Here is a 113,033-nt window from a genome sequence, read left to right as displayed (position 1 = left end):
CAGCGGGACGACCCAGGAGTGCCCCTGGCCGCCCTACCCGACCGAGGTCGAGTACGTCGCTCCCTAGGATCGGGTCATGCCCGACGAGCGGACCGACCAGCTGCTGCAGCTCGCCGACGACCTCTACGCGCTGCCGCTGCCCGACTTCACGCCGGCCCGCGACGCGCTGGTCAAGGAGCACCGGTCGGGCGACAAGGACCTCGCGGCCGGCCTCAAGGGACTGCGCAAGGCGTCGGTCGCGGCGTGGGTGGTCAACCTGCTCGTGCGCCGTGACCCCGACCAGGTCGATCAGGTGCTGGCCGTCGGCGCCGCGCTGCGCGACGCGCAGGCCGACCTCGACGCCGCCCAGCTGCGCGAGCTGACCAAGCAGCGCCGCCAGCTCACGGCGTCGGTGACCACCGCCGCCCGTCGGCTGGCGCGGGCCGAGGGCGTCACCGTCACCCAGGCCGTCGCCGACCAGGTCGAGGCGACGCTGACCGCCGCCATGCTCGAGGCGGACGCGGCGCGAGCGGTCCGCAGCGGCCTGCTCGTCACCGCGCTCTCCGCCACCGGCCTCGGCGACCTCGACCTCAGCGGCTCGGTGGCCGTCCCCGACGCGTTGGGGTTCAGCGCGACGGCGCGCCCGGCGCCCGGGGCGACGCCGGACCCCGCCGGTGGTCGGCCCCAGCTGCACGTCGTGCCGGATCCCGACGCCGACGCCAAGGCCCGGGCCGCGGCCGACGAGCGCCTGGCCGACGCGCGGGCCACGCTCGCGGCGGCCGAGAAGGAGCACCGGGCGACCCGCCGCGGCGTGGAGAAGCTCCAGGCGCGCACCCTGCAGCTGCGGGCGGAGATCGACGAGCTGCGCAGCCGGATCGCGACGCTGGACGCGAGCCTGGAGGAGGTCGACGACGAGCTGTCGGAGGCCGAGGCGCTGCACGAGGAGGCGGGGGAGACGGTCGAGGAGGCGAGGTCCGAGGTCGACGCCGCCCGCGCCGCGCGCGACCGGCTGTAGGCGCCTACGAGGCGGCGAGCGCGGCTGCGGCGAGCAACCGGTCGGCCGGGGTGGCGGCCGGGTCCCGCGCGACGAGCGCGGTGACCGGGACGGCCAGGCCGACGAACGCGCGCTCCTCGGTCGTGGCGACCCGGCCCGACGTGGGCACCAGCTCGGGGAGGGCGTCGACGGGGACACCGGCCGACCGGCACGCGTCGAGCGACCAGGTGTACCGCCCGTCGGCCAACAGGCCGGTCGCGGCCGCGTGGGTCGCGTCGGTGGCGTGCCAGGTGCCGAGCGTCATCCGCGCGACGAGGTAGGACTCCAGGCCCCCCACGGCGTACCGGCCCTCCACCACCAGCGCCCAGGTGTGCGGCTCCTGCGCCGCCACGCTCGCCAGCACGTCGACGGTCCGGGCCAGCACCGCGCGGCGCGGGGAGCCCAGGGTCTCGCGGTCCCACAGCACGGTCGCGACGGGGTCGGTGGTCACCGCCACCCGGTCGGGCCGCTCCGTCCCGGCGCCGTCCACGACCCGGCGCGCGGCGGTGAGGGTGGCGCGCCACAGGTCGTCGGGGGCCAGCTCGAGCCGGCCGTCGTGCTCCGCGGGCGCGACGTCCACGTGCGTCGACGCCACGACCGAGAGGTCGTGGCGCAGGACCGCCGCGGTGACGCCGTCCGGACCGGCGTCGAGGACGAGGGTGCTCACGCGCCGTCGCCGGGTCGTCCCTCCCGGATGATCTCCAGCACCCGGCGGTCGATCCAGGCCGGGCGCGGTCCGCGGTCGACCCGCATCTCGTGGTTGGCCGCGCCCACCCACGCCACGAAGCTCTCCCGGCCGGCCGCGCGCGCGAGGTCCTCGAGCTCGGCCATCAGGGCGTCGTCGACCGGCACCTGCTCGTCGGGCGTGGAGGCGGTCAGGTAGAGGTCGTTGAGGTCCAGCAGCCGGGCCAGCTCGGTCACCGGCGCGGCGTGGTCGTCGACGCGCAGGTCGACCGCGACGTCGTCGTGGCCGCCGTAGCCGGCACCGTCGCGGACCACGAGCAGGGCGGCCGACTGCCTGCCCCGGCTGTCGCCACCGGCCTCGTCGCCGGCGGCGAGCGCCGCCAGCAGCCGCCGCTCGACCGGCTGCCCGGTCGAGCCCAGCCAGGCGCTCTCCATGGCCTCGACGACCTCCGGGCCCGTGAGGATGTTGCCCTGGACGGCGTAGCCGCCCCTCTCGCCGCTGCGCCCCGTGGTGCCGCCAGCCCACGCGAGGCAGCCGCTGCCGGTGTAGGTCGCGGCGTTGCCGTCGGAGTCCACGATCCCGACCTGCCGGTCCTCGCGGCCCTCGTCCTCCTCGACCAGCCGGTCGAGCGCGACCTGCGCGGTCGCCCCGTCGTCGAGGTGCGCGAGGGCGAGGTACTTGAACGCCAGGTTGGCGTCGGCCTGCGTCGCGACCGCACCGATGCCGGCAGCCGCGGCCGGGACCGCGGAACCGACGGCGAGGAACTTGGAGGCGACGGCCACGCCCCACGACTCGCCGTCGTCGGAGCGCGCCACGATGGAGAACGTCATGCCGGAAATCTAGCGGGCGGCCGGGCGGCCGGGCGGTGCGGATTGCGTGGTGTCCCTCCCGCTGGCGGCCCCGATGGGTGAGGATGGGCCCGTGCTGGATCGTCTCGGGTTCCCTCACGTCGGAGAGCACCGACGCTTCGTGTCGGCCATCGTGTGCGACACCGTCGGCAGCGGCCTGTTCATGCCGATCACGCTGCTCTACTTCCTCGCGATGACCGACCTGTCGCTCGTGCAGATCGGCTCGGCGCTGTCGCTGTCCGCGCTGCTCACCATGCCGGGCGCGTTCGTGATCGGGAGCCTGGTCGACCGTTTCGGTCCGCGCCGGATGATGCTCGCCGGCAACCTGGTGCAGGCGGTCGGGATGATCGCCTACCTCTGGGCCGACTCGCTGCTCGCCGTGGCGCTCTGGACGACGCTGCTCAACATCGGCCGGCAGTCGTTCTGGGGGTCCTTCGGCAACGTGGTCACCGCGATCTCCGCGCCGGGGGAGCGCGAGCTGTGGTTCGGCTTCCTGCAGGCGGTGCGCAACCTCGGCTACTCGGTCGGCGGGGTGCTCGCCGGCATCGCGCTGCAGATCGGCACCGACCTGGCCTACGAGACCGTGGTCGTGGTCAACGCGGTGACGTTCGTGATCGCCTACGCCCTGCTCCTCGACGTGCCCGACCACCGGGCACCGCACGACGACGACGCGCCGCTCGAGGGGTGGGGCACGGTCCTGCGCGACGGCCCGTACCTGCGCCTGGTGCTCGGCCAGTTCGGCTTCGTCGCCGGGATGATGGTGCTCAACTTCGCGATCCCGGTCTACGTCGCCGAGACCATCGACCTCCCCGGCTGGGTCGTCGGCGCGATCTTCACCCTCAACACCGCCATGGTGGGCCTGGGCCAGGGACTGGTGGTGCGCCGGATGAACGGTCAGGTGCGCGCCCGGATGATGGCGCTCGCCCAGCTGGTGTTCGTGGCGAGCTACGCGCTGTTCGTCGCCGCCGGGTGGCTGCCGGTGTGGCTGGCCGTGGTGGTCATGCTCGTCGGCGCGGGCGTCTACACGCTCGGCGAGCTCGCCGGCGGCCCGGTCTTCAGCGCCACGGCGGCCGAGGCGGCCCCCGACCACCTGCGCGGTCGCTACCTCGGGCTCTTCCAGCTCAGCTGGGCGATCGGCGGCGCGGTGACGCCGGTGGCGTTCACCTACCTGCTCGCCCACGGCGCCACCACGCTGTGGTGGGTGCTGGGCGCGCTCGCCCTGGCCAGCGCCGCGTACCTCCAGCGACTGCCGCGGACCCTGCCCGCGTCGGGGCTGCGGGTCACCGACCGGGCCGGCCGGGCCGAGGAGCCCGAGACGGCCTGAGGCCGACGGGCACGCCTCAGGGCTGCCCGATCCCGGCGAGCAGGTCGGTGAACCACGCCTGCGAGGCGTCGAAGGGCTTGTGGCCGGCGACCCGGTCGAACTCGATCGCGCGCAGCTCGTCGCCGCGCTCCTCGTCGTGCCCGACGAGGCCGGGCTCGCCGGCCAGCGCGCACGCCACGGCCTTCTCCGCCATCTCGCGGATCAGGGCCAGGTCGGTCTCGCCGGCCGGGGCGGACCGGGAGAAGTAGCCCGACTTCTGCACCATCTGCTTCTCCGCGCCGATCTCGTGGGAGAACCGGTCGGCGAAGTAGCGGCCCGGGTTGATCGTGTCGATCTTGATGTGCCCGAACGGGTCGCGCCCGACGGTCTCGCCGCGCGACTCGAGCTCGGCCACGATGTCGGACACGCCCGCGCCCTCGGCCAGGAAGATGTTGACGCAGCCGATCTCGTCCATCACCGCGCGCAGCCGCGCGGCCTCCGCGGCGAGGTCGATGCCGCGCTCGGGGACGTAGACCGCGTGCAGCGCCCAGCGGCGGGGGTCGAGCCCGAGGCCCGGGAGCCACTCCTGCTCGGCGTGCCAGGCCATGTAGTCGCGCGCCGCGGCGGCGGTCAGCCAGCCGCTGGCGCGCCCCATCACCTCGTGGACGATGAGCATCCGCGGGTTGGAGCCGTGCTCGGCCAGCACGTGCTGGGCGAAGACCGAGGCCTCGTGGGCCGCGGTCAGCGCACCGAGGCTCTGGCGCACCGGCACGATGTCGTTGTCGATCGTCTTGGGCAGGCCGACCACCGTCAGCTCGGAGCCGAGCGTGTGGAGGTACGCCGCCAGGTCGGCCGCCGCGGTGTTGGTGTCGTCGCCGCCGATGGTGTGCAGGACGTCGACGCCGTCGGCCTGCAGCCGCGCCGCCGCGACCTGCAGCGCGGTCTCGTCGGGGCCGATCAGCCCGCGGCGACGGCAGTCCTCGTCGTTGGTCAGCTTGACCCGGCTGTTGCCGATCGGGCTTCCGCCGTAGCGGTGCAGCACCGCGGCGCCCGCCCGCTCCTCGGGACCGATGACGAGGCTGTTGCCGGTGAGCAGGCCGTGGTAGCCGTGCCGGTAGGCGATCAGCTCGATGTCGGGGTCGGTCGCGTCGTAGGTCTCGATGAGGGCACCCACGGCGGAGGACAGGCACGGGGCGTAGCCACCCGCCGTCAGGAGCGCGACACGCTTCGGCATGGGGAGCAGGGTATGTGGAACGTTCCAAGTCGGGAAGGCCGGTCCAGTGCGCAGACCGGTCGGCGGACGCGACACGCACCCCCGCGAGGGGGACGGTGGTTGCCCTGCGCGGTCCCCGCAGGACAAGGTGAGCACGACCCCCCGGGCGCCACCGTGCCCGGTGCGGACCGAGAGGGGAGTCCCGATGAGCGCGACCGAAGCCACGCAGCAGGACGTCAACGGCGCCGAGCCCGACCTCAAGCGGGTGATGGGGCCGAGGCTCCTGCTGCTCTTCATCGTCGGCGACATCCTCGGCGCCGGCGTCTACGCCGTCACCGGCAAGCTCGCCGGCCAGGTCGGCGGCATCGCGTGGCTGCCGTTCCTCGTCGCGTTCGCCGTCGCGACGGTGACCGCGTTCTCCTACCTCGAGCTGGTCACCAAGTACCCCCAGGCCGCGGGTGCCGCGCTCTACACGCACAAGGCGTTCGGCATCCACTTCGTGACGTTCCTCGTCGCCTTCACGGTCGTGTGCTCGGGCATCACGAGTGCCTCGACGTCGTCGAACCTGCTGGCCGCCAACCTGCTGATCGGGTTCGGCAACGACAGCCCGTCCACCGGCGCCACGCTCGCCGTCGCGCTCGGCTTCATGCTCGTCCTCGCCGCGATCAACCTGCGCGGCGTGGGGGAGAGCGTGAAGTTCAACGTCGTGCTCACCCTCGTGGAGATGACGGCGCTGGCCATCGTCATCGTGATCGGGTTCGTCGTGGTGGCCCGCGGCGACGCCGACCTCGGCCGGATCACCGTCTTCGAGAACCCCGACGACAAGGGCCTCTTCATGGCCGTCACCGTCGCGACCGCGATCGCGTTCTTCTCGATGGTCGGCTTCGAGGACTCGGTCAACATGGTCGAGGAGACCAAGGACCCGATGCGGATCTTCCCACGCACCATGCTCACCGGCCTGGGCATCGCGGTGGTGATCTACATGCTGGTGGCGGTCTCCGTGGTCGCGGTGATCCCCGCCGGCCAGATCGCCGAGCCGACCAACGCGGAGGCCGGGATCCTGCTCGACGTGGTGAAGATCGGCGCGCCCGACCTCCCGATCGACAAGCTCTTCCCCTTCCTCACGGTCTTCGCGGTCGCCAACACCGCGCTCATCAACATGCTGATGGCGAGCCGGCTGATCTACGGCATGGCGCAGCAGGACGTGCTGCCCCGCAGCCTCGGCAAGGTGCTGCCCGGCCGCCGGTCGCCGTGGACCGCGATCGGGTTCACCACCCTGCTCGCGCTGGCGCTGATCACGGTGGTCTCGACCCAGTCGGACAACTCGGTCGTCAGCGCCCTGTCCGGCACGACCGCGACACTGCTGCTGGCCGTCTTCACGATCGTCAACGTCGCGTGCATGATCCTGCGCCGCGACCCCACCCCCGACGAGGCCTTCCGTGCGCCGTCGTTCCTCCCGGTCGTCGGCGCGGTCTGCTGCCTCTACCTGCTCGGGCCGTGGGCGCGGACCGAGGCCGACATGATCCAGTACAGGATCGCGGGCGGCCTGCTCGCCGTGGGCGTCGTGCTGTGGGCGCTCACCTGGGCCACCAACCGCGGCGTGCGCGCCAAGAAGACCGGCTTCCGCGACATCGACCACCTCGAGGAGTGACCGCCGCGACGGCGACACACGTCCGGGTTCGCCGGACCCGGTGGGCGTCGCCGTCTACGGTTGCCGGGTGACACGACGACCTCTCGGGCTCTGTGCCGCCGTGCTCGTGGCCTCTGCCCTCGGCTGCTCCTCGGTCACCCCCGCCAGCCCGTCGGCGAGCGCCACCCCGGGCGACTACCCGCCCGCGACGACCGCGCCCACGGCGCGCGAGCCCGGACCGGTCGTGGCCCGGGGCCCGCGCGAGCGTCCACCCGTCCCGCCCGCCCCGGCGCTGGACGAGGCGTACCGCTTCGTGTCCGCGCCCGACTTCCTCAACCAGGACGTCGCCGACCTCACCGCGGACGGTCGCGAGCAGCACGTCGTGGAGGCGACCGGCCAGGTCGCCAACTCCACCAACGCCGAGTACGACCGTGCGCTCGACCACGTCATCTCCGAGATGGCCTCCCACGGCACCGACGACGTCCTGGTCGCCGGCGACCTCGTCGAGGGCCGCTGGGGGCGCGACGACGCCCGCACCGGTGTCTTCGGCCCGACCCGCACCGAGCAGCAGCGGGTGCGTGCCTGGCGGCGGGCGGCCGACGTCTACTACCCGGCCTACCGGGACCGGTTCACGGACCACGGGCTCACCACCTACCCCGCGGTCGGCGACCACGAGATCGGCGACGACCCGTGGCGGCGGCCGCGCCGCGACCCGTGGATCGACTTCAAGCGTCGCCACGTCCCGCTGTTCAAGCAGGTCTTCGCCGAGCAGATGCTCACCGGCACCGACGGCCGGCCGCGCTTCACCGACCGTCCCCGCCGCGGCCCCGCCAAGGACACCGCCTACGCCGTGCGCCTGGACCGCAACGTCCTCCTGGTCACCCTCGACGTCTTCGAGCGCCGCGGCGGCGACGTCCACCTCTCGGTCGACCCTGCCCAGCTGGCCTGGCTGCGAGGCGTGCTGCGGCAGGCGCGTCGCGACGACGTGCCGTGGGTGATGGTGCAGGGGCACGTCCCGATGACCGGCGACGTCCGCACCCGCAACTCCAGCCACCTCGTCTACGAGCGCGGCACCCGCTCGGACCTGTGGCGCACGATGGTGCGCGGCGGCGTCGACGTCTACCTCAGCGGCGAGGTCCACGACCAGACCGTGCACGAGCGCGACGGGATCCTCGAGGTGTCGCACGGCTCGCTGTTCTACCGCGGCGAGGCGTCGTACGTCCTGGGCCAGGCGACGGCCGACCGGCTGGTCCTGGAGAACCACCAGTTCCGCGGGACGATCGGGTTCGAGGACCGGCTCTGGACCACCTCGCGGCAGGGAGCGCCGGGGCACGTCAGCTATCCCGGGAGCTCGGTGGTGACCGGCACCCTCGTCGCCCGCCGCACCCGCGCGGGCGGCCTGCGGGTCGACGACGCGGCGGGCGTGCTCACGCCGCAGGAGTGACCCGGGTCTCGCCGGCAGCCCACGCTCCGGTCACGGTTCGGGTGCGCGGCCGCCCCCGCCGTACCCTTGACAGGTGACTCCTCCCGACGCCCCGTCCCCCCGCACCACCGGGCTCGGCGCGATCCCCACGCTCGAGCAGCTGCACGCGATGGGCCCGCGCCAGCAGCCGCGCTATCCCGACGCCACGGCCGTGGCCGCGGCCGTCGACCGGCTGCGCACCGCACCGCCGCTCGTGTTCGCCGGCGAGTGCGACGACCTGACCGGGAAGATCGCGGCCGTCACCCGCGGCGAGGCCTTCCTCCTGCAGGGCGGCGACTGCGCCGAGACCTTCGCGGGCGTCACCGCCGACAACGTCCGCAACAAGCTCCGCGTCCTGCTGCAGATGGCCGTGGTGCTGACCTACGCCGCCTCCGTGCCGGTCGTGAAACTCGGCCGGCTGGCCGGGCAGTACGCCAAGCCGCGCAGCTCCGACGACGAGACCCGCGACGGCGTGACCCTGCCGGCCTACCGCGGCGACGCGGTCAACGGCTACGACTTCACCGCGGAGGCGCGCGTCCCCGACCCGCAGCGGCTCGTCGAGGTCTACAACAACTCCGCCGCGACCCTGAACCTGGTCCGCGCCTTCGTCACCGGCGGCTACGCCGACCTCCGCCAGGTGCACACCTGGAACACCGACTTCGTGCAGTCCTCGCCGTTCGGCCAGCGCTACGAGGCCGTCGCCGACGAGATCGAGCGCGCGCTCACCTTCATGAAGGCGATCGGCGCCGACCCCGACGAGTTCCACCGCGTCGACTTCCACTCCAGCCACGAGGCGCTGCTGCTGGAGTACGAGCAGGCGCTCACGCGCATCGACTCGCGCACCGACCTGCCCTACAACGTCTCGGCGCACTTCGTGTGGATCGGCGAGCGCACCCGCCAGCTCGACGGGCCGCACGTCGAGCTGCTGTCGAGGATCCAGAACCCGATCGGGATCAAGCTCGGGCCCACCACGACCCCCGACGACGCGCTGGCCTACGCCGCACGGCTCAACCCGGACAACACCCCGGGCCGGCTGACCTTCGTCACCCGCTTCGGCGCCGACAAGATCCGCGACGGCCTGCCGCCGCTGGTCGAGAAGGTCACCGCCGAGGGCGTGCAGGTCGCGTGGGTCTGCGACCCGATGCACGGCAACACCTTCGAGGCGTCCTCGGGCTACAAGACCCGCCGCTTCGACGACGTGATCGAGGAGGTCCAGGGCTTCTTCGACGTGCACCGCAGCCTCGGCACCTGGCCCGGCGGCATCCACGTCGAGCTCACCGGCGACGACGTGACCGAGTGCGTCGGCGGCGGCGAGGAGATCGACGAGGTCGGCCTCGCACACCGCTACGAGTCGGTCTGCGACCCCCGGCTGAACCGCGTCCAGTCGCTCGAGCTGGCGTTCCTCGTCGCCGAGATGCTGCGCAAGGCCTGAGCGCCGCCACCTCCCCGAGCGGTGGGTGAGGGGGATTCCGCACCCCGGAGATCCTCCTCACGCACCGCCGGGGGCGTACGCCCGGCCGGCTGGTTGGATGGTCGGGTGATCGACCTGCGCTCCGACACCCTGACCCGGCCGACCGACGCGATGCGCGAGGCGATGGCCCGCGCCGAGGTCGGCGACGACGTCTACGGCGAGGACCCGACGGTCCTCGCGCTCGAGGAGCGGGTGGCCGCGCTGTTCGGCCACGAGGCGGCGCTGTTCACGCCGACCGGCTCGATGGCCAACGTGCTGGCCGTGGCCAGCGTGGTCGCCCCCGGCCAGGAGGTGCTCTGCGAGTCGTCGGCCCACATCGCGCGCGCCGAGCTCGGCGCCCACGGCGCGATCACCGGGCTGACCATGCGCACCTGGACCCACCCGCGCGGCCAGGTCGACCTCGCGGCGATCGAGGGGCTGTACGCCCCCGACATGGGGCCGTACTTCGTGCAGACCGCGGCGGTGTCGGTCGAGAACACCCACAACTTCGCCGGGGGAGTCGTGCTCCCGCTGCCGGACCTCCGGGCGCTGCGGGCGTGGGCCGACACCACCGGCACCCGGCTCCATCTCGACGGTGCCCGGATCTGGAACGCCCACGTCGCCACCGGCACCCCGCTGGCCGACTACGGGCGGGTGGCCGACGTCCTCGCGGTCTGCCTGTCCAAGGGCCTGGGTGCGCCGGTCGGCTCGCTCATGGTCGGCTCGGCCGACGCGGTGGCCGAGGCCCGCGTGCGGCGCAAGCGGATGGGCGGCGGGATGCGCCAGGTCGGCGTCCTGGCCGCGGCCGGGGCGTACGCCCTCGACCACCACGTCGAGCGGCTCGCCGACGACCACGACCACGCCCGGTTGCTGGGCGAGGCGCTGGGCCTCGACCCCGGCGACGTCGACACCAACATCGTCGTCGTCGAGCGGCCGGACGCACCGGCGTTCGTGGCGGCCGCGGCGGAGGAGGGCGTGCGGATCGCCGCCGTCGGGCCCCGCGCGGTGCGCCTGGTCACCCACCTCGACGTCTCGCGGGCCGACGCCGAGCGCGCGGCGTCGGTCCTCGCGCGGCTCTGACGCGCGGTCAGGGCGGTCAGGGCGCGTCGGCGCGCCACTCGAGCCGGCGGATCACCTCGCCCTCGTGGAGGGTGGTCGTCTCGCCGGTGTCGGTGAAGCCGCGGGCACGGTAGAGCCGGAGCGCGCGGCGGTTCGCCTCCCGGGTCCAGACCGACAGGCGGGTCCAGCCGGGGCCGTGGTCGCCCCGCTGCACGGACCGCACGAGGGCGCCGGCCACGCCGCAGCCCCAGAGCGCGGGGTCGACGAAGACCATCGAGAGGTGGCCGGCCGCGGGGTCGCTCCCGTCGTCGCCGCGGTAGGGCTCGGCGACCAGCATCCCCGCCGGTCGCTCGCCGTAGTGCGCGAGCAGCGCGAGGTGCCCGGCGTCCACGCGGTCCGCGACCTTCGCGGCGACCCGCTCGAGGCGCTCCGGCGTGGGCGGGCGGTCGGTCGCGGTCCGCGCCGCCCGCCACACCTCCACGGCCCGTCGCCGGGACTCCTCGTCGAGGATCGGCGCGATGAGCGTGCGGGGCATCGGCTGCTCAGCCGGCCCGGCGGCCGAGGACCGAGATCTCGCTGATCGCGGTGTAGTCGCGCCCCAGCGGGCCGGCGCCGGGAGGGGTGACCTCGCCGAGGGTGAGGGTCACCGTCGAGGTCGTCACCGGCGGCACCTCGACCTGCTGCACGTCCGGGCGCTCCGCCAGCGCCTGCTCGACGGTGGAGCCGTCGTCGAACGTCCAGGTCACCGAGAGGATGCGGCGGTTGTTCGGGTACCAGTCCACGCCCGCGACCTGCTTGGCGTAGCCGTTGACGAGCCCGACCCGGTCGACGACGGTCGGCCCGGCCAGGGTGATCGTGATCGACTGGCCGGCGGCCGAGCCGGCCGTGCGCCAGGCGGTGGCGGGGTTGCCGTCGCCCATCTGCGCGGCTTCGTAGGCGACGAGGTCGCCGTCGAGGTCCGTCGTCGGGGGCGCGGTCGCGGGGACCGCGAAGGCGGCCCCGCTCGCGGCGTCGAGACGCTCGCCCACGCCCTGGGGGACCGCCTCGGTCCCCTCGGTCGCCTCGGTCGCCGCGTCGTCTGCGCCGGGGCTCGACGACCCCACCGCCGACGAGGGCTCGGCGGCCTGGTCGGGCGCGTCCCCGTCGCCGGTGTCGAGCACGCGGAGCAGCACCAGCACCACGGCCACCAGCGCGGCGGCACCGAGGACCCAGGGGATCCAGCCGCGGGCCGACAACGGCTCGTCGGGCCCGAGCTCGTCGGCGTCGTGGTATGGCAGCAGGTCCCGCTCGGGGTCCCACACGGCCGGGCCGCCCGGCGAGCCGCCGTCCGGGGCGCGATCGGGAGCGTGATCGGGGGTACGGGTGCGCCGGGGGATGCGCCTCGGGGTGCGGGCCGGACCGGGTCGCGGGTCGGCGGGACCGGCGTCGGGTCGGCCGCCTGCACGGCAGGACCGCCGGTGGCGCCTCCGCGACCTCGGCGCTCGCGCGTGCCGCCGCCGGCGCGGGTGCCGGGGGCGCGGGTTCGGACGGCGCCGGTGCTCGCGGTGCCGGTGGCCGGGCGCCCGCGGGTGGCGGGTCGCCGATCCGGTGCCCGCAGTTGAGGCAGAACCGGCCCACCCCGAGCTCGGCGCCGCACCTCACGCACGTGTCCACGGAGCCCACGATAGGGGGAGGAACCCACGGCGGGGCTCCGGTCGCGGCTCAGACCGCGATGTGCGGGACCTCGCCCTCGAGCGAGCGGCGCGGGGCGAGCTCGACGGTCAGCATCGCCACCAGCACCATCGTCCCGCCCACCAGCAGCCGCGCGGTGACGTCCTCGCCGCCGAGCCACACGGCGAAGAGGGACGCGAAGACGGGCTCCATGCTCATGATGATCGCGCTGCGCGTCGGCGGCAGGTGGGCCTGGGCCCAGGTCTGGCCGAGCAGCCCGAGGGCGCCGACGACGACGGCCATGTAGAGCACCGACACCCAGTCCGACGTCCGTTCCGGGAGGACGATCCCGTCGGGGGCCGTGGCGAGCGTGCAGACCGCGGCGATCACCATGACCTGGAGGATCGTCATGCCGATCGCGTCGCGCGCCGACGACCACGCCCCGAGCCCGACGATGTGGAGGGCGTAGAGCACGGCGGAGGCGAGCGTGACGAGCTCGCCGTAGCCGACGCTGAGCCCGTTGAGCGCGAGCACGCCGAGCCCCACCGTCGCGAGCGCGACCGCGAGCCACGTGATCCGGGGGATCCGGGTGCGGAGGATGGCGGCCGCGAGGAGCGGCGTGCAGACGACGTACAGCCCGGTGACGAAGCCGCTGATGCTCGCCGGGGTGTGCGCCAGCCCGGCGGTCTGGAGGATCTGCGCGACGCCGTAGAGCAGCCCGAGCACGACGGCGTGGCGCCGCACCACCGGGGACATGCGGGCGATCGCGCGGGGCGCCACCACCAGCAGCGCGAGCGACGCCACCGCGAACCTCAGGGCGAGGAAGTCCAGCGTCGGGACCCGGTCGAGCAGGTCCTTGATGAGGAAGAACGTCGAGCCCCAGCACGCTGCCAGTGCGAGGAGCGCGAGCGCCGCGAGCAGGGTCGTACGGCGGTCGTGCTCGGGGGTCACGGGGGAAGGCTAGGACCTCAGATGAGGAACAGCGTGATCGTGGATCCCTTCGGGACGTCCTCGCCCGCCCCGGGGTCGGAGCTGAAGACGTAGCCGAGCCCGAGGTAGCTGTCCGACTCCTCGGTGGTCACCTGGAACCCGAGGCCCTCGAGCAGCTCGGTGGCGGCGTCGACGCCCATCGCGCGCACGCGCGGCACCTCGACCAGCTCGGGTCCCCGGGAGACCACGAAGGTCACCGTGTCGCCGCGGAAGAGCGTCCCGGTGCTCGGGTCCTGGGAGATGACGACGCCCTCGGGAACGGTGTCGCTGAACTCTTCGGAGGCGACCTCGACCTGCAGCCCACGCTTCTCCAGCGACGCACGCGCGTCGTCGAGGTCCTCGCCGGTCCAGTCCTTGACCTCGATCGGCTTGCGGCCGCGGCTCAGGACCAGGTCGACCGTCGCGCCGGGCTTCAGGGTGGTGCCGGCCTTGGGGGAGGTGCGGATCACCTGCCCCTCGGGCACCGTCTCGCTCCACCGCCCCCTGCTCTCCCCGAAGGCGAGGTTGGTGGCGGCGAGCGCGTCCTGCGCCTGGTCCTCGGTCTGCCCGGCGAGCGCCGGGACGTCGTAGCGCTCGGGGCCGAGCGACAGCACGAGGGTCACGGTGCCGCCGTCGAGCACCTTGCCGCCGGGCTTCGGGTCGGTGGCGATGACCATCCCGGCGGCGACGTTCTCGGAGTACGCCGGGTCGCCGGCCTCCGCGTCGAGGCCGGCGGACTCCAGCCTGGCCGACGCCGCCGCCTCGTCGAGGCCGAGCACTCCGGGCGTCGTGGTGTAGCGGGCCCAGCCGAACCACCACGCACCGATCCCGATCCCCGCGACGAGGAGCAGGGAGAGCAGCAGGACGAGCGGGCCCTTCAGGGAGCGTCGGCGCGCGGTGGTGGCCACCGGGGTGGCGCGGCTGGGCGGGCGCGGGCCGGACGACCGGTCGGCGGCGGGCCGGCCGGCGACGGTCCGGTCGGTCCCGTCGGGGCGCACCGGCATCGCGGTGGTCGCGGGCTCCGGCTCGACGACCGCGGCGGCGGCCGGTGCGGTCGCGACCGGTGCGGGTGCGGGGTGCCGCTCGAGCGCGGTGGTGCGGTCCGGGCTGCCGTCGTCGACGAGACCCGACTCGCGGGGGTCGACCTCGCTGAGCAGGGCCAGCGCCCCCGCGTCGAACGGCTCCGGCATGGTGTCGTTCGCGGGGTCCGGCGCCTCGTCGGTGCCGACCGGGCGGCGCGGCATCAGGTCGGCCGCGAGCTCGGGGTCGGAGTCGAGGCCCTCGCGCAGGGCCTGCTCGACGCGGTGCAGGTGGTGCAGCAGGACGGTCGCGTCGGCCGGGCGCTGGCCGCGGTCGCGCGACGTGGCGCGGGCGACCAGCGCGTCGACGTAGTCGGGGGTGCCGGGCTGGCGCAGCGACGGCATCGGCACGTCGTGGTGGACGTGGCGGTACGCCACCTGGATGGGCGACTCGCCCTCGTGCGGCTTCGCGCCGGTGAGCAGCTCGTAGAGCACCACGCCGGCGGCGTAGACGTCGGCGCGCGCGTCGGAGCGGCCGTCGACGACCAGCTCCGGCGCGAGGTAGGAGACGGTGCCGATCAGCACGCCGCCGGTCGCGGTGTGCTGGGTGTCCGCGCTGACCGCCTTCGCCAGCCCGAAGTCCGCCACCTTGACCCGACCGCCGTGCGCCTCGTCGGCGATCAGCACGTTCTCCGGCTTCACGTCGCGGTGGACGAGGCCCGCGCGGTGGGCCGCGGCGAGCGCGGAGACGACCGGCTCCAGCAGGGCGAGGGCGCGGGTCGGAGGCATCGGCGCCTCCTTGCGGACCACGTCGCGGAGCGTGTGCCCGGGGACGTACTCCATGACGAGGAAGACCGTGTCGGTGCCGTCGGAGGTGTCGTCGCCCTGGTCGTAGACGCCCACGACGTGGGGGTGGTTGAGCCGGGCCGCGGCGCGCGCCTCGCGGACGAACCGCTGCGCGAACTCCTGGTCGTCGCCGAGCCCCGGGTGCATCACCTTGACCGCGACGGTCCGGTCGAGCCGGGTGTCGGTGGCCTCGTAGACACTGGCCATGCCGCCCCGCGCCACCCGCGCGGTGATCCGGTAGCGCCGGTCCAGCAGCCGGCCGACCATGGGGTCGCCAGCAGCGCCGGGCGCGGCTGCGCGGGCGTGCTCGGGTGGCTCCACTGTCGACCTCCAACGCCGGACGGGGAAGGATCCGGCCCCCACATCGTACGGAAGCGGCGCCTGGGGCGGTGCCCAGGCGCGGCCGACCGGCGTGGCGCGGACCGGCCGCCGGGTGGGTGGCACCCCTCGCGCGTGACAGACTTCGCGCCATGAGTGACGCCCCCCTCGCCGACCGTGACCTCGCCGCCCTCGTCCCCGAGTGGCTGGACTGGGCCCAGGTCGCGCAGCTCCTCGGCGTGACGCCCTCGAAGGTGCGCACGATGATCCGCGAGCACGAGCTCGCCGCGGCGGTGCCCGTCCCGGGCGCCGGCCCCAAGGTCCCCGCCGACTTCATCCAGGACGGACTGGTCGTCAAGGGGCTGCCCGGCCTGCTGACCCTGCTCCACGACCACCGCTTCGACGACCGCGAGTGCATCGCCTGGCTCTTCACCGACGACGACCTCCCGGGCCGGCCGATCGACGCGCTGCGGGAGAACCGCGGCAGCGAGGTCAAGCGGCGCGCGCAGGTGCTGGAGTACTGATGGCCGCCGGCGCCGGCCGCCAGCGGTTCCGGTGGTTGCTGCTGCTCGTCGCCGCCGCCCTGCTCCTGGCGTGGGCGGTCACGGGTGGGCTGTCCGGAGGTGCCGGGGACGCGGGCGCCCCGACCGTGGCCCGCGACAGCACGTCGACGTCCCCCTCGACCGACCCCTCGACCGATCCCGACAGCGGGCTGCCGCTCGTCCGCCTCGCCGACCTGCCGCCCGAGGCGGCGAAGACTGTCGAGCTGATCGACCGCGGCGGGCCCTTCCCGGAGGACGAGGACGACGGTGTCTTCGGCAACCGCGCGGACCTGCTGCCCGACCAGCCGTACGGCTACTACCGCGAGTACACGGTGCCGACGCCCGGGGCCGACACCCGTGGCGCGCGGCGCATCGTCGCGGGCGAGGCCGGCGAGCTGTACTGGACCGACGACCACTACCAGTCGTTCTCCCGCGTCGTGAGGCCGTCGTGAGCGGGCTCGCGGCCGTGCTGTCCGGGCGCCGCGCGCCCGGCATCGAGCACTGGCACTCGGCGCTCGCGGTGCCGGACGTGCGCCACGCGGTCGAGCACGCGGGCTGGGGGTTCGGTCACCTCGACGGCTGGACCCGGGCCGACACCAAGGCGGGCTTCCTCGAGGCGGTGGGGGAGACCCTCGGGTTCCCCGACCACTACGGCCGGAACTTCGACGCCCTCGCCGACTGCCTGCACGACGTCGGCGCCGGCACGGCGGGCGTGCTGCTGCTGTGGGACGGCTGGGCGACGCTGGCCCGGTCGGACGAGCGCGCGTTCAGCATCGCGCTCAGCGTCCTCGGGTCGCGGGTCGCCGCCGACCGCGGCGTCCCGTTCGCCGTCCTGCTGCGCGGCGACGGCCCGGTCGTGCCGGGCATCACCAGCCTGGACTGAGAGCCCCTCGGTCAGACGGTCCGCTGCGTCGCTGCGGCGGCGAGGTCGGTGAGCACGGCGCGCGCGGTCGCGTCGACGTCGGCGGCCTCGAGGGAGGCGACGGCGCGGTCGGCGAGGTGCCCGATGACCTCCTCCACCTGCGCCCGCGCCCCGGAGTCGTCGATGATCCCCCTGAGCTCGTCGACGTCGGCGGCCGAGAGCGGGGTGCCGAGCGCCGCGTCGAGCCGCGCGGCCGCGGCCGGCGGGGCGGCGTCGAGCGCCAGCGCGACGAGCACCGTGCGCTTGCCCTCGACGAGGTCGTCGCCGGCGGGCTTGCCGGTCTGCGCCGGGTCGCCGAAGACCCCGAGGAGGTCGTCGCGGAGCTGGAACGCCTCGCCCAGGGGCAGCCCGAAGCGGGTGAGCTGCTCGAGCTGGGCGGGCGTCGCGCCGGCCAGCCCGGCGCCGACGTGGAGCGGGCGCTCGATGGAGTACTTCGCGGACTTGTAGCGCAGCACGGTCATCGCGGTGTCCACGTCGGCCCGTCCCCGGGCCTGCACCGACACGTCGAGGAACTGGCCGGCGATCACCTCGTTGCGGCACTGCTCGAAGAGCGTGAGGCCGGGCGCGACCTCGTCCGGCGCGAAGCCGCTGTGCCGGAGCAGGTCCTCCGCCCAGCCGAGGAGGAGGTCACCGAGCAGGATCGCGGCGGCGGCGCCGTACTGCTGCGCGTCGCCGCGCCACCCCGCGGCGCGGTGCTCGGCCTCGAACGCGCGGTGCGTGGCGGGGCGCCCGCGGCGGGTGTCGGAGGCGTCCATGAAGTCGTCGTGGACCAGCGCGCTCGCGTGCAGCACCTCCAGCGACGCGCACGCGCGGGCGAGGGCCCGCTCGTCGGTGACGTCCGGTCGCACCGCCCGGTGGCCCCAGTGGCAGAACGCCGCGCGGAACCGCTTGCCGCCGGTCACGGCGGTGCGCGCCTCCGCCACCAGGCGCCCGGCGTCGGGTCCGAGCGGAGCGAGCTCGTCCGCCCGCTCGTCGAGGAACGCGTCGAGGACCTGCTGGACCTGGTCGCGGAAGTCTGCGGGGTCCCACGTCGTCACGCGGGCGAGCCTAACCAGTGGACGCGGGCCGGGACGCATCGCCGTTCTCCGTAGGCTGGTGCCATGTCGACCGGTCACGGCCTGAGCATGGGCGAGCTCCTCGCGCGCGGCGAGCGCTCGTTCTCCTTCGAGTTCTTCCCGCCCAAGGACGCCGCCGGCGAGGAGCAGCTCTGGCAGGCGATCACCGAGCTCGAGCCCTACGGCCCGACGTTCGTGTCGGTGACCTACGGCGCGGGCGGCTCGACCCGCGACCGGACCGTCGCGATCACCGCGCGGATCGCCCGGGAGACCAGCATGCTGCCGGTCGCGCACCTCACCTGCGTGGGGCACACCACGCAGGAGCTCTCGGCGATCCTGGACGACCTCGCCTCCGCCGGCGTCCACCACGTGATGGCGCTGCGCGGCGACCCGCCCGGCGGTCCCGGCTCGCCGTGGACCCCCACGGACGGCGGCCTCACCTACGCCAGCGAGCTCGTCGCCCTCGTGCACCGTCGCCCGGACATGCGCATCGGCGTCGCGGCGTTCCCGGAGGGCCACGTCGACGCGGTCGACCTCGAGCAGGACGCCCGCGTGCTGCGCGCCAAGTACGACGCGGGCGCGGAGTTCGCCGTGACCGACATGGTGCTGCGCGCGTCCGACTACGTGGGTCTCGTCGAGCGGGCCGAGCGCGTCGGCGCCGACCTGCCGATCATCCCGGGCATCATGCCGATCCTGAACCTGCGCTCGATGGAGCGGATGGTCGAGTTCTCCGGGCGCCAGCTGCCGGACGAGGTCGTCGCCCGGCTCGCGCCCCACGCCGAGGACCCGGCCGGGCTGCGCGAGGAGGGCATCGCGATCGCCACGGAGCTCTGCGAGGCGCTGCTCGACGCCGGTGCGCCGGGCCTGCACTTCTACACGCTCAACCGGTCCCGGGCGACCCGCGAGATCTTCGCCAACCTCCGCATCACGGTCTGACCCCGTCGCGCCCCCCGGTCTAGGTTGGGCGCATGCGCACCGTCACCGTCACCGGGACCGGCACCGCGAGGGTCAGCCCGGACACCGCCGTGGTCCGACTGTCCGCCCTCGCCCGCGGCGCCGGCGTGTCCGAGGCCTACGAGGCGATGGCGGCGGCGGCCGCGACCGTGGTCGAGGTCGCCGCGCGGCACACCGACGAGCGTCGCGTGGCCTCGACGGGCATCACCGTGTGGCCGTTCCACGACCACGAGGGCAGGCGCGAGGGCTACGAGGCGCGCCACGGCTACGCCATCGCGTGCGGCGACCTGGCCGCGGCCGGGACGATGCTCGCCGCGCTGGCGCGGGAGGTCGGCGACGGCCTCGCGGTCGACGGCGTCGCACTGGAGGTCACCGACGACACGGTGGCGGGCGGCAAGGCACGCGAGGCCGCGTTCCACGACGCGCGGGAGCGGGCCGCCGCCCTGGCCCGGATGTCCGGGGCCGGGCTCGGTGCCGTCCAGACGGTCGTCGAGGGGGACCAGGGCGCGGGCCCGGTGCCGGTGGCGAAGGTCGCGCTGGCGTCCGCGGGCGGGCTCGAGCCCGGCGAGGCGACGGTGACCTCGACGGTCACCGTCGTGTGGGAGCTGGCCTGATCAGGCGCGACCGACGAGCTCGGCGGCGAGGGCGGCGCTGAGCCCGGCGAAGGGCAGCCCGGAGCCGGTGGTGGCGTGCGCGCCGACCGCCAGCACGCCCGCGACCGGCGTGCGCGGGCCCAGCCGCTGCCGGGCCGTCCGCGGTCCCGCCCAGCGGACCCCGTGGGGGGAGCCGCCCCAGAGCTCGACGAGGTCGCGCGGGGTGCGGTCGACGCGGGTGACCACCTGGCGGCGCACGTCGACGCCCCGGCGCGCCAGCGCCACCAGCGGGTCCTCGACGAGGCGCCCCCGCGCCAGCACCGTCCAGGCCGCGCCGCCCGTCGGTGCCCGGCCACCCGTCCGCACCACGAGCAGCGGGTCTCCGTGCAGCACCACCTCGTGCGGCAGGTCCGGGAGGTCGCCGTCGAGCCCGACGTGGCACACGACCGGCGGGTACGCCGGCTCGGTGCGCCGGACGTGGGGGGCCAGCGTCGGCAGCCGGCGCGGGTCCACCCCGACGACCACGACGTCGGCGTCCAGGGTGCCGGTGCCGTCGGCCCCGCGGGTCGCGACGGCGACGACCCGTCCGTCGCGGACGACGAGGTCGCCGGCCTCGGTGCCGGTGCGGACGTCGACGCGCCGCAGCGCCAGCCGCTCGGCCATCGCCGTGCCGAGCGCCGCCAGGCCGCCGGGGACCGTCCACGCGCCGAAGCGCTGCTCGAGGTAGACGTCGAGGCCGGCGAAGTCCGGTACGTCGCGCAGCGCGTGGCCGTCCATCACCAGCCGGTGGCCGGCGACCAGCCGCAGCCGCTCGTCGTCGAAGGTGCGGCGCAGCCGCCGGTGCAGCGACGTGCGCCGGTTCAGCAGGTCGGTGAGCTCCCGGGGCGCTACGTCGGGGTCGAAGGGCCGCTCGTACCACTCCCTGCGCAGCAGCTCCCAGACGTCTCCGTAGGACGCCACGTGGTCGACCCACTGCCGGCCCAGGCCGGTCCCGAGCGCCTCGAACGCGTCGAGCTGGGCGGCGCGGGACCCGCCGGGGAGGCGGAGCGCGGGGCCGTCCTCGAAGCGGTGCTCGCGCACGAGGTCCAGCGGGTGCAGGTCGACCTCGCGCTCGAGCGGTCGCCCGGACTTGCGGAACAGGTCGCGCACCACGGCGGGGAGCAGGGTGGAGGTGGGGCCTGCGTCCCAGGCGTACCCGTCGGCCTCGACGGTGCCCAGGGCGCCACCGAGGCGGTCGGAGCGCTCGAGCAGGGTCACCTCGTGGCCGAGCTTGGCGAGGCGTGCGGCGGCGGCCATCGCGCCGAAGCCGCCTCCGACCACCACGACACGCGCCACGGGGGAACCCTAGGTCCTGGCCGGCACGGTCAGCCGACCGGCCGCACCGGCTCGCGCCGCTTCCACCGCCGCCAGCCGCGGCGGACCAGCCGGCCGAGGACCACCAGCATCACCAGGCCGACCAGCAGCAGCACCCCGGCGACCGCCGCAGCGGCGCGGGGGTGCTCCAGGGAGAACCACACGACCGCGAGCACCGCGGCGTCCTCGGCGAGGCTCGCGGCGACGTTGGTCACCGGCTCGGGGGAGGAGTTGAGCGCCAGTCGCCCGCCCGCCTTGGCGAGGTGGCTCAGCAGTGCGGTGCCGCCGCCCACGACGCCGCCGACCGCCTGCTCGAGGGAGTCCGCCTCCCCGGCGAGCAGGACCCCGATCACGGCGCCGGCCGTCGGCCGGATCGCGGTGGACACGGCGTCCCAGGTGGAGTCGACGTAGGGGATCTTGTCGGCGACGAACTCCATCGCGTAGAGGAAGGTCGCGAGCGCCAGCACGTCCCACCGCCCCAGCACGTCGGGGATCGCCTCGGAGCCGCCGAAGCGGTCGGCCAGGCCGAGGACCAGCACGACGAGGTAGGCGTTGACGCCGCTCGCCCAGCCGCTGGAGAAGGTGAGCGCGAGGGCGTCCACGTCTCAGTCCCCGCCCGCCGCGGACTCGACGTCGACCTCGGTCGCGCCGGTCATCGCGACCAGCTCGTCGTAGGTCGTCGAGAAGACCGCCGCCGGGTGTCCCGCCGCCGCCCAGACGACGGGGTGGCGCCGCAGCCACGGGTCGATCCAGGTGCGGACGGGCGCCGGGTGGTCGATCGGGGAGACCCCGCCGATCACCTGCCCGGTGTGCTCGCGGACGAACTCGGGCGACGCACGGCGCAGCCGCTCCACGCCGATGCGCTGCGCGACGGCGGCGGTGTCGACCCGGTGCGCCCCCGAGGTGAGGATCAGCACCGGCTCGCCTCCGGCGTCGAACAGCAGGCTGTTGGCGATGGCGCCGACCTCACACCCCAGCGCCGCCGCGGCGAGTGCCGCGGTGTGGGCGCTGTCGGGCAGGATGACCACGTCACCCGTGCCGCCGCGCCGGGTGTGCTCGCCTCGGAACGAGGTGATGGATGCGTGCTCGCTCGACATGGTGCGAGCCTAGCGACGAGCGACGACGAGTCGGACGACGATTTCAGGGGAGTGTGGATGGCGCGCGAGGTGCCCGGGTCCGTGGTCAACAGCGTGCGCGTGCTGGGGCTGATCGTGGCCACGGCGGGCGTGATCACGCTGCTCACCTGGCTGATGCGCGACGACGTCATCCTGGGGTGGGCCGAGGGCAACCCGTCGGCCCAGGACATCCTCGCCCAGGGTGGCATCGAGCAGCTGCGCGAGAGCCCGATCGTCCCCGGGTTCGTCGCCCTCTCCGTGGTCGCCTTCGTCGGGTTCGCCCTCCTGTCGCTCGTGCTCGGGTCCTTCTTCATGGGCGGGCACGGCTGGGCGCGGTTCGTGCTGACCGCGACGGTCGGCGTCGGCGTCCTGGTCGGCGCCGTCGCGCTCGACTCCCACCTGCCGGCGATCTTCGTGGTCCTCGCCGCGCTGGTCATCGTCGAGGGCCTGGTCCTCGCGGTCCTGCTGTGGCGCCGCGACACCACCGCGTACCTCCGCGGCCACTGAGGTCGCGCCTCCCGACCGGCCCTTGACGCGCTGTCGGTGGTGGGGAGTACCGTTCTCGTTGTTCGAACAGTTGTTCGACGCGACTCGGGTGGCGGTGACCTCGACCCCCACCGCCGCCCGGGTCGACCCCGGGGTCGACCGAGGTGTCGAGGAGGCGCGATGAGGCAGTACGACGACCCTGTCGAGGTGCGACGGGGCGAGGCGGAGGATCCCGAGCAGTTCCTGTGGCGGGGCCGCCTGTGGAAGGTGCGCGTGGTGGTGGCGCACTGGGTGGAGGCCGGACCGTGGCGGCAGCCGGCGGCGGCGGGCGACGCGGGCGGGGCGCTGACCGCAGACCCGGTCGCCGCGCGCGAGCTGTGGCGGGTGGAGGCCGGCCGGGGGATCGCGTCCGGGGTCAGGGTCGTCGACGGTGCCGAGCCGCCGGGCCACGGCGTGTTCGACCTGTCCTTCGACCGGGCCGTCGGGCGCTGGCAGCTCGTCGGCTGCCGGGACTGAGGGGGCGATGATGACGACCGCACCGTTCGGCCCGACGTCGGCGGCGACGCTGCCGGCCAGCGCCCACACGTACCTCGCCCGCTCCGCGGCCTCGCTCAGCGACGCGATCACGGCCCGCGACGTCCCCACCCGGTACGCCTGCGCCCACGTCGCCGCCCTGTGCGCGGCGGCCGCGCTGCTCGCGGCGCGCGCCCGTCCGGCGCCGCGGGGGCGCCGGCAGAAGAACGCCTGGGTGCTGCTGTGCGAGGTCGCTCCCGAGCTGACCGAGTGGGCGACGTTCTTCGCGGCCGGCGCCGCCAAGCGGGCGGCCGCCGAGGCCGGGTCGACCCGCGCGGTGACCGAGCGCGAGGCCGACGACCTGGTGCGCGACTCCGACCGGTTCCTCGCGGTCGTCGAGCAGTCGCTGGGCCTGGTCCCGCACGCCAGCGTCGCCTGAGACGGGGCCGGGGATGAAGCCCACCCGGGGCGTCGCGCCGCACGCACTAGGGTTGCCCGCATGCAGCAGCCCTCCGCGAGCGAGCGTCGTCAGTCCGTCCGCACCGGCGTGGTCTGGGACGGCGTGCGCACCCTGCTGGAGACCGACGCGACCCTGCGCGAGCAGCAGGCCCGGATCGTCGACGTCGGGGGAGGGACCGGCGGGTTCGCCGTCCCGCTGGCCGAGCTGGGCCACCGGGTGCAGGTCATCGACCCGAGCCCCGACGCCCTCGCCTCGCTCGACCGCCGGGCCCGCGAGCGGGGCGTCGCCGACCGGGTCGCCGGCCAGCAGGGCGACCTGTCCGACCTCGCCGCGCTGGTCGACGACGCCGACCTGGTGCTGTGCCACGGTGTGCTCGAGATGGTCGACGACCCCGCCGCGTCCCTCGCCGCCATCGCCGGCGTGCTGCGCACCGGCGGACACCTCAGCCTGGTCGTCGCGCAGCAGCACGCGGCCGTCGTCGCCCGCGCCATGGCCGGGCACTTCCAGACCGCCCGCGAGCTGCTCGACGGCGGGTCCGCGGCCGGGCGCGGTGGCCGTCGCTTCACCCGCGACGAGGTGGTCGACCTCCTCGGCGCGGCGGGCCTGGCCCCGACGTCGGTCCACGGTGTGCGGGTCTTCGCCGACCTGGTCCCCGGCAGCCTCCTCGACCTCGAGCCCGGCGCCACGGCGGCCCTCGTCGAGCTGGAGCGGGCCGTGGCGACCCGCCCCGAGTACCTCCCGCTGGCGACGCAGCTCCACGTGCTCGCCCGGTGCTGAGCCGTCCGCGCCGTCCGCGCCCTACTGCGGGGGCGGACGGTGACCGACACCCCGCTCCTGCACGTCGACATGGACGCCTTCTACGCCTCCGTCGCGCTGCGTGAGAGGCCCGACCTGGTCGACGAGCCGGTGGTCGTCGGCGGCAGCGGTCGCGGCGTCGTGCTGGCCGCCAACTACGTCGCCCGCCGCTACGGCATCCACTCGGCGCTGCCGATGGCCCGCGTGCGCCGGCTGTGCCCGCACGTCACGGTCCTCCCGCCCGACTACACCAGCTTCATGAGCGTCTCGGCCTCGGTGATGGAGACCTTCCGGGAGGTGACGCCCCTCGTGGAGGCGTACTCGCTGGACGAGGCGTTCCTCGACGTCCGCGGCTCGACGCGTCGGCTCGGCCCGCCGGAGGCAATCGCCGAGCAGCTGCGCGCGACGATCCACGACGAGCAGGGCATCACCTGCTCCGTCGGCGTGGCCGGCTCGGTGTCGGTCGCCAAGGTCGCCAGCCGGCGGGCCAAGCCCGACGGCGTCCTGGTGGTCCGGCCCGCCGAGGTCACCTCCTTCCTCCACCCGCTCGACGTGGGTGAGCTCTACGGAGTCGGGGAGAAGACCCGCGAGGTGCTCCACCGGGCCGGGCTGGTCACCGTGGCCGACATCGCCCGCCTGCCGGTGCCGGAGCTCCAGCGGGCCGTCGGCCGACACCTCGGCCAGCACCTCCACCACCTCGCGTGGGGCACCGACCGCGCCGAGCTGGTGCCGCGGCCGGTGCACCAGGAGCCCGACCGGTCGATGGGGGCCGACGAGACCTTCGCGCGCGACACCGCCGACCGGGAGGTGGTCGTCCGTGAGCTGCTGCGGCTCTCCGGGCGGGTGGCCGGCCGGATGCGGGCGGCCGGCGTCGTCGGTCGCACCGTCGCCCTCAAGGTGCGCTTCTCCGACTTCACCACGATCACCCGCTCGCGCACCCTGCCGGAGGTCACCGACGTGACGGTCGAGGTGCACCGCGTGGTCACCGGGCTCTACGACGCGCTCGACCTGCCGCGCACCCGGGTGCGGCTGGTGGGCGTCCGGGTGGAGGGCCTGGTGCCGCGTGCGAGTGTCCAGCGCCAGCTCGTCCTCGGCGAGCCCGAGCACGGCTGGGAGGACGCCGACCGCGCCGTCGACCGCGCCACCCGCCGCTTCGGGTCGAGCGCCGTGCGGCCCGCGAGCCTGGTCTGAGCGGCGGGGGTGACCAAACCGGTGCCAGATTTTTCGGGGACGCCTACCGTAGTGGCAGGACCGTGCCTAGACTTGCAGGCAGAAGGTGAGGAGGAACCGTGGAGCTCTCCGAGGAAGAACTGCGACTGCTCGAGCAGATGGAGCGCGCCCTCGTCGAGGAGGACCCGAAGTTCGCCTCCACCCTGCGCGGCACCTCGTTCCAGCGCACCGCGCGACGACGGATGATCCTCGGCGGCGTGATCCTCGCCGTCGGCATCGGCCTCCTCGTGCTCGCCGTGCTGCTCGACCTCTCCGCCGTCCTCCAGACGGTCCTCGGCGTGGCCGGCTTCGTGGTCATGCTCGGCGGTGCGGTCCTCGCCCTCACCGCGGCCCGCTCGCCCTCCGCGCCCGCCAAGGTGCGCTCCTCGGGCCGTTCCGGGCTGGGCGTCGTCGACGGCGGCCGCATGCACCGTCCGCACCGCCCCGGTCGCCAGCGCAACGGCAGCCCGTTCATGGAGCGGGTCGAGGAGCGGTGGCGCCGCCGCCGCGAGCGCGGCCTCTGAGCCTCGAACTGCAACCCCGGCGCCGACAGGTGCCGATCGGCGTCTGACCGCTGAGCCGTTCCGTGCCTCGTGCCCGGTCGTTCGGCGCCCGGTCGTGCGGCGCCCGGTCGTGCGGCGCTGGCGCGGAGGATCGTGGAGTCGTCGTGCCGCCGGGTGACGCGGGCCCTCCATGATCACGAGGGACGCGCTGCCGGGTGACCCCGGCCGCGGACTCCGGTGAGGCGTCCCTGCCGCGGACGTCGCCGCCCGGTCGGGCGGACGACCGGGCGCAACCCAGCCCGAGCCCAGCCCCAGCCCAGCCCGAGCCAAGATCAGGGCCCAGCCCGAGCCCAGCCCGAGCCCAGCCCGGAGCCAGAGCCCCGCGTCGCTCAGCCGACCAGCTCGTCGACCGTCTGCGCCGACTGGGGGTCCGCGGAGGCGGCAGCCGCGCGCGACCGCGCGCGCCGCGACGTGCGCAGGCCGACGACCGAGGCGGGCCACCAGGTGGCCCGGCGGGCCTCGCGCGGGGTGACGCCGGCAGCGAGCGACTCCTCGACGAGCTCGGCATCCGCCCGGAACCGGTCGGCGGTGTAGGACTCGGGGTCGCGGGCGTAGCGGCTGCGCTCGAGCGCCGCCACCAGCCGGTCGAGGGCCTGCGCCGCCTCCGGTGCCTGGTCACGGCCGCGGCGCGGACGGTCGGGCCGGTCCTTGCCGGGCTCCGGTCGGGCGAGCAGGCGGCCGAGCCACTCGCCCGTACGACGAGGGCTGCGACCGTTGGGCCAGGCGTGGCCGAGGTCGCGGGTGACGTCCTGCAGCTCGCGCCACAGGTCCTCGATGTCCCCGCCGAGGCGCTGGCGGCGGCGGGCGGTCCGCACCAGCCGCGGGCTCATCAGGAGCGCGCCGAGCACGACCAGGCCGAGGAGGCCGGCGAGGACCGGCACCCACGGGATGCTCGAGCCCTCCTCGTCGGCGGTGCCGGCGTCGGCGGTGGGCGTCTCGCCGCGCTCGGGCAGCAGCTCGGTCGACCGCGACGCGCTGGGGGTCGGCGACTCCGTGACCGGGGCGAACTCGGCCGTGGTGTAGTCGGGGACCGAGCCGGCGCGGTCCTGGGGCGTCGGCTCGAAGCGCACCCAGCCGGAGCCCGGGAAGTACAGCTCGGGCCAGGCGTGCAGGTCGTGGGCGGAGAACTCCCACGAGCCGTTGGTGGCGCGCTCGGGGTTCAGGAAGCCGACCGCCACCCGGCTCGGGATGCCCAGGACGCGGGCCATGATCGCCATGGACGCGGCGAACTGCTCGCAGTAGCCCACCCGGTCGTCGAGGAACGCCAGCAGGTCGGCGTCGCCGCCTCCCGCCGACTCGACCTGCGCCTTGTCGTAGCGGAAGCCGCCGTCCTCGCGGAACCACTGCTGCAGGGCCTGCGCCTTCTGGAAGCGCGTCGGGGCGTCTGCGGTGACGGTCGCGGCCAGGCGCCGGATCTCGTTGTTGAGGGTCGGCGGGACGTCGGAGTAGAAGCCCTGGACCGAGCCGGCGCCGGAGACGGCGGCGTTCATCGCCTGCTCGTCGTAGTCGAGCTGCACACCGGTGAAGTCATAGCTGGAGTCCGCCGTGGTGACGTCGCGCGCGGCGATGAAGTCGCGGGTGCTGAGGTCGTAGCGCCAGTCGTTGCCGGCGGAGATGCGGGTCACCTGGTCGGTCGTGGGCAGCCAGGTCGACCGGAAGTCGGGGCCGATCCGGACGTCGTACTTGAACTCCTTGCGCGGCACCGACACCGCCACCCCGTCGAGCGGGGGGAGCGTCCCGGTCGCGGTCTGCGTCGGCGGGATCTCCCGGTCGCCCGACGTCCAGGCCTCGCCGTTGAAGCGGGTGAGCACCGACATGCGGAGGTAGCTGGGGCGCGGCCCGGAGGTGGTCACCCACAGCAGCGGGACGTCGCGGCCCTGGCTCAGGTTGCGCCGCAGGTCGATCATCGGGTCCTTGACCTGCACCTCACGGGTGCCCGGTCCGTTGCCGTCGAAGACGGAGACGCTCATCGTCGGCACCACGACCGGGACCAGCACGGCGAGGGCGATGGCGGTGGTGCCGAGGCCGACGGCGGTGTTGCTGATCGCTCCGGTGCGCACCGAGAACGCGCCGCGCTCGCCGTCGGGCGCCCGCCCCCAGCTCGCGACGTGGTCGCTGTGCTGGATGAACACCAGGGTGAGGAAGAGCGCCGCGACGACGGCGAAGAGCCACCACGAGACGGCCTCGCCGGTGACCGCCACGGGGAGCGTGTACGCGGCCAGCAGGACCAGGCCGGCCACCGGGGCGCGGCGCAGGGTGCAGGCGAGGACGTCGACGAGCAGGAGGACGAGCGTGCCGCCGATCAGCAGCAGCGGGTGGACCGGCGGCACACCGGGCTGGATCGGCGCGGCGTACTGCCGGGAGCTCTCCAGCGCGCCGTCGAGCGCGGCCCGGAAGGCATCGACGTTGCCGGGCGTCGGCAGCGGCGATCCGGTCGTGGTGCCGAGCACCAGCAGGGCACCGACGACGAGCTGGCCGAGCACCACCACCGCCACCGGGACGCGGCTCCACCGGGCGACGGCACCGCCGCCGGCGAGCACGACGCCGATGAACAGCAACGGGAACCCGACCTCGGCGAAGCCGGTCGTCAGCACCCGCCACGACAGGACGGTCGTCCAGGCGGTGAGGGCCGCCACCAGGGACACCCGCAGCTGGTGCGGGAGGGTGCTCCAGCCTGCCGGGGAGCCGGTCAGCGTCCTCATCGTGTCGCTCCTGCCGCCGTCGCCCGGCTGTGCATCAGGCCCAGCTCCTGCCACGCGGTGTCGAGCCGGTCGCGCGGACCGATGGTGATCGAGCGCCAGCCGCTGGCGGTCAGCTGCGAGGCCGCCCCGGGTCCGGGCTGCACGGGCAGGTGCGGCGCCCAGGCGTCGACGTCGAGGGCCACGGCGATGCTGGACGACGCGTGGTGCTGGAGCCGTCGCAGGAACGGGAGGTCGTGCTCGGCCAGCCCGCCGAAGACGCCGACGACGAGCCCGCCGTGGCCCGGCTCGGCGAGCCACTGGGTGTCGGGGGCGGGGGAGTGGTCGAGCTGCACGACGGCGAGGGCCTCGAGCAGCGGGATCGTGCTGGCCTCTGCCGCCTGGGAGTGCCACTGGGTCTCGCGGCTGTCGCCCGACGCGGTGACGAGCCGGACGGTGTAGCCGTGGTGCGTGAGGTGCACCGCGATCGACGCCGCGGCAGAGACGGCGCCCTCCAGCGAGCTGGCCGCTCCCTGCCCGCGGTGCGAGGTGCCACGGTTGTCGAGGAAGACGGTCGCCCGGGACTGCCAGGGCTGCTCCTCGCGCCGCACCATCAGCTCGCCGACGCGGGCCGAGCTGCGCCAGTGGACGCGGCGCAGGTCGTCGCCGCGGCGGTACTCGCGCACCGTCACGTCCTCGGCGCTGCCGGTCGCGAAGGCGCGGGGGCGGTTGTCGCCCGACCCGGTCCAGGCGCCCCCGAGCGGGATGCTCGGCAGCGAGATGGTCCGCGGGGTCACGGTCAGCCGGGTGGTGGCGTGGAAGGTCCGGCCGAGCTCGACGAGCCCGAACGGGTCGGTGACCCGGACCGTCATCGGCCCGATGTCGAACTGCCCGCGCAGCTCGGAGCGGACCTGGTAGGTCGCGTGCCGGCGCCAGCCGTGGCCGAGGCCCTCGAGCACGAAGCGCGGGCGGGTGCCGAGGACGTAGGGGAGGCGCTCCTCGAGCAGCAGCACCCCGGTCGGGGTGCGGGACTCGTTGGCGACCGTGAGCTCGACCGTGGCCGGCTGCCCCGCGACCACCAGCTGCGGGGAGACCGTCCGGACCAGCGCGAGCCGGTAGCGCGAGCGCCCGACCCACCACGCGGTGAGCAGCGGCAGCACCGCGACCAGCACGCCGATGCGCACGATCGAGGAGTGGCCCACGACGACGGCGGCCACGACGGTGGTGATCCCGGCGGCGAGGAACGCCCGTCCGCGGACGGTCAGAGCGGCGAGGGCCTCACGCACGGCTGCCGCGGGGGATCGAGGTGGCGTCGGGCGCAGACGGCACCGGCACCGACTCGACGAGGCCCGAGAGGATCGCCGCGGTGGTGCGACCGCTCATCGTCGCCTCGACGTTGGGCAGCAGCCGGTGCGCGAGCACGGGCGAGGTGATGCCGTGGATGTCGTCGGGGAGCACGTAGTCGCGGCCCTGGGTCGCGGCGACGGCCTTCGCCGCCCGGACGAGGTGGAGCGTCGCGCGCGGGGACGCACCGAGGTGCAGGTCGGGGCTGGTGCGGGTCGCGGTGGTCAGCGCCACGGCGTAGCGGTGGACGGCGGGCGAGACGTGCACCCGGCCGACGATCTCGATCACCTTGCGGATCTCCCCGGCGTCGGTCACCGGCTCGAGGTCGTCGAGCGGGTTGTGCGAGGTGTGGCCCTCGAGCATCGCGATCTCGGCGGACTCGACCGGGTAGCCGACGGAGACGCGCGCCATGAAGCGGTCGCGCTGGGCCTCCGGCAGGGCGTAGGTGCCCTCCATCTCGATCGGGTTCTGGGTCGCGATGACCATGAACGGCTTCTCGAGCTGGTAGGTCGCGTTGTCGACGGTGACCTGGCGCTCCTCCATGCACTCCAGCAGCGCGGACTGCGTCTTGGGGGAGGCGCGGTTGATCTCGTCACCGACCACGATGTTGGCGAAGACGCCGCCGGGGCGGAACTCGAACTCGCGGGTGTCCTGGTTGAACACCGAGACGCCGGTGACGTCGGACGGCAGCAGGTCGGGCGTGAACTGGATGCGCCGGACCGAGCAGTCGATGCTGCGCGCCAGCGCCTTGCTCAGCTGGGTCTTGCCGACGCCCGGGACGTCCTCGATGAGCAGGTGACCCTCGGCCAGGAGCACGACGAGCGCGGCGTTGACCACGTCCGGCTTGCCTGCGATGACCTGCTCGATGTTGTGCCGGACGGCGCCGGTCACCCGGCGGACGGTGTCCAGGTCGGGTGCCTGTCCGGTTGCCCCAGTCGTCACGTCGTGCCGTCCCCTCTTTCGGTCCCCACCCACGGTATGTGGTGCGCGCAACATACCCGTCCACAGCATGCGGACGCCGCCCCTCGGCCGGGCCCGTGACCGGACCCGTTCGCTGCGATGCGCAGGCCGCGCCCCGCGTCCCCACGCCGCTCCACCACCTTCCTCCCCACTTTCCCCCACCGCCGGCGCCGTACGTCCCCCACCGGCGCTCCACCCGGCCCCGCTGAGCGTGGATCCGCCCGGATCCACGCTCAGCGGCGCGCCCGGGCGGTGGTCGCGCCGGATCGGCCGTGGGGCGTCCCTCCGCCGAAATTCACGCTCGCAACACGCTCGTTCTGGTTGACGGTGGAGTGAAGTGGAGTAATGTGGGGCGAAGTGGGGGACAGGGTCGAAACTGCCCGCCGAGGTTGGGGAGGTGCCGGGTGTTCTTCGGCACCTACACGCCCAAGCTCGACGAGAAGGGGCGGCTCTTCCTCCCGGCGAAGTTCAGGGACGAGCTGACGGAGGGACTCGTGGTGACCAGGGGACAGGAGCGCTGCCTCACTGTCTGGTCGCTGGAGGACTTCGGCCGGCTCACCGACCGGCTCCGCGAGGCGCCGGTCACGCAGAAGAGCACCCGCGACTACGTCCGCATGCTGTTCGCCGCCGCCAGCCAGGAGGTGCCGGACAAGCAGGGCCGGATCAACATCCCGGCTCCGCTGCGGGAGTACGCCTCGCTCCGCAAGGAGTGCGTGGTCATCGGGTCGATGAACCGGATCGAGATCTGGGACCCGACGGCCTGGGCGACGTACTCCGAGGAGCAGGAGCAGAAGTTCTCCGAGCTCAGCGACGAGGTCTTCCCCGGGATCTGACCGGCACCAGCACCACCAGCACCACCCGACACCAGCACAGCGACACCGACTCAGGACCGCATCACCAGGTCTCGAGCCCGCTCCCACTGAGCGCCATCTGGGGCACTTCCCCGGCACCAGAAGGCACTTCCCCAACAGGGGGAGCGGGCAGGGACCTGGTGCGGCGGCTCACCCCGTGCCACACGACGGGGCGTGTCAGTCGCACCGCCAACCAGCAGCACCCAGCCGCAGCCAGCCGCAGCCAGCCAGCACCGCCAACCAGCAGCACCGAGTGGGGTCGAGACCATGAGCAGCACCCAGTCCTGGGAACGCGCCAGCGCGGCACCGCCGCTGCGGGTGCGCGACCAGGCGCGCGAGGCCGCCCTGCTCGTCCTCTTCTCCGCCGCGACCGCCAGCGCGCTCGCGCTCGGGCTGCTCGTGCTGACCCACCTGGGACTCCAGGGCTGACGTCGTGAGCACTCCCCGCCACGCCCCGGTGCTGCTCGACCGGGTCGTCGCCCTGCTGGCGCCCGCGCTCGAGCGCCCCGGCTCGGTCTACGTCGACTGCACGCTCGGCCTCGGCGGCCACAGCGAGGCCGTCCTCCAGCGGCTCCCGCAGGCGCGTGTCGTCGGCATCGACCGCGACCCGGAGGCGCTGCGGCTCTCGCGCGAGCGGCTGGCCTCCTTCGGGGACCGCTTCACCGCCGTCCACGCGGTCTACGACGAGCTGCCGGAGGTCGTCGCGGGGCTCGGACTCGACCACGTCGACGCCGTGTTCTTCGACCTCGGCGTCTCCTCCATGCAGCTCGACGTCCGCGAGCGTGGCTTCGCCTACGCCGAGGACGCCCCGCTCGACATGCGGATGGACCCCACGACCGGCGCGACCGCCGCCGACCTGCTCAACACCGCCACGGCCCAGGAGCTCACCCGCATCCTGCGCGAGTACGGCGAGGAGAAGTTCGCCTCCCGGATCGCCCGCGAGGTGGTGCGCCGGCGCGAGGCCACGCCGTTCACGACCAGCGCCGACCTGGTCGAGCTGCTCTACGCCACCATCCCGGCGCCGGCGCGACGCACCGGCGGACACCCCGCCAAGCGCACGTTCCAGGCGCTGCGGATGGCCGTCAACGACGAGCTGGGCGTCCTGCGCCGGGCGATCCCGGCCTCGCTCGACGTCATCGGGGTCGGCGGGCGCGTCGTCGTCGAGTCCTACCACTCGCTGGAGGACCGGCTGGTCAAGCGGGCCTTCGCCGACGCCACCCGCCTCGACGTCCCCCCGGACCTGCCGTTCGTGCCCGAGGGCTCCGAGCCCGCCCTGCGCCTGGTCACCCGCGGCGCCGAGCAGGCCGACGAGCACGAGATCGCCGAGAACCCCCGCGCCGCCTCCGTCCGCCTGCGCGCCGTCGAACGCGTCCTGCCCGCCTCACGCCACCTTCCCCCTGGAGTCGCCCGATGAGCAGCCCCGCCCCGCAGCCACGCACCCGCGTCACCCGGATCGCCCAGGAGGCGGTCGACCGGGCCCGGCTCACCGTCGTGCCGCGCGTGCGCACCCGCGCGCCGCGGGTGCCGTTCGTGACGCTCGTCAGCCTGGTGCTGGTGGGGGGCATCGTCGGGCTCCTCCTCTTCAACACCTCCATGCAGCAGGCGTCGTTCTCGGCCGCGAACCTCGAGGACCAGGCCGACGCCCTCGCCGCGCGGGAGCAGACGCTGCGCATGGAGCTCGACGACCTCCGTGACCCGCAGCGGGTCGCGACGCAGGCACAGCAGATGGGCATGGTCATCCCGGCCGCTCCCGTGTTCCTCGACCTGCGGACCGGCAAGACCAGCGGCGTGCGCACCCCGGCCACCCGCGAGGACGCGGTCCAGCTCCTCCCGCCGGCCCCGCGGATGCCCGCCGTGCTGGCCCCGCCGACCACCGTCGTGACGGTCCCGCCGCCGGCTGCGGCGCCCGAGGCCTCGGCCCCGGAGGCCGCGGCCGCGACGGGCGGGCGCTCCGGGCGGGGCACAAAGCCCAACCGCTGACGGCGCGGCCGCCTCGTACGGCGTCGCGCCAGCCCTAGATTGACCGACAGGTCCACCGGACACCGGCCGGACCCAGAAGAGGAGGACCAGTGCCCCGCACCCGGACCAGGCGTGGAGCCTCGCGCGGCGCCCCGATGCTGCGACTGCGGATCGGCTTCGTCCTGATCGCGATGGTGCTCTCGTTCTTCGGGGCACGGCTCGTCCAGCTGCAGGGCGTGGACCCCGGCTCGTACGCCCGGATGGCGGCCGCCGAGGGCGCGGTCCGGGTCCCGCTGGTCGCCGAGCGCGGCGACATCCTCGACCGCAACGGCGTCGCGCTGGCCGACTCGATCAAGGGCAAGGTGGTCTTCGCCGACCCGAGCCTGACCGCCGAGCAGGCACCCGAGATCGCGCGGATCCTCTCCGACCGGCTCTCCATCGACTACTTCAAGACCCTCACCGCGCTGCGCGGGCGCAAGGACGGCAGCCGCTACGAGTACGTCGCCCGGCGCGTGCCGAGCACGCTGGCGACCGACACCGTGGCCGCGCTCGAGGAGGCCGGCTTCAAGGGCATCGGCCTCGACGACGACCCGATCCGGGACTACCCGGCCGGCGACGTCGCGGCCAACCTGCTCGGCTACATGGGCACCGACGAGCCGCTGGGCGGCTTCGAGCGCACCTTCGACCAGCAGCTGGCCGGCACCGACGGCGAGGCGACCTGGCAGTCGTCGTCCAGCAAGGGCGTCCGCATCCCGCTGCGCGAGAGCACGCTGAAGGAGCCCCGCAACGGCACGCCGCTGCGCACGACGATCGACCGGGACCTGCAGTGGTTCACCCAGAAGGTGCTGGCCGAGGCGGTGCAGCAGTACCGCGCGGAGAGCGGCGCCGCGATCGTCATGGACACCCGCACCGGCGAGGTCCTCGCGCTGGCCGACGTCCCGACGTTCGACGCCAACAACCCCACCGCGGCCGACGAGGAGGACCTCGGCTCCCGGGCGCTCAACGACGCCTACGAGCCCGGGTCGGTGGAGAAGGTGCTCACCGCCGCCTCGCTCATCGACGCCGGCAAGGCGTTCCCGCGGCAGAAGTTCAAGGTGCCCGGCATCCTGGCGCGCCAGGACCGCCCGATCGGCGACTGGTTCGACCACGGCCTGATCCGGCTGACGCTGGCCGGCATCATCGCCAAGTCGTCCAACATCGGCACCGTGCTCGCCGCCGACGCCTTCTCCCCGGTCCAGCTCGTCGACTACCTCCAGCGCTTCGGGCTGGGGGAGAAGACCGACCTCGGCGTCCGCGGCGAGACGCCCGGCATCCTCACGCCGGGCGAGGCGATGACCTCCCAGACCAAGGACCGCGTGGCCTTCGGCCAGTCGCTCTCGGTGAACGTCGCCCAGATGGCGGCCGCGGTCAACACGATCGCCAACGGCGGCGTCCGTGTCTCCCCGAGCCTGATCTCCGGCACCGCCGTCACCGACGACGGCGTCACCGTCGGCACCGACGTCGCGACCCGCACGCGGGTGGTCAGCAAGCAGGCCGCCCGCGCGACCGCGAAGATGATGGAGAAGGTCGTCGACCCGGAGGACGGCGTCGCGCCCGGGGCCCAGGTCCCCGGCTACCTCGTGGCCGGCAAGACCGGCACCGCGCAGCGCGTCGTCGACGGGGTCTACGACGGCACCACCACCGTGTCGTTCGGCGGGTTCGCGCCAGCCGACGACGCCCGCTTCACCGTCTACGTCGTGGTCCACGCCCCGCGGGTCGACGGCGGTGGCGGCTCGATCACCGGCCCCGTGTTCTCCCGGATCATGGGCTACGTCCTCGGGCGCTACGGCGTCGGGCCGAGCGGCGGGACGCCGTCGCGTCTGCCGGTCGAGTGGTGACTCGATACGCTCGGTCGGTGGAACAGCAGGTGCACGTCCCCGGCGCCCGCGGCAGCGCGACCCGGCCCCGCACTACCCCGTCGACCCCCGCGGCGGCGCTGGCCGACTGGCTCTCCGCCACCACCGAGGTGTCGGTCCACGGCGACCTCGACGCCGCGGTGTCGGGGCTGTCGCTCAGCACCGCCCGCATCCAGCCCGGTGACCTCTACGCCGCGCTGCCGGGCGCGCGTGCCCACGGCGCCGACTACGCCGGGCAGGCCCTCGAGGCCGGGGCGGTGGCGGTCCTCACCGACCCCGCCGGGCTCGACCGGCTGCCGGGCGGGACCGCGGCGATCGTGGTGGCCGACCCCCGGCAGGTGCTCGGTCGGCTCGCCGCCCACCTCTACGACGACCCCGCGCGCAGCCTGCGCACCATCGGCGTCACCGGCACCCAGGGCAAGACCACGACGACCCGCGTCCTCGAGCAGGGGCTCACGGCCGCCGGGGTGCCGTCGGCGGTGATCGGCACCGTCGGCACCCGGATCGCGGGGGAGGACGTGAAGACCCAGCTCACCACCCCCGAGGCCCCGGACCTGCACGGGCTGTTCGCGGTGATGCGCGAGCGGGGCGTCGACACCTGCGCGATGGAGGTCTCCAGCCACGCGCTCGTGCGCGGGCGGGTCGACGGCGTCGTCTTCGACGTCGCCACCTTCCTCAACCTCGGCCGCGACCACCTCGACTTCCACGCCGACCTCGACGACTACTTCGCCGCCAAGGCCAGCCTGTTCACGCCCGAGCGGGCGCGGGTCGGGCTGACCAACGTCGACGACGAGCACGGCCGGCGCCTGCTCGACGTCGCCACGATCGAGATGTCGACCTACTCCGCACGTGGGGCGGACGCCGACTGGCGGGCCGTCGACGTCCACCTCACCGCGTCCGGCGCGACCTTCACGGTCCTCGGCCCGGGCGTCGAGGTCCCCGCCGCGGTGGGGATCCCCGGGGACTTCAACGTCTCCAACGCCCTCGCCGCCATCGCCTCCGCGGCGCTCGCCGGCCTCGACCCCCGCGTGGTCGCCGACGGCATCGCGCAGGTCGGCGGCGTACCGGGCCGGCTGGAGCAGGTCGACGCGGGCCAGGACTACACCGTCGTCGTGGACTACGCGCACAAGCCGGACGCCCTCGAGGCGGTGCTGGCCACGCTGCGCCCGCTCACCGACGGCCGGGTGCTCGTCGTCGTCGGCGCCGGCGGCGACCGTGACACCCTCAAGCGCCCCGTGATGGGCGAGATCGCGGCGAGGCTCGCCGACGTCGTCGTCGTCACCGACGACAACCCCCGCACCGAGGACCCAGCGACGATCCGCGCCGCCGTGCTCGAGGGCACGACGGGCGGTCGCGCCGAGGTGCTCGAGATCGGCGACCGCCGGCTCGCGATCCGCGAGGCGTGCCGCCGCGCCCGGACCGGCGACGTCGTGCTGGTCGCCGGCAAGGGGCACGAGACCGGCCAGGAGGTGCACGGGGTCGTGCACCCGTTCGACGACCGGGTGGTGGCCGCCGAGGAGATCCGCGCCGCCGCCGAGCGGACCGACGCATGATCGAGATGTCCCTCGGCGAGGTCGCCGAGGTCGTCGGAGGCGTCGCCCACGGCGACGCCGTCGTGACGGGCGGGGCCTTCCTCGACACCCGCACCCCGGAGCCCGGCGGGCTGTTCGTGGCGATCGCGGGGGAGCGCGTCGACGGGCACGACCTCGCGTTCGCCGCCGGTGCGGCCGGAGCCGTGGCGGTGCTCGGCAGCCGGGTCACCGACCTGCCGACCGTCGTCGTCGACGACGTCACCACCGCGCTCGGCGTGCTGGCGCGCCACGTGCTGGACCGCCTGCCCGACGTCGTGGTGCTCGCCATGACCGGGTCCCAGGGCAAGACCGGCACCAAGGACTACCTCGCCCACGTGCTGGGCGAGGCCGGGCCCACGGTCGCGACCCGGGGCAACTTCAACAACGAGCTGGGCGTCCCGCTGACGGTCCTGCGCGCCACGCCGGAGACCCGCCACCTCGTCGTCGAGATGGGGGCACGCGGCGTCGGGCACATCGCCCACCTGTGCACGATCGCACCGCCGCGGGTGGCCGCCGTCCTCAACGTCGGCAGCGCCCACATCGGCGAGTTCGGAAGCCGGGAGGCCATCGCGGTCGCCAAGGGCGAGATCGTCGAGGCACTCCCCGCCGACGGGACCGCGGTGCTCAACGCCGACGACGACCTCGTCGCGGCGATGGCCCCGCGGACCCGGGCCGGCGTCACCACCTTCGGCGCCGGCGACGCCGACGTCGCGGTCGGCGAGCTGACCACCGACGACCTCGGCCGCCAGTCGTTCGAGCTGCGCCACCGCGGGTCCTACGCCACCGTCCACCTCGCCCAGGTCGGCAGCTTCCAGTGGCGCAACGCCGCTGCCGCGGCGGCCATGGCCCTCGCGGCCGGGCTCGACCTCGACACCGTCGCGGAGTCGCTGTGCGACGCCGTGCCCGCCAGTCGCTGGCGGATGGAGGTCGGCGAGCGCGACGACGGGCTCGTGGTCCTCAACGACTCCTACAACGCCAACCCCGAGTCGATGCGCGCCGCGGTCGACACCCTCGTCGGGATCGGCGCCCGCGCCGGGAGGCGTACGGTCGCCGTGCTCGGTGAGATGCGCGAGCTCGGGGACGGCGCCCGCGACGCGCACCACGACCTCGGGGCCTACGCGGCCGGGGCCGGGGTCGACGTGGTCGTCTCCGTCGGCACCGCCGCGGACCCCGTCGCGGCCGGCTTCGCGGCGGCCGGCACGTCCGGTGTGGCGATCCCCACGGTGGGGCGTGACGCTGCCAGCGACTGGCTGCGGCACAATGTCTCGGCTGCTGATGTCGTCCTGGTGAAGGCATCACGGGGGGCGGCGCTCGAAGTCATCGCCGACGTACTCCTCCAGGAAGGGAGAAGCACCACATGAGGGCCATCCTGTTCGGAGGAGGACTCTCCCTGCTGATCTCCCTCCTCGGCACCCGCTACGCCATCAGGTTCTTCACCAAGCAGGGATTCGGCCAGCCGATCCGCGACGACGGCCCGACCACGCACCACACCAAGCGCGGCACCCCGACCATGGGCGGCGCGGTCATCGTGCTGGCCACCGTCGTCGGCTACCTCGCCGCCAAGCTGATCACCGGCCAGGCGCCCACCGCGTCCGCGCTGCTCGTCCTGTTCCTGCTGGTGGGCCTCGGTGCCGTCGGGTTCCTCGACGACTTCCTCAAGGTCAGTCGCCAGCACAACCTCGGGCTGCGCAGCCGCGCCAAGATGATCGGCCAGACGCTCGTCGCCATCGTGTTCGGCTTCCTCGCGCTGTCGCCGGCGCTCGAGGACGAGCGCGGCTGGCGCCCGGCGTCCAACCACATCTCGTTCATCCGCGACCACGAGCGCCTCGCCCTGCCCACGATCCTGGCCATCCTGCTGATCTGGCTGATCGTCACCGGCACCAGCAACGCGGTCAACCTCGCCGACGGCCTCGACGGGCTGGCCGCCGGCTCCTCGATCCTCGTCTTCGCGGCCTACACGCTGGTCAACATCTGGCAGAACAGCCAGTCCTGCGCGCTCGAGGCCGGCCCGAAGTGCTACGAGGTCCGCGACCCGCTCGACCTGGCGGTGGTCGCGGCGGCGATCACGGGCGCGTGCTTCGGCTTCCTGTGGTGGAACGCCTCACCGGCGCAGATCATCATGGGCGACACCGGCTCGCTCGCGCTGGGTGGCGCGATGGCGGGCTTCGCGATCATGACCCGCACCGAGCTGCTGCTGCTCATCATCGGCGGCCTCTTCGTCAGCATCACGCTGTCGGTGATGATCCAGGTGTCGGTGTTCAAGCTCAGCCGGGCGAGCGGGCTGGTGCGGTCGGTGTTCCGGATCCAGGCGGGCCACCGGGTGTTCCGCATGACGCCGCTGCACCACCACTTCGAGATGCTCGGCTGGGAGCAGGTCACCATCGTGATCCGCTTCTGGATCATCACCGGCCTGATGGTCGCCACCGGCCTCGGGATCTTCTACGCCGAGTGGGTCGCCGGCATTGGATAGCTCCCCACGACGTTCTTCGTCTCCTCCGCCTCGCTCCTCCGCCGAACGACGCCGCGGGGGCCCCGAGTGAGCCCTGGAACAGACGTCTCCCTCCTCGGCCGCACCAGCGACTGGTCCGGCGTCCGCGTGGTCGTCGCCGGCTTCGGCGTCTCCGGCTTCGCGGCCGCCGACAACCTGCTGTTCCTTGGCGCCGACGTCACGGCGCTCGACGAGGTCAGCACCGAGGAGAAGGCAGAGAAGGCCCAGCTGCTCGAGACGCTCGGCGCCACCGTCCGCCTCGAGCCCGGGGCGACGGCGGTGCTGCCCGACGAGGTCGACCTGGTGGTGACCTCCCCGGGCTGGAAGCCGTCGGCGCCGCTGCTGGCGCAGGCCACCGCACGGGGGATCCCCGTGTGGGGCGAGGTCGAGCTGGCGTGGCGGCTGCGCGACCCCGAGCACCCGGCCCCCTGGCTCGCCGTCACCGGCACCAACGGCAAGACCACGACCGTGCAGATGCTCCAGTCGATCCTCGCCGCCGCCGGGCTGCGCTCCACCGCTGTGGGCAACGTCGGCCTGCCGATCGTCGAGGCCGTCATGGACCCCGAGCCGTGGGACGTGCTGGCCGTCGAGCTCTCCAGCTTCCAGCTGCACTACACGAGCTCGATGTCGGCCGAGGCCGCGGTCGTGCTCAACATCGCCGAGGACCACCTCGACTGGTACGACGACGACCCCGACGGTGCCACCGGCATGGAGCAGTACGCCGCCGACAAGGCCCGGATCTACGAGCGCGTGCAGCGCGCGTGCGTCTACAACCTGGCCGAGCCCGCCACCGAGGAGATGGTCGTCGGCGCCGACGTGGTCGAGGGCGCCCGTGCCGTCGGGTTCACCCTCGGCACCCCGTCGCCCGGCAACCTCGGGCTGGTCGAGGACCTGCTCGTCGACCGCGCCTTCATCGAGGAGCGCGCCACCAGCGCCGCCGAGCTCTGCACCCTCGACGACCTCGCCTCGCAGGCGCCCCACTTCGTCGCCAACGCGCTGGCGGCCGCGGCGCTCGCCCGCGCCCACGGGGTCAGCCAGCAGGCGGTGCGCGACGGGCTGCGCGCGTTCCGCCCCGACGGCCACCGGATCGCCCACGTCGCCGACGTCGGCGGGGTCGCGTGGGTCGACGACTCCAAGGCGACCAACCCGCACGCCGCGCGCTCGTCCCTGTCGGCCTTCGACCCCGTCGTGTGGGTCGCCGGCGGCCTCGCCAAGGGCGCCCGCTTCGACGACCTCGTGGCCGCGGTCCGCGACCGCCTGCGCGGGGTGGTCCTGCTCGGTCGTGACCGGCAGGTGATCGCCGACGCTCTTTCGCGACACGCGCCCGATGTGCCGGTCATCGATGTGGGTGCCGACGAGACTGGTGCTCCGATGGAGCGCGTCGTGGACGCGGCCGCAGGTCTCGCCCGACCCGGCGACACCGTGCTGCTGGCGCCGGGGTGCGCCTCCATGGACATGTTCACCGACTACGGCGCTCGCGGCGACGCGTTCGCCGCGGCCGTGCACCGCCTGATCGACCGCACCGACTGACCGCCACCGGACCGCCACCGAGGGGAGCGCACCGTGACCACCGCGAACCCCGAGGACGCCGAGCCGGCCCGCGTCCGACGACCGTTCGGCTCCGGCGCGACGGCGGCGTGGCGGGGCTCGCACCACGCGCTGTCCGGTGGGATCCGCTCGCTGCGCAACGCGATCGACAAGCCGCTGGCGTCCTACTACCTGCTGCTCGGTGCGTCCGCCCTGCTGCTGACCATCGGCCTGATCATGGTGCTGAGCGCGTCGAGCGTCCGCTCCTACCTCACCTACGGCGACTCCTACGCCGTGGTGAAGCGCCAGCTGATGTGGGTGGCGATCGGCCTGCCCTGCGCATGGGTCGCCTCCCGCCTGCCGGTGCGCCACGTCCGCCGGCTGGCCTACCCCGGCTTCCTGCTCGCGCTCGTGCTGCTCGCGCTGGTGGCGCGCTTCGGCGTGCTGATCAACGGCAACAAGAACTGGCTCGCGATCGGCCCGTTCACCATGCAGCCGGCTGAGGTCGCCAAGCTCGCCATCGTGCTGTGGGCTGCCAACATCTACGCCCACAAGGAGCGCCGCCTCGGCGAGCTCCACCACCTGCTGGTCCCCGTCGTGCCGGGCCTGTTCGCCGTCATCGGCCTGGTGCTCGTCGGGCGCGACCTGGGCACGGCGCTCGTCCTCGTCGCGATCCTGCTCGGGATGCTCTGGGTGGTCGGTGCGCCGCTGCGGCTGTTCGGCCTCAGCCTCTCCGTGCTCGGCGCCGGCGCGCTGGCGCTCGCAGCGACCAACGCCGAGCGGCTCAAGCGGATCACCACCTTCACCGACCCGTTCAAGGACTACACCGACGCGGGGTGGCAGCCCGCGCACGGGCTCTACGCCCTCTCCAGCGGCGGCTGGTTCGGCCACGGCATCGGCGGGTCGCAGCAGAAGTGGGGCGACCTCCCCGAGGCCCACACCGACTTCATCTTCGCGGTCCTCGGCGAGGAGCTCGGGCTGGTGGGCACGCTGCTGGTGGTCGCGCTGTTCTTCACCATCGCCTACGCCGCGATCCGGGTCGCCATGAACACCGAGGACCCGTTCGTCCGCTACGCCACCTTCGGGATCGTGGTCTGGCTCATCGGCCAGATGATGATCAACGTCGGCATGGTGCTCGCCGTCCTGCCCGTGATCGGCATCCCGCTGCCGATCGTCTCCTACGGCGGCTCGGCGCTCCTGCCCTCGCTCGTCGCGCTGGGGCTCGTCATCGGCTTCGCGCGCCGTGAGCCCGCCGCGGCCGCCGCCCTCGCCGCTCGGCGACGCGACCGCTCGGCCGGACTGGCCGCTCGGTAGATTTGGCCCGATGCGCGTCCTCCTCGCCGGCGGCGGTTCCGCCGGCCACACCTCGCCCCTGCTCGCCACCGCCGACGCCCTGCGCCGGCTCGACCCGGCGGTCGAGATCACCTGCCTCGGGACGCGGGAGGGCCTCGAGGCCCGCCTCGTGCCCGAGGCCGGGCTGCCGCTCGAGGTGGTGCCGCGCGTGCCGCTGCCCCGCAAGCCCGGTGCCGACCTGCTGCGGGTCCCGGCGCGGCTGCGTGCCGCGCGTGCCACCGCGCTCGAGGTGCTCGACCGCGTACGCCCCGACGTCGTGGTCGGCTTCGGCGGCTACGTCTCCGTCCCGGCCTACCTCGCCGCACGCCGTCGTGGCGTGCCGATCGTGGTCCACGAGGGCAACACGCTGCCCGGCGTCGCCAACAAGCTCGGCGCCCGGATGACGCGCCACGTCGCGACCAGCTTCCCCGACACCGAGCTGCCGCACGCGGTCTTCACCGGCCTCCCGGTGCGCCGGATGGTCTCCACGATGGACCGCGCCGCACTGCGCGACGAGGCGCTCGCCACCTTCGGCCTGCGCGCCGACCTCCCGGTCCTGCTCGTCACCGGCGGCTCGCAGGGCGCGGCCCGGATCAACGCCGCCGTGTCCGGGGCGGCCGACGCCCTCGCCGCGGCCGGCGTCCAGGTGCTCCACGTGGTCGGCCCGAAGCACGAGCTCACGGTGCCGTCCGGCGACGTGCCGTACGTCGTGGTGACCTACGTCGACCGGATGGACCTCGCCTACGCCGCGGCCGACGCCGTGCTGTGCCGCGCCGGCAGCAACACGGTCACCGAGGTGTCGGGCGTCGGCCTGCCAGCCGTCTACGTCCCCCTCCCCATCGGCAACGGCGAGCAGGCCCTCAACGCGCGGCCGGTCGTCGACGCCGGCGGCGGGCTCCTCGTCGCCGACGGCGCGCTGACCCCCGAGTGGGTGGCTGCGTCCGTCCCGCCCCTGCTCACCGATCGCGCCCGCCTCGACGCCATGGGCACCGCGGCCCGCGGCGTGATCCCGCTCGACGCGGACGACAAGCTCGCCCGGCTCGTGCTCGACGCCGCCCGCGCGGGAGGCGCCTCGTGAGGATCCCGGTCCCCGACGAGATCCTCCCGGCCGCCGACCTCGGCCGCGTCCACTGCGTCGGCATCGGCGGCGCCGGGATCTCCGCCATCGCCCGCATCATGGCCTCCCGAGGGGTGCCGGTCAGCGGCAGCGACGACCACGACACGCCCTTCCTCCCGGCCCTGCGCGAGCTCGGCGTCACCTGCCACCTCGGCTACGACGCCGCCCACGTCGCCGACGCCGACACCCTGGTCGTGACGACCGCGGCCCGCGACGACAACCCCGAGGTCCTCGAGGCGCGCAGGCGCGGCCTGCGGATCCTGCCCCGGTCCGCCGGCCTCGCCTCGGTGATGGCCGGGTCCCGCGTGCTCGCGGTCGCCGGCACCCACGGCAAGACCACCACGACCGGTCTGCTCACCTCGGCCCTGCTCGCGGCCGGTCTCGACCCGTCCTACGCCGTGGGCGGCGTGCTGACCGCCACCGGCCGCAACGCCGACGCCGGCAGCGACGACCTGTTCGTCGCGGAGGCCGACGAGAGCGACGGCGCCTTCCTCGTCTACCGACCGCACGCGGCCGTCGTCACCAACGTCGAGGCCGACCACCTCGACAACTGGGGCACCGAGGAGGCCTACCACCGCGCCTTCGAGGAGTTCGCGGACAGCATCGACCGCGACGGCTTCCTCGTCTGCGTCGTCGACGACCCGGGAGCCGCCGACCTCGCCCGCCACGCGCGCGACAGCGGCCTGGAGGTGGTCACGGTCGGCGAGTCGCCCGACGCCGACCTCCGCATCCACGACCTCGTGCTCGACGGGACGGCGTCGACCTGCCGCATCACCCGCGGCGGCACCGACCTCGGCACGGTGCGGCTCGCCATCCCCGGACGTCACTACGTCCTCGACGCGGTCGCCGCGCTCGCCGTCGGCCTGCGCCTGGGCTGCGACGTCGACGCGCTCACCGCCGGCCTCGCGTCCTTCACCGGCACCGGTCGTCGCATGGAGCTCAAGGGGGAGGCGGGCGGCGTCCGGGTCTACGACTCCTACGCCCACCACCCCGTGGAGATCCGCGGCGACCTCGAGGCCGCGCGGGCGATCGCGGGGGAGGGGCGCGTCGTCGCGGCCTTCCAGCCGCACCTCGTCTCCCGCACCCGGATCTTCGGCGTGGCGATGGGCGTCGAGCTCGGCGCCGCCGACGAGGTCGTCGTGCTCGACGTCTACGTCGCCCGCGAGGACCCCGACCCCGCCGTGACGGGTCGGCTCGTCGCCGACGCGGTCCCGCTCGCGCACGAGCACGTCGCCTACGTCGACGACCTCGCCGCCGCCGCCCGAGCCCTGGCCGACCGCGCCCGACCGGGCGACCTGGTGGTCACCCTCGGTGCGGGCGACGTCACCACCGTCGGTCCGCAGGTCCTCGACCTGCTGGCCGCCCGTGGAGGTGCGTGAGTGGAGGCGGAGGAGCGCGCCGCCCGGCGCACCCGGCGCCGCTTCGCGCGCCGCCAGTGGGCCCGTCGCTGGCTGAGCCTGCGCTACGTCCTGGTGGCGGTGGCGCTGGTGGCGCTCGTCTCGACCGCGGTGTGGCTGGTGTTCTTCTCCGCCCGCCTGCAGGTCACGCGCGTCGAGGTCGTCGGCAACGAGCTGCTCAGCGACGCCCAGGTGCGCGAGCGCGCCGACGTCCCGCTCGGTGAGCAGCTCGCCCTGGTCGACCTGTCCCGCGCCGACGCGCGGGTCGGCGCGCTCGCCGACGTCCGCTCCGTCGACGTCACCCGCTCCTGGCCCCACACGGTCCGGATCGAGGTCGAGGAGCGCACCGCCGTCGCCGTCGTCGAGCTCGCCGGTCGCCTGCGCGGCCTCGATCCCGACGGCATCGTCTTCCGCGAGTACGACACCCCGCCCGCGGACCTGCCCCGCATCCGGCCCGGCGCCGAGGCGGGCACGGACGCCCTCAAGGAGGCCGCGACGGTCGTCGCGGCCCTGCCCGACGACCTGTCCGCGCGGGTCGACCACGTCGAGGTGGCGACCGTGGACCAGATCACCCTCGTCCTGCGCGACCAGCGTGAGGTGATGTGGGGGAGCGCGGAGCAGTCCGACCTCAAGGCCGAGGTCGTCGACCGGCTGCTCGGCGCCGCGCCGAAGGCCGGCACCTACGACGTGAGCGTGCCGGGCAACCCCACGGTGCGCTGAGCGCCGCAGAAAAGTTCGTCGGGTCGTCGTCCCCGGGCGTGTCTGCCGACGAATCGCGGCGCGCGCTGCCTACTGTCTTCCGCATGACGAGGTTGACATAACTATAACCCTCAGGCTCACGGTTAGGGTTCCGTGGCACGCCGGAGGGTCGACCCCGTCCTCAGAACTCGTACCCCAGCACCTCTCAAGGAAGGCCCCGGAGCCGTGGCAGCAGCGCAGAACTACCTGGCGATCATCAAGGTCGTGGGCATCGGTGGCGGAGGCGTCAACGCCGTCAACCGGATGATCGAGGTCGGCCTCAAGGGCGTCGAGTTCATCGCGATCAACACCGACGCCCAGGCACTCCTCATGAGCGACGCCGACGTCAAGCTCGACATCGGTCGTGAGCTCACCCGCGGCCTCGGCGCCGGCGCCAACCCCGAGGTGGGCGCCAAGGCGGCCGAGGACCACGCCGACGAGATCGAGGAGGTCCTCAAGGGGGCCGACATGGTCTTCGTCACCGCCGGCGAGGGCGGCGGCACCGGCACCGGCGGCGCGCCCGTCGTGGCCCGGATCGCCCGCTCGCTCGGCGCCCTGACCATCGGCGTCGTGACCCGGCCGTTCGCCTTCGAGGGCCGGCGCCGCGCCAACTCGGCCGAGGAGGGGATCAGCCAGCTCCGCGAGGAGGTCGACACCCTCATCGTGATCCCGAACGACCGGCTGCTCTCGATCACCGACCGCAGCGTGTCGATCCTCGACGCCTTCAAGCAGGCCGACCAGGTCCTGCTCCAGGGTGTCTCGGGCATCACCGACCTGATCACCACCCCCGGCCTGATCAACCTCGACTTCGCGGACGTGAAGTCGGTCATGGCCAACGCCGGCTCCGCGCTCATGGGCATCGGCTCGGCGCGCGGCGAGGACCGCGCGGTCGCGGCCGCCGAGATGGCGGTCTCCAGCCCGCTGCTCGAGGCCAGCATCGAGGGCGCCCACGGCGTGCTGCTCTCGATCGCCGGCGGTTCCGACCTCGGCCTGTTCGAGATCAACGAGGCGGCCGCCCTCGTGTCGCAGGCCGCGCACGCCGAGGCCAACATCATCTTCGGCGCCACCATCGACGACGCGCTCGGCGACGAGGTGCGGGTCACCGTGATCGCCGCCGGCTTCGACGGCGGCATGCCCAAGCGGCGCCAGGACGGCAACGTGCTGCGTCAGCACGCGCCCGCCCAGACCCAGGAGGAGACCCGGGCGGCCGCCCAGCAGCTCGCGTCCAAGCCCGCCTCCCGCGCCGAGTCCACCGAGCGTCCGGCGCCGACCTTCGCGCCGTCGACCGGCGAGTCCCGCCCGGCGCAGGCGCCGGCCCGCACGACCGAGCAGCCGGCCCAGCAGTCCGCGCCCCCGCGCCCGGCCCGTCAGGTCCAGTTCGACGACGACGACCTCGACGTGCCCGACTTCCTGAAGTGAGCTCGTGACCACGCTGCACCACCAGGACCGGATCGAAGGCGACCTCGTGATCGAGGTCGCCTTCACCGACGTCGGCCTCGACCTCGGTGACGCCGCGCCCGACGCGGTGCGCGCGGAGTCGTTGCGCCGGGTCGCCGAGGCCACGGGGGCGACGCCCGTCCTCATGCGCCAGGTCCACGGCGCCGACGTCGTCGTGGTGGCCGCGCCGTCCACGACGCCGCCCGCGTGCGACGCGCTCGTGACGTCGCGCCCGGCGGTGGCGCTGCTGGCCCGTGCGGCCGACTGCGTCCCCGTGCTGCTCGCGGACCCGGCGTCCGGCTGGGTCGGCGCGGCCCACGCGGGTCGTCCCGGCCTCGCGGCCGGCGTCGTGCCCGCGACCGTGGCGGCGCTGCGCGATGAGGGCGCGGACCCCCGCGTCGCGTGGATCGGCCCGCACGTGTGCGGGTCCTGCTACGAGGTCCCGGCCGACCTGCAGGACGAGGTGGCGGCGCTCGTCCCCGAGGCCCGCTCGACGACGTCGTGGGGCACCCCGGCGCTCGACCTCGGGGGCGGCGTGCGCGCCCAGCTCGACGCGGCCGGGATCACCGACGTCCGGGCCGTCGGGGTGTGCACCCGCGAGGACCACGCCTGGCCGTCCTACCGCCGCGACGGGGCCGCCGCCACCCGCTTCGCCGGCGCGATCTGGAGCCACACGTGAGCCCCCGCGCCGACGAGCTCGCCGCCAACCTCGCGGCCGTACGACGTCGCATCGACGTCGCCTGCACCGGGGCGGGCCGCGATGCCGGCGAGGTGTCGCTCGTCGTGGTCACCAAGTTCTTCCCCGCCTCCGACGTGCGGCTGCTCGCCGACCTCGGGGTCACCGACGTGGGGGAGAACCGCCACCAGGAGGCCGAGGCCAAGGCGGAGGAGTGTGCCGACCTCGGGCTGCGCTGGCACTTCATCGGCGGACTGCAGTCCAACAAGGCGGCCGCGGTCGCCGCCTACGCCGACGTCGTGGAGTCCGTCGACCGGGCCAAGCTGGTCGGCCCGCTCGCGCGCGGCGCCGAGGCGCGCGGGCGCGACGTCGAGGTCCTGCTCCAGGTCAGCCTCGACCCGCCCGGTGCCGACCACCGCTCCGGTGTCGACCCGGCCGCGCTGCCGGACCTGGCCGCGCGCGTGGAGGAGTCCGAGCCGCTCCGGCTGCGGGGCCTGATGGCCGTCGCGCCGCTCGGCGAGGACCCCGCGACGGCCTTCGCGCGCCTCGCGGAGGTGCGCGCCGGGTTCGTGCGCGACCACCCCCGGGCCACCGTGCTCTCCGCCGGGATGAGCGGTGACCTCGAGCAGGCGATCGCGTGCGGTGCGACACACGTGCGTGTCGGGTCCGCGGTCCTCGGTCCGAGGCCCACGGTCCAGTAATGTCAACAATTGTCACCAGGTGCCCGGGACCGGGCACCTCGTCTAGCGGAGGATCAGTCTCATGAGCGGCGCGATGCGCAAGATCGGCGAGTACCTCGGCCTGCTCGAGGACACCGGCCACTACGACGACTACGACGAGTCCGAGACGTCGACCCACGAGCCCGTCGACGAGCGCCCGGTCGCCCGTGACCGTCGCCCTGCCCCCGTGTCCGACCTCGCCGAGCGCCGTCGTCCGGCCCCGGTCCAGACAGGAGTCGTGGCCGAGTTGAGCCGCATCACCACCCTGCACCCCCGCAACTACAACGAGGCTCGCCTGGTCGGGGAGAACTACCGCGACGGCACCCCGGTGATCATGAACCTCAGCGAGATGGACGACAACGACGCCAAGCGCCTCGTCGACTTCGCGGCCGGCCTGATCTTCGCCACCCGTGGCTCGATCGAGCGGGTGACCAACAAGGTCTTCCTGCTCTCGCCGCCCAACGTGGCGATCTCGGCCGAGGACAAGCAGCGGATGGCCGAGGACGGGTTCTTCAACCAGAGCTGAGGCATCCTTAACCCGTGCAGATCATCGGCCAGCTCCTCGCGACCATCCTGCTCGTCTTCATCGGCCTGCTCTGGATCAGGTTCATCGTCGACTGGGTGCAGGTGTTCGCGCGTCGCTGGGAGCCCCGCGGCCCGCTGCTGGTGGCGCTCGAGGGCGTCTACTCCGCGACCGATCCGCCGATCGTCGCGCTGCGCAAGGTGGTCCCGCCGTTGCGGATCGGGCAGGTCGCGCTCGACCTCAGCTTCCTGCTGGTGATGGTCGCCGCCTGGCTGCTGCTCTCCGTGGTCCGCACGGTCTTCCAGGTCTGACGTCCCGCGCCAGAACCACCAGTCACAAGGGTCACTGTGCCCCGCACGAGTCCGGGCGCTATTGTCTCCTGACAGCAGAGCCACCATGAATTCGAAGAGTGAAAGTTTGGGTGAGGTCATGCCGCTGACGCCTGAGGACGTGAGCAACAAGCGCTTTACGCCTGTCCGTCTCCGCGAGGGCTACGACATGGGCGAGGTGGACCAGTTCCTCGACGAGGTCGAGGCCGAGCTCGCCCGGCTCACCAAGGAGAACGACGACCTCCGGTCCAAGCTCTCGGCGGCCCAGTCCGGTGCCCCGGCGCCCGCTCCGGCCTCGTTCGCGCCCGCCGCGGTCCCCGAGCCCGAGCCGGAGCCCGAGCCCGAGCCGGTCGCGGCTCCCGCCCCCGTCGCCGCCCCGGTGCAGACGATGCGGGTCGAGACCGTCGCCGACGCCTCCAACGCCGCGGCCCGCCTGCTCGAGATCGCCACGCGCAACGCCGACGAGCTCGTCGAGGACGCGAAGAACGAGGCGGACCGCATCGTCGGCGCCGCCCGCACCAAGGCCGAGCGCCTCGAGGCCGAGTCGAAGACCAAGGCCGACCGCATGGAGGCCGACGCCCGTCAGCGTTCGCAGATGCTCGACTCCGAGACCGCCGAGCGCCGCCAGCAGATGTTCGGCGACCTGGAGAAGGAGCGCGACAAGCTCAACAGCGACGTCGAGACGCTGCGGGCCTTCGAGCGCGAGTACCGCTCGCGCCTGAAGACCTACTTCACCCAGCAGCTGGAGTCCCTCTCCAACGGCTCCGAGAGCCAGGCTCCCGTCGACACCGGCAGCGCGCCCAAGCGGCTCCGCTCGGTGCTGGGCGACGACGAGAACTGATCCCGGCTCCCGCACGACCCACGCTCGGCCCACCCCCTCGGGGGTGGGCCGAGCGGCATTTCCGGCGAGCCGGTCTTGGGTGGTCCCGGGGGAGCGGCTAACCTCCGTGCCACGTGTGGTGCCCACCACACCCGATGCATGGCTGGAGGCCCTCGGAGATGGCTGGCACTACGCGCAAGTCCCTGGCCGGGAGCGCCGCGGCCGCCGCGAAGCGCGTGATCGGGCGCCGCGGGTCCTCGGCTTCCCCTGCGGCGCCGGCGAAGAAGGCTCCCGCCACGAAGGCGCCGGCGAAGAAGGCCCCCGCCACGAAGGCGCCGGCGAAGAAGGCCCCCGCGACCAAGGCGCCGGCGAAGAAGACCGCCGCCACCAAGGCGCCGGCGAAGAAGACCGCCGCCACGAAGGCGCCGGCGAAGAAGACGCCGGAGAAGAAGGCAGCCGCGGCGAAGAAGGCCCCGGCCACGAAGCCCGCGGCGAAGAAGACGGCGGCAAAGAAGACGGCGGCGAGCGCGGCCCCCGCGAAGACGACCGCTGCGCGAAAAACCCCTGCGAAGAAGACCTCGGCGCAGAAGACTGCTCCCACGACGGCCGCGACGAAGACGGCCCCTACTCCTGTGAAGAAGGCCCCGGTGAAGAAGACCGCGCCCCGCAAGGCCACCCCGTCGTCGCTCGTCGTGCTCGAGCAGGAGTCGGCGTGGACCCGTGCCGAGCTCGACGAGGTGGTGACGGAGCTGCGCGAGCACCACGAGCGGCTCACCACGTCGGTGGGCGAGGCCGAGGCCGAGCTCGCCGGCCTGATGCGCGACGCCGGTGACGGCGCCGGCCACGACCAGGCCGACGTCGGTGCGTCGAGCTTCGAGCGCGACCACGAGCTCACCGTGCTCGCCAAGGAGCGCGAGATGCTGGTCCAGCTCGAGCGCGCGCTGGCACGCATCGACGACGGCACCTACGGCGTGTGCGAGTCGTGCGGCAACCCCATCGGCAAGAATCGGTTGATGGCGGTGCCGCATGCCACACTGTGCATGTCATGCAAGCAGCGCGAGGAGCGTCGCTGAACTCCAGCGACCAGACCGTCCAGAGGCCTCCCGGTCGCCGCTCCGGCGCCCGGCTCGTCTTCGTCGCAGTCGCGGTCGTGGCCTACGCGCTCGACCTCGGCACGAAGCAGTGGGCGCTGTCGGCGCTCGCCGACGGCGACGTGCCGGTCTTCGGTGACTGGTTCACCCTGCACCTGACCTTCAACCCCGGTGCGGCCTTCAGCACCGGCACGGACTTCACGATCGTCTTCACCTGCCTGGCGATGGTGGCCGTGGCCGTGGTGCTCTGGCTCAGCCGCCGGATCGCCAGCACCGGCTGGGCGCTGGCCCTCGGCCTGCTGCTGGGCGGGGTGGGCGGCAACCTGACCGATCGCCTGGTCCGCGACCCCGAGCCGCTCCACGGGCACGTCGTCGACTTCCTGATGCTGCCGAACTGGCCGGTCTTCAACCTCGCCGACGTGTGCATCAACGTCGCCGCCGGCCTGATCATCCTGCAGACCTTCCGCGGGATCGCGCTGGACGGCACTCGCGAGTCCGAGCGGTCGGACGCCGACGAGCAGGACGGGTGAGGGCGGCGATGAGCGGCCACGCCGACCAGCGCACGGTGTTCGTTCCCGACGGCCTCGCCGGTGAGCGGGTCGACGCCGCCATGGCGCGGATGTTCGGCTTCTCCCGCACCCGCGCGGCCGACCTGATCACGGCGGGCCTGGTGCAGGTCGACGGCGCCGCCGTCGGCAAGAGCGACCGCGTCGACGCCGGGGCGATGCTGGACGTCACCATCCCCGTCGAGGCCGACCCGCTCGAGGTCGTGCCCGAGATCGTCGAGGGCATCCGGATCATCCACGACGACGACGCCATCGTGGTGATCGACAAGCCCGTCGGCGTCGCGGTCCACCCGTCGCCCGGCTGGACCGGCCCGACGGTGGTCGGCCACCTCGCCGGCGCCGGCTTCCGGATCTCCACCAGCGGCGCCAGCGAGCGCCAGGGCATCGTGCAGCGCCTCGACGTCGGCACCAGCGGCGTGATGGTGATCTGCAAGTCCGAGCACGCGTACTCGGTGCTGAAGAACGCGTTCCGCCACCGCACGGTCGACAAGACCTACCACGCGCTCGTGCAGGGCCACCCGGACCCGCTGTCCGGCACCGTCGACGCCCCGATCGGCCGACACCCGCACCACGACTACAAGTTCGCCGTCATGGCCGACGGCCGGCACAGCGTGACCCACTACGAGACGCTCGAGGCGCACCGGTTCGCCAGCCTGCTGGAGATCCACCTCGAGACCGGCCGGACCCACCAGATCCGGGTCCACATGAGCGCGCTCAAGCACCCGTGCGTGGGCGACCTGACCTACGGCGCGGACCCCGTCCTCGCCACGCGCCTCGGGCTCGAGCGCCAGTGGCTGCACGCGATGCGGCTGGGGTTCGAGCACCCCGAGTCGGGGGAGTACGTCACCTACGAGTCCACCTACCCCGACGACCTCGCCCACGCCCTCGAGGTCATCCGTGACGGCGCCTGAGCCGACCCTGCGTCCCGCGGGCGCCGGCGACCTCGAGCAGGTGGCCTCGGTGCACCTGGCAGCCCGCGCCGCCGCGGTCCCCGCGATGCCGCCCGGCGTGCACACCGACGAGGAGGTCCGGGCCTGGGTCGCCGGGTGGGACCTCGCGGCCGAGGACGTCTGGGTCGCGGTGGCGGGCGGCGCGGTGGTCGGCTACGCCCGGTTCACCCCGACCTGGCTCGACGACCTCTACGTCGCCCCGGCGTGGCAGGGCAGCGGTGTCGGCTCGGCGCTCTTCGACCTCGTCACCAGCCGGCGTCCGGACGGCTTCTGCCTGTGGGTCTTCGAGTCCAACCGGCCCGCCCGCGACTTCTACCTGCGCCGCGGCTGCCTCGAGCTCGAGCGCACCGACGGCAGCGCCAACGAGGAGCGTGCGCCCGACGTCCGGGTCGCGTGGCCGGGCGCCGACCCGGTGGCGTTCCTGCGCGGGCTGATCGACGAGACCGACCTTGTGCTCGGTGACGTGCTCGCGCGGCGTACGGCGCTGACCCGAGCCGTCCAGTCGGTCAAGCCTTCCACCGAGCGCGACCCCGCCCGCGAGGCCGAGATCGCCCGCCGGGTCGCCGCTGTGGTGCCCGAGCTGGGCGAGGAGCGGGTGGCCCGGATCGTCGACGTGGTCATCGCGGCGTCGCTGGAGGTCGCCCACGGCGACGGTGGAGCCGCGGGACGCTAGGTCGGGCCCGGCGCTCCACCATCCACCGTCCCAGGTGGGGCACCATGGTGCGGTGCTGCCGAGCCCCGGGGAGGTCCTCCACTTCAGCGAGGACCCGTCGATCGAGCGGTTCGTGCCGCACGTCGCCGCGACCGCCCGGCAGCCGGAGGCGTACGTCTGGGCCGTCGATGCGCTCAACAGCCCGTGCTACTGGTTCCCCCGCCAGTGCCCGCGCGCGTGCTCGTGGGTGCAGGTCGACGGCCGTGCCGAGGACCGGGTCCACACGATCGAGGAGGCGTGGCTCGGCGCGGTCGGAACGACCCGGCTCCACGCCTACCGTTTCGACGCCGGGCCGTTCCGGCCGTTCGGTGACCGGCCGCACGCGTGGGTCGCCACTGTCCCGGTCGAGCCGCTCGGGCCGCCGGTCGAGGTGGGCGACCTGGTCGGGCTGCACTCCCGGCACGGGATCGAGCTGCGGGTGCTGCCCGACCTCGAGGAGCACTTCGCCGAGGTCCGCGCGGCCGGCCGCGAGTTCTCCGGGATCCGGATGGGCAACGCGGGCATTGGACCGGCGGGGCCGTTCCCCACCCGCCGCTGACCGGTGCGCAGCGCGGACTTGTCAGGCTCTCGCTGAACTTGTCAGGCCATGCACGGCCTGACAAGTTCAGCGATCCCCGGTCAGCCGGGGATCGCTGAGGAGGAGCAGGATGGTGCCCGTGCTGCTCCATGACGACGTGATCGAGGAGTACCGCGACTTCGCCACCTACGCCGCGGGCGACTCGCCGTGCTTCGAGGAGTGGGCGCTCGGGGTGGTCGGTGACGAGGAGGTGCTCGGCTGGCTGGCCACGCTGCCGCCGCTCAAGCGCCAGCCGAACCTCGTCTTCGCCGCCGCCCGGTGGCACGGCGCGCCGGCCCCGGGGCCGTACGCCGGCCTGCGGCGGGTGCTGCTCGAGCAGGAGCCGGAGGTGCGGGCGACGGTGCTCGCGCGGGCGACCCAGACCAACGAGGTCGGCCGGCTCGCCACCCTGACCCCGGTGCTGGCGCTGGTCGAGGGACCGCTCGCGCTGGTCGAGGTCGGCGCGAGCGCCGGGCTGTGCCTGTTCCCCGACCGCTACGACTACGCCTGGCCGCCCGCCGGCTCGCTGCGGGGGAGCGGCGGGTCGCTGCTCACCGCGACGGCCACCGGGCCGCTCCCGGTTCCGCACCGGCACCCCGAGGTCGCGTGGCGCGGCGGCGTCGACCTCAACCCCCTCGACGTCACCGACCCCGACGCCTCGGCCTGGCTGGAGAACCTGGTGTGGCCCGAGCAGGACGAGCGCCGCGAGCGGCTGCGCTCCGCCCTCGAGGTGGCCCGTCGCGAGCCTCCGTCGCTGCGTCGCGGAGACCTGTTCGACTACCTCCCGGGCCTGCTGGAGGACGCCGCGCCGCACGGCACACCGGTGGTGCTGCACTCCGCCGTGATCGCCTACCTCGACGAGCCCGGCCGCCGGCGCTTCCACGACCTGATGACCGGCCTGGTCGCCGGGGGCCGGTGCCGGTGGATCAGCAACGAGGGCCGGCGCGTCCTGCCGGAGGTCACCGGGGACCGCGAGGTCCCGCCGGGGCGCTTCGTGACCGCGCTCGACGGGGTCCCGGTCGCGTGGAGCCACGGCCACGGGCACTCCCTGGAGTGGCTCGCCTGACGCCCCGGCGTGCCCTGTCGGTGGGGCCCGGCACACTGACGTAGGCTGGCGTCCTTCCCCTCTGAGCGCCTCGCCGGGCTCCCGGTGCGGCGCTGCTGACTCGTCAGCTCCTGTCCTCGTGACACCGTCAGCGACCCCCGAAAGGTGCGGAAGTCTCCTCCATGTCGGCCGGCTCCACAGTCAACCCAGCGGGCAACTTCGTGCACCTGCACGTGCACACCGAGTACTCCATGCTCGACGGGGCCTCGCTCCTCGACGGGCTCTTCACCCGCACCAGCGAGCTCGGCATGCCGGCGATCGCGATGACCGACCACGGCAACCTGCACGGTGCCTACGACTTCTACAGCAAGGCCAAGAAGCACGGCGTCAAGCCGATCATCGGCATCGAGGCCTACCTCACCCCCGGCACGCCGCGCGGCGAGCGCAAGCGGATCCGCTGGGGCAAGGGCGACTCGGCCGAGGAGGGCGGCAAGGACGTCGCGGGCGGTGGCGCCTACACCCACATGACGATGTGGGCCGAGACGACCGAGGGCATGCACAACCTCTTCCGCCTCGCGAGCCTGGCGAGCATCGAGGGCTACTACTACAAGCCGCGCATGGACCGCGAGCTGCTCCAGCGCTACTCCAAGGGCATCATCGCCAGCACCGGCTGCCTCTCCGGCGAGATCCAGACCCGGCTCACGCTTGGCCAGTACGACGAGGCGCTGCGCGCCGCCGGCGAGTTCCAGGACATCTTCGGCAAGGACAACTTCTACCTCGAGCTGATGGACCACGGCATCGCCGCCGAGCGGGCCACGCGCGAGGACCTGGTCCGGATCGCGAAGACGCTCGGCCTGCCGACGATCGTCACCAACGACACCCACTACACCAACCCCGAGGACGCCGACGGCCAGGACGCCCTCATCTGCGTCGCCTCCGGCAAGCGCCTCGCCGACACCAACCGGCTCAAGTTCGACGGCGGCGGCTACTACATCAAGTCCGCGGCGGAGATGCGCGAGCTCTGGTCGGAGTTCCCCGACGGCTGCGACAACACCCTCGAGATCGCCGAGCGGTGCAACGTCGAGTTCACCGAGTCGACCGGCGGCTACATGGCGCGCGCCGACGTCCCCGCCGGGGAGACCGAGGAGTCCTGGTTCCGCAAGGAGGTCTGGCGCGGCATCGAGGCCCGCTACCCCGGCGACCGGCTGACCCAGGAGGTCAAGGACCGCGTCGAGATGGAGCTCGGGGTCATCTCCCAGAAGGGCTACTGCGGCTACTACCTCGTGGTCGCCGACTTCATCCAGTGGTCCAAGCGCAACGGCATCCGCGTCGGTCCCGGTCGCGGGTCCGGTGCGGGGTCGATCGCCGCCTACGCGCTGAGCATCACCGACCTGTGCCCGCTCGAGCACGGCCTGTTCTTCGAGCGGTTCCTCAACCCCGAGCGCCCCTCGATGCCCGACTTCGACATCGACTTCGACGACGCCCGCCGCGGCGAGGTGATCAAGTACGTCACCGAGAAGTACGGCACCGAGCGCGTCGCGCAGATCGCCACCTTCGGCCGGCTGAAGGCGAAGGCCGCCATCAAGGACGCCGCGCGCGTGCTCGACCACGGCTTCGCGATCTCCGACCGGATCACCAAGGCGCTCCCCGCCGACGTGATGGGCAAGGGCGTCGCGCTCAAGGACATCTTCAACACCGAGCACAAGCGCTACGGCGAGGGCGGCGAGTTCCGCGCGCTGCACGACTCCGACCCCGACGTCCGCACGATCTTCCACACCGCCCTCGGCCTCGAGGGCCAGATCCGCAACTGGGGCGTCCACGCCGCCGGCGTGATCATGTCGAGCGAGCCGATCATCGACGTCGTGCCGATCATGGCGCGGCCGCAGGACGGCGCGATCATCACGCAGTTCGACTACCCGATGTGCGAGTCGCTCGGCCTGGTCAAGATGGACTTCCTCGGCCTGTCGAACCTGCGCATCCTCGAGGACGCGCTCGCCAACATCAAGATCAACCGCGACCTCGACGTGGTGCTCGAGGAGCTGCCGTTCGACGACCGGCCCACCTACGAGCTGATGGGCCGCGGCGACACGCTGGGCGTCTTCCAGCTCGACGGCTCGGGCATGCGCGCGCTGCTGCGCTCGATGCAGCCCGACGTGTTCGCCGACATCACGGCCGTCTCCGCGCTCTACCGTCCCGGCCCGATGGGCGCCGACTCCCACAACAAGTACGCCCGGCGCAAGAACGGGCGCGAGGCGATCGAGCCGATCCACCCGGCGCTGGCCGAGGCCCTCGAGCCGGTGCTGGGCGAGACCTACGGCCTGATCGTCTACCAGGAGCAGGTGATGGCCATCGCCCAGGTCCTGGCCGGCTTCACCCTGGGCGCCGCCGACAACCTCCGCCGCGCGATGGGCAAGAAGAAGAAGGAGGAGCTCGACAAGCAGTACGCCGGCTTCCAGGCCGGCATGCTCGAGCGCGGGTTCCCGCAGCAGGCGATCGACAAGCTGTGGGAGATCCTGCTCCCGTTCTCCGACTACGCCTTCAACAAGTCGCACTCGGCCGCCTACGGCGTCATCACCTACTGGACCGCCTACCTCAAGGCCAACTACCCGACTGAATACATGGCCGCCCTCCTGACGTCCGTCAAGGACGACAAGGACAAGATGGCGATCTACCTCAACGAGTGCCGCCGGATGAAGATCCAGGTGCTGCCGCCCGACGTCAACGAGTCGCAGGCGAACTTCACCCCGGTCGGCCACGACATCCGCTTCGGCCTCACCGCCGTGCGCAACGTCGGCCACAACGTGGTCGCCGGCATCGTCGCGGCGCGCGAGGAGAAGGGCCGCTACACCGACTTCAACGACTTCATGGAGAAGGTCCCGGCGCTCGTGTGCAACAAGCGCGTCGTCGAGTCCCTCATCAAGGCCGGCGCGTTCGACGACATGAAGCACCGGCGGCGGGCGCTGGTCGCGGTCCACGAGACCGCGGTCGACCAGTTCGTCGACCTCAAGAAGAACGAGGCGATCGGCCAGGACTCGCTCTTCGGCGGCCTCAGCGACGACGAGGGCGGCTTCGGGGTGAGCGTCACCATCCCCGACATCGACGACTGGGACAAGATGACCCTGCTCGGCCACGAGCGGGAGATGCTGGGGCTCTACGTCTCCGACCACCCGCTGCTCGGCCTCGAGCACGTCCTGTCCCAGGGCACCGACTGCACCATCGGCCAGCTGATGCTCGACGAGGACCGGGCCCACGGCTCGATGCTGACCGTCAGCGGCCTGATCACCTCGGTGAGCCGCAAGATCACCAAGCGCGGCGACCCGTGGGCCACGATCACCCTCGAGGACCTCGACGGTGCGATCGAGGTGCTGCTGTTCCCCAGCGCGTACACCCTGGCCTCGACGCTGCTCGTCGAGGACCAGATCGTCCGGATCAAGGGCAGCCTCTCGCGCGACAAGGACCAGCCGGAGCTGCGCGGCCAGGAGGTCACCGCCCCCGACCTGACCCAGGGTCCGGCCGGCCCGGTGGTGATCAGCCTGCCCTCGACCCGCTGCACGCCGCCGGTGGTCGCCCAGCTCCGCGACGTGCTCGGCACCCACCCGGGCATGACCGAGGTGCAGCTGCGCCTGCTGACCCGCGCCTCCACCAAGGTGCTCAGGCTCGACGACAACCTGCGGGTCACCCCGAGCCCCGCGCTGTTCGCCGACCTCAAGCAGCTGCTCGGCCCGGGGTGCCTGGCCGGATGACCGGGGCCGCCACCGACCCCACCACCGACCCGACGCCCCGACGGGCGTTGGTGCGGCGCCTCGTCGCGGTGGTCGTCGCCTTCCTCCTCGCCGGCGCGGTGGCCGGAGTGGTCTGGGAGCGGCTGTGGGACGCGCCCGACGGGCTGACCTACCAGGGTGCCTGGTACCTCGAGCCCGCCGGTCCGGACGTCGCCTTCCAGGGGATCTGGCTCTTCGTCGCGATCGCGTTCCCCCTGGGACTCGTCCTCGCGGCCGTCGCGGGGCTGTGGCGCGACCACGAGACCGCGACCGTCGTCACGGTGCTGGTCGCGTCCTGCCTGGCCGCCGCCGTGATGTACGCCGTCGGCAGCGGGCTCGGTCCCGCCGACCCGCAGGTGCTGGCGGCCGGCAGCCCCGACTACACCACGCTCCCGGGCGACCTCGGCCTGACCGCCCCCGACGACGGTGCGGTCGCCTGGCGCTCCACCGCGCTCCTCGCCCTGCCGGCCGGCGCGATGGCCGGTCTGGTCGGCACCTACCTCTTGGCCGGTAGAGGGTTCGGCAGGCGCATCCGCGGGTAGGCTCAGCCCGACGTATTGGGGCGGTCCCGACTGGTCGGGACCCCGTGAGTGGGGGCAGCAGCAGATGAGCATGACACCGGGTGGCCCGGAGTACCTCGACACCTCCGGACCGGCTGAGGCCGCTCCGGACAACGACAACCGCAAGCGCCTGGTCGTCCTGGGCGCGCTCGGTGCCGGAGCGGCCGTCGTGGCCGGCGGCGCCTGGGCCGCGACCAGCTTCTTCGCCACGGGGGCCCAGCCGGCGGAGGCGCTGCCGGACTCGACCATCGCCTACGCCAGCGTCGACCTCGACCCGAGCGGCGGTCAGAAGATCGAGGCGATCAAGACGCTGCGCAAGTTCCCCGGCTTCACCGACCAGGTCGACATCAAGAGCGACGAGGACCTGCGCGAGCGGCTGTTCGAGGAGATCACCTCCTCGGGCGGGTGCGAGGGCCTGAGCTACGCCGACGACGTCAAGCCGTGGCTGGGCGCGCGCGCCGCGATGGCGGCCGTCGAGGTCGGGGAGGACCAGCCCGCGCCGGTCGCGGTCGTGCAGGTCACCGACTCCGGCAAGGCCGAGGAGGGCGTGCAGAAGCTCATCGACACCTGCGGCGGCGGCGAGGAGGGCTCCGGCGACGTCGGCGGCTGGGTGGTCGACGGCGACTGGCTGGTGCTCGCCGAGACGAAGGAGACCGCCCAGAAGGTGGTCGACGACGCCGGCTCCGGCTCCCTGGCCGACGACGAGGCGTTCGGGACGTGGACCGGCGAGGCCGGCGACGACGGGTTCATGTCGTTCTACGTCGCCAAGGGGGCGGCCAAGTACCTCGGCGAGGCCGCCGGCATGGGCTCCTCGCTCGGCGGACCGCTGCTGGGCGACCTGAGCGGCTCGTCGGCCGGTGGCTTCGACCAGGAGTGCCTCGACGCGGCCACCACGCCCGAGGAGATGAACGCCTGCTTCGAGGAGCCGACCGACGACACCTCGTCCGACACCGGGTCCGAGGAGGTCCCGCCGGAGCTCCAGCAGGTGATCGACGGCTTCGACGGCATGGCCGCCACCGTGCGCTTCGACGACGGCTCGGTCGAGGTCGAGTACGCCGTGTCGAACTACCAGCCGGACATGTCGAAGTACCTCGACTCCGACGAGGGCGTCGCGCTCGTCGACGGCCTCCCCGACGACACCGTCGCGGCGATGGGCTTCGCGCTGGAGCAGGGCTGGGCGCAGGCGTTCGTCGACTACCTGAAGACCACGCTGCCCGACGACTCCGCCTCGATCGACGACGGCATCGCGCAGATGGAGAGCGAGACCGGCCTGTCGTTCCCCGAGGACATCGAGACGCTCCTCGGCGAGGGCGTGACGCTCTCGGTCGGCAGCGGCATCGACCCCGACGCGATCGCCAACGGCGGTCCCGGCGAGGTCCCGGTCGGCATCACGATCAAGGGCGACGCCGGTGACATCCAGGCCGTGCTCGACAAGGTCAAGGCCCAGGTCCCGCCGGAGATGGCGGAGTTCATGGAGGTCACCGAGGGCGACGGCTACGCCGTGCTCGCGCTCCAGGACGACTACCGCGGCAAGCTCGAGGCCGGTGGCGACCTCGGCGGCAACGACGACTACGCGAAGGTCGTCGACGGCGACGCCCAGAGCCTGCTGTTCGTGAACTTCGACGCCGACGACAACTGGCTGGCCCGGGTGACCGAGGACATGCCCGAGGTCAGCGAGAACCTCGAGCCGCTGTCGTCCTTCGGCATCAGCAGCTGGATCGACGACGACGTGATGCACGGCAAGCTCGAGCTCACCACCGACTGACGTCGGACCAGCTCAACGCCCGATGGTGGCGGTCACCGCTCCGGTGGCCGCCACCAGGTCGTCCGGGGCGACCTCGAGGTCCAGACCGCGGCGCCCGCCCGACACGAAGACCGTCGGGTGGTCGAGCGCCGAGGCGTCCACCACGGTCCGCAGCCGCCGCTTCTGGCCGAACGGCGAGATGCCGCCCGCGACGTAGCCGGTGCTGCGCTCGGCCGCGGCGACGTCGGCCATCACCGCCCTCGACCCGCCCAGCGCCCTGGCCAGCGCCTTGAGGTCGAGCTGGCCCGAGACGGGGACGATGCCGACCACGAGGGCGCCGTCGAGCGAGGCGAGCAGCGTCTTGAGGACCCGCGCCGGGTCCAGCCCGAGCGCCTCCGCCGCCTCGGCACCGAAGGACGTCGCCCGCGGGTCGTGGACGTAGGTGTGCACCTCGTACGCGATGCCCGCGGCGGTCAGCGCCACGGCGGCGGGGGTGCCGCCGACCGTCCGTCGTTTCGTCACGGCTCGTTCCTATCAGCCGGCCGGGTGGATCCCGACGCGCGCCGCTGCGCGTCTCAATCTCGACGCGCTCGTGCGGCTTCGTTCCTCAGCCGCGTCGCTTGCTCGATCTGGCCGCGCCCACGCGCCGCGCTCGTGCCTCGCGCGCCGCTGCGCGCCTCAGTTCGGCGACCAGGCCGTGCGGGCGACCTGCGTCGCGGGCAGCGACGGGATGACGTTGATCGCGCGCAGCTCGTCGGTGAGCAGCCGGGTGACCAGGCGCAGCCGCTCGGTCGCGTCGTGCGCCTCGAGCAGCGACTGCCGCTCGGCCATCGGCAGCGGCGCGAGCGCCGAGAGCGTCCAGGCGAGGTAGTCGGGGTCGCGGGGGAGGGTGCCGCTGTAGGGGTCGCCCTGGAGCTCGGTCATCGCAGCGCGGAAGGCGGTGAAGGTCGCGCGGGCGCGCTCGAGCACGTCGTCGGGGACCTCGACGTGGGGCTCGACCAGCACGGCCGCGACGCCCTGCGGGAACTCGTCGCCGCGCTGCATCTCCTCGAGCTGCAGCCGGTCGCGCGCCACGGCGACGATGTCGAACGTGCCGTCGTCGTTGCGGTCCACCTCGGTGAGCTGCAGCACGCACCCGACCCGGTAGACCGACTGCGCGCCGTGGTCGCCCACTTCGTAGCCCTCGCGGATCGCGACGGTCCCGAACACCCGGTCGGCCGGGTCCTCGACGCTCATCAGGTGGCGCACGAGCATCCGGTAGCGGTCCTCGAAGACGTGCAGGGGCACGCTCATGCCCGGGAACACGACGGTGCTCAGCGGGAACATCGGCAGCGTGTCGCTCACCCCACCAACGTAGCCGCCCCGGTCCACCCTGCACCGCCGAGTTCGGGCCGACCCGCCGCGGAACCTAGAATCGGGGCATGTCCCTGATCCGCCGCATCGACCTGAGGGGCGCCGACCGCGCGTCCGTCGACTACCGCGCGAGCCTGCCCCGCGCCGAGTTCGACGTCGAGGCCGCGACGCATCAGGTGCAGCCGATCATCGACGCCGTCCGGACCCGCGGCGTCGAGGCGATCGTCGAGCTGTCGGCCCGCTTCGACGGCGTCGACCGTGACGACATCACCGTGCCGCGGGAGGCGCTCGAGACGGCCCTCGCCGAGCTCGACCCCGACGTGCGCGCGGCGCTGGAGGAGTCCGTACGCCGCCTGCGTGCCACCTGCGAGGCCGAGCTCGAGCGCGACGTGACCACCGAGGTGGCCCCCGGTGCCGTCGTGACCCACCGCAAGGTGCCCATCGAGCGCGTCGGCCTCTACGTCCCCGGCGGGCTCGCCCCGCTGGTGAGCAGCGTGGTGATGAACGTCGTCCCCGCCCAGGTGGCCGGGGTCCGGTCGATCGCGCTGGCCAGCCCGCCGCAGAAGAACCGCGAGGGTCTGCCCGAGCCGACGATCCTCGCTGCGTGCGCGCTCCTCGGCGTCGACGAGGTCTACGCCGTCGGAGGCGCCCAGGCGATCGCGATGTTCGCCCACGGCGCGGGCCCGTGCCGCCCCGTCGACCTGGTCACCGGCCCCGGCAACATCTACGTCGCTGCAGCCAAGCGGCTGGTGCGCGGCGTGGTCGGCATCGACTCGGAGGCGGGGACCACCGAGATCGCGATCCTCGCCGACGACTCGGCCGAGCCCGCCTTCGTCGCCGCCGACCTGATCAGCCAGGCCGAGCACGACCCGATGGCCGCCTCGGTGCTGGTCACCGACTCGCCGGCCCTGGCCGACGCGGTCGAGGTCGAGCTCGACAAGCAGGTCTTCGCCACGCGCCACACCGAGCGGGTCAGCACCGCGCTCGGCGGCCCGCAGTCCGCGATCGTGCTGGTCGACGACGTCGACCAGGGGGTGCAGGTGGTCGACGCCTACGCCGCCGAGCACCTCGAGATCCAGACCCGGGACGCGGCGGCCGTCGCTGCGCGCGTCCGCAACGCGGGTGCGATCTTCGTCGGGCCGTGGGCACCGGTGTCGCTCGGCGACTACGCCGCGGGCTCCAACCACGTGCTGCCGACCGCCGGCTGCGCCTGCCACTCGAGCGGCCTGTCGGTGCGCGCCTTCACCCGGTCGATGCACGTCGTCGACTACTCGCGCGCCGCCCTCGCCGACGTCGCCGACCACGTGGTGACCCTCGCTGGCGCGGAGGACCTGCCGGGCCACGGCCAGGCGGTGTCGGTGCGTTTCGAGCAGCAGCGGTGAGCGCGGTGTTCCCACCCCTGCGCGAGGCGCTGCAGGGGATCGAGCCCTACGGCGCGCCGCAGCTCGACGTCCCGGTCCAGCTCAACGTCAACGAGAACCCCTACGGTCCCTCGCCCGAGGCCGCGGCCGACATCGCGCGCGCCGTCGGCGAGGCCGCGGCGTCGCTCAACCGCTATCCGGACCGGGAGTTCACCGCGCTGCGCGAGGGCCTCGCCGCCTACCTCAACACCTCCGGCGGGTCCGGGATCGGCGCCGACATGGTGTGGGCCGCCAACGGCTCCAACGAGGTGATGCTCCAGCTGCTGCAGGCCTTCGGGGGCCCGGGCCGCTGCGCGCTGTCGTTCGCCCCGACGTACTCGATGTACCCCGAGTACGCCCGCGACGCCGTCACCGAGTGGGTCACCGGCCACCGCGCCGAGGACTTCTCGCTCGACCTCGACGCCGCCCGCGACCTGGTCCTCGAGCGCCGGCCGTCGGTCGTGCTGCTGCCGAGCCCCAACAACCCCACCGGCACGGCGCTCCCGCCGGAGGCGGTGTCGATGCTCTGCGAGGCGGCCGCCTCCTACGAGCCGGGCGGGATCGTGGTGGTCGACGAGGCCTACGGCGAGTTCCGCCGCACGGGCACCCCGAGCGCGCTCGAGCTGCTCCCGGCGCACCGCAACCTGGTGGTCAGCCGCACGATGAGCAAGGCGTTCGCGCTCGCCGGTGCCCGCGTCGGCTACCTCGCCGCGCACCCGGCGATCTGCGACGCGATCCGCGTCGTGCGGCTGCCCTACCACCTGTCGGCCGTCACCCAGGCGACCGCGCTCGCGGCGCTGCGCCACGCGCCCGAGCTGCTTGGCCGGGTCGAGGAGCTGCGCGCCGAGCGCGACCGGACGGTCGCGTGGCTGCGCGAGCAGGGCCACGAGGTGGCCGACTCGGACGCCAACTTCGCCCTTTTCGGCCGCTTCGCCGACCGCCACGCGGTGTGGCAGGGGCTGGTGGACCGCGGCGTGCTGATCCGCGAGACCGGCCCGGACGGCTGGCTGCGGGTCTCGATCGGCACCGCGGACGAGATGGCAGCATTCAGGCAGGCACTGACGGACGTGACCAAGGAGAACGCATGACCCGCACGGCGAGCATCGAGCGCACCACCCAGGAGTCGAGCGTCCTGGTCGAGGTCGACCTCGACGGCACCGGCCGCTCCGAGGTGTCCACCGGCGTCGGGTTCTACGACCACATGCTCACCGCCTTCGCGCGCCACTCGCTCGTCGACCTCACCGTCCGCACCACCGGCGACGTCCACATCGACGCCCACCACTCGGTCGAGGACACCGCGATCGTGCTCGGGCAGGCGCTGCGCCAGGCCCTCGGCGACAAGGTCGGCATCCGCCGCTTCGGTGACGCCACCGTGCCGCTCGACGAGGCGCTCGTGCAGGCCGTCGTCGACGTCTCCGGGCGCCCCTACTGCGTGCACACCGGCGAGCCGGACGGCCAGGTCTACGCCCTCATCGGTGGCTCCGGCGTGCCCTACGCGGGGTCGCTGACCCAGCACGTCTTCGAGTCCATCGCCCAGCACGGCCACTTCGGCCTGCACGTGCGCGTCCTCGCCGGGCGCGACCCGCACCACATCGTCGAGACGCAGTTCAAGGCGTTCGCCCGGGCGTTCCGCGACGCCGTCGCGCTCGACCCGCGCGAGCAGGGCGTGCCCTCGACCAAGGGCACCCTGTGACCGGACCCTCCGTCGTCGTCCTCGACTACGGCTCGGGCAACCTGCGCTCCGCCGTCCGCGCCGTCGAGCGCGCCGGCGCCGAGGTGACCCTGACCGGCGACTTCGACACCGCGCTCGCCGCCGACGGCCTGCTGGTGCCGGGTGTCGGCGCCTACGCCGCCTGCATGGCGGGCCTGCGCGCGATCAAGGGCGAGCGGATCATCGGCCGGCGCCTCGCCGGCGGCCGTCCGGTGCTCGGCATCTGCGTGGGGATGCAGATCCTCTTCGCCGGCGGCGTCGAGCACGGCGTCGAGACCGACGGCTGCGACGAGTGGCCGGGCCGGGTCACCCGGCTGGAGGCCGACGTCGTCCCGCACATGGGCTGGAACACCGTCGACGTCCCCGAGGGCACCCGCCTCTTCGACGGCGTGCAGGACGAGCGGTTCTACTTCGTCCACTCCTACGCGGCGCGCTCCTGGGACCTCGTCACCAACGACCGCACGGCCGCGCCGCTGGTCACGTGGGCCGAGCACGGGGGCGACCGGTTCGTCGCCGCGGTCGAGAACGGCCCGCTCTCGGCCACCCAGTTCCACCCGGAGAAGTCCGGCGACGCCGGCGCCGCGCTGCTGCGCAACTGGGTGCGCTCGCTCTAGGAGCCGTGCGCGACCCGCGGGCCGAACGGACCGTACGGCGCGTCGGCGGTGCCCCGGCCCCACGTGTCGCCGCGCAGCGCACGACCCTCGTCGCGCAGCGTCGACGCGCCGACGCGCACCCACCTCGGCCGTCCGAGGCAGGAGCGCGGCACGCGCACGGTGACCGCGCCGCGAGTGCTCGGACCGGTGACGGCGAGGTCGCACGGCAGGCCCCTCCCGCCGCCACCGGCCGCACCGCAGGCGTCGGGCTCGCCGATGTGGGAGGAGTAGAGGATCGCCTCGAGCGAACCGCCCGGCCGGGCGCGCTGGACGTTCACCTCGTGGACCGAGTCGGACGCGCGCGGCGTGTCCAGCACGAACGACAGCAGGGTGCCTCGCCAGGGCGAGGCGTCCCGCAGCCGGGTGCTCAGCTCGATCGTCGCACCGTCGTGACGCACGCCCAGCCCGAGGATGTCGGTGGCGGCCTCTCGCGGCCGGTCGTGCTCGGTGAGCGTGCCGCACGGCTCCGGTTCGGGGGAGTAGGACCACTCGGTGGCGTCGTGCGCGGCGTCGCGACCCCACCACTGCTCCGCGTGCGCGGCCGTCCCGGAGCAGGCGAGCAGGCCGCCCGCGACGGTCGTGGCGGCCAGGCGGCGCAGGAGCGGTGTCATCGGGGTCCCCCAGGGTGCTCGATCGGTCGGGCGGGATCGTGCCATCCGTGGGGACCCGGCGTCACCAGTTCCTGCCGCATTTTGGGGATCGCGACCTGCCCCCGGGCCGGGCTACCGTCCCCGCATGGGGGAGAAGCTGAGCATGAACCAGGTGATCCACGCGGCCGTGCGCCGCGACGTGAGCCGCACGGAGCAGGCGTTGCGGTCGCTGCGAGACGGCGACGGCGACCGCGCCCGCCAGGTCCGTACGGCCTGGCAGAACCTGGTGCGCGAGCTGACCCACCACCACGAGGCCGAGGACGCCATCGCGTGGCCCTTCCTCGCCTCGCGCGGCTTCGACAGCCGGCTGCTCGCGCAGATGGAGGACGAGCACGTCGCCATGAAGCAGGCGCTGGCCGCCTCGTCCGCCGCGATCGACGCCGTGGTCGCGACGCCCACGACCGCCACCGCGACGGCGGCCGCCGACGAGGTCGCGGCCGCGCGCGAGGTGATCAACGGCCACCTCGACCACGAGGAGGCCGACGTCGAGGGGATCATGGGCGACCTCGAGGACGACCCCGAGTGGAAGAAGGCCGCCTCCCGGATGCGTCCTGCGTCGGTCGTCGACGCGGCCAACGCTCTCGCCTGGATGCAGGACGGCGCGGGGGAGCGCGAACGCGCCTCGCTGCGGGCCACCATCCCCGCCCCCGTGATCGCCGTCCTCACCACGCTGCTGGCGCGCCGCTACCGGCGCGAGGTCGCCCCGGTCTGGCGCTAGGCGTCGCGGACCGCCCGGGCGTCGCCCTCGGCCAGCTCCTTCAGCGTGAGCAGCTGCTTGCGCGCCATCACCAGGTCTCCGAGCGACAGCACCGGCGCGACCGGGCGGCTCGTGCGCGCCACGACCTTGAGCAGCAGCCGGCACCCGTCCCCGTCCGGCACGACGGCGTACGACATGTGCGCCCCCATGATCCGCGCGGTCAGCTCCCGGCCGGGCTCGACCGCGACGACCCGCCCCTGGTCGAGGCCGAAGGCGCGCGTGAACGGATCCCCGACCGCGGGCTCGGGGAGCTCGCGCAGGTCCCGGGGCGAGCGCCGCCCGAGGTTGTCGACGAGGTCGTAGGAGTAGGGCGCCAACCGCACCTGCTTCACCCGGGCCCACACGGCCGCGGGCTCCACGGCCACGCTGACCCCGCGCCACGCCTGCAGTGTCGGCGCCGGCTCGAACGCGTCGCAGCCGTAGGCCCGCGCGACCTCCGCCTCGCTCACGCCCCACCGGTCGCCGATCACGTCCCCGACGCTACTCGGCCCGGGGTGGCGGCACACGACAGACGTACGTCGTGGGTGGCGGCACACGACAGACGTACGTCGTGGGTGGCGGCACACGACAGATGATCTGCCGAACTCGATGTCGTGTGCCGCCACGGTGGCCCGGCGGATGTCGTGTGCCGCCACGGTGGGTCCGGCGGGTGACGTGTGCCGCCACGGTGGGGACGGCGGATGTCGTGTGCCGCCACCCCCCTAGACGTGGGGTTGCCGGTGGTGAACGCCGGGTCTACGTTCGGCTCACGGACCGCGGCAGCGTCGCCGCGCCGGGAGGGAGTCGTCATGGCTCAGCGCCGCACCCGTCTGCTCGCCGTCGCCACCGCCGCCGCGGTCGCGCTCACCGTCGCCGGCACCCAGGCGGGCGCCGAGGCCGGGGACCGCGGGGAGCGTCGCCCCCAGCCCGCCGTGCGGCCGACGAAGGTCGTCGTCATCGTCGTCGACGCGTTGAGCAAGGAGATCGTCGACCGCTACGACATGCGCAACGTCGAGGCGTTGATGAAGGACGGCGTGGACACGCCCCGTGGCTACCTCGGGCACACCGGCTCGGTCACCGTCGTCACCCACAACGTGATCGCCACCGGTGCGACGCCGAAGCACATGGGCTGGACGACCGAGGGCTACCGCGACGTCGACGGACTCCTCGGCGCCCCGGGCGGGCTCTACATCACCAGCAACTTCGGCCTCGCCCAGATGGCACCGCTCCAGCAGGCGGCCGGCTACCCGCACCTGTCCGACTACCTCGACGACACCGGCAAGGTCTTCACCGTCAGTCCCAAGGGATACGCCGCCTGGGGGCTCAGCGGTCCCGGCTCGGCCAACACCTCCACCATCACCTTCGGCAGCGGCCCGACCTGCCCCAACCCCGACGGCACGACGACGCGCTACCGCCAGCCGACCGGCTGGAACGTGCCGGCGTACTTCTCCGCCGCGTGCGGCTCGCGCTGGCTCGCCCGCCGCGACACGATTTACGACACCGGCCAGTTCCCGGCACAACTCTACCCCGCGACCGACAACCGCTATGTCGTCGGCGCCGACCCCGCCCAGCAGGGCGGCGACGTCTGGGCCACGGACGCGGTGCTCGAGGTGATGGAGCAGGAGGGCGACGGCTGGAGCGGGATCTTCGTCAGCCTCCCCGGCGTCGACAAGGCCGCGCACATGTGGGGCGGCGTCAACGACCCGGAGGGTGCCACGCCCGGCTACGACCCGATGACGCACATGCGGTACGCCACCCGGACCGCCGACGCCCAGGTCGGCCGGATCATGCAGGCGCTCGAGGACAGCGGACAGCTCGACGACACCCTCGTGGTGCTCACCGCCGACCACGGGTCGGTCGCGGCCGGCCCGGGCCACTTCCACGGCGACTTCCAGCCGGAGAACGACTACGGCTTCTTCAACTGGTACTACGGTTCGCCGGCCAACGACGTGCCCTACCTCCGTCCGCAGCAGGCGCTGCTCCCGCTCATCGAGGGCACCGACGACGGCACCGGCGCCACCAACGTCGGCCTGTCCTACAGCGACTCCTCGCTCAACGTGTGGCTCAAGGACCAGTCGGCGGCCAAGGTCGCCGAGGCCGCAGCCCTCATGGAGGACCTGCCCGACGTGACGGCGGTCTGGCGGCGCGACGGGGACCACTACGACCGGGTGACGCCGGTGCGCTGGGACCGAATGCGCGGGGCGGAGAGGCGCTGGTTCGCCACCAGGGCGCAGGAGCTCGTCGACACCCAGGCCGCCGACTACGGCCCCGACCTCATCGCGACGCTGCCCGACGACACGACGTACTCCGTGCTCGGCGACCACGGCGGCATCCAGCGTGCCGCCCAGCAGGTCCCGATCGTGTTCGCCGGCGCCAACACGTCCGCCAGGGACCTGCGGGCCCCGGTCCGGTCCGTCGACATCATGCCGACGATCCTGCGTGCGATGGGCATCTCGCCGACCAGCGCCATGGACGGCACCGCCTACGAGCTGCCGACCAGGCGCCGGCGCTGAGTCCCGTCTCGCGGGGGCGGGCCGCGGAGGGGGCCGGGACCGGCGGATCCTAGGATCGACCCATGCCCAGCACCCCCGAGCAGCCCTACCTCGAGCTCCTGCCCGCCGTCGACATCAAGGGCGGCCAGGCCGTCCAGCTGGTGCAGGGCGTGGACGGGTCGGAGAAGCGCTTCGGCGACCCGGTCGAGGCCGCGCTGCGCTGGCAGGAGGCCGGCGCGGAGTGGATCCACCTCGTCGACCTCGACGCGGCGTTCGGCCACGGCCACAACCGTGAGCTCCAGGCGCGGATCGTCGGCACCCTCGACATCCAGGTCGAGATGAGCGGCGGCATCCGCGACGACGAGTCGCTCGAGGCCGCGATGGCCACCGGCTGCCGGCGCGTCAACATCGGCACGGCCGCCCTCGAGCAGCCCGAGTGGTGCGCGAAGGCGATCGCGACCTACGGCGACCGGGTGGCCGTCGGGCTCGACGTCCGCGGCACGACCCTCGCCGCCCGCGGCTGGACCCGCGACGGGGGAGACCTCTACGAGACGCTCGCCCGCCTCGACTCCGAGGGCTGCGCGCGCTACGTCGTCACCGACGTCAACAAGGACGGCATGCTCCAGGGCCCGAACCTCCAGCTCCTGCGCGACGTGTGCGCCGCGACGGACAAGCCGGTCGTCGCGAGCGGCGGCGTCACCACGCTCGACGACATCCGGGCGCTGACGACCCTCGTCGGCGACGGCGTCGAGGGCGCGATCGCCGGCACCGCGCTCTACGAGGGCCGGTTCACCCTCGAGGACGCGCTGGCCCTCACCCGGGGACGCTGACATGCACTTCACCGAGTACGACCTGCGCAACGCGGCGTACGCCTGGATCGTCGACGACCGCGACCGCGTGCTGCTCACGTGGTGGAACGGCGAGGGCCGGTTCGACCCCGCCTGGTCGCTGCCCGGCGGCGGCATCGACTTCGACGAGGCGATCCGCGACGGCCTGGTCCGCGAGGTGCACGAGGAGACCGGCTACGACATCGAGGTCGGCGACTTCATCACCGACCACTTCTTCACGCGGCGCCGTGAGGGGCAGAAGCCGTTCCGGGCGCAGCGCTTCGTGTTCCACGCCCGCATCGTCGGCGGCGAGCTCGGCACCCTCGAGGTCGGCGGGTCGACCGACTACGCCGAGTGGGTGCCGCTCGCCGAGGTCCCCGCCCAGCCGGCGCGGGCCGAGATCGTGGACGTCGCGCTCGCCGCGCACCGCGCAGGGCGGCGGGACGCATGAGCCTCGCGATCCGCGTCATCCCGTGCCTCGACGTCGACGGCGGCCGGGTGGTCAAGGGCGTCAACTTCACCGAGCTGCGCGACGCCGGCGACCCCGTCGAGCTGGCCCGGCTCTACGACGCCGAGGGCGCCGACGAGCTGACCTTCCTCGACATCTCGGCCTCCCACGAGGGCCGCGCGACCACCATGGAGGTGGTCAGCCGGTGCGCGGAGGAGGTCTTCATCCCGCTCACCGTCGGCGGCGGCGTGAGCAGCGTCGAGGACGTCGACCGGCTGCTGCGCGCCGGCGCCGACAAGGTCGCGGTCAACACCGCCGCCATCCACCGCCCCGAGCTGGTCGCCGAGATCGCCGACCGGTTCGGCAACCAGGTCCTGGTCCTGAGCGTCGACGCCCGACGCACGTCCGGCGAGCAGCGCACCGACAGCGGCTTCGAGGTCACCACCCACGGCGGTCGCGAGAGCGCCGGGCTCGACGCGATCGGGTGGGCCGTCCGGGCCGCGGAGCTCGGTGCCGGTGAGATCCTGCTCAACGCGATGGACGCCGACGGCACCACCGACGGCTTCGACCTCGACCTGATCAGAGCCGTACGCCGCGAGGTGAGCATCCCGGTCATCGCCAGCGGGGGAGCGGGCGCGGTCGAGCACTTCCCGCCCGCCGTCGAGGCCGGCGCCGACGCGGTGCTCGCGGCGACCGTCTTCCACTTCGGCACGCTCAGCATCGGAGAGGTCAAGACCGGCCTGTCCACGGCCGGTCATCCCGTCCGCTGAGGCCCCGCGGAGTCGTAGGATTCCGCCATGCTGAAGACGCCCCGCCTCGCCGTCGCCGCGCTCGCGACCGCCACGCTCGCGCTCACCGCCTGCGCGCCCACCGACGAGGGTGGCGACACCGCGTCCGACACGACCTCGGACGCCACCGGCTCCGAGAGCCCCGCGGCCGACGAGTGCACCCCCGACGCGATGGACACCGTCACCGCCGGCACCCTCACGATCGCGACCGACGACCCGGCCTACGAGCCCTGGTTCGTCGACAACGACCCCACCAACGGCCAGGGCTACGAGTCCGCGGTGGCGTACGCGATCGCCGAGCAGCTCGGCTACACCCAGGACCAGGTCACCTGGGTCACCGTGCCGTTCAACAAGGTCGTCCAGCCCGGCCCGAAGGACTTCGACTTCGACGTCAACCAGGTCTCCATCACCGAGGCGCGGCGCAAGGCCGTCGACTTCTCCTCGGGCTACTACGACGTCGTCCAGACGGTCGTCACCAACAAGGGCAGTGCCATCGACGGCGTGACCAGCATCGCCGACCTCGCCGACGCCAAGCTGGGCGCGCAGGTCGGCACCACGAGCTACACCGCGATCACCGAGCAGATCCAGCCCTCGGAGGACCCCGCGGTCTTCGACACCAACGACCAGGCGGTGCAGGCGCTGAAGAACGGCCAGATCGACGGCATCGTCGTCGACCTGCCGACCGCCTACTACATGGCTGCGGCCCAGCTCGACGACGGCGTGATCGTCGGCCAGCTCCCGCTGCCCGAGGGTGAGCCGGAGCAGTTCGGCGCGGTCCTCGGCAAGGGCAGCGCGCTCACCGGGTGCGTCTCCCAGGCCGTCGACGCGCTGCGCGAGGACGGCGTGCTCGACCAGATCGGCCAGGAGTGGCTGGCCCAGCAGGGCGCTCCCGAGCTGTCCTGATGACCCACCAGGTGGACACCGCCTGGCAACCCTCGCCGGTCCAGCGCGAGCGCGACGCGTGGCGCCGTCGGCGCACGGTGCGCAGCGCGGTCCTCGCCGCGGTCAGCACCGTGCTGGTCCTCGGCGCGGTCGCGGTCGTGGTGGTCAGCTCGCCCGGCTGGCAGCGGGTCCAGGAGACCTACTTCGACTGGGACAAGGCCGTCGACTCCTTCCCCGCGGTCCTGGAGGGCCTCTGGCTCAACATCCGCGTGATGGCGATCTGCGCCGTGCTCATCGTCGCGCTCAGCCTGGCCATCGCCGTGATGCGGACGATCCGCGGTCCGGTCGCCTTCCCGCTGCGGCTGGTCGGCACGGCGTACGTCGACGTCTTCCGCGGCCTCCCGCTGCTGCTGGTGATCTTCCTGCTCGGCTTCGGCGGCCCCGCGCTGAGCCTCGAGGGCCTGCCCACCTCGGCACTCTTCTGGGGCTGCACGGCGCTCGTCCTGTCCTACTCGGCCTACGTCGCCGAGGTGTTCCGCGCCGGCATCGAGTCGGTCCACCCGAGCCAGCGGCTGGCCGGCCGCTCGCTCGGCCTGTCGTACGGCCAGACGCTGCGCCACGTCGTGCTCCCGCAGGCCTGGCGCCGGGTGCTGCCCCCGCTGATGAACGACCTGGTCTCGCTGCAGAAGGACTCCGGCCTGATCGCGGTGCTGGGCGTCATCGACGCGATCCGCGCCGCCCAGATCGAGACGGCCATCGACTTCAACTACACGCCCTACGTCGTCGCCGGCGCGCTGTTCTGCTGCCTCACCATCCCGATGGCGCGGCTCACCGACCGCTACGCCCGCAAGAAGGGCTACCACGGAGCCGGAGGACATTTGTGAGCACCCCACGACGTTCTTCTCCTCCGCTGCGCTCCTCCGAACAACGCCGCGGGGACCCCGCTCCTCCCGAGCTTCTGACATTGACGGGGGTGCGCAAGTCCTTCGGCGACCACGTCGTGCTCCGCGACGTCGACCTCAGCGTCGAGCCCGGCCAGTGCGTCGTGCTCATCGGGGCGTCCGGCTCCGGCAAGTCGACCCTCCTGCGGTGCATCAACCTCCTCGAGGTCGTCGACGACGGCACCATCACCTTCGAGGGCCGCGACATCACCGACCCACGGGTCGACGGCGACGAGGTCCGCTCCCGGATGGGCCTGGTCTTCCAGGCCTACAACCTCTTCCCGCACCTCGACGTCATCGGCAACGTCACCCTCGCACTGCGGCTCGTGCACGGCGTGGGCGCCGACGAGGCGCGTACGCGGGGGCTCGCGATGCTCGACCGGGTCGGCCTGGCCGAGAAGGCCCGGGCCCGGCCGGACGACCTGTCCGGCGGCCAGCAGCAGCGGGTCGCGATCGCGCGCGCGCTGGTCGCGAACCCCCGCCTGATGCTGCTCGACGAGGTGACCTCGGCGCTCGACCCCGAGCTCGTCGGGGAGGTGCTCGACCTGCTCACCGAGCTCAAGGGCGAGGGCGTCACCATGGTGCTGAACACCCACGAGATGGGGTTCGCCCGCGACGTCGCGGACCAGGTCTGCTTCCTGCACGACGGTGTCGTCCACGAGCGCGGCACGCCCGAGCAGGTGCTCGGCGACCCGCGCGAGGAGCGCACCCGCGCCTTCCTGTCCCGCATCCGCGCCTGACGCCCGCCCACCCCCCAACAATTCGCGGGCCGTCGGTGGGAGGGAATAGCCTGACGCCCTGAAGTGGTTGCGCACGGCAACCGACGCAGGACGACGAGGGGGCGGGCGACACCGGTGGGCAAGGACGCGGAGCTGAGGGGCACCACCACACTCGACGGCTTCCGCGTGCTGCGGGTCGGCATCCGTCGCGAGCCGTGGGTCTTCACCGTGGCCACGCTCGGCGCGGTCCTGTTCGGCGTGCTCACCGTCGCCGACGCGTGGGTCCTCGGCTGGTCCACCCAGCACGTGCTCATCCCCGCCTTCGACGACGGCGAGATCGGCACCGGACTCCTGGTGTGGGTGGTCGCGCTGTTCCTCGCGGTCGCGATCCTGCGCGCCATCGGCATCGTCGCGCGGCGTCTCGGCGGCGGGATCATGTACTACCGGATGCAGTCGCACACCCGGCGCGGCGTCACCAGGCAGTACCTCGCGCTCCCGATGGAGTGGCACCAGCGCCACCCCACGGGCCAGCTGCTGTCCAACGCCTACTCCGACGTCGAGGCGGCCTGGTCGCCGATCATGCCGCTGCCGATGGCGCTCGGCACCGTGGTGATGATGGTCATCGCCGTCGTCCAGATGTTCCTCGCCGACGTGGTGATGGCCGTCGTCGGGCTGCTGGTCTTCCCGGCCGTGGTGGCCGCCAACCTGCTCTACCAGCGCTACTCCTCCCCGCTGATGACCCGCGCCCAGGGCCTGCGCGCCGAGGTCAGCGAGATCGCCCACGAGTCGTTCGACGGTGCGATGGTCGTCAAGACGCTGGGCCGCGAGGTCGAGGAGACCGACCGGTTCGGGGTCAAGGTCCGCGAGCTGCGCGACGTCAACGTCCGCGCCGGCCGGATCCGCGCCGTCTTCGACCCGGCGCTGGCCAGCCTGCCGAGCCTGGGCGTGCTGGTCGTGCTCGCGGTCGGGGTCTCGCGGGTGACCACCGGCGCCACCGAGGCCGGCGATGTCGTCACCGTGGCCTACCTCCTCACCATCGTCTCGTTCCCGATCCGTGCGATCGGCTGGCTGCTCGGGGAGTTCCCCCGGTCGGTCGTCGGCTACCGCCGGGCCAGGTCGGTCCTCGACGCCCGCGGCTCGATGTCCTACGGCGACCTCGAGCTGCCGCCGGCCAGCGGTGGCGCGCTGCTGGAGGTCTCGGGCCTGCACTACTCCTACGACGAGGCGGCCCCGCTGCTGCGCGGCGTCGACTTCGAGGTCCGCCCCGGGCGCACGGTCGCCCTCGTCGGTGCCACCGCGTCCGGCAAGAGCACCCTGACCAGCCTGATGACCCGTCTGGTCGACCCCGACGAGGGCGCGGTCCGCCTCGACGGCATCGACCTCAAGGGGCTCCGCAAGGGCGAGCTGCCGCGCGACGTGGCGCTGGTGCCGCAGACGGCGTTCATGTTCGACGACACCGTGCGCGGCAACGTCACCCTCGGGGCCGACGTGCCCGACCACGAGGTGTGGGCGGCGCTGCGCACCGCGCAGGCCGACGGCTTCGTCGCGGCGCTGCCCGACGGGCTCGACACCCGCCTCGGGGAGCGCGGCACGTCGCTGTCGGGCGGCCAGCGCCAGCGGCTGTCGCTGGCCCGTGCGCTGGTGCGCCGCCCCCGGCTGCTGATCCTCGACGACGCGACCTCCGCGGTCGACCCCGAGGTCGAGGCGCGCATCCTGGCCTCGCTGCGCGAGGAGCGGGCGGGCGACCCGGCGTCGCTGGTCGTGGTCGCCTACCGCAAGGCCACCATCTCGCTGGCCGACGAGGTGGTCCACCTCGACGGCGGCCGGATCGTCGGTCGTGGCACCCACGCCGACCTGCTCGCCTCCAGCCCGGCCTACGCCCAGCTGGTCAACGCCTACGAGACCGACGCCGCCGAGGGGACCCGCGCATGAGCACCACGACCGTCTCCGGGACCCGGATGGACACCGGCGAGGACATCGGCGCGATCGCCACCATCCGGCTCGGCATGAAGTACTCACCCGAGCTCCGCGAGGGCCTCGGCGTGACCCTCGTCCTGGCCGTGCTCGCCTCCTGCGGCCAGATCGTGGTGCCGATCGCGGTGCAGCAGACGCTCGACAAGGGCCTCAACGCCCCCGGCGGGCCGCGGCTCGACTACGTCGCCTGGATGGGCGTGGCGGCCGCGCTCGCCATCCTCGTCACGAGCGTCGCGTCCTACGCCATGACCAGCCGGCTCTTCACCACCTCGGAGAACGGTCTGGCCACGCTGCGCACCAAGGCGTTCCGCCACGTCCACGACCTGCCGCTGCTCACCCAGAACACCGAGCGTCGCGGCGCGCTGGTCTCCCGCGTCACCTCCGACGTCGACCAGGTCAGCCAGTTCCTCGTGTTCGGCGGCCTGATCTTCGTGGTGAGCATCGGCCAGATGCTCGTCGCCACGGTGCTCATGGTCGTCTACAGCTGGCAGCTCGCCCTGGTGGTGTGGCTGTGCTTCGCGCCGCTGTTCCTGTCGATCCGGTGGTTCCAGAGGAAGCTGTCGGCGGCCTACACGGTGGTCCGCCACCAGGTCGGCGTGCTGCTCGGCGCCATCTCCGAGCCCGTCGTGGGCGCCGCGGTGGTCCGCTCGTACGGCGTCGAGAACCGCACCCAGGAGCGCATCGACACCGCGATCCAGGACTGGCAGGACGCCTACATCCACGCCCAGAAGTTCACGGTCACCTCGTTCTCGCTCGGCGGCATCTCGGCGGGCCTCGCCAACGCCGGCGTGATCGTGATCGGCATCCTGCTCGGCTTCGCCGGCGACATGACGCCCGGCAAGGTGCTCGCGTTCGCGTTCCTCGTCTCGCTGTTCGTCGGACCGGTCCAGATGGGCACCCAGATCCTCACCGACGCGCAGAACGCGATCGCGAGCTGGCGCCGGGTGCTCGGCATCCTGGAGACGCCCGCCGACCTCGTCGACCCCGGCCCCGAGGGCGAGCAGCTCCCGCGCGGCCCGATCGACGTGCGCTTCGCGGACGTCACCTTCGCCTACCCCGGCGGCCCGCCGGTCCTGCGCGACGTCGACCTCACTCTCGCCGCCGGCACCCGCGTCGCGATCGTGGGCGAGACCGGGTCGGGCAAGTCCACCTTCGCCAAGCTCCTCACCCGCCTGATGGACCCCAGCGAGGGCACCGTGCTGCTCGACGGGGTCGACGTACGCCGCATCGACTCCCGGTCGCTGCGGCGCAGCGTGGTGCTGGTGCCGCAGGAGGGCTTCCTCTTCGACGACACCATCGCCGCCAACGTCCGCTACGGCCGCCTCGGCGCCACCGAGGACGAGATCCGCGCCTCGGCCCGCGAGCTCGGCATCGACGACTGGCTCGCCGGCCTCCCGCACGGCCTCGCCACCGCCGTCGGCCAGCGCGGCGAGTCGCTGTCGGCCGGGGAGCGCCAGCTCGTGGCGCTGCTGCGCGCCCACCTCGCCGACCCGGACCTGCTGGTCCTCGACGAGGCGACGAGCGCGGTCGACCCGGCGCTGGAGATGCAGATCGGGCGGGCCCTCGAGAGGCTGATGCAGTCGCGCACCTCGGTGACGATCGCCCACCGGCTCTCGACCGCGGAGGCGGCCGACGAGGTGGTCGTGGTCGCCCAGGGTCGGGTGGTCCAGCGCGGGCCGCACGCGGCGCTGGTCGCCGAGGAGGGCGGCGTCTACGCCGGACTGCACGCCAGCTGGGTCGCCCAGCACTCGCGCCCGGCGTCCTGAGCGGACCTGCCTCCGCAGGCCCCGGTCAGGGCCGCGTCGAGGGCCGGGTCGAGGGCCGGGTCAAGACCGCGTCAGGATCCGGTGCGGATCAGGAGGCGAGCAGCTGCGAGAGCAGCTGGTCGACGTCGCAGTGGGCCGACTCGCGGCCGGGGGCCACGAGGGCGGTCGTCCGGGCCAGGAAGGCCTCGACGTCGACGGCCCGCGCGAGCAGGACGAGGTGGCCGTCGGGCGAGCTGAGCTCGATGCCGACCATCGCCTGGCCGGTGTAGCTCACGGCGGGGGAGACGTGGACGTCGCCGTCGCCGGTCGGGGAGTGCACGCCGCGCATCAGCAGGTCGCGGCCGTAGGTCCACACCAGGTCGCCGTCGCTGGTGACGAAGGTCATCGTGACCGCGAACGGGTCGGCGACGCTGTAGCCCAGCACGCTGTCGATCTCGTGCCGGATGCCGCGCTCGTCCACGCACTCGACCGTGAGGTCGATCGCGACGTCGGTCATCGTGGGGCGCCCGCCGGACATGTTCATCAAGTCTCCCTGGAGATTCCCTGCTGGTGTGATCATGAGACGGCATGACGAGGTCTTGATGATGCGAAACGGCAAAAAATGACCCGCTGCGGTCCAGACCGGGCGTCGGCGCACCGCGCGATGACGTGGTTGGGCAGCCCCGGCTAGGGTTCCTCGCATGACGGGCACCGCCAAGCGCATCGCGCTGGAGACGCTGGGATGGGTACTCCTGCTGCTCGGCGTCGCGGCGATCTTCCTCCCCGGACCGGGCCTCCTCGGGATCTTCGCCGGCCTCGCGCTGCTGTCCCAGCAGTACGAGTGGGCCGAGCGCCGGGTCGAGCCGGCCCGCATCCGCGCCCTGCAGGGCGCGGCCGAGGGCGTCGAGACCTGGCCGCGCATCATCGCGTCGGTCACGGGCGCCGTCCTGCTCGCCGCCTGCGGCGTGCTCTGGATCATGGACCCGGCCGCTCCCGGCTGGTGGCCGCTGTCCGAGACCTGGTGGCTGCCGGGCGGCCTCTGGACCGGCGTGACCCAGGTCGGGTCGGCGTTCATCGCCGTCGGCCTCATCGTCTACAGCTACCGCCGCTTCCACGGCAGGCCCGAGGCGGTCGAGCAGCTGCGCCGCGACCGCAAGGCCCTCGACGAGGAGAAGCGGAACCGGAAGTCCGGCCAGCAGTCCACCGGGAAGAAGACGACCAGCGCCTCGCGTTGATCCCGACCCCCGACCCGATTCTGACTTCGTGGGACGCGTGGGATAACGTAACGCCGAGCTCGGGCGATTGGCGCAGTGGTAGCGCGCTTCGTTCACACCGAAGAGGTCACTGGTTCGAACCCAGTATCGCCCACCGAGAGTTAGACCGCCCCTGACCTGCGAAAACAGCAGATCAGGGGCGGTGCTGTTCCCGGACCCGTGCGGACGTCGGTCCGGGATTGATGACGGGTGAGCAGGACGCGCGGTCAGCCGGCGAGCGGGATGGGCGTCCAGGTCGAGGAGTACGACAGCCCGCTGCGGCGGAAGAGCTGCGTGACCGGGCAGCGGCGCTCGAGCTCGGCGACGAAGTGCTCGAACGCCTCCCCCTCCGCGTCGGTCTCCACCGTCGCCTGCACGCTGACGGACCGGAAGTTCGCGTCGCCCTCGGCTCCGGTGACGAACACCGACGGGTCGAGGTCGCCCTGCGCGGTGAAGGTGAAGGCACCGAGCCTGACGCCGAGGTCCTTCGCGACGAGCTGGGCGCTGATCTGGTTGCAGGAGGTGAGTGCGCCCAGGGTGTAGGCCAGGGGGCTGGGCGAGGAGTCCTGGCCGCCGAACGCGGGGTAGGTGTCGGAGCTGAACCGGTGGCTGTGCTCACCCTGCACAGCGATGTCCTGGGCGACACCCGAGCCGCGACCCTCGACGATGAAGGGGACAGTGGACATGTATCGACCTGCTTTCATAGGCATCTAAGTGGAGTGAAATACTACAGATACCGGCCAAGGCTCGCTCGGACGTACGCACGCGTCGTGCCCTCGACGCAGGGCCGGCGGACGGGCGTGCTGGGTGGACCCGCCCTGCCGGGTCGCGGTCGGGCCGCTGTCCGTCTGGACCACCTCGCGCTGGTGTTGCGGGCGGAGGCGCCCAGGCGCACGATGCTGGAGTGAGCCAGCCGCAGCCGGAGGTCGACCTCGACGCCGAGGAGTGGGCGCGGCTGCTGCAGGAGGTGCTCGAGGAGCGCGACCGCGAGTGGTGGGCGATGACCCACGACCGCGTCGACGACGAGTGAGGGTTCCCGGAGCCGAGGGCGTGCCGCTCCCTGCGACGGGGCCGTTTGTCCTCCTCCGCGCGGGGGCAGGGTGTCGTCATGACGATCAAGGCCGTCGTGCTCGACATCGGGGGAGTGCTGGAGGTCGTCGACGACGCCACGTTCCCGGCACCCGCGGAGCAACGCCTCGGCCTCGCACCCGGCAGCATCGTCGGCGGGCTGGCCGGCCTGCCGGGCGACGCGGTGCTGGGGCAGGTCACCGAGGCCGCGATCCGCGCGGAGTGGCAGCGCAGCCTCGGGCTGACCGGCGCCCAGGTCGACGAGCTCGTCGAGGACTACTGGCGCTGGTACGTCGGGACCCTCGACGAGGAGCTGTTCGCGTGGTTCGCCGCCCAGCGCGCGCACCGGGCGACCGCCATCCTCTCCAACTCGGGGCCGGGTGCCCGCGAGCGCGAGCGGCCGTACGGCTTCGAGGACGTCACGGACCTCATCGTCTACAGCCACGAGGTCGGGCTGGCCAAGCCCGACCCGGCGGCGTACGAGCTCACCACCGAGCGGCTCGGCGTGGAGCCGGGGGAGGTGCTGTTCCTCGACGACCTCGCCGCCAACGTGGCGGGTGCCGCGGCGCACGGCTGGCACGCGGTGCTGCACGTCGACACCCCGACCTCCGTCCGCGAGATGGAGCGGCTCATCCGCGAGCAGGGCTGAGGCGGGAGGACGGGGAAACCGGGGTGAGCCCCGTCGGTCCCGGCCGATAGCATCGCCGGGACATCCGTCCCACCCCACCAGCCCTTCAGGAGCTCCCGTGTCCGACATCCAGGTCGTCCGCATCCACGCCGATCAGCGTGCGGAGACCACGGTCACGACGGGCACCAGGGCGTGGGAGCTCTTCCGCGACGACGCCGACGTCGTCGCCGCCCGCGTCGCCGGGCAGCTCAAGGACCTCGCCTACGAGCTCGTCGACGGCGACGAGGTCGAGGCCGTGGCCATCGACAGCCCCGACGGCCGCGACATCCTGCGCCACTCCACCGCCCACGTGATGGCCCAGGCCGTGCAGCAGATCTGGCCCGAGGCCAAGCTGGGCATCGGACCGCCGATCGAGAACGGCTTCTACTACGACTTCGACGTCGAGACCCCCTTCGTGCCCGAGGACCTCGTCAAGATCGAGTCGGCGATGCGCAAGATCATCAAGGAGAACCAGCGCTTCGAGCGTCGGGTCACCACCGACGCCGACGCCCTCGACGAGCTGAAGGACGAGCCCTACAAGATCGAGCTGATCGGGCTCAAGGGCGGCGCCGGTGCGGCCGACACCGAGGGCGCGAGCGTCGAGGTCGGCGCCGGCGAGCTCACCATCTACGACAACATCGGCCGCAGCGGCGAGGCCAAGTGGTCCGACCTGTGCCGCGGCCCGCACCTGCCCACCACCAAGCGGATCCCCGCCTTCAAGCTGATGCGCAGTGCCGCGGCCTACTGGCGCGGCGACGAGAAGAACAAGCAGCTCCAGCGGATCTACGGCACCGCGTGGGAGTCCAAGGAGGCCCTCGAGGCCCACCTCGAGCGGATCGCCGAGGCCGAGAAGCGCGACCATCGCAAGCTCGGCCGCGACCTCGACCTGTTCTCCTTCCCCGACGAGATCGGCTCCGGCCTGCCGGTCTTCCACCCCAGGGGTGGCGTGATCAAGCGCGAGATGGAGGACTACGTCCGCCGCCGGCACATCGAGGAGGGCTTCGACTACGTCGGCACCCCCCACATCTCCAAGGAGGGGACCTTCCACCTCTCGGGACACCTGCCCTACTACAAGGACACGATGTTCCCGCCGATGGAGTTCGAGGGCGCGGACTACTACCTGAAGGCCATGAACTGCCCGATGCACAACCTGATCTACCGCTCGCGCGGTCGGTCCTACCGCGAGCTGCCGCTGCGGCTCTTCGAGTTCGGCCACGTCTACCGCTACGAGAAGTCCGGCGTGATCCACGGCCTGACCCGCGTGCGCGGCTTCGCCCAGGACGACTCGCACTCCTACGTCACCGAGGAGCAGGCGCCCGCCGAGATCACGCACCTGCTCGACTTCGTGCTCGGCCTGCTGCGCGACTTCGGCCTCGACGACTTCTACCTCGAGCTCTCGACCCGCGACGACTCCAAGCCCGACAAGTTCGTCGGCTCCGAGGAGCAGTGGGCCAACGCGACCGACGTGCTGCGCACCGCCTGCGAGGCGTCCGGCCTCGAGCTGGTGCCCGACCCGGGCGGCGCCGCGTTCTACGGCCCGAAGGTGTCGGTGCAGGCCAGGGACGCGATCGGCCGCACCTGGCAGATGTCGACCATCCAGTACGACTTCAACCAGCCGCAGGGCTTCGACCTGACCTACCAGGCCGCCGACGGCACCCGCAAGCAGCCGGTGATGATCCACTCGGCCAAGTTCGGCTCGATCGAGCGCTTCCTCGGCGTGCTCGTCGAGCACTACGCCGGTGCCTTCCCGCCCTGGCTCGCGCCCGTCCAGGTGCAGGCGATCCCGGTCGCCGACTTCGCCGCCGACTACCTCCACGACGTCGCGCGCCGGATGAAGGCGCAGGGGCTGCGCGTCGAGGTCGACGACTCCGACGACCGGATGCAGAAGAAGATCCGCAACGCGCAGCTGCAGAAGGTGCCGTTCATGGTCATCGCCGGCAACGACGACATCGAGGCCGGGGCGGTCTCGTTCCGCTACCGCGACGGTCGCCAGGACAACGGCGTGCCGATCGACGAGGCGATCCAGCGGGTCGCGGACGCGGTGGCGGCGCGCGAGCAGGTCTGAGGTGGCCGACCGCCGACCGATCGTCGACCTCACCGACGAGCAGGCCCGCCGCGCCCTGCCGCTGAAGTGGGGCACGGTTCCCGACGACGTGATCCCCGCGTGGGTCGCGGAGATGGACTACGCCGTCGACCCGGTGGTCATGAGTGCGGTGCAGCAGGCGCTGGCCGCCGGCGTCACCGGCTACCCGCTCGAGCGCGATCCCGCGCTCGGTGAGGCCTACGCCGGCTGGGCGGCGCGCCACTTCGGCTGGGCGCCCGAGCCCGAGGCCGTACGCCCGGTCGTCGACGTCACCGCCGGGGTCCGGCTCGCGATCGACGTGCTCAGCGGGGCCGGGGGAGTGGTGTTCCCGACGCCCGGCTACAACGCCCAGCACCGGCTCGCCCACGTCACCGGCCGCACCGAGCACCTGCTCGAGGTCCCGGCCTCCGCCGAGCGGGCCGAGATCGACCTCGACCGGCTCGACCGGCTGTTCGCCGAGGGCGCGCAGACCCTGATCCTCACCCAGCCGCACAACCCGTGGGGCCGCGCCTTCACCCGCGCCGACCTCGAGGGGATCCGCGACGTGGTGCTGCGCCACGGCGCCCGGGTGGTGAGCGACGAGATCCACGCACCGCTGGTGCTGCCCGGCGCCGAGCACGTCTCCTACCTCGCGATCGACGGCACCCACGAGCACGCCGTCGCGGTCGTCGCCGCCTCGAAGGCGTTCAACACCGCGGGACTGAAGTGCGCCCAGCTCGTCGTGCCCGACCCAGCTGCTCGCACGCTCCTCGACGCCGAGCCGATGTCGCGCAACGACTCGTGGTCCCCGCTCGGCGTCGTTGCCGCCCGCACGGCCTACACCCACGGCGACCCGTGGCTCGCCTCGCTCGTGGAGCGGCTCGACCAGCAGCGCGCACTCCTCGCCCAGCTCCTCGCCGCGCACCTGCCCGAGGTCCGGATGCGCCCGCTCGAGGCGACCTACCTCGCCTGGCTCGACGCCTCCGCCTACGGCCACGACGCCGCCGCCGCGGTCGCGCTCGAGCGCGGACGGGTGATGGTCAGCGACGGCGCCTCCTACGCCCCCGGCTCCACCGGCCACGTCCGCCTCAACATCGCCACCTCACCCGAGAGGCTGACCGAGATTGTCGAGCGCCTCGCCCGCGCCTGGGGCTGAGCGCTAGCGTCGGAGGCATGCAGCTCGGCGTCCACTACGCGAACTTCACCCACCCCGACTGGCAGCACCGGCTCACCGAGCGGCTCACCGAGACCGCGCGGGTGGCCGACCAGGGCGGGGTCGCCCAGCTGACGGTCATGGACCACTGGTTCCAGATGGAGCAGCTCGGCGGTCCCGACGAGCCCATGCTCGAGGGCTACACGACCCTGGGCTACCTCGCCGCCGTGACGGAGCAGCTGCGGCTCGGGCTGCTCGTCACCGGCGTGACCTACCGCCACCCTGGGCTGCTGGCCAAGACCGTCACGACCCTCGACGTGCTCTCCGGCGGGCGGGCGATGCTCGGGCTCGGCGCGGCCTGGTACGACCGTGAGCACGCCGGTCTCGGGGTGCCGTTCCCGCCGCTGAAGGCACGCTACGAGTGGCTCGAGGACACCCTCCAGGTCGCCCGGCAGATGTTCGCCGGGGACCGCACGCCCTACGCCGGGACCCACGTGCGGCTCGAGGAACCCGTCAACGTGCCCCCGCCGGTGCACGGCCGGATCCCGATCCTCGTCGGCGGGAGCGGCGAGAAGAAGACCCTCCGCCTGGTCGCCCAGTACGCCGACGCGTGCAACCTGTTCGGCGGGCCGGCAGAGGTGGTGCAGCACAAGCTCGAGGTGCTGCGTCGCCACTGCGACGACGTCGGCACCGACTACGACGCGATCGAGAAGACCGTCATCGTCGGCGCCGACCCGGTGGGCGGCAGCGACGACTTCCTGGCCGCGGCCGAGGCGTACGCCGCGCTCGGCGTCGACATGGTGACGACCACGCCCGCCGGCGACGACCCGGTGGCGTGGACCACTGCCGTCGCCGAGCGGGTGGTGCCGCGACTGGCGTCGCTGTAGCGACACGTCGCTCGTACGCCTGCGCGGCCGTCCGGCGCGTGGCAGGATCCGCGCCGTGGGGAAGACGACGGGGTGGGCGCGTGCTGCCCGGATCTGGTCGGTCCTGGCGGGGTGCCTGCTCACGGTCGCCTGCTCGGCGACGGACGACGGGCGCGACGACGGGCGCGACGACGTACGACCGGCCCTGCCGACCGAGATCAACGCCCCGGGCGAGTGGTCCTCGGACGAGGGCGTGTCCGGACCAGTCGCGGCGCTCGGCCACGCGACCCGGATGCTGCGCCAGGGCCCGCTGGGCGAGGTGGAGTCGATGGAGACCTTCACGGTCTCCGCGCTGGACGGCCGGGCGTCCTGGCTCGACCTCCCCGACCACGTCCTCAGCCGCACCTACGGCGACACGATCGCGGTGTCTCCCGACGGTCGGTGGATCGGCTGGGTCCGCAACGACGACCCGTTCCGCTCCGGCCGCAGGTGGGTCGGCGGCTACGCCCTGATGGACACGACCACCGGCGAGGTCCGCACCCTCGTCGACCGGAGGTCGCCGTCCGGCCTGCTCCGCCCGCACGAGTCCGCGGAGATTGCGTTCTCCGGGGACTCCCGCCACCTGCTCACCAGCTACTCGCTGCCGGGGCCGGGCGGCCGCTCCTCCCGCGGTCACCAGTTCGTCGCCTGGGACGTGGAGTCCGCAGAGCCGACGGTGCTCGAGGAGCCCGGGGAGTACTGGTTGCCGAACCTCGGGTCGGCATCCTCGGGCGTCGTGTGGTCCCGGGACACCGAGGTGTTCCGCGCGGACTCGGCCACCGGCGCCCGCACCTCGGTCCGGCTTCCGCAGGACGTGGCCTCGGTGTCGTGGGGACCCGACGACACGGCCATCGCCTACACCGAGAGCGGTGGCGGCGTGTGGGGTCTCCACGTCGGTGCGACGGTGGAGGAGGCGGCGGCCCGCGAGGTCCAGCTGCCCGCCGACGCCCCGCTGGGCCCGCTGCTCGGGTGGAAGGACGCGACGCACGTCGTCGTGGGCCACTACCGGACGTGGGTGCACGTCGTCGACGTCGAGACCGGGGAGTCGGAGCGAGTCGACCTGGCCGGCGAGGGGCAGACCTTCAACGCTCCGCGGATCGCGACCGGGCTGTGGCAGGAGCCGCTGCGGACCCCCGAGCCGCGGACCGGCACGTCCGACCCGCGCCGGTTCGCCTGGTGGGCCTCGCCGCTGGTGATCGCGGCGCTGCTGGCCTACGTCGTCGGCGTCACACGTCCGTTGCGTACCTCCGGCACGGCGACACGAACCTCTCCCCGCCGGCCGTGACCTCGTAGGGCAGGTCGCCCTCGTCGCTCCAGCCGTGCTTCTCGTAGAAGCGGCGGGCCCGTGCGTTGCCGGCGACGACGGCCAGCCACGCCGAGCGGTGACCGGCCGCGGCGATGCGCGCCACGGCGTCGGCGAGCAGCGTCGCCGCGACGCCGGTGCCCCGGGCCGCGCGCGAGACGAAGACCTGCTCGACCTCGTCGCCCGCGACCATCGCGAAGCCCAGGAGCGTCCCGTCGTCGGCGACGGCGACCGTGGTGTCGTCGACCCGCGCCGGCGTGCGCTCGTGGAAGGCAGCGAGGGTGCGGGCCGCGGTGAGGCCGTCGGGCACGTGCCCGGCATGCCCGTCGTGCCACCCCTCGTGCCACAGGTCCGCGACCGGCGCCATGTCGGCGGGCTCGGCCGGTCGGATCGTGGTCATGGACCCACCCTAGGATCGCGGGCATGAGCGAGGGCACGAGCACCGCGGGTCCCGACGGCCTGGAGCGGATCTGGACGCCGCACCGGATGGCGTACGTCCGCACGGCCGTCGACGACGACGGCTGCCCGTTCTGCGCGATCCCGTCGCACCCCGACGAGGAGTCGCTCGTCGTCGCGCGCGGGCAGGAGGTCTACGCGGTGCTCAACCTGCACCCCTACAACCCCGGGCACCTGATGGTGCTGCCCTACCGCCACGTCGCCGACCTCACCGACCTGACCGACGCCGAGGCGGGCGAGCTGATGACGATGACGCAGCAGGCGGTGCGCACGATCCGGTCGGTGAGCCAGCCGCACTCGTTCAACGTGGGGCTCAACCTCGGCCGGTCGGCGGGCGGGTCCCTGGCCGACCACCTGCACCAGCACGTCGTCCCGCGCTGGACCGGCGACGCCAACTTCATCACCGTCGTCGGCGGCACCAAGACCGTCCCGCAGCTGCTCGAGGACACCCGTCGGCTGCTCGCCGACGCGTGGGACGCTCAGGCGACCTCGTAGGGGTGCTCGGCAGCCCGCCCCTGGAACGCCAGGATCGCCGGGTTGCAGATCCGTCCCTCGCGGATCTCGATGGCGCGGCGCACCGTCTCGTGCGCGTCCCACTCCGTCGGGCCGCCGAGGACGGTGCGGACGAAGGGCAGGAGGGCCTCGCTGTTCTCCCAGGTGGCCGAGCTCCACAGGTACGACGGGCTGTGGTCGACCGCGTAGTAGTGGACCCGACCGCCGACGGTGAACATGGGCTCGTCGAAGGTCGTGGGCACCGCCCAGGAGAAGCCCATGCCCTCGTCGCACGACACGTCGACGACGAGGCTGCCCTGCCGGAAGGCCGCGACGTCCTCGGTCCTCAGGTAGGTCAGCGGCGCCGCGGTGTCCTGGAGCGTGCAGTTGACGACGATGTCGTTCTCGGCGAGGTAGGCCGCGAGCGGCTCCCGGCCGCGGTCGGTGATCACGTGGCTCACGCCCGGCGTGTCCGGGTCGTGGTCGAACTGGCGGATCCGCACCGAGTGGATCGGCGACCCGACGGCAGCCACCCCGCGGGTGGTGAGGACCGCGACGTCGTTGACGCCGTGCGCCTTCAGCGCGGTCACGGCGCCGCGCGCGGTCGCGCCGAAGCCGATCACCACGGCGCTCAGCCGACGGCCGTAGTCGCCGGTCACGCCCCTGAGCTCCATCGCCTGCAGCACCGAGCAGTAGCCGGCGAGCTCGTTGTTCTTGTGGAAGACGTGGAGCCCCACGCGATCGTCGGAGGTCCAGTGGTTCATCGCCTCGAAGGCGATCAGCGTGAGACCCCGGTCGATGGCGATCTGGGTCATCTCCGGGTCCTGGACGCAGTGCGGCCAGCCCCAGAGCACCTGCCCGGCGTGCATCGAGGCGACGTCCTCGTGCTGCGGCTTGGGCAGCACGACCACGTCGGACTCGCGCAGGATCTCCTCACGCGACGCGAAGCCCGCCACGAACGGCGCGAGGTCGGCGTCGGCGAAGCCGAACCGGGTGGCGTAGCCGTGCTCGAGCGTCGTGCGCGACGCGACGTCCGGGTCGAGGCGGGACAGGTGCTCCGGGTGGAGCGGGAGCCGGTGCTCGTTCTCCTTGGCGGACGTGCCGATCACACCGAGGCCGAGCAGGCTCACTTCTTCTTCGGAGGCAGGAAGGTCTCGTCGGCGCCGCTCTTCCCGGCCGCCTTCGCGTGCTTGTCGGCACGCTTCTCCTTGATGGACTTGCCGGACTTCTTGGACATGCCTTGCCGTGGCGACTTGTCGCTCATCGGGGCTCCTCGGTCGGAAGCCTGGATGGCTCCGTGCTGTCACAGTACGCCTGCCCGCCAGCGCGGCCGTCCGGGCTAGCGTGGCGCCATGCCCGACCCGCGCCTCGCCGCCGACGCCGCCCTCGCCGCCGACCTGGTCCGGGAGGCCGCCCTGCTCGCGGCGCGGATCCGCGCGGAGGGCCTCGACGTGGAGCGCAAGACGAGCGGCTCGGACATCGTCACCCAGGCCGACACCGCCGCGGAGCGGCTGATCGTCCAGCAGCTCGCCGCCGAGCGCCCGGACGACGCGGTCGTGGGGGAGGAGGGCACGTCGCGGCCGGGGACGTCGGGCCGCACCTGGGTCATCGACCCCGTCGACGGCACCTACAACTTCGCCCGCGGCAGCGACTGGTGGTGCAGCGCGATCGCGCTCCACGACGAGGACGACGTGCTGCTCGGGGCGGTCCACCACGCCGCGTCGTTGCGGACCTGGGTCGGCGGTCCGGACCTGCCCAGCACCTGCGACGGCGTCGCCCTCGGTCCGCTCCCGGAGACCGCCCGCGAGGCCCGCTGCGCGGTGACCTACCTCCACCCGCCGTTCTACGCCGGCGAGGTGGGCGAGGCCTTCACCCGGGCCCTCGGCGAGGTCGGGACGCTGCGGATGCTCGGCTCGGGGACGATGGACTGCACCGCCGTCGCGGCCGGGCAGTGGGACGTGCTGTTCCAGCACTCGGTCGCCGACTGGGACCGGCTGCCCGGCGCCGCGATCGTGCGCGGGGCGGGCGGCGCGTCCGTCGTGGTGCACGCCGCCGGGGTCGACTGGACGGTCACCGGCGCGTCCGCGGCGGTGGCGGACGTCAGGAGAGCGCTGCTCGGCGGGTAGCCTGCGGCCGTGCTCGATCGGTTCAAGCAGTTCTGGCAGGGCGTCATGCTCGCGCCCTTCATCAACCTGTTCATCAGGCTCGGGGTGAGCCCCGACGTGGTGACGCTGGTCGGCACCCTCGGCGTCAGCTTCGGCGCGCTGTTCTTCTTCTCCCACGGCTGGGTGTGGCAGGGCGTCCTGTTCATCACCGCCTTCGTCTTCAGCGACCTCGTCGACGGCGCGATGGCCCGCAAGGTCGGCCGCAAGGACGACTTCGGGGCCTTCCTCGACTCCACGCTCGACCGGGTCGCCGACGGCGCGCTCTTCGGCGGCCTGGCGCTCTACTTCGCGTGGAACACCGACAGCCGACTCTCCGTGGTCCTGTGCCTGGTGATCCTGGTGATGGGCGCGGTCACGTCGTACGCCCGGGCCAAGGCCGACCACCTCGGCTACGACGCCAAGGTCGGCATCGCCGAGCGCCCCGACCGGCTGGTCGGCATGCTGGTGCCCGCCTTCTTCGCCGACGTCCTCGACCTCCCGTGGCTGCTCCACGTCGCCCTGTGGGCACTCGCGGTCGCCGCCACCGTCACGGTGGTCCAGCGGATCTGGACCGTACGCCGCCAGGCCCTCGCGAGGGCGTCCGCGCAGCCCTGAGCCCGATGCGCCCCCGCGGGCGCGCGCGGTCTACCATCCAGCCATGGCTGAGCAGACCCCCGAGACCCCCATCGAGCACGGCACCAGCCGCGTCAAGCGCGGCATGGCCGAGATGCTCAAGGGCGGCGTCATCATGGACGTCGTCACCGCCGAGCAGGCGAAGATCGCCGAGGACGCCGGCGCGGTCGCCGTGATGGCCCTCGAGCGCGTGCCCGCCGACATCCGCGCCCAGGGTGGCGTGTCCCGGATGAGCGACCCCGACATGATCGACTCGATCATCGAGGCCGTCTCGATCCCGGTCATGGCGAAGGCCCGCATCGGCCACTTCGCCGAGGCGCAGGTGCTCCAGTCGCTGGGCGTCGACTACATCGACGAGTCCGAGGTGCTGACCCCGGCCGACTACACCAACCACATCGACAAGTGGAACTTCACCGTGCCGTTCGTGTGCGGTGCGACCAACCTGGGCGAGGCGCTGCGACGCGTCACCGAGGGCGCGGCGATGATCCGCTCGAAGGGCGAGGCCGGCACCGGCGACGTCTCCAACGCGGTCATGCACATGCGCACCATCGGCGGCGAGCTCCGCCGGCTCTCGAGCCTGTCCGAGGACGAGCTCTACGTCGCGGCCAAGGAGCTGCAGGCACCCTACGAGCTGGTCAAGGAGGTCGCGGCCGCGGGCAAGCTGCCGGTCGTCCTCTTCACCGCCGGCGGCATCGCCACCCCGGCCGACGCCGCGATGATGATGCAGCTCGGCGCCGAGGGCGTCTTCGTGGGCTCCGGCATCTTCAAGTCCGGCAACCCGGCCCAGCGTGCCGAGGCGATCGTCAAGGCGACCACCTTCTTCGACGACCCCGACGTGGTCGCCAAGGTCTCCCGCGGTCTCGGCGAGGCGATGGTCGGCCTCAACGTCGACGAGATCCCGCAGCCGCACCGCCTCTCCGAGCGCGGTTGGTGACCCAGCCGACCATCGGCGTCCTCGCCCTCCAGGGCGACGTCCGCGAGCACCTGGCTGCCCTGCGCTCGCTGGGCGCCGACCCGATCACGGTGCGCCGGCCCGACGAGCTCGCCGCCTGCGACGGGCTCGTCGTCCCGGGCGGGGAGTCCACGACGATGGTCAAGCTGGCGCGGATCTTCGACCTGCTCGAGCCGCTGCGCGAGGCCGTGCGGGGCGGTCTGCCGGCGTTCGGCACGTGTGCGGGGATGATCATGCTCGCCGACCGGATCGAGGACGGGGCGCCCGGGCAGGAGACCGTCGGCGGCCTGCACATCACCGTCCGCCGCAACGCGTTCGGCCGGCAGGTCGACTCCTTCGAGGAGGACCTGCACCTGACCGGGCTCGCCGACCCCGTGCGCGCCGTCTTCATCCGCGCGCCGTGGGTCGAGGCGGTCGACGACGACGTCGAGGTGCTGGCTCGGGTCGAGGACGGGCCCGCCGCGGGTAGGATCGTGGCGGTCCGTCAAGGCCCCCTGATGGCGACCTCGTTCCACCCGGAGGTCGGCAGCGACGACCGGGTCCACGGCATGTTCGTGGACCTGGTGCGCTCGGCCTGACGCCGTACGCCGAACCACGACAGACAGAGGTACTCATGTCCGGCCACTCCAAGTGGGCAACGACCAAGCACAAGAAGGCCGCGATCGACGCCAAGCGCGGCAAGCTCTTCGCCAAGCTGATCAAGAACATCGAGGTCGCGGCGAAGCAGGGCGGGGGAGACCCCGCGGGCAACCCGACGCTCTACGACGCCATCCAGAAGGCCAAGAAGAGCTCGGTCCCCAACAAGAACATCGACTCGGCGGTCAAGCGCGGGTCGGGTGCCGAGTCCGGCGGCGTCGACTACCAGGGCATCTCCTACGAGGTCTACGGCCCGCAGGGCGTCGCGTTCCTCGTCGAGTGCCTCACCGACAACAAGAACCGCGCCGCGATGGAGGTCCGCACCGCCGTCACCCGCAACGGCGGCACGATGGCCGACCCCGGCTCGGTGTCGCGGCTGTTCAACCGCAAGGGCGTCGTCGTGGTGCCGAAGTCCCAGGAGGGTCGTGAGGTGACCGAGGACGACGTCCTCGAGGCCACCCTCGACGCGGGCGCCGAGGAGGTCAACGACCTCGACGAGGCGTTCCAGGTGCAGAGCGAGGCCACCGACGTGGTCGCCGTCCGCACCGCCCTGCAGGAGGCCGGCATCGACTACGACTCCGCCGACGTGGAGTTCGTCGCCAGCCTCGAGATCCCGGTCGACGCCGACGGCGCCGGCAAGGTGATGCGCCTCGTCGACGCCCTCGAGGACCTCGACGACGTGCAGGACGTGTTCACCAACGTCGACATCCCCGCCGACGTGATGGCCGAGCTCGAGTCCGCCGACGCCTGACCCCCGGCCCGCCGCGCGTGTCGGACGGCCGACGACGCCCGCGGCGGGATAGCGTGGCGCACGAACACCTGTTCGGACGCCGACGGAAGGGGACAGCGTGCGCGTGCTCGGCATCGACCCCGGGCTGACCCGGTGCGGCGTCGGCGTGGTCGACGGCAGCGTCGGGCGACCGCTCTCGATGGTCGACGTCGGCGTGATCCGGACCAGCTCCACGCTCCCGATCGCCGAGCGCCTGGTGAGCATCGAGAAGGGCCTCGACGCCTGGATCGAGGAGCACCGCCCCGACGCGGTGGCCGTGGAGCGGGTGTTCGCCCGCTCCGACTCCAGCACCATCATGGGCACCGCCCAGGCCAGCGGCATCGCGCTGGTGGTCGCCGCCCGCCGCGGGCTGCCGATCGCGATGCACACCCCCAGCGAGGTCAAGGCCGCCGTCTCCGGCAACGGCCGCGCCGACAAGGCCCAGGTCGGCGCGATGGTCGTCCGCATCCTCCGGCTCGCCGAGCCGCCGAAGCCGGCCGACGCCGCCGACGCGCTCGCGCTCGCGATCACCCACGTCTGGCGCGGCTCGGCCGCCAGCCGGCTCGAGGCCGCCGTCGCCCAGGCCGGCCCCCGACGTACCAGCTATCCCGTGAGGTCCCGATGATCGCCTTCGTCCGCGGCGAGGTCGCCGCCGTCACGCTCACCAGCGCCGTCCTCGAGGTCGGCGGCGTGGGTCTCGAGCTGATGTGCACCCCCGGCACCCTCGCCACCCTGCGCGTGGGACGTGAGGCCAGGCTGCCCACCAGCATGGTGGTGCGCGAGGACAGCCTCACGGTCTTCGGGTTCCTCGACGAGGACGAGAAGCAGGTCTTCGAGATCGCCCAGACCGCCTCGGGTGTCGGGCCCAAGGTCGCGCAGGCGATCGTCGCGGTGATGAGCCCCGACGACGTGCGCCGCGCGATCGCCGCCGAGGACGTCAAGGCCCTGACCCGCGTGCCCGGGATCGGTCAGAAGGGCGCCCAGCGGATCATCCTCGAGCTCAAGGACCGGATCGGCCCGCCGACCGGCGGCGCCCACGCCGTGGCAGCGCCGCACGCGGGGGAGCCGTGGCGCGCCCAGGTCCAGCAGGGCCTCGTCGGGCTCGGCTGGTCGGCGAAGGAGTCGGAGAAGGCGGTCGACGCGGTGGCCGACCAGGCCGGCGACGCCCCCGACGTCGGTGCGCTGCTGCGCGCCGCGCTGCGCACCCTGAGCAGGGCGTGAGATGAACTGGGACGACACCGACGTCGACGACGAGCTGAGCGGGGCCGAGCTCGCCCACCTGCAGCGCCTGACCGACGCCGAGGCCGACGGCGACGACCGTGCCGTCGAGGCGGCGCTGCGGCCCAAGACCCTCGACGAGGTCGTCGGCCAGGCGCGGGTGCGCGACCAGCTCGGGCTGGTGCTCGAGGCCGCCCGACGCCGCGGGCGCGCGCCCGACCACGTCCTGCTCTCCGGCCCACCCGGGCTCGGCAAGACCACGCTCGCGATGATCATCGCGGCCGAGATGAGCACCCCGCTGCGCCTCACCAGCGGTCCCGCGATCACCCACGCCGGTGACCTGGCCGCGATCCTCTCCGGGCTCAACGAGGGCGACGTCCTCTTCGTGGACGAGATCCACCGGATGTCGCGGCCGGCCGAGGAGATGCTCTACATGGCGATGGAGGACTTCCGGGTCGACGTCGTCATCGGCAAGGGCCCCGGCGCGACCGCGATCCCGCTCGAGATCCCGCCGTTCACCCTGGTCGGTGCCACCACCCGGGCCGGCCTGCTGCCCGGGCCCCTGCGCGACCGGTTCGGCTTCACCGCCCACCTCGAGTTCTACGAGCCCGACGAGCTCGACCGGATCGTGCACCGCTCGGCGGGCCTGCTCGGCGTGCACCTCACCTCCGAGGGCTCCGGCGAGATCGCGTCCCGCTCCCGCGGCACCCCGCGCATCGCCAACCGCCTGCTGCGGCGCGTGCGCGACTACGCCCAGGTGCGGGCCGACGGCGTGCTCTCGCTCCCGGTCGCGCGGGCCGCGCTGGACCTGTTCGAGGTCGACGAGTCCGGGCTCGACCGGCTCGACCGGGCGGTCCTCGACGTGCTCTGCCGCCGCTTCGGCGGCGGTCCGGTCGGCGTCTCGACCCTCGCCGTCGCGGTCGGTGAGGAGCGCGAGACGGTGGAGGAGGTCGCCGAGCCGTTCCTGGTCCGGATGGGCATGCTCGCCCGCACGCCGCGCGGCCGGATCGCCACGCCGGCCGCCTGGCACCACCTCGGCCTCACGCCGCCCGCCGTCGCCACGGTCGACTCCACGCTGTTCGACGAGGTGTGAGGCGGCCGGGGAGCCCCGCGTAGACTCGCGGCGCTCACGCACCCCCGACCTCTCCAGGAGATCCCACCCGTGAACGACCTCGCCGCCCTCCTGCCCCTGGTGGCCATCGTGGCCCTCTTCTGGTTCATGGTGATCCGGCCGCAGCAGCGACGCCAGCGCGAGGTGGTCTCGCTGCAGCAGAGCATCCAGGTCGGCCAGCGCGTCATGATGTCGTCCGGCGTCTTCGGCACCGTCGTCTCGCTCACCGACGACCGCGCCCGGCTCGAGATCGCGCCCGGCACCCAGATCGAGATCGCCCGCGCGGCGATCGCGAAGGTCGACGAGCCGGTGCTCGGCCAGGCCGACGAGCCCGGCGATGCCTGAGCGGCAGGCGGCCGCGGAGGCGCTGAGCCGGCTCACGGTCGACGTCGAGGACTGGCCCGAGCCCGGTGTGACGTTCAAGGACATCACCCCGGTCCTCGCCGACCACGACGCCTTCTCGGCCGTCATCACCGCGCTCGCCGCGGCCGGCCGCGACGAGCACGGCGCCGTCGCGGTCGACAAGGTGGTCGGCATGGAGGCCCGCGGGTTCATCCTCGCCGCACCGGTGGCCCTGGCGCTCGGCGTCGGCTTCGTGCCGGTGCGCAAGGCCGGCAAGCTGCCCCGCGACACCCACGCCGTCTCCTACACCCTGGAGTACGGCGAGGCGACCCTCGAGCTGCACCGTGACGCGATCGCCCCCGGCGAGCGGGTCCTGCTCGTCGACGACGTGCTCGCCACCGGCGGCACGGTGGCCGCGACCCGCCGCCTCGTCGAGTCCTGCGGGGGAGTGGCGACGGCCGTGTCGGTGCTGATGGAGCTGAGCTTCCTCGACCCCCGGGCCACCACGGGCGACCTCCCGGTCGAGACGCTGCTGACCATCTGAGGCGCCGGCCGGGCGGACCCGCGTCCGCGGCTCGCGACCCCTCACTAGACTGGGGCAATGGCAGAGGAGCAGGGGCCCGCGCAGGAGACGAGGTCGGCCCCGCTGACCGCTCGCGGCATGCGCGCCCGGCTCGCCCGGGTCGGCACCCGGCCGCCGTCGTCGAACCCCGTGCTGGAGCCGTTGTTCCGCGCGGTGCGGGCCAACCACCCCAAGGCCGACCTGGCGCTGCTCGAGCGCGCGTACCACGTGGCCGACAAGTGGCACACCGGCCAGATGCGCAAGAGCGGCGACCCCTACATCACCCACCCGCTCGCGGTGACGACGATCCTGGCCGACATCGGCATGACCGAGCCGACCCTGGTCGCGGCGCTGCTGCACGACACGGTCGAGGACACGCCCTACACGCTCGAGGAGCTCCGCGCCGACTTCGGTGACGAGGTCGCGCTGCTGGTCGACGGTGTCACCAAGCTCGACAAGGTCCAGTACGGCGACTCGGCGCAGGCCGAGACGATCCGCAAGATGATCGTGGCGATGGCCCGCGACATCCGGGTGCTCGTCATCAAGCTGGCCGACCGGCTGCACAACATGCGCACCCTGCGCTACGTCCCGGCGGCCTCGCAGGAGCGGTCCTCGCGCGAGACGCTCGACATCTACGCCCCGCTGGCCCACCGGCTCGGCATGAACACCCTCAAGTGGGAGCTCGAGGACCTCGCGTTCGCGACCCTCCACCCGAAGATCTACGACGAGATCGTCCGGATGGTGGCCGAGCGGGCGCCCTCGCGCGACCAGTTCCTCGCCGAGGTGGTCTCCGACATCGAGGCCGACCTCAAGTCGTCGAAGATCAACGCCAAGGTGACCGGGCGCCCGAAGCACTACTACTCGATCTACCAGAAGATGATCGTCGGCGGCCGCGACTTCTCCGACATCTACGACCTGGTCGGCATCCGGATCCTCGTCGACGAGGACCGCGACTGCTACAGCGCGCTCGGCGTCATCCACTCGCGGTGGAACCCGGTGCTGGGGCGGTTCAAGGACTACGTCGCGATGCCGAAGTTCAACATGTACCAGTCGCTGCACACGACCGTGATCGGCCCGCAGGGCAAGCCGGTCGAGGTGCAGATCCGGACCTTCTCCCAGCACCGTCGCGCCGAGTACGGCGTCGCCGCGCACTGGAAGTACAAGGAGAACAACAAGGCGGGCGTCGACACCGACAAGCTCGGCGACCGGGACGACATGACCTGGGTGCGCCAGCTGCTCGACTGGCAGAGCGAGGTCGAGGACCCGGGGGAGTTCCTGGAGTCGCTGCGCTTCGAGATGAACCAGGCGCAGGTCTACGTCTTCACGCCCCGCGGCGACGTGATCCCGCTCCCGGCCGGCTCGACCCCCGTGGACTTCGCCTACGCCGTGCACACCGAGGTCGGGCACCACACGATCGGCTCACGGGTCAACGGCCGCCTGGTCCCGCTGGAGTCCACCCTCGACAACGGCGACGTCGTCGAGGTGTTCACCTCCAAGGCGCCCACCGCCGGCCCCTCGCGCGACTGGCTCAACTTCGTGCAGTCGCCGCGCGCCCGCTCCAAGATCCGCCAGTGGTTCACCAAGGAGCGCCGCGAGGAGGCGATCGAGCGCGGCAAGGACCAGATCGCCAAGCTCATGCGCAAGGAGGGCCTGCCCCTCAACCGGCTGATGACCCACGACGTGCTGGCCCTGGTGGCCGAGCACTTCCACCACGCCGACGTGTCCGCGCTCTACGCCGCGGTCGGCGAGGGCAACCTCAGCGCCCAGGCCGTGGTCCGCCGGGTCATCGACCTGCACGGTGGCGACGACGGCGCGGCCGAGGACCTCGCCGAGGGCGTCACCATCACCGGTCGCTCGCGCGCCGCCAAGCCCGGCCCGACCGACGCCGGCGTGATCGTCCGCGGCGTCGACGACCTGTGGGTCAAGCTCGCCAAGTGCTGCACCCCGGTCCCGCCCGACCCGATCCTCGGCTTCGTCACCAAGGGCGGCGGGGTGTCGGTGCACCGCAAGGACTGCACCAACGCCGCCAGCCTGCTCAACCAGCCCGAGCGGGTGCTGGAGGTCGAGTGGGCGCCCACGTCGCAGACCACGTTCCTGGTCAACATCCAGGTCGAGGCGCTCGACCGGGCGCGCCTGCTCTCCGACATCACGATGGCGCTCTCCGACGCCCACGTGAACATCCTCAGCGCGACCCTCTCCACCACCCGCGACCGGGTCGCCAAGAGCCGGTTCTCCTTCGAGATGGCCGACGCCGCCCACCTCGACGGCGTGCTCCGGGCCGTACGCGCCGTGCCGGGCGTCTTCGACGCCTACCGCGTCACCGCGTAGCCCCCGCCAAGCGGGCACTTCCTCGCGCTGGATCGTGCCGAGCGGGCACTTCGTCGCGCTGGATCACGCCGAGCGGGCACTTCGTCGCGCTGGATCACGCCGAGCGGGCGCTTCGTCGCGCTGGATCGTGCCGAGCGGGCAGTTCCTCGCGCTGTGGCGCCGCTGCCAGCGCGAGGAAGTGCCCGGTGGGGCCTCGCCAGCGCGAGGAAGTGCCCGGTGGGGCCTCGCCAGCGCGAGGAAGTGCCCGGTCGGGCCTCGCCAGCGCGAGGAAGTGCCCGGTCAGCCGAAGTCGGCGGCGGCCTTGCGGGCCATGTCGAGGAAGGCCTGCTTGTTGGCGAGCTCGGACTCGAGGTCCTTGACCTTGCGGTCGTCGCCGGCGGCGGTGGCCTTGTCGAGCTTGGCCTGCGTCTCGGCGATGCCCGCCTCGAGCTTGGCGATCATGTCGTCGGCGCGCGCGGACTTCTCCGGGTCGCTGCGGCTCCACTGCTCGTCCTCGACGGCGCGGATGGCCTGCTCGACCTTGCGCATCCGGCCCTCGAGCTCCTTCATCCGGTCGCGCGGGACCTTGCCGGCGGCGTCCCAGCGGTCGGCGAGGTCGCGGAAGGACTTCTTGGCCGCCTCGAGGTCGGCCCCGCCCGCCTGGGCCAGCGGGACGAGCGCCTCGGCCTCGACGAGGATCGCGTCCTTGACCTCGGCGTTGGCGGCGAACTCCTCGTCGAGGGCCGCGTTGGCGGCGTCACGGGCGCCGAAGAACGTGTCCTGGGCCCCGCGGAAGCGCTGCCAGAGCTGGTCGTCGACCTCGCGCGGTGCGGGGCCGGCGGCCTTCCACTCGCGCATCAGGTCGCGGTAGCGGCCGGCGGTCGGGCCCCAGTCGGTGGAGGTGGCGAGAGCCTCCGCCTCGGTGGCCAGGCGCTCCTTGACCACGCGGGCACCGTCGCGGCGCTCGTGCTCCTCGGCGAAGTGCGCCTTGCGGTGGCGGGTGTAGGTGGTGCGGGCGGTCGAGAACCGCCGCCAGAGCGCGTCGTCGGTGGCCCGGTCGAGCCGGGGCAGCTCCTTCCACGTGGCGAGCAGGTCGCGCAGCCGGTTGGCGCCGTTGCGCCAGTCCGTGCCGGCGGCGAGCTTCTCCGCCTCGGCGACCAGCTGCTCCTTCTGCGCCTTGGCCTCCGCGCTCTTCTGGGCACGCTCCTCCTTGCGGGCGGAGCGCTGGGCGGCCACCACCGGTGCGAGCGCGTCGAGGCGGGCGGCGAGCGACACGAGGTCGCCGACGGCGTGGGCGTCGACGACCTGCTCGCGCAGCGACTTGATCGAGGAGCCGGCCTCCTCCGGCGCCAGACGTCCGGACGCGACGCGCTGCTCGAGCAGGCGGACCTTGCCCTCCAGCTCGTCGAAGCGCTTGGTGAAGAACGCCAGGGCCTCGGCCGGCGTGCCGGCCTCGTAGGACCCGACGGATCGTTCGCCATCGGCGGTGCGGACATAGACGGTGCCGTCCTCGGCCACGCGACCCCAGGCGTTCGCGCCGGGGGTCGGGTCGGCCTGGGACTGCTGGTCGGCGCTCATGGTCGCCCATCGTAGTCATGCCCCGGACGGGCCTCGGTAGGCTTCCGTCCGGCGGGCGCCACCCGTCCGCCCGATCGTGCCGCCCCCGAGCCCCTGCAAGGACTGACGCCTGTGTTCATCGCTGGTTTCCCCGCCGGCCCCTGGGGGACCAACTGCTACGTCGTGGCGACGGGACCCGGCGCGGAGTGCGTCGTCATCGACCCCGGCAAGGACTCCGCCGCCGGCGTCGACCAGGTGGTGCGCGAGCACCGGCTCAAGCCGGTCAGCGTGCTGGTGACCCACGGCCACGTCGACCACATGTGGTGCGTGGCGCCGGTCGCCGGGACCTACGACGCGACCGCGTGGATCCATCCGGCCGACCGGCACCTGCTCTCGGACCCGATGGCCGGGATGAGCCGGGAGACCACCCAGATGCTGCTGGGTGGCGACTACTCGTGGGCCGAGCCGGACGACGTCCGCGAGCTGGCGGACCTGGCCGAGCTCGAGCTCGCCGGGCTGCGGTTCGTCGTCGACCACACCCCGGGGCACACGCAGGGATCGGTCACCTTCCGCACGCCGCACGCCCAGCAGGACGTGTCCGAGGTGATGTTCTCCGGCGACCTCCTCTTCGCGGGCTCGATCGGTCGCACCGACCTGCCGGGCGGTGACCACGCCACGATGCTGCGCAGCCTCACCGACAAGGTGCTGCCGCTCGCCGACGACGTCGTGGTCCTGCCGGGCCACGGCGAGCAGACCTCGATCGGGCGCGAGCGCGCCACCAACCCGTACCTCCAGGACCTCGTCCAGGACCCCAGACAGGACCTCCGATGAGCAAGATCGCCCCGCTGAGCGGGTTCCCCGAGCTGCTGCCCTCGCAGCGCGCCGTCGAGCGCGAGGTGATCGCCTCGCTGAGCCGGACCTTCGAGCTGCACGGCTTCGCCAACATCGAGACGCGCGTCGTGGAGCCGGTCGAGCGGCTCGCGAAGGGCGGCGAGGTCGACAAGGAGATCTACGTCCTCCAGCGGATCAACGCCGACGCCGACGCGAAGGCCGAGGTCGGCCTCCACTTCGACCTCACCGTGCCGTTCGCCCGCTACGTCCTCGAGCACGCCGGGCACCTCGAGTTCCCGTTCCGGCGCTTCCAGGTCCAGCCCGCCTGGCGCGGCGAGCGCCCGCAGGAGGGCCGCTACCGCCAGTTCACCCAGGCCGACGTCGACATCGTCGGGCGCGACGACCTGCCCTTCCACCACGACGTGGAGGTGATGGCGGTGATGGTCGACGCGCTGGCCGGCCTCCCGATCCCGCGCGTGTCCTTCCAGTTCAACAACCGCAAGCTGATCCAGGGCTTCTACCGCGGCCTCGGGATCGACGACGTCACCGACGCGATCCGGGTGATCGACAAGCTCGACAAGCTGCCGGGCGAGGAGGTCGCGCGGATGCTGGTGGAGCGGGTCGGCACCACGCCCGAGCAGGCGCAGCGCTGCCTCGACCTCGCGACCATCCGGGTGGCGGACACCTCGTTCGTCGAGCGGGTGCGTGCCCTCGGCGTCACCGACGACCTGCTCGAGCAGGGGCTCGAGGAGCTCGCCGCGGTCGTCGAGGGCTGCCGGGCGGTCGCCGGCGACCGGGTCGACGTCGAGGCCAACCTCCGCATCGCGCGCGGCCTCGACTACTACACCGGCACCGTCGTCGAGATCTTCATGGAGGGCTACGAGCGGCTGAAGTCGGTCGGCGGGGGCGGGCGCTACGACGCGCTCGCGAGCGACGGTCGTACGACCTATCCCGGCGTCGGCGTGTCGTTCGGCGTGTCCCGCACGCTCGTCCCGCTGATCGCCGACGGCGTGCTCTCCGGCAGCCGGCCCGTGCCGAGCGCCGTGCTGGTCGCCCTCAACACCGAGGACGACCGCGCCGCCAGCGCAGGTGTCGCCGCCGCCCTCCGCGCCCGCGACGTCGCGTGCGAGGTCGCGCCGTCCCCGGCGAAGTTCGGCAAGCAGATCCGCTTCGCCGAGCGCCGCGGCATCCCGTTCGTCTGGTTCGTCCAGGCGGACGCCGGGACCGGCCAGGTCCAGCACCAGGTCAAGGACATCCGCACCGGGGAGCAGGTCGCCGCCGACCCCGCCACCTGGACACCGCCGGAGCGCGACCTCCGGCCCACCGTCATCAGCACCGTCAGTGAAACCGAGGAGAACCAGTGATCCGCACCCATGACGCCGGCGCCCTGCGCGCCGACCACGTCGGCCAGACCGTCACGCTCGCCGGGTGGGTGGCGCGTCGGCGCGACCACGGCGGCGTGGCGTTCCTGGACCTCCGCGAGGCCAGCGGGGTCGTGCAGGTCGTCGTGCGCGACGAGGACGTGGCCCACAGCCTGCGCAGCGAGTACTGCCTGACGGTCACCGGCGAGGTCGTGGCCCGCAAGGCCGGCAACGAGAACCCGAACCTCGCGACCGGGGACGTCGAGGTCGTCGCCACCGACGTCGAGGTGCTCTCGGAGTCGGCGCCGCTGCCGTTCCCGATCGACGACGCCCAGGGCCACAAGGGCGGCGACGTGGGGGAGGAGGCCCGCCTCAAGCACCGCTACCTCGACCTGCGCCGCTCCGGCCCCAACGCGGCCCTGCGCCTGCGCAGCAAGATCAACAAGGCGGCCCGCGACGTGCTGGACGCCCGCGACTTCGTCGAGGTGGAGACGCCCACCCTGACCCGCTCGACCCCCGAGGGCGCGCGCGACTTCCTCGTCCCGGCCCGCCTGGCGCCCGGCAGCTGGTACGCCCTGCCGCAGAGCCCGCAGCTGTTCAAGCAGCTGCTCATGGTCGGCGGCATGGAGCGCTACTACCAGATCGCGCGCTGCTACCGCGACGAGGACTTCCGCGCCGACCGCCAGCCCGAGTTCACCCAGCTCGACATCGAGATGAGCTTCGTGGACCAGGAGGACGTCATCGAGCTGATGGAGGACGTCCTCGAGGCGATGTGGGCGCAGGCCGGCCACACCATCGAGCGACCGCTGCCGCGGATGACCTACGCCGAGGCGATGGAGAAGTACGGCTCGGACAAGCCCGACCTCCGGATGGGCCTCGAGCTCGTCGAGTGCACGGACTACTTCAAGGACACGACGTTCCGCGTCTTCCAGGCCGACTACGTCGGTGCCGTCGTGATGCCGGGCGGTGGCAGCCAGCCGCGCCGCCAGTTCGACGCGTGGCAGGACTGGGCCAAGCAGCGCGGCGCCAAGGGCCTGGCCTACGTCACGATCGCGGAGGACGGCGAGCTCGGCGGCCCGGTCGCCAAGAACCTCACCGACGCCGAGCGCGAGGGCCTCGCTGCCCACGTCGGCGCGTCGCCCGGTGACTGCATCTTCTTCGCCGCCGGTCCGGTCAAGAGCAGCCGCGCGCTGCTCGGCGCCGCCCGGCTCGAGATCGGTCGCCGCGGCGGGATGCTCGACGAGTCGACCTTCGCCTTCACCTGGGTGGTCGACGCGCCGCTGTTCGAGCCGAGCTCCGACGCGGTCGCGAGCGGCGACGTCGCGGTCGGTGCGGGTGCGTGGACGGCCGTCCACCACGCGTTCACCAGCCCCAAGCCCGAGTACGTCGACACCTTCGACACCGATCCCGGCAGCGCGCTGGCCTACGCCTACGACATCGTCTGCAACGGCAACGAGCTGGGCGGCGGGTCGATCCGTATCCACCGCGGCGACGTGCAGAAGCGGGTCTTCAAGGTGATGGGTCTCGGCGAGGAGGAGGCGCAGGAGAAGTTCGGCTTCCTGCTCGACGCCTTCAAGTTCGGCGCGCCCCCGCACGGCGGCATCGCGGTCGGCATGGACCGCATCGTCGCGATGCTCGCCGGCAGCGACTCGATCCGCGACGTGATCGCGTTCCCCAAGTCGGGCGGCGGCTACGACCCGCTCACCGCGGCCCCCGCGCCGATCACGCCCGAGCAGCGCAAGGAGGCCGGTGTTGACGCGAAGCCGGCCGCGGCGGAGCCGGTCGAGGGGACCGGCGCACCCGCCTGACAGGCGCCTCCTGCCGCCCTCTGCGGCGTCCTCGACGGCGTTCGAGACCGTGCCCCCGCAACCCCGGGACCCCGGGGCTGCGGGGGCACGTCTGCGTGGAAGGACCTGCCTCGCACGCGCCTCCTCGACGGAGGACGTCCCGTCCGATGACCGAACGGCCTGAGGTTTGCCGGGGCCCGCGGACGAACGCGTCGTAACGGGATCGTTACCCGTCGGTGATCGTCCGTGCGGCGCGGGTCACATAGAGTCCCGTTCGGCGCAGGGGCCCGGGGGACCCTCGGACCGCGCCGCGAAAGTCCCGAACCAGATGGGGAGAGCATGTCGGCAGAGACCGCAGGACCGGAGACGCTGGGCTCGTTGAGCCAGGAGCCGGACCACCAGGACCCCAACAGCAAGCAGGAGAAGGAGTTCGCGGGCAAGTCCCCGCTCCGGATCGCGCTGGGGCGACTCGCCAAGGACAAGATCGCCGTCGTCTGCGCCGTCGTCGTGCTGTTCTTCGTGATCTGCGCCGCCTTCGCCGGCCCGATCGCCGACCTCTTCGGCGTGAGCCTGGCGACCCCGCTCGCCAGCGAGCGCGTCGACGGCCTCAACAACTCGCTGCCGCTGCCCGAGATGGGCCCGCCCAACGGCCCGTTCACCTGGGACCACCCGATGGGCGTGGCGCCGCAGACCGGCAACGACAACCTGGCCTACTGGCTCTACGGCTGCCGCACCTCGCTGCTGATCGCCACGGTCGCCACGCTCGTCGCGAGCCTCGTCGGCGTGATCGTCGGCCTGCTGGCCGGCTTCCTCGGCGGTGCGGTCGACAAGGTGCTGTCGTTCTTCATCGACATGTTCCTGACCATCCCGTTCCTGCTGGCCGCGCTCACGCTGGCCCCGATCCTCAACGAGCGGTTCAACCTCTCGGACAACTACCAGACCATCCAGAAGCTCAGCCTGGTCGGCGTGCTGGCGCTCTTCGGGTGGATGGGCACCGCGCGCCTGATCCGCGGCGAGGTGCTCGCGCTGCGCGAGCGCGAGTTCGTGCAGGCCGCCCGCGTGATGGGCATGCCGACCTCCCGCATCCTGTTCAAGGAGCTGCTGCCCAACCTGGCCGCGCCGATCATCATCAGCGTGTCGCTGATGCTGCCCGCGTTCGTCGCCGCCGAGGCCGGCCTGGCCTACCTCGGCATCGGCGTCTCCGACGGCATCTCGTGGGGCCAGACGATCCTGCGGGCCGCGACGCCGACGTACTTCCGTGACTACCCCCAGTTCCTGTGGCAGCCGCTCCTCGGCATCGTCGCGCTGGTGCTGGCCCTCAACCTCCTCGGCGACGCGATCCGCGACGCCCTGGACCCCAAGACCCGCCGCTGAGCTGCTCGCAGCTCCTTCGGGAACCACGCACGTCGCCGGAGACGCCGTCCTCGGTGAGAACAAAAAGGAAAGGCTGGACAGTATGAAGCGGAACAAGCCGCTCGCACTCGTCGCTGGCGCCGCTCTCCTGACCCTCGCTGCCTGTGGCGGCGGGTCGGACGACGGTGGCACCACCGGCGGGGAGAAGCGAGAGTTCGGCGAGCAGACCGGAGGCACCAAGGACAAGGATGCCCAGGGTCCTGCTGCCGACATCGAGGGCGCCACCGCGGGCGGGACCATCACGGTCTACCTCCCCGGCGACCCCGGTCCGGACACGCTCGACCCGACCGCTGGCTGGTCGGTCACCGGCAACTCCATCCAGCAGGCCCTCACCAGCCGCTCGCTGACCCAGTACAAGCGCGGCGAGGACGGCCAGCCCATCCTGGTCCCGGACCTGGCGACCGACCTCGGCACCCCCAACGAGGACTTCACCGAGTGGACGTTCACCATCCGTGACGACGCCACGTGGGAGGACGGCAAGCCCGTCACCGCCGAGGAGGTCGCCTTCGGCATCTGCCGTTCGCTGGACTCCGAGGCGTTCCCGTCCGGCCCCGGCACCGAGTACTCGAAGGCCTACTTCGACGGTGCGGCCGACTACGAGGGCCCCTACACCGGCAAGGACCCGAACTGCGAGAAGTGGTCGGGCATCTCGGTCGAGGGCCAGGACATCACCATCAAGATGGCCAAGCCGTTCCCGGACATGGACTACTGGGGCGCCTTCATGGCGATGGGCCCGGCCCCGCTGGGCAACGCGTCCAAGCCGCCGAACTACGGCACCAAGCCGCTCTCCAACGGCCCCTACAAGGTCGACAGCTACAAGCCCAACGAGGAGCTCGTCCTCGTCAAGAACGACCAGTGGTCCGCTGACTCCGACCCGGCCCGTCACCAGTACGCCGACGAGTTCGTGTTCAAGTTCAACCAGGACCAGGCCAAGGTCGACGAGATCATGCTCTCGGACAACTCCGACAGCCAGACCGCCGTGTCCACCGGCCTCGGCTCGGACAAGTACAACGACGCCAACGGCCAGCTCGGTGACCGCTTGGTGCAGCAGACGTCGCAGTGTGTCTCCACGCTGACGCCTGACTACACCAAGATCACCGACATCAACGTCCGCAAGGCCCTCGCCTACGCGTACCCGTACCGCGACGTGTGGATCGCCGGCGGTGAGGTTCCGGACGTGACCCGCATCCCCGCGAACTCGGTCATGCCTCCCGGCATGGCGGGCAAGAAGGACTTCCAGGTCGACGGTGAGCAGATCACCTACGACCCGGAGAAGGCGAAGGCCCTCCTCGAGGAGGCCGGCGTCGAGATGCCGTACCCGATCACCATGGTCTACTACGAGGTCGACCCGCTGGCCAAGGCCACCCAGGACCAGATCACCAAGGGCTTCGAGGCCTCGGGCTTCTCGGTCAAGGCCATCCCGGTCCAGGAGTCGCCCTACAACGTGTGGCTCGACCCCGACAACAAGGTCAACAAGACCCTGAACCTGCGTGGCGTCAACTGGTGCTCCGACTGGCCGGCCGGCTCGACCATGCTGCCGCCGCTGCTGAAGACGGACGCCGTCTACAACACCGCGCTCTTCTCGGAGCCGTCGGTGGACGAGGAGATGGACAACATCGCCACCCTGCCGCAGGAGGAGCAGGCTGACGCCTGGGGCGCGCTGGACGAGAAGATCATGACGGAGTACTTCCCGATCATCCCGACCGCGTTCCGCAACGACCTGTTCGTGTTCGGCACCAAGGTCGGCAACCCGACGGGCGACGGTGCCCTCGGTGCGCCGAACTACAAGGACCTGTACGTGATGCAGTGATCCTGGCGCTCCCCGGGGCCGTGGCACCGCCCGGTCCCGGGGGCACCCGCTCCACCTGAGCACTCGAGCAACACCCAAGCAACACTGACGTGTGGGGGTTCCCGATCCGGGGGCCCCCACACGGCAGCGCGGACCCAGTAGGCTTCCTGCCTCGGGGGGTCCGACTCATCCACCATCCCCGGAGAGTGACCTGCGATGTTCGCGTATATCGTGAAGAGGCTGATCTCGGGAGTCCTCGTCGTGACGCTGGTCTCGATGGCGATCTTCCTGCTGTTCTGGTACGGACCCTCGAGTCCGGCCCAGCCGATCTGCGACCGAGAGACCAGCAACCGCTGCTCGGCGGAGAAGCTGGAGCGGTACGAGAGGACCCTGGGCTACAACAACCCGGTCTACGAGGAGTACGGCAAGTACGTCTCCGGCGTCTTCGTCGGACGCACCCTCACGATCGCCTCCAACGAGTACCGCTGCGACGCCCCCTGTCTGGGCCTGAGCTACCGCACCAAGCAGCCGGTCAAGGAGGAGCTGGTCGACCGCATGCCGGCGACGTTCTCCGTGGCCATCGGCGGCGCGTTCCTCTACCTGCTCTTCGGCATCCCGATCGGGGTGGCGGCGGCGAGGCGCCGCGGCTCGGTCTCGGACAAGGCGCTCGTCTCGAGCTTCCTGTTCATCAGCTCGATCCCGTACTACCTCTTCGCGCTGCTGACCTGGCTCTACCTCACGATCACCTTCCAGGTGCCGCTCTTCAGCGACACCGGCTACTTCTCTCCGATCGCCGACGGGCCGTGGAAGTGGTTCAGCGGCATGTTCCTGGCGTGGGTCGCGCTCGGCATCTTCGGCTGCACGCAGTACACGCGATTCACCCGCGGCGCGATGGTCGAGGCGCTCAGCGAGGACTACATCCGCACGGCGAAGGCCAAGGGCCTGCCGACCCGGACCATCGTCTACAAGCACGGCCTGCGCGCCGCCCTGGTGCCCGTCGTCACCATCTTCGGCATCGACTTCGGCACCCTGCTGGCCGGCACGATCTTCACCGAACGAATCTTCGAGATCCAGGGCATCGGCTACTGGAGCCTCCAGGCCGTCCAGGGCAAGGACCTGCCGGTCGTGCAGGCCACCGCCCTGTTCAGCGCCGTCGTCCTGATCATCTCCAACCTGCTCGTGGACATCGTCTACTCCGTCCTCGACCCGAGGGTGAGGCTCTCGTGACCAGCGTTCCCATGACCCAGACCAGCGCCGCCGCGGCGGCCGAGTCCGACGGCCCGTTCCTCGTCGTCGAGGACCTGAAGGTGACCTTCCCGACCGAGGACGGCCCGGTGACCGCGGTCAGCGGCCTGAGCTACTCGGTCGAGAAGGGCAAGACCCTCGGCATCGTGGGCGAGTCCGGCTCGGGCAAGTCCGTCTCCAGCATGGCCGTGATGGGCCTGCACGACGCGAAGTCGGCCCAGATCTCCGGCTCGATCCGCGTCGGCGGCACCGAGGTCGTCGGCCTGAGCGAGTCGCGCATGCGTGGCCTGCGCGGCAACTCGATGGCGATGATCTTCCAGGACGCGCTCGCCGCGCTGCACCCGTTCTACAAGATCGGCAAGCAGCTCGAGGAGGCCTACCTGGTGCACCACTCGGGCGCCTCCAAGCGCGACGCGCGCCGCAAGGCGATCGAGATGCTCGACCGCGTCGGCATCCCGCAGCCGGACCGTCGCGTGGACGACTTCCCGCACCAGTTCTCCGGCGGCATGCGCCAGCGCGCCATGATCGCGATGGGCCTGATCAACGACCCGTCCCTGCTCATCGCCGACGAGCCGACCACCGCGCTCGACGTGACGGTGCAGGCGCAGATCCTCGACCTGCTCCAGGACCTGCAGCGCGAGTTCAACTCCGCCGTCATCATCATCACCCACGACCTCGGCGTGATCGCCGAGATGGCCGACGACGTCCTCGTGATGTACGCCGGTCGCTGCGTGGAGTACGGCACCGCGAAGCAGATCCTGACGTCGCCCGAGATGCCCTACACCTGGGGCCTGCTCTCGAGCATCCCGGACGTCAGCGCCTCCACCGACGCGCGCCTCATCCCGATCCCGGGCAACCCGCCGAGCCTGCTGCGGCCGCCGTCGGGTTGTTCCTTCCACCCGCGGTGCGTGCACTCCGACAAGGTCGCCGGCGACCTGTGCAGCACCCAGCTTCCCGAGCTGCTGCCGGCCAGCTCGGGCACGGCGCACCTCAAGCGCTGCCACCTCGCCGACCCCGTCGCGGTCTACCAGACCGAGGTGCTGCCCGAGATCGCCCCCGACCTCGTCGAGGAGACCCGATGACCCAGGACCCCAACGCCCGTGCCTCGATCGAGCCGACCGAGGTGGGCGCCAACGCGGCCGAGACCGGTGACCGCGTGCTCGACGACCGTCACGACGTGACGGCCGACCACGAGCTCGCCCACGAGAGCCTGGACCTCGCCGACCTGGGGCGTGCCGCCACCGAGCTCGACCCCGACGCCCCGGCGGTGCTGACCGTCGACAACCTGAAGATGTACTTCCCGGTGAAGTCCTCCGGCCTGGTGCGCCGCACGATCGGCCACGTCCAGGCGGTCGACGGCATCTCGTTCGAGGTGCCCAAGGGCGGGTCGCTCGGCATGGTCGGCGAGTCCGGCTGCGGCAAGTCCACCACCGGCCGGCTCATCACCCGCCTCTACAAGCCCACCGGCGGGTCGATGATGTTCGACGGCCACGACCTGGCCAAGCTCAACAACCGCGAGATGAAGCCGCTGCGCCGCGACGTGCAGATGATCTTCCAGGACCCGTACACCTCGCTGAACCCGCGCCACACGGTCGGCACGATCGTCGGCGCGCCCCTCGAGGTGCACAAGATCGTCCCGAAGAACCAGGTCCTCAAGCGGGTCCAGGAGCTGCTCGAGGTGGTCGGGCTCAACCCCGAGCACTACAACCGCTACCCGAACGAGTTCTCCGGCGGCCAGCGCCAGCGCATCGGCATCGCCCGCGCGCTGACCCTCAACCCGAAGGTGCTGGTCGCGGACGAGCCGGTCTCCGCGCTCGACGTGTCGATCCAGGCGCAGGTCGTCAACCTGCTCCAGGACATCCAGCGCGAGTTCGACGTGGCGTTCCTGTTCATCGCCCACGACCTCGCGATCGTGCGGCACTTCTGCCCCGAGATCGCCGTCATGTACCTCGGCAAGATCGTCGAGATCGGCGACCGCGAGACCATCTACGGCCGCCCGCACCACCCCTACACCCAGGCGCTGCTCTCGGCGGTGCCCGACGTGAAGCAGGCGGCGATCGGCGGTCGGCGCGAGCGGATCCGGCTCGAGGGCGACGTCCCGAGCCCGATCAACCCGCCGTCCGGCTGCCGGTTCCGCACCCGCTGCCAGTTCGCGCAGGAGATCTGCGCGAAGGTCGAGCCGCCGCTGCTGCAGATCGGTCCTCGCCACAAGGTCGCCTGCCACTTCGCCGGCGAGCTCGGCGCCCACCCGGCGGCGCCCGTGACGACGGAGCTGCTCGGCGTCGACGACCAGGGCAGCGCGGTCTCCGGTGCCGTCCCGTCCAACACGCAGCTCACCATCCCGGGCTACGAGAAGACCTGGTACGACCTGAAGACGAAGCAGACCACCGGGGCCTGACCCGGTCCCGGTCCCGGCCACCGCGCCGGGACTGGGATACTCGGTCGCGTGGACGGCCTGTTCGAGATTCCGGGCGCGGGGCAACCCGCGCCCGGTTCCGTGTCCGGGAACGACCCGGGCGCCGGGTCGCTCGGCGCCAACACGCACGCCTCCGCGCCCCTGGCCGTGCGGATGCGACCACGCACCATCGACGAGCTCGTCGGCCAGCAGCAGCTGCGCGCGGCGGGCTCGCCGCTGCGCCGGCTGGTCGAGGGCGACCAGTCGATGTCGCTGCTGCTCTGGGGACCGCCCGGGACCGGCAAGACGACCATCGCGGCGATCGTCAGCCAGCAGACCCGGCGCCGCTTCGTCGAGGTCTCCGCGGTGGCTGCCGGGGTCAAGGAGGTGCGGGCGGCGATCGACGGCGCCCGTGCCGAGCTGGTGCGCAGCGGACAGGAGACGGTGCTGTTCGTCGACGAGGTGCACCGCTTCACCAAGGCCCAGCAGGACGCGCTGCTCCCGGGGGTGGAGAACCGGTGGGTCACCCTGATCGCCGCCACCACCGAGAACCCGTTCTTCTCGGTCATCAGCCCGCTGCTCTCGCGCAGCCTGCTGCTGCGGCTCCAGTCGCTCACCGACGACGACGTCGCCGAGGTGATCGACCAGGCGCTCGCCGACGAGCGCGGGCTGTCGGGCGAGACCTCGCTCGAGGACGACGCGCGCGACCACCTCGTGCGCCTGGCCGGCGGGGACGCCCGCCGAGCGCTGACCTACCTCGAGGCGGCTGCCGGCGCCGCGACCAGCAACGGGCAGGACGTCATCGACCTGGCGACCGCCGAGACGGCCGTCGACCAGGCCGCGGTGCGCTACGACCGCCAGGGCGACCAGCACTACGACGTGATCAGCGCGTTCATCAAGTCGATCCGTGGCTCCGACCCGGACGCCGCGCTGCACTACCTCGCGCGGATGATCGAGGCGGGGGAGGACCCGCGGTTCATCGCGCGCCGGCTCGTCGTGCACGCCAGCGAGGACATCGGCCTGGCCGACCCGACCGCCCTCCAGGCCGCCGTCGCGGCCGCACAGGCGGTCCAGCTGATCGGGATGCCCGAGGCCCGGATCAACCTCGCCCAGGCCACGATCCACCTCGCCGTCGCGCCGAAGTCCAACGCGGTGATCAGCGCCATCGACGCCGCCATCTCCGACGTGCGCGCCGGGAAGATCGGCCAGGTGCCGTCCCACCTGCGCGACGCCCACTACGGCGGCGCGAAGGACCTGGGCCACGGCAAGGGCTACGCGTACCCGCACGACGAGCCGTACGGCGTCGTGGAGCAGCAGTACCTCCCCGACGCCCTCGCCGACGCGAGCTACTACACCCCGACCAGCCTGGGTGCCGAGGCGGGCGTGCGCGAGCGGTGGGAGCGGGTGCGCCGGATCGTGCGTGGCCGGTAGCACATCGCGTTCGTGCCCGGTGAGGCGTGAGAGCATGGTCCACTGATGCCTCGCACGCGTCGAAGGGGAGAACGTCGAGCATGAGCCGGTCGAAGCCGCTGGTCCTCGGAGCCGGGGCGGTCCTGGTGGCCGGCCTCGCCGCCTGTGCAGGCGGGCCCGCCCGGGACGACGGCGGTAACGGTGACCGCACGGGTGGCACGCGGGCGTACGTGGAGATGGGCGCGGCTCGCCGCGACGCCGACCGTCGCGGTCCGGCCCCCGAGGTCGAGGGCGCGGTCGAGGGCGGCACCCTGACGGTCTACCTCCCTGGTGCTCCCGGCCCGGACACGTTGGACCCCTCCGAGGCGTTCTCCGCGATCGGCAACCCGATCCAGCAGGCCCTGGTGAGCCGGTCGCTGACCCAGTACGCGCGCGGCGAGGACGGCGAGACGGTGCTCGTGCCCGACCTGGCCACCGACCTGGGCCGGCACAACGAGGACTACACCGAGTGGACCTTCACGAT

General features: G+C 73.0%; 114 protein-coding genes, 1 tRNA gene and 1 pseudogene (2 of these 116 running past the window's edge). 90 read left to right on the top strand and 26 right to left on the bottom strand.

The window, feature by feature from the left end:
- A protein-coding gene (locus LN652_RS05065; protein ID WP_230443599.1) for a GNAT family N-acetyltransferase crosses the window boundary here: on the top strand, positions 1-67 show its 3' portion. 377 nt of this gene lie to the left of the window's left edge; the window shows 67 of its 444 coding nt (coding positions 378-444); the start codon falls outside the window, past its left edge; it ends in the stop codon at positions 65-67.
- Between the two features lie 9 nt (positions 68-76).
- On the top strand, positions 77-994 hold the full coding sequence (locus tag LN652_RS05060; RefSeq protein WP_230443598.1) for a coiled-coil domain-containing protein: 918 nt from the start codon (positions 77-79) through the stop codon (positions 992-994).
- Positions 995-998: 4 nt separating this feature from the next.
- On the opposite strand, the gene LN652_RS05055 is transcribed toward LN652_RS05060, so the two are convergent.
- Positions 999-1,679, bottom strand: coding sequence for an acetate and sugar kinases/Hsc70/actin family protein (locus LN652_RS05055; RefSeq protein ID WP_230443597.1), 681 nt, complete (start codon positions 1,677-1,679; stop codon positions 999-1,001).
- On the bottom strand, positions 1,676-2,527 hold the full coding sequence (locus LN652_RS05050) for a DUF1028 domain-containing protein (RefSeq protein ID WP_230443596.1): 852 nt from the start codon (positions 2,525-2,527) through the stop codon (positions 1,676-1,678). The genes LN652_RS05055 and LN652_RS05050 overlap by 4 nt, the downstream gene beginning before the upstream one ends.
- Before the next feature lie 91 nt (positions 2,528-2,618).
- On the opposite strand from LN652_RS05050, the gene LN652_RS05045 reads away from it, so the two are divergent.
- A complete protein-coding gene (locus tag LN652_RS05045; protein WP_230443595.1) occupies positions 2,619-3,869 on the top strand; it encodes an MFS transporter in 1,251 nt (416 codons plus the stop codon).
- A 16-nt stretch (positions 3,870-3,885) separates the two neighbouring features.
- On the opposite strand, the gene LN652_RS05040 is transcribed toward LN652_RS05045, so the two are convergent.
- Entirely contained in the window at positions 3,886-5,082 is a 1,197-nt protein-coding gene (locus LN652_RS05040) for a pyrophosphate--fructose-6-phosphate 1-phosphotransferase (protein WP_230443594.1), read from the bottom strand.
- Between the two features lie 184 nt (positions 5,083-5,266).
- Here LN652_RS05040 and LN652_RS05035 point away from each other — a divergent pair, with 184 nt between their 5' ends.
- From LN652_RS05035 to LN652_RS05020, 4 genes are all read left to right on the top strand, one after another.
- Positions 5,267-6,712: an APC family permease gene (locus tag LN652_RS05035; RefSeq protein WP_230443593.1), complete on the top strand. Its 1,446-nt coding sequence runs from the start codon at positions 5,267-5,269 to the stop codon at positions 6,710-6,712.
- A 67-nt stretch (positions 6,713-6,779) separates the two neighbouring features.
- On the top strand, positions 6,780-8,135 hold the full coding sequence (locus LN652_RS05030) for a metallophosphoesterase (protein ID WP_230443592.1): 1,356 nt from the start codon (positions 6,780-6,782) through the stop codon (positions 8,133-8,135).
- 148 nt (positions 8,136-8,283) lie between these two features.
- A complete protein-coding gene (locus LN652_RS05025) occupies positions 8,284-9,585 on the top strand; it encodes a class II 3-deoxy-7-phosphoheptulonate synthase (protein WP_230444689.1) in 1,302 nt (433 codons plus the stop codon).
- A gap of 105 nt (positions 9,586-9,690) precedes the next feature.
- Positions 9,691-10,683 carry a threonine aldolase family protein gene (locus tag LN652_RS05020; RefSeq protein WP_230443591.1) on the top strand — a complete coding sequence of 331 codons (993 nt, stop codon included), beginning with the start codon at positions 9,691-9,693 and terminating at the stop codon, positions 10,681-10,683.
- Between the two features lie 16 nt (positions 10,684-10,699).
- On the opposite strand, the gene LN652_RS05015 is transcribed toward LN652_RS05020, so the two are convergent.
- The 5 genes and pseudogenes from LN652_RS05015 to LN652_RS22220 all read right to left on the bottom strand — a co-directional run.
- Complete coding sequence (locus tag LN652_RS05015; RefSeq protein ID WP_230443590.1) at positions 10,700-11,197, bottom strand: GNAT family N-acetyltransferase; 498 nt, start codon at positions 11,195-11,197, stop codon at positions 10,700-10,702.
- Between the two features lie 7 nt (positions 11,198-11,204).
- The gene (locus LN652_RS05010; RefSeq protein WP_230443589.1) at positions 11,205-11,963 is read right to left on the bottom strand and encodes a discoidin domain-containing protein; all 759 of its coding nucleotides are present in this window, start codon (positions 11,961-11,963) and stop codon (positions 11,205-11,207) included.
- 400 nt (positions 11,964-12,363) lie between these two features.
- Positions 12,364-13,263 (bottom strand): DMT family transporter, encoded by a 900-nt coding sequence (locus LN652_RS05005; protein ID WP_230443588.1) that lies wholly within the window; start codon positions 13,261-13,263, stop codon positions 12,364-12,366.
- A 17-nt stretch (positions 13,264-13,280) separates the two neighbouring features.
- A complete protein-coding gene (locus tag LN652_RS22225) occupies positions 13,281-14,285 on the bottom strand; it encodes a PASTA domain-containing protein (protein WP_456238080.1) in 1,005 nt (334 codons plus the stop codon).
- Positions 14,286-14,531: 246 nt separating this feature from the next.
- Positions 14,532-15,413 (bottom strand): annotated as a pseudogene (locus tag LN652_RS22220) (protein kinase domain-containing protein); the annotation flags it as partial.
- Between the two features lie 203 nt (positions 15,414-15,616).
- Here LN652_RS22220 and LN652_RS04995 point away from each other — a divergent pair.
- The 3 genes from LN652_RS04995 to LN652_RS04985 are packed head-to-tail and all read left to right on the top strand — an operon-like array spanning position 15,617 to position 16,889.
- The gene (locus LN652_RS04995) at positions 15,617-15,988 is read left to right on the top strand and encodes an Rv2175c family DNA-binding protein (RefSeq protein ID WP_230443586.1); all 372 of its coding nucleotides are present in this window, start codon (positions 15,617-15,619) and stop codon (positions 15,986-15,988) included.
- The gene (locus LN652_RS04990) at positions 15,988-16,458 is read left to right on the top strand and encodes a ribonuclease domain-containing protein (RefSeq protein ID WP_230443585.1); all 471 of its coding nucleotides are present in this window, start codon (positions 15,988-15,990) and stop codon (positions 16,456-16,458) included. Before LN652_RS04995 ends, LN652_RS04990 begins: the two co-directional genes overlap by 1 nt.
- On the top strand, positions 16,455-16,889 hold the full coding sequence (locus tag LN652_RS04985) for a barstar family protein (RefSeq protein ID WP_230443584.1): 435 nt from the start codon (positions 16,455-16,457) through the stop codon (positions 16,887-16,889). Before LN652_RS04990 ends, LN652_RS04985 begins: the two co-directional genes overlap by 4 nt.
- An 11-nt stretch (positions 16,890-16,900) precedes the next feature.
- On the opposite strand, the gene LN652_RS04980 is transcribed toward LN652_RS04985, so the two are convergent.
- A complete protein-coding gene (locus tag LN652_RS04980) occupies positions 16,901-17,965 on the bottom strand; it encodes a polyprenyl synthetase family protein (protein WP_230443583.1) in 1,065 nt (354 codons plus the stop codon).
- A 63-nt stretch (positions 17,966-18,028) separates the two neighbouring features.
- Between LN652_RS04980 and metF the strand changes: the two genes are divergently transcribed.
- Together metF and LN652_RS04970 are read left to right on the top strand one after the other, a co-directional pair.
- Positions 18,029-18,919 (top strand): methylenetetrahydrofolate reductase [NAD(P)H], encoded by an 891-nt coding sequence (gene metF / locus LN652_RS04975; RefSeq protein WP_230443582.1) that lies wholly within the window; start codon positions 18,029-18,031, stop codon positions 18,917-18,919.
- Between the two features lie 32 nt (positions 18,920-18,951).
- Positions 18,952-19,551 (top strand): SIMPL domain-containing protein, encoded by a 600-nt coding sequence (locus LN652_RS04970; RefSeq protein WP_230443581.1) that lies wholly within the window; start codon positions 18,952-18,954, stop codon positions 19,549-19,551.
- Here the strand turns inward: LN652_RS04970 and LN652_RS04965 are convergent, their stop codons facing one another.
- From LN652_RS04965 to LN652_RS04955, 3 genes are read right to left on the bottom strand one after another with little or no spacing between them, the layout of a single operon-like run.
- Positions 19,552-20,865: a phytoene desaturase family protein gene (locus tag LN652_RS04965; protein WP_230443580.1), complete on the bottom strand. Its 1,314-nt coding sequence runs from the start codon at positions 20,863-20,865 to the stop codon at positions 19,552-19,554.
- A 29-nt stretch (positions 20,866-20,894) separates the two neighbouring features.
- Positions 20,895-21,485 (bottom strand): DUF4126 domain-containing protein, encoded by a 591-nt coding sequence (locus LN652_RS04960; RefSeq protein ID WP_230443579.1) that lies wholly within the window; start codon positions 21,483-21,485, stop codon positions 20,895-20,897.
- A 3-nt stretch (positions 21,486-21,488) separates the two neighbouring features.
- On the bottom strand, positions 21,489-21,980 hold the full coding sequence (locus LN652_RS04955; protein WP_230443578.1) for a YbaK/EbsC family protein: 492 nt from the start codon (positions 21,978-21,980) through the stop codon (positions 21,489-21,491).
- A 57-nt stretch (positions 21,981-22,037) separates the two neighbouring features.
- Here LN652_RS04955 and LN652_RS04950 point away from each other — a divergent pair, with 57 nt between their 5' ends.
- The 6 genes from LN652_RS04950 to LN652_RS04925 all read left to right on the top strand — a co-directional run bounded on the left by LN652_RS04950 (position 22,038) and on the right by LN652_RS04925 (position 25,985).
- The gene (locus tag LN652_RS04950; protein WP_230443577.1) at positions 22,038-22,505 is read left to right on the top strand and encodes a hypothetical protein; all 468 of its coding nucleotides are present in this window, start codon (positions 22,038-22,040) and stop codon (positions 22,503-22,505) included.
- 159 nt (positions 22,506-22,664) lie between these two features.
- Positions 22,665-23,000: a DUF6504 family protein gene (locus tag LN652_RS04945; protein ID WP_230443576.1), complete on the top strand. Its 336-nt coding sequence runs from the start codon at positions 22,665-22,667 to the stop codon at positions 22,998-23,000.
- 10 nt (positions 23,001-23,010) lie between these two features.
- Positions 23,011-23,436 carry an SAV_6107 family HEPN domain-containing protein gene (locus LN652_RS04940; protein WP_230443575.1) on the top strand — a complete coding sequence of 142 codons (426 nt, stop codon included), beginning with the start codon at positions 23,011-23,013 and terminating at the stop codon, positions 23,434-23,436.
- A gap of 60 nt (positions 23,437-23,496) precedes the next feature.
- On the top strand, positions 23,497-24,234 hold the full coding sequence (locus LN652_RS04935; protein WP_230443574.1) for a class I SAM-dependent methyltransferase: 738 nt from the start codon (positions 23,497-23,499) through the stop codon (positions 24,232-24,234).
- A gap of 39 nt (positions 24,235-24,273) precedes the next feature.
- On the top strand, positions 24,274-25,443 hold the full coding sequence (dinB, locus tag LN652_RS04930; protein WP_230443573.1) for a DNA polymerase IV: 1,170 nt from the start codon (positions 24,274-24,276) through the stop codon (positions 25,441-25,443).
- A 98-nt stretch (positions 25,444-25,541) separates the two neighbouring features.
- On the top strand, positions 25,542-25,985 hold the full coding sequence (locus LN652_RS04925; protein WP_230443572.1) for a DUF3040 domain-containing protein: 444 nt from the start codon (positions 25,542-25,544) through the stop codon (positions 25,983-25,985).
- Positions 25,986-26,353: 368 nt separating this feature from the next.
- On the opposite strand, the gene LN652_RS04920 is transcribed toward LN652_RS04925, so the two are convergent.
- From LN652_RS04920 to LN652_RS04910, 3 genes are read right to left on the bottom strand one after another with little or no spacing between them, the layout of a single operon-like run.
- A complete protein-coding gene (locus tag LN652_RS04920; protein WP_230443571.1) occupies positions 26,354-28,726 on the bottom strand; it encodes a transglutaminase family protein in 2,373 nt (790 codons plus the stop codon).
- Positions 28,723-29,988 (bottom strand): DUF58 domain-containing protein, encoded by a 1,266-nt coding sequence (locus LN652_RS04915; protein WP_230443570.1) that lies wholly within the window; start codon positions 29,986-29,988, stop codon positions 28,723-28,725. Before LN652_RS04915 ends, LN652_RS04920 begins: the two co-directional genes overlap by 4 nt.
- On the bottom strand, positions 29,981-30,988 hold the full coding sequence (locus LN652_RS04910) for an AAA family ATPase (RefSeq protein WP_230443569.1): 1,008 nt from the start codon (positions 30,986-30,988) through the stop codon (positions 29,981-29,983). The genes LN652_RS04915 and LN652_RS04910 overlap by 8 nt, the downstream gene beginning before the upstream one ends.
- 422 nt (positions 30,989-31,410) lie before the next feature.
- Here LN652_RS04910 and mraZ point away from each other — a divergent pair, with 422 nt between their 5' ends.
- The 19 genes from mraZ to LN652_RS04815 all read left to right on the top strand — a co-directional run bounded on the left by mraZ (position 31,411) and on the right by LN652_RS04815 (position 50,406).
- The gene (mraZ, locus tag LN652_RS04905) at positions 31,411-31,839 is read left to right on the top strand and encodes a division/cell wall cluster transcriptional repressor MraZ (protein WP_129428430.1); all 429 of its coding nucleotides are present in this window, start codon (positions 31,411-31,413) and stop codon (positions 31,837-31,839) included.
- 285 nt (positions 31,840-32,124) lie between these two features.
- On the top strand, positions 32,125-32,286 hold the full coding sequence (locus LN652_RS04900; protein ID WP_230443568.1) for a hypothetical protein: 162 nt from the start codon (positions 32,125-32,127) through the stop codon (positions 32,284-32,286).
- A 4-nt stretch (positions 32,287-32,290) separates the two neighbouring features.
- Positions 32,291-33,271 carry a 16S rRNA (cytosine(1402)-N(4))-methyltransferase RsmH gene (rsmH, locus tag LN652_RS04895; protein ID WP_230443567.1) on the top strand — a complete coding sequence of 327 codons (981 nt, stop codon included), beginning with the start codon at positions 32,291-32,293 and terminating at the stop codon, positions 33,269-33,271.
- Positions 33,268-33,837: a hypothetical protein gene (locus LN652_RS04890; RefSeq protein ID WP_230443566.1), complete on the top strand. Its 570-nt coding sequence runs from the start codon at positions 33,268-33,270 to the stop codon at positions 33,835-33,837. The genes rsmH and LN652_RS04890 overlap by 4 nt, the downstream gene beginning before the upstream one ends.
- 134 nt (positions 33,838-33,971) lie before the next feature.
- Positions 33,972-35,693 (top strand): peptidoglycan D,D-transpeptidase FtsI family protein, encoded by a 1,722-nt coding sequence (locus LN652_RS04885; RefSeq protein ID WP_230443565.1) that lies wholly within the window; start codon positions 33,972-33,974, stop codon positions 35,691-35,693.
- A 17-nt stretch (positions 35,694-35,710) separates the two neighbouring features.
- A complete protein-coding gene (locus LN652_RS04880; RefSeq protein WP_268932231.1) occupies positions 35,711-37,264 on the top strand; it encodes a UDP-N-acetylmuramoyl-L-alanyl-D-glutamate--2,6-diaminopimelate ligase in 1,554 nt (517 codons plus the stop codon).
- The gene (locus LN652_RS04875) at positions 37,261-38,643 is read left to right on the top strand and encodes a UDP-N-acetylmuramoyl-tripeptide--D-alanyl-D-alanine ligase (protein ID WP_230443564.1); all 1,383 of its coding nucleotides are present in this window, start codon (positions 37,261-37,263) and stop codon (positions 38,641-38,643) included. Before LN652_RS04880 ends, LN652_RS04875 begins: the two co-directional genes overlap by 4 nt.
- The gene (mraY, locus tag LN652_RS04870; RefSeq protein ID WP_230443563.1) at positions 38,640-39,752 is read left to right on the top strand and encodes a phospho-N-acetylmuramoyl-pentapeptide-transferase; all 1,113 of its coding nucleotides are present in this window, start codon (positions 38,640-38,642) and stop codon (positions 39,750-39,752) included. Before LN652_RS04875 ends, mraY begins: the two co-directional genes overlap by 4 nt.
- A gap of 66 nt (positions 39,753-39,818) precedes the next feature.
- Positions 39,819-41,300, top strand: a complete 1,482-nt coding sequence (murD, locus tag LN652_RS04865; RefSeq protein ID WP_230443562.1) for a UDP-N-acetylmuramoyl-L-alanine--D-glutamate ligase — start codon at positions 39,819-39,821, stop codon at positions 41,298-41,300.
- A gap of 33 nt (positions 41,301-41,333) precedes the next feature.
- Positions 41,334-42,611: a putative lipid II flippase FtsW gene (gene ftsW / locus LN652_RS04860; protein ID WP_230443561.1), complete on the top strand. Its 1,278-nt coding sequence runs from the start codon at positions 41,334-41,336 to the stop codon at positions 42,609-42,611.
- A gap of 10 nt (positions 42,612-42,621) precedes the next feature.
- A complete protein-coding gene (gene murG / locus LN652_RS04855) occupies positions 42,622-43,707 on the top strand; it encodes an undecaprenyldiphospho-muramoylpentapeptide beta-N-acetylglucosaminyltransferase (protein ID WP_230443560.1) in 1,086 nt (361 codons plus the stop codon).
- Entirely contained in the window at positions 43,704-45,125 is a 1,422-nt protein-coding gene (gene murC, locus LN652_RS04850) for a UDP-N-acetylmuramate--L-alanine ligase (RefSeq protein ID WP_230443559.1), read from the top strand. The genes murG and murC overlap by 4 nt, the downstream gene beginning before the upstream one ends.
- Positions 45,126-45,863 (top strand): cell division protein FtsQ/DivIB, encoded by a 738-nt coding sequence (locus tag LN652_RS04845; protein ID WP_230443558.1) that lies wholly within the window; start codon positions 45,126-45,128, stop codon positions 45,861-45,863.
- A gap of 204 nt (positions 45,864-46,067) precedes the next feature.
- Complete coding sequence (ftsZ, locus tag LN652_RS04840) at positions 46,068-47,300, top strand: cell division protein FtsZ (RefSeq protein WP_230443557.1); 1,233 nt, start codon at positions 46,068-46,070, stop codon at positions 47,298-47,300.
- Positions 47,301-47,304: 4 nt separating this feature from the next.
- Complete coding sequence (locus tag LN652_RS04835) at positions 47,305-47,997, top strand: polyphenol oxidase family protein (RefSeq protein ID WP_230443556.1); 693 nt, start codon at positions 47,305-47,307, stop codon at positions 47,995-47,997.
- Positions 47,994-48,695, top strand: a complete 702-nt coding sequence (locus tag LN652_RS04830; RefSeq protein WP_230443555.1) for a YggS family pyridoxal phosphate-dependent enzyme — start codon at positions 47,994-47,996, stop codon at positions 48,693-48,695. Before LN652_RS04835 ends, LN652_RS04830 begins: the two co-directional genes overlap by 4 nt.
- 61 nt (positions 48,696-48,756) lie before the next feature.
- Complete coding sequence (locus LN652_RS04825) at positions 48,757-49,239, top strand: cell division protein SepF (protein WP_230443554.1); 483 nt, start codon at positions 48,757-48,759, stop codon at positions 49,237-49,239.
- 14 nt (positions 49,240-49,253) lie between these two features.
- The gene (locus LN652_RS04820) at positions 49,254-49,547 is read left to right on the top strand and encodes a YggT family protein (RefSeq protein ID WP_230443553.1); all 294 of its coding nucleotides are present in this window, start codon (positions 49,254-49,256) and stop codon (positions 49,545-49,547) included.
- A gap of 118 nt (positions 49,548-49,665) precedes the next feature.
- Positions 49,666-50,406 (top strand): DivIVA domain-containing protein, encoded by a 741-nt coding sequence (locus tag LN652_RS04815; RefSeq protein ID WP_230443552.1) that lies wholly within the window; start codon positions 49,666-49,668, stop codon positions 50,404-50,406.
- A 97-nt stretch (positions 50,407-50,503) separates the two neighbouring features.
- On the opposite strand, the gene LN652_RS04810 is transcribed toward LN652_RS04815, so the two are convergent.
- The gene (locus LN652_RS04810; RefSeq protein WP_230443551.1) at positions 50,504-50,986 is read right to left on the bottom strand and encodes a hypothetical protein; all 483 of its coding nucleotides are present in this window, start codon (positions 50,984-50,986) and stop codon (positions 50,504-50,506) included.
- A gap of 46 nt (positions 50,987-51,032) precedes the next feature.
- Here LN652_RS04810 and LN652_RS04805 point away from each other — a divergent pair, with 46 nt between their 5' ends.
- The 9 genes from LN652_RS04805 to LN652_RS04765 all read left to right on the top strand — a co-directional run bounded on the left by LN652_RS04805 (position 51,033) and on the right by LN652_RS04765 (position 61,391).
- Positions 51,033-51,458, top strand: a complete 426-nt coding sequence (locus tag LN652_RS04805) for a TraR/DksA family transcriptional regulator (protein WP_230443550.1) — start codon at positions 51,033-51,035, stop codon at positions 51,456-51,458.
- Positions 51,431-52,006, top strand: coding sequence for a signal peptidase II (gene lspA, locus LN652_RS04800; RefSeq protein ID WP_230443549.1), 576 nt, complete (start codon positions 51,431-51,433; stop codon positions 52,004-52,006). Before LN652_RS04805 ends, lspA begins: the two co-directional genes overlap by 28 nt.
- Before the next feature lie 8 nt (positions 52,007-52,014).
- The gene (locus LN652_RS04795; RefSeq protein WP_230443548.1) at positions 52,015-52,953 is read left to right on the top strand and encodes an RluA family pseudouridine synthase; all 939 of its coding nucleotides are present in this window, start codon (positions 52,015-52,017) and stop codon (positions 52,951-52,953) included.
- Positions 52,940-53,665, top strand: a complete 726-nt coding sequence (locus tag LN652_RS04790; protein ID WP_230443547.1) for a GNAT family N-acetyltransferase — start codon at positions 52,940-52,942, stop codon at positions 53,663-53,665. The genes LN652_RS04795 and LN652_RS04790 overlap by 14 nt, the downstream gene beginning before the upstream one ends.
- A gap of 52 nt (positions 53,666-53,717) precedes the next feature.
- Positions 53,718-54,242, top strand: a complete 525-nt coding sequence (locus tag LN652_RS04785) for a DUF6886 family protein (RefSeq protein ID WP_230443546.1) — start codon at positions 53,718-53,720, stop codon at positions 54,240-54,242.
- Between the two features lie 118 nt (positions 54,243-54,360).
- Entirely contained in the window at positions 54,361-55,326 is a 966-nt protein-coding gene (locus tag LN652_RS04780; protein WP_407941524.1) for a DUF2332 domain-containing protein, read from the top strand.
- A gap of 161 nt (positions 55,327-55,487) precedes the next feature.
- Positions 55,488-59,048 (top strand): DNA polymerase III subunit alpha, encoded by a 3,561-nt coding sequence (gene dnaE, locus LN652_RS04775; protein ID WP_230443544.1) that lies wholly within the window; start codon positions 55,488-55,490, stop codon positions 59,046-59,048.
- Entirely contained in the window at positions 59,045-59,608 is a 564-nt protein-coding gene (locus LN652_RS04770; protein ID WP_230443543.1) for a hypothetical protein, read from the top strand. Before dnaE ends, LN652_RS04770 begins: the two co-directional genes overlap by 4 nt.
- 64 nt (positions 59,609-59,672) lie before the next feature.
- On the top strand, positions 59,673-61,391 hold the full coding sequence (locus LN652_RS04765; protein WP_230443542.1) for a DUF3352 domain-containing protein: 1,719 nt from the start codon (positions 59,673-59,675) through the stop codon (positions 61,389-61,391).
- Positions 61,392-61,403: 12 nt separating this feature from the next.
- Here LN652_RS04765 and ybaK read toward each other — a convergent pair whose 3' ends face one another.
- Positions 61,404-61,892 (bottom strand): Cys-tRNA(Pro) deacylase, encoded by a 489-nt coding sequence (gene ybaK, locus LN652_RS04760; RefSeq protein WP_230443541.1) that lies wholly within the window; start codon positions 61,890-61,892, stop codon positions 61,404-61,406.
- Positions 61,893-62,048: 156 nt separating this feature from the next.
- Positions 62,049-62,714 carry an LON peptidase substrate-binding domain-containing protein gene (locus tag LN652_RS04755; protein ID WP_230443540.1) on the bottom strand — a complete coding sequence of 222 codons (666 nt, stop codon included), beginning with the start codon at positions 62,712-62,714 and terminating at the stop codon, positions 62,049-62,051.
- 83 nt (positions 62,715-62,797) lie between these two features.
- On the opposite strand from LN652_RS04755, the gene hisD reads away from it, so the two are divergent.
- From hisD to hisH, 4 genes are read left to right on the top strand one after another with little or no spacing between them, the layout of a single operon-like run.
- The gene (gene hisD, locus LN652_RS04750; RefSeq protein WP_329958486.1) at positions 62,798-64,105 is read left to right on the top strand and encodes a histidinol dehydrogenase; all 1,308 of its coding nucleotides are present in this window, start codon (positions 62,798-62,800) and stop codon (positions 64,103-64,105) included.
- 5 nt (positions 64,106-64,110) lie between these two features.
- Positions 64,111-65,211 carry a histidinol-phosphate transaminase gene (locus tag LN652_RS04745; RefSeq protein ID WP_230444687.1) on the top strand — a complete coding sequence of 367 codons (1,101 nt, stop codon included), beginning with the start codon at positions 64,111-64,113 and terminating at the stop codon, positions 65,209-65,211.
- Complete coding sequence (gene hisB / locus LN652_RS04740; RefSeq protein ID WP_230443538.1) at positions 65,208-65,816, top strand: imidazoleglycerol-phosphate dehydratase HisB; 609 nt, start codon at positions 65,208-65,210, stop codon at positions 65,814-65,816. Before LN652_RS04745 ends, hisB begins: the two co-directional genes overlap by 4 nt.
- On the top strand, positions 65,813-66,448 hold the full coding sequence (gene hisH / locus LN652_RS04735) for an imidazole glycerol phosphate synthase subunit HisH (RefSeq protein ID WP_230443537.1): 636 nt from the start codon (positions 65,813-65,815) through the stop codon (positions 66,446-66,448). The genes hisB and hisH overlap by 4 nt, the downstream gene beginning before the upstream one ends.
- On the opposite strand, the gene LN652_RS04730 is transcribed toward hisH, so the two are convergent.
- On the bottom strand, positions 66,445-67,098 hold the full coding sequence (locus LN652_RS04730; RefSeq protein ID WP_230443536.1) for a hypothetical protein: 654 nt from the start codon (positions 67,096-67,098) through the stop codon (positions 66,445-66,447). The genes hisH and LN652_RS04730 overlap by 4 nt on opposite strands.
- Before the next feature lie 124 nt (positions 67,099-67,222).
- Here LN652_RS04730 and LN652_RS04725 point away from each other — a divergent pair, with 124 nt between their 5' ends.
- Positions 67,223-67,855 (top strand): hemerythrin domain-containing protein, encoded by a 633-nt coding sequence (locus tag LN652_RS04725; RefSeq protein ID WP_230443535.1) that lies wholly within the window; start codon positions 67,223-67,225, stop codon positions 67,853-67,855.
- Here the strand turns inward: LN652_RS04725 and LN652_RS04720 are convergent.
- Positions 67,852-68,364, bottom strand: a complete 513-nt coding sequence (locus LN652_RS04720; protein WP_230443534.1) for a hypothetical protein — start codon at positions 68,362-68,364, stop codon at positions 67,852-67,854. The two genes, LN652_RS04725 and LN652_RS04720, sit on opposite strands and share 4 nt — an antisense overlap.
- A gap of 318 nt (positions 68,365-68,682) precedes the next feature.
- Between LN652_RS04720 and LN652_RS04715 the strand changes: the two genes are divergently transcribed.
- From LN652_RS04715 to LN652_RS04675, 9 genes are all read left to right on the top strand, one after another.
- On the top strand, positions 68,683-70,386 hold the full coding sequence (locus LN652_RS04715; RefSeq protein ID WP_230443533.1) for an alkaline phosphatase family protein: 1,704 nt from the start codon (positions 68,683-68,685) through the stop codon (positions 70,384-70,386).
- 62 nt (positions 70,387-70,448) lie between these two features.
- Entirely contained in the window at positions 70,449-71,195 is a 747-nt protein-coding gene (gene priA / locus LN652_RS04710; protein WP_230443532.1) for a bifunctional 1-(5-phosphoribosyl)-5-((5-phosphoribosylamino)methylideneamino)imidazole-4-carboxamide isomerase/phosphoribosylanthranilate isomerase PriA, read from the top strand.
- Position 71,196: 1 nt separating this feature from the next.
- Positions 71,197-71,643, top strand: a complete 447-nt coding sequence (locus LN652_RS04705; RefSeq protein ID WP_230443531.1) for an NUDIX hydrolase — start codon at positions 71,197-71,199, stop codon at positions 71,641-71,643.
- Positions 71,640-72,410, top strand: a complete 771-nt coding sequence (gene hisF / locus LN652_RS04700) for an imidazole glycerol phosphate synthase subunit HisF (protein WP_230443530.1) — start codon at positions 71,640-71,642, stop codon at positions 72,408-72,410. Before LN652_RS04705 ends, hisF begins: the two co-directional genes overlap by 4 nt.
- Before the next feature lie 27 nt (positions 72,411-72,437).
- Complete coding sequence (locus LN652_RS04695; RefSeq protein WP_230443529.1) at positions 72,438-73,331, top strand: ABC transporter substrate-binding protein; 894 nt, start codon at positions 72,438-72,440, stop codon at positions 73,329-73,331.
- Complete coding sequence (locus LN652_RS04690; RefSeq protein ID WP_230443528.1) at positions 73,331-74,194, top strand: amino acid ABC transporter permease; 864 nt, start codon at positions 73,331-73,333, stop codon at positions 74,192-74,194. The genes LN652_RS04695 and LN652_RS04690 overlap by 1 nt, the downstream gene beginning before the upstream one ends.
- 89 nt (positions 74,195-74,283) lie before the next feature.
- Complete coding sequence (locus LN652_RS04685; RefSeq protein ID WP_329958462.1) at positions 74,284-74,991, top strand: amino acid ABC transporter ATP-binding protein; 708 nt, start codon at positions 74,284-74,286, stop codon at positions 74,989-74,991.
- Positions 74,992-75,105: 114 nt separating this feature from the next.
- The gene (locus LN652_RS04680; RefSeq protein WP_230443526.1) at positions 75,106-76,902 is read left to right on the top strand and encodes an ABC transporter ATP-binding protein; all 1,797 of its coding nucleotides are present in this window, start codon (positions 75,106-75,108) and stop codon (positions 76,900-76,902) included.
- Complete coding sequence (locus tag LN652_RS04675) at positions 76,899-78,710, top strand: ABC transporter ATP-binding protein (protein WP_230443525.1); 1,812 nt, start codon at positions 76,899-76,901, stop codon at positions 78,708-78,710. Before LN652_RS04680 ends, LN652_RS04675 begins: the two co-directional genes overlap by 4 nt.
- A gap of 88 nt (positions 78,711-78,798) precedes the next feature.
- On the opposite strand, the gene LN652_RS04670 is transcribed toward LN652_RS04675, so the two are convergent.
- Positions 78,799-79,227: an SsgA family sporulation/cell division regulator gene (locus LN652_RS04670; RefSeq protein WP_230443524.1), complete on the bottom strand. Its 429-nt coding sequence runs from the start codon at positions 79,225-79,227 to the stop codon at positions 78,799-78,801.
- A gap of 163 nt (positions 79,228-79,390) precedes the next feature.
- On the opposite strand from LN652_RS04670, the gene LN652_RS04665 reads away from it, so the two are divergent.
- On the top strand, positions 79,391-79,924 hold the full coding sequence (locus LN652_RS04665) for a PGPGW domain-containing protein (protein ID WP_230443523.1): 534 nt from the start codon (positions 79,391-79,393) through the stop codon (positions 79,922-79,924).
- A gap of 61 nt (positions 79,925-79,985) precedes the next feature.
- A tRNA-Val gene (locus tag LN652_RS04660) sits at positions 79,986-80,057 on the top strand.
- Between the two features lie 112 nt (positions 80,058-80,169).
- On the opposite strand, the gene LN652_RS04655 is transcribed toward LN652_RS04660, so the two are convergent.
- Positions 80,170-80,628 carry an OsmC family protein gene (locus LN652_RS04655; RefSeq protein WP_230443522.1) on the bottom strand — a complete coding sequence of 153 codons (459 nt, stop codon included), beginning with the start codon at positions 80,626-80,628 and terminating at the stop codon, positions 80,170-80,172.
- A gap of 218 nt (positions 80,629-80,846) precedes the next feature.
- Here LN652_RS04655 and LN652_RS21860 point away from each other — a divergent pair, with 218 nt between their 5' ends.
- The 6 genes from LN652_RS21860 (at position 80,847) to LN652_RS04630 (ending at position 87,082) form a co-directional block, all read left to right on the top strand.
- Positions 80,847-80,972: a hypothetical protein gene (locus tag LN652_RS21860; protein ID WP_268932230.1), complete on the top strand. Its 126-nt coding sequence runs from the start codon at positions 80,847-80,849 to the stop codon at positions 80,970-80,972.
- Positions 80,973-81,050: 78 nt separating this feature from the next.
- Positions 81,051-81,659 (top strand): HAD-IA family hydrolase, encoded by a 609-nt coding sequence (locus LN652_RS04650; RefSeq protein ID WP_230443521.1) that lies wholly within the window; start codon positions 81,051-81,053, stop codon positions 81,657-81,659.
- A gap of 97 nt (positions 81,660-81,756) precedes the next feature.
- On the top strand, positions 81,757-83,742 hold the full coding sequence (gene thrS, locus LN652_RS04645) for a threonine--tRNA ligase (RefSeq protein ID WP_407941523.1): 1,986 nt from the start codon (positions 81,757-81,759) through the stop codon (positions 83,740-83,742).
- Position 83,743: 1 nt separating this feature from the next.
- Positions 83,744-84,895: a MalY/PatB family protein gene (locus LN652_RS04640; protein ID WP_230443520.1), complete on the top strand. Its 1,152-nt coding sequence runs from the start codon at positions 83,744-83,746 to the stop codon at positions 84,893-84,895.
- A 17-nt stretch (positions 84,896-84,912) separates the two neighbouring features.
- Positions 84,913-85,779, top strand: coding sequence for an LLM class F420-dependent oxidoreductase (locus LN652_RS04635; RefSeq protein ID WP_230443519.1), 867 nt, complete (start codon positions 84,913-84,915; stop codon positions 85,777-85,779).
- A 55-nt stretch (positions 85,780-85,834) separates the two neighbouring features.
- A complete protein-coding gene (locus LN652_RS04630) occupies positions 85,835-87,082 on the top strand; it encodes a hypothetical protein (protein WP_230443518.1) in 1,248 nt (415 codons plus the stop codon).
- Here the strand turns inward: LN652_RS04630 and LN652_RS04625 are convergent.
- The gene (locus LN652_RS04625; protein ID WP_230443517.1) at positions 87,024-87,500 is read right to left on the bottom strand and encodes a GNAT family N-acetyltransferase; all 477 of its coding nucleotides are present in this window, start codon (positions 87,498-87,500) and stop codon (positions 87,024-87,026) included. The two genes, LN652_RS04630 and LN652_RS04625, sit on opposite strands and share 59 nt — an antisense overlap.
- Positions 87,501-87,523: 23 nt before the next feature.
- On the opposite strand from LN652_RS04625, the gene LN652_RS04620 reads away from it, so the two are divergent.
- The gene (locus LN652_RS04620; protein WP_230443516.1) at positions 87,524-88,051 is read left to right on the top strand and encodes an HIT family protein; all 528 of its coding nucleotides are present in this window, start codon (positions 87,524-87,526) and stop codon (positions 88,049-88,051) included.
- On the opposite strand, the gene LN652_RS04615 is transcribed toward LN652_RS04620, so the two are convergent.
- Positions 88,036-89,178 carry a N(5)-(carboxyethyl)ornithine synthase gene (locus tag LN652_RS04615; RefSeq protein WP_230443515.1) on the bottom strand — a complete coding sequence of 381 codons (1,143 nt, stop codon included), beginning with the start codon at positions 89,176-89,178 and terminating at the stop codon, positions 88,036-88,038. The two genes, LN652_RS04620 and LN652_RS04615, sit on opposite strands and share 16 nt — an antisense overlap.
- The gene (locus LN652_RS04610; protein ID WP_165354226.1) at positions 89,175-89,312 is read right to left on the bottom strand and encodes a hypothetical protein; all 138 of its coding nucleotides are present in this window, start codon (positions 89,310-89,312) and stop codon (positions 89,175-89,177) included. Before LN652_RS04610 ends, LN652_RS04615 begins: the two co-directional genes overlap by 4 nt.
- A gap of 88 nt (positions 89,313-89,400) precedes the next feature.
- Between LN652_RS04610 and LN652_RS04605 the strand changes: the two genes are divergently transcribed.
- From LN652_RS04605 to LN652_RS04555, 11 genes are all read left to right on the top strand, one after another.
- Positions 89,401-90,174, top strand: a complete 774-nt coding sequence (locus LN652_RS04605; RefSeq protein ID WP_230443514.1) for an inositol monophosphatase family protein — start codon at positions 89,401-89,403, stop codon at positions 90,172-90,174.
- A gap of 9 nt (positions 90,175-90,183) precedes the next feature.
- Positions 90,184-90,807 (top strand): phosphatidylinositol phosphate synthase, encoded by a 624-nt coding sequence (gene pgsA / locus LN652_RS04600; protein WP_230443513.1) that lies wholly within the window; start codon positions 90,184-90,186, stop codon positions 90,805-90,807.
- Between the two features lie 43 nt (positions 90,808-90,850).
- Positions 90,851-91,759 carry a pyridoxal 5'-phosphate synthase lyase subunit PdxS gene (pdxS, locus tag LN652_RS04595; RefSeq protein WP_230443512.1) on the top strand — a complete coding sequence of 303 codons (909 nt, stop codon included), beginning with the start codon at positions 90,851-90,853 and terminating at the stop codon, positions 91,757-91,759.
- A complete protein-coding gene (gene pdxT, locus LN652_RS04590; RefSeq protein ID WP_230443511.1) occupies positions 91,753-92,355 on the top strand; it encodes a pyridoxal 5'-phosphate synthase glutaminase subunit PdxT in 603 nt (200 codons plus the stop codon). Before pdxS ends, pdxT begins: the two co-directional genes overlap by 7 nt.
- A 35-nt stretch (positions 92,356-92,390) precedes the next feature.
- Positions 92,391-93,164 (top strand): YebC/PmpR family DNA-binding transcriptional regulator, encoded by a 774-nt coding sequence (locus tag LN652_RS04585; protein WP_230443510.1) that lies wholly within the window; start codon positions 92,391-92,393, stop codon positions 93,162-93,164.
- Between the two features lie 97 nt (positions 93,165-93,261).
- Positions 93,262-93,807 (top strand): crossover junction endodeoxyribonuclease RuvC, encoded by a 546-nt coding sequence (gene ruvC, locus LN652_RS04580; RefSeq protein ID WP_230443509.1) that lies wholly within the window; start codon positions 93,262-93,264, stop codon positions 93,805-93,807.
- Positions 93,804-94,403 (top strand): Holliday junction branch migration protein RuvA, encoded by a 600-nt coding sequence (ruvA, locus tag LN652_RS04575; protein WP_230443508.1) that lies wholly within the window; start codon positions 93,804-93,806, stop codon positions 94,401-94,403. The genes ruvC and ruvA overlap by 4 nt, the downstream gene beginning before the upstream one ends.
- 1 nt (position 94,404) lies before the next feature.
- Positions 94,405-95,493 carry a Holliday junction branch migration DNA helicase RuvB gene (ruvB, locus tag LN652_RS04570; RefSeq protein ID WP_230443507.1) on the top strand — a complete coding sequence of 363 codons (1,089 nt, stop codon included), beginning with the start codon at positions 94,405-94,407 and terminating at the stop codon, positions 95,491-95,493.
- A gap of 69 nt (positions 95,494-95,562) precedes the next feature.
- Positions 95,563-95,856: a preprotein translocase subunit YajC gene (gene yajC, locus LN652_RS04565; RefSeq protein WP_230443506.1), complete on the top strand. Its 294-nt coding sequence runs from the start codon at positions 95,563-95,565 to the stop codon at positions 95,854-95,856.
- Entirely contained in the window at positions 95,849-96,397 is a 549-nt protein-coding gene (locus LN652_RS04560) for an adenine phosphoribosyltransferase (RefSeq protein ID WP_230443505.1), read from the top strand. The genes yajC and LN652_RS04560 overlap by 8 nt, the downstream gene beginning before the upstream one ends.
- A gap of 57 nt (positions 96,398-96,454) precedes the next feature.
- Positions 96,455-98,743 (top strand): RelA/SpoT family protein, encoded by a 2,289-nt coding sequence (locus LN652_RS04555; RefSeq protein WP_230443504.1) that lies wholly within the window; start codon positions 96,455-96,457, stop codon positions 98,741-98,743.
- A gap of 279 nt (positions 98,744-99,022) precedes the next feature.
- On the opposite strand, the gene LN652_RS04550 is transcribed toward LN652_RS04555, so the two are convergent.
- The gene (locus tag LN652_RS04550) at positions 99,023-100,300 is read right to left on the bottom strand and encodes a DUF349 domain-containing protein (protein WP_230443503.1); all 1,278 of its coding nucleotides are present in this window, start codon (positions 100,298-100,300) and stop codon (positions 99,023-99,025) included.
- Between the two features lie 111 nt (positions 100,301-100,411).
- Here LN652_RS04550 and LN652_RS04545 point away from each other — a divergent pair, with 111 nt between their 5' ends.
- The 10 genes from LN652_RS04545 to LN652_RS04500 all read left to right on the top strand — a co-directional run.
- Entirely contained in the window at positions 100,412-101,110 is a 699-nt protein-coding gene (locus LN652_RS04545) for an MBL fold metallo-hydrolase (protein WP_230443502.1), read from the top strand.
- The gene (gene hisS / locus LN652_RS04540; RefSeq protein WP_230443501.1) at positions 101,107-102,474 is read left to right on the top strand and encodes a histidine--tRNA ligase; all 1,368 of its coding nucleotides are present in this window, start codon (positions 101,107-101,109) and stop codon (positions 102,472-102,474) included. Before LN652_RS04545 ends, hisS begins: the two co-directional genes overlap by 4 nt.
- Positions 102,471-104,279 carry an aspartate--tRNA ligase gene (gene aspS / locus LN652_RS04535; protein WP_230443500.1) on the top strand — a complete coding sequence of 603 codons (1,809 nt, stop codon included), beginning with the start codon at positions 102,471-102,473 and terminating at the stop codon, positions 104,277-104,279. The genes hisS and aspS overlap by 4 nt, the downstream gene beginning before the upstream one ends.
- A 318-nt stretch (positions 104,280-104,597) precedes the next feature.
- Positions 104,598-105,632, top strand: a complete 1,035-nt coding sequence (locus tag LN652_RS04530; RefSeq protein ID WP_230443499.1) for an ABC transporter permease — start codon at positions 104,598-104,600, stop codon at positions 105,630-105,632.
- Positions 105,633-105,714: 82 nt separating this feature from the next.
- The gene (locus LN652_RS04525; RefSeq protein WP_230443498.1) at positions 105,715-107,481 is read left to right on the top strand and encodes an ABC transporter substrate-binding protein; all 1,767 of its coding nucleotides are present in this window, start codon (positions 105,715-105,717) and stop codon (positions 107,479-107,481) included.
- Between the two features lie 195 nt (positions 107,482-107,676).
- Entirely contained in the window at positions 107,677-108,687 is a 1,011-nt protein-coding gene (locus tag LN652_RS04520) for an ABC transporter permease (protein ID WP_230443497.1), read from the top strand.
- Between the two features lie 11 nt (positions 108,688-108,698).
- Positions 108,699-109,787 (top strand): ABC transporter ATP-binding protein, encoded by a 1,089-nt coding sequence (locus LN652_RS04515; protein WP_230443496.1) that lies wholly within the window; start codon positions 108,699-108,701, stop codon positions 109,785-109,787.
- 209 nt (positions 109,788-109,996) lie between these two features.
- Entirely contained in the window at positions 109,997-111,103 is a 1,107-nt protein-coding gene (locus LN652_RS04510) for an ABC transporter ATP-binding protein (RefSeq protein ID WP_230444685.1), read from the top strand.
- Positions 111,104-111,202: 99 nt separating this feature from the next.
- Positions 111,203-112,531: a replication-associated recombination protein A gene (locus LN652_RS04505; RefSeq protein ID WP_230443495.1), complete on the top strand. Its 1,329-nt coding sequence runs from the start codon at positions 111,203-111,205 to the stop codon at positions 112,529-112,531.
- A gap of 80 nt (positions 112,532-112,611) precedes the next feature.
- A protein-coding gene (locus LN652_RS04500) for an ABC transporter substrate-binding protein (RefSeq protein WP_230443494.1) crosses the window boundary here: on the top strand, positions 112,612-113,033 show its 5' portion. Its footprint extends 1,363 nt past the window's final position; the window shows 422 of its 1,785 coding nt (coding positions 1-422); the start codon lies at positions 112,612-112,614; its stop codon lies off the right edge, out of view.

It is taken from the genome of Nocardioides okcheonensis, assembly GCF_020991065.1.
Taxonomy (GTDB): Bacteria; Actinomycetota; Actinomycetes; order Propionibacteriales; family Nocardioidaceae; genus Nocardioides; species Nocardioides okcheonensis.
The sequence above is the reverse complement of the archived record's forward strand: the minus strand, read 5'-3'. Positions and strand labels throughout refer to the sequence as shown.

What these genes read in the sequence shown, in the direction of transcription:
- LN652_RS05060 (WP_230443598.1), top strand. Translation starts at nt 77, where the DNA reads ATGCCCGACGAGCGGACCGACCAGCTGCTGCAGCTCGCCGACGACCTC.
- LN652_RS05050 (WP_230443596.1), bottom strand. Translation starts at nt 2,527, where the DNA reads ATGACGTTCTCCATCGTGGCGCGCTCCGACGACGGCGAGTCGTGGGGC.
- LN652_RS05040 (WP_230443594.1), bottom strand. Translation starts at nt 5,082, where the DNA reads ATGCCGAAGCGTGTCGCGCTCCTGACGGCGGGTGGCTACGCCCCGTGC.
- LN652_RS05035 (WP_230443593.1), top strand. Translation starts at nt 5,267, where the DNA reads ATGAGCGCGACCGAAGCCACGCAGCAGGACGTCAACGGCGCCGAGCCC.
- LN652_RS05025 (WP_230444689.1), top strand. Translation starts at nt 8,284, where the DNA reads ATGGGCCCGCGCCAGCAGCCGCGCTATCCCGACGCCACGGCCGTGGCC.
- LN652_RS05015 (WP_230443590.1), bottom strand. Translation starts at nt 11,197, where the DNA reads ATGCCCCGCACGCTCATCGCGCCGATCCTCGACGAGGAGTCCCGGCGA.
- LN652_RS22225 (WP_456238080.1), bottom strand. Translation starts at nt 14,285, where the DNA reads ATGCCGGTGCGCCCCGACGGGACCGACCGGACCGTCGCCGGCCGGCCC.
- LN652_RS04995 (WP_230443586.1), top strand. Translation starts at nt 15,617, where the DNA reads ATGAGTGACGCCCCCCTCGCCGACCGTGACCTCGCCGCCCTCGTCCCC.
- LN652_RS04990 (WP_230443585.1), top strand. Translation starts at nt 15,988, where the DNA reads ATGGCCGCCGGCGCCGGCCGCCAGCGGTTCCGGTGGTTGCTGCTGCTC.
- metF (WP_230443582.1), top strand. Translation starts at nt 18,029, where the DNA reads ATGTCGACCGGTCACGGCCTGAGCATGGGCGAGCTCCTCGCGCGCGGC.
- LN652_RS04970 (WP_230443581.1), top strand. Translation starts at nt 18,952, where the DNA reads ATGCGCACCGTCACCGTCACCGGGACCGGCACCGCGAGGGTCAGCCCG.
- LN652_RS04955 (WP_230443578.1), bottom strand. Translation starts at nt 21,980, where the DNA reads ATGTCGAGCGAGCACGCATCCATCACCTCGTTCCGAGGCGAGCACACC.
- LN652_RS04950 (WP_230443577.1), top strand. Translation starts at nt 22,038, where the DNA reads ATGGCGCGCGAGGTGCCCGGGTCCGTGGTCAACAGCGTGCGCGTGCTG.
- LN652_RS04945 (WP_230443576.1), top strand. Translation starts at nt 22,665, where the DNA reads ATGAGGCAGTACGACGACCCTGTCGAGGTGCGACGGGGCGAGGCGGAG.
- LN652_RS04940 (WP_230443575.1), top strand. Translation starts at nt 23,011, where the DNA reads ATGACGACCGCACCGTTCGGCCCGACGTCGGCGGCGACGCTGCCGGCC.
- LN652_RS04935 (WP_230443574.1), top strand. Translation starts at nt 23,497, where the DNA reads ATGCAGCAGCCCTCCGCGAGCGAGCGTCGTCAGTCCGTCCGCACCGGC.
- LN652_RS04920 (WP_230443571.1), bottom strand. Translation starts at nt 28,726, where the DNA reads ATGAGGACGCTGACCGGCTCCCCGGCAGGCTGGAGCACCCTCCCGCAC.
- LN652_RS04900 (WP_230443568.1), top strand. Translation starts at nt 32,125, where the DNA reads ATGAGCAGCACCCAGTCCTGGGAACGCGCCAGCGCGGCACCGCCGCTG.
- LN652_RS04890 (WP_230443566.1), top strand. Translation starts at nt 33,268, where the DNA reads ATGAGCAGCCCCGCCCCGCAGCCACGCACCCGCGTCACCCGGATCGCC.
- LN652_RS04885 (WP_230443565.1), top strand. Translation starts at nt 33,972, where the DNA reads ATGCTGCGACTGCGGATCGGCTTCGTCCTGATCGCGATGGTGCTCTCG.
- LN652_RS04875 (WP_230443564.1), top strand. Translation starts at nt 37,261, where the DNA reads ATGATCGAGATGTCCCTCGGCGAGGTCGCCGAGGTCGTCGGAGGCGTC.
- mraY (WP_230443563.1), top strand. Translation starts at nt 38,640, where the DNA reads ATGAGGGCCATCCTGTTCGGAGGAGGACTCTCCCTGCTGATCTCCCTC.
- murG (WP_230443560.1), top strand. Translation starts at nt 42,622, where the DNA reads ATGCGCGTCCTCCTCGCCGGCGGCGGTTCCGCCGGCCACACCTCGCCC.
- LN652_RS04825 (WP_230443554.1), top strand. Translation starts at nt 48,757, where the DNA reads ATGAGCGGCGCGATGCGCAAGATCGGCGAGTACCTCGGCCTGCTCGAG.
- LN652_RS04815 (WP_230443552.1), top strand. Translation starts at nt 49,666, where the DNA reads ATGCCGCTGACGCCTGAGGACGTGAGCAACAAGCGCTTTACGCCTGTC.
- lspA (WP_230443549.1), top strand. Translation starts at nt 51,431, where the DNA reads ATGCAAGCAGCGCGAGGAGCGTCGCTGAACTCCAGCGACCAGACCGTC.
- LN652_RS04795 (WP_230443548.1), top strand. Translation starts at nt 52,015, where the DNA reads ATGAGCGGCCACGCCGACCAGCGCACGGTGTTCGTTCCCGACGGCCTC.
- dnaE (WP_230443544.1), top strand. Translation starts at nt 55,488, where the DNA reads ATGTCGGCCGGCTCCACAGTCAACCCAGCGGGCAACTTCGTGCACCTG.
- LN652_RS04770 (WP_230443543.1), top strand. Translation starts at nt 59,045, where the DNA reads ATGACCGGGGCCGCCACCGACCCCACCACCGACCCGACGCCCCGACGG.
- LN652_RS04765 (WP_230443542.1), top strand. Translation starts at nt 59,673, where the DNA reads ATGAGCATGACACCGGGTGGCCCGGAGTACCTCGACACCTCCGGACCG.
- hisB (WP_230443538.1), top strand. Translation starts at nt 65,208, where the DNA reads ATGACCCGCACGGCGAGCATCGAGCGCACCACCCAGGAGTCGAGCGTC.
- LN652_RS04730 (WP_230443536.1), bottom strand. Translation starts at nt 67,098, where the DNA reads ATGACACCGCTCCTGCGCCGCCTGGCCGCCACGACCGTCGCGGGCGGC.
- LN652_RS04725 (WP_230443535.1), top strand. Translation starts at nt 67,223, where the DNA reads ATGGGGGAGAAGCTGAGCATGAACCAGGTGATCCACGCGGCCGTGCGC.
- LN652_RS04715 (WP_230443533.1), top strand. Translation starts at nt 68,683, where the DNA reads ATGGCTCAGCGCCGCACCCGTCTGCTCGCCGTCGCCACCGCCGCCGCG.
- priA (WP_230443532.1), top strand. Translation starts at nt 70,449, where the DNA reads ATGCCCAGCACCCCCGAGCAGCCCTACCTCGAGCTCCTGCCCGCCGTC.
- LN652_RS04705 (WP_230443531.1), top strand. Translation starts at nt 71,197, where the DNA reads ATGCACTTCACCGAGTACGACCTGCGCAACGCGGCGTACGCCTGGATC.
- hisF (WP_230443530.1), top strand. Translation starts at nt 71,640, where the DNA reads ATGAGCCTCGCGATCCGCGTCATCCCGTGCCTCGACGTCGACGGCGGC.
- LN652_RS04695 (WP_230443529.1), top strand. Translation starts at nt 72,438, where the DNA reads ATGCTGAAGACGCCCCGCCTCGCCGTCGCCGCGCTCGCGACCGCCACG.
- LN652_RS04690 (WP_230443528.1), top strand. Translation starts at nt 73,331, where the DNA reads ATGACCCACCAGGTGGACACCGCCTGGCAACCCTCGCCGGTCCAGCGC.
- LN652_RS04675 (WP_230443525.1), top strand. Translation starts at nt 76,899, where the DNA reads ATGAGCACCACGACCGTCTCCGGGACCCGGATGGACACCGGCGAGGAC.
- LN652_RS04670 (WP_230443524.1), bottom strand. Translation starts at nt 79,227, where the DNA reads ATGTCCGGCGGGCGCCCCACGATGACCGACGTCGCGATCGACCTCACG.
- LN652_RS04665 (WP_230443523.1), top strand. Translation starts at nt 79,391, where the DNA reads ATGACGGGCACCGCCAAGCGCATCGCGCTGGAGACGCTGGGATGGGTA.
- LN652_RS04655 (WP_230443522.1), bottom strand. Translation starts at nt 80,628, where the DNA reads ATGTCCACTGTCCCCTTCATCGTCGAGGGTCGCGGCTCGGGTGTCGCC.
- LN652_RS04650 (WP_230443521.1), top strand. Translation starts at nt 81,051, where the DNA reads ATGACGATCAAGGCCGTCGTGCTCGACATCGGGGGAGTGCTGGAGGTC.
- LN652_RS04635 (WP_230443519.1), top strand. Translation starts at nt 84,913, where the DNA reads ATGCAGCTCGGCGTCCACTACGCGAACTTCACCCACCCCGACTGGCAG.
- LN652_RS04625 (WP_230443517.1), bottom strand. Translation starts at nt 87,500, where the DNA reads ATGACCACGATCCGACCGGCCGAGCCCGCCGACATGGCGCCGGTCGCG.
- LN652_RS04620 (WP_230443516.1), top strand. Translation starts at nt 87,524, where the DNA reads ATGAGCGAGGGCACGAGCACCGCGGGTCCCGACGGCCTGGAGCGGATC.
- LN652_RS04610 (WP_165354226.1), bottom strand. Translation starts at nt 89,312, where the DNA reads ATGAGCGACAAGTCGCCACGGCAAGGCATGTCCAAGAAGTCCGGCAAG.
- LN652_RS04605 (WP_230443514.1), top strand. Translation starts at nt 89,401, where the DNA reads ATGCCCGACCCGCGCCTCGCCGCCGACGCCGCCCTCGCCGCCGACCTG.
- pdxS (WP_230443512.1), top strand. Translation starts at nt 90,851, where the DNA reads ATGGCTGAGCAGACCCCCGAGACCCCCATCGAGCACGGCACCAGCCGC.
- LN652_RS04585 (WP_230443510.1), top strand. Translation starts at nt 92,391, where the DNA reads ATGTCCGGCCACTCCAAGTGGGCAACGACCAAGCACAAGAAGGCCGCG.
- ruvA (WP_230443508.1), top strand. Translation starts at nt 93,804, where the DNA reads ATGATCGCCTTCGTCCGCGGCGAGGTCGCCGCCGTCACGCTCACCAGC.
- ruvB (WP_230443507.1), top strand. Translation starts at nt 94,405, where the DNA reads ATGAACTGGGACGACACCGACGTCGACGACGAGCTGAGCGGGGCCGAG.
- LN652_RS04560 (WP_230443505.1), top strand. Translation starts at nt 95,849, where the DNA reads ATGCCTGAGCGGCAGGCGGCCGCGGAGGCGCTGAGCCGGCTCACGGTC.
- LN652_RS04555 (WP_230443504.1), top strand. Translation starts at nt 96,455, where the DNA reads ATGGCAGAGGAGCAGGGGCCCGCGCAGGAGACGAGGTCGGCCCCGCTG.
- LN652_RS04550 (WP_230443503.1), bottom strand. Translation starts at nt 100,300, where the DNA reads ATGAGCGCCGACCAGCAGTCCCAGGCCGACCCGACCCCCGGCGCGAAC.
- hisS (WP_230443501.1), top strand. Translation starts at nt 101,107, where the DNA reads ATGAGCAAGATCGCCCCGCTGAGCGGGTTCCCCGAGCTGCTGCCCTCG.
- LN652_RS04530 (WP_230443499.1), top strand. Translation starts at nt 104,598, where the DNA reads ATGTCGGCAGAGACCGCAGGACCGGAGACGCTGGGCTCGTTGAGCCAG.
- LN652_RS04525 (WP_230443498.1), top strand. Translation starts at nt 105,715, where the DNA reads ATGAAGCGGAACAAGCCGCTCGCACTCGTCGCTGGCGCCGCTCTCCTG.
- LN652_RS04520 (WP_230443497.1), top strand. Translation starts at nt 107,677, where the DNA reads ATGTTCGCGTATATCGTGAAGAGGCTGATCTCGGGAGTCCTCGTCGTG.
- LN652_RS04515 (WP_230443496.1), top strand. Translation starts at nt 108,699, where the DNA reads ATGACCCAGACCAGCGCCGCCGCGGCGGCCGAGTCCGACGGCCCGTTC.
- LN652_RS04510 (WP_230444685.1), top strand. Translation starts at nt 109,997, where the DNA reads ATGTACTTCCCGGTGAAGTCCTCCGGCCTGGTGCGCCGCACGATCGGC.